Annotated in this window: 90 protein-coding genes, 7 tRNA genes and 7 pseudogenes (2 of these 104 running past the window's edge); 74 read left to right on the forward strand and 30 right to left on the reverse strand. The window is 74.1% G+C overall.

Features of this window, described 5'->3' with window-relative positions:
* Together BS72_RS27635 and BS72_RS27640 are read right to left on the reverse strand one after the other, a co-directional pair.
* Nucleotides 1–844, reverse strand: partial view of an acyl-CoA dehydrogenase family protein gene (locus BS72_RS27635; protein WP_037914451.1) — the 5' portion only. 338 nt of this gene lie to the left of the window's left edge; the window shows 844 of its 1,182 coding nt (coding positions 1–844); its start codon is at nt 842–844; its stop codon lies off the left edge, out of view.
* A 23-nt stretch (nt 845–867) separates the two neighbouring features.
* Entirely contained in the window at nt 868–2,046 is a 1,179-nt protein-coding gene (locus tag BS72_RS27640; protein ID WP_078901685.1) for an epoxide hydrolase family protein, read from the reverse strand.
* 340 nt (nt 2,047–2,386) lie between these two features.
* Here BS72_RS27640 and BS72_RS27645 point away from each other — a divergent pair, with 340 nt between their 5' ends.
* From BS72_RS27645 to BS72_RS27655, 3 genes are all read left to right on the forward strand, one after another.
* Nucleotides 2,387–3,709: an FAD-dependent oxidoreductase gene (locus BS72_RS27645; protein WP_037914453.1), complete on the forward strand. Its 1,323-nt coding sequence runs from the start codon at nt 2,387–2,389 to the stop codon at nt 3,707–3,709.
* 364 nt (nt 3,710–4,073) lie between these two features.
* Entirely contained in the window at nt 4,074–5,327 is a 1,254-nt protein-coding gene (locus tag BS72_RS27650; protein WP_037914454.1) for a glycosyltransferase, read from the forward strand.
* Nucleotides 5,328–5,335: 8 nt separating this feature from the next.
* Complete coding sequence (locus tag BS72_RS27655; RefSeq protein ID WP_037914455.1) at nt 5,336–6,703, forward strand: MFS transporter; 1,368 nt, start codon at nt 5,336–5,338, stop codon at nt 6,701–6,703.
* 52 nt (nt 6,704–6,755) lie between these two features.
* On the opposite strand, the gene BS72_RS27660 is transcribed toward BS72_RS27655, so the two are convergent.
* The 3 genes from BS72_RS27660 to BS72_RS27670 are packed head-to-tail and all read right to left on the reverse strand — an operon-like array spanning nt 6,756 to nt 9,527.
* A complete protein-coding gene (locus tag BS72_RS27660) occupies nt 6,756–7,937 on the reverse strand; it encodes an acyl-CoA dehydrogenase family protein (protein WP_037914457.1) in 1,182 nt (393 codons plus the stop codon).
* Between the two features lie 18 nt (nt 7,938–7,955).
* Nucleotides 7,956–8,699 (reverse strand): SDR family NAD(P)-dependent oxidoreductase, encoded by a 744-nt coding sequence (locus BS72_RS27665; RefSeq protein ID WP_037914459.1) that lies wholly within the window; start codon nt 8,697–8,699, stop codon nt 7,956–7,958.
* Between the two features lie 27 nt (nt 8,700–8,726).
* The gene (locus BS72_RS27670) at nt 8,727–9,527 is read right to left on the reverse strand and encodes a helix-turn-helix transcriptional regulator (RefSeq protein WP_198545966.1); all 801 of its coding nucleotides are present in this window, start codon (nt 9,525–9,527) and stop codon (nt 8,727–8,729) included.
* A 436-nt stretch (nt 9,528–9,963) separates the two neighbouring features.
* Between BS72_RS27670 and BS72_RS27675 the strand changes: the two genes are divergently transcribed.
* The 3 genes from BS72_RS27675 to BS72_RS27685 all read left to right on the forward strand — a co-directional run bounded on the left by BS72_RS27675 (nt 9,964) and on the right by BS72_RS27685 (nt 13,137).
* The gene (locus tag BS72_RS27675; RefSeq protein WP_037917985.1) at nt 9,964–10,959 is read left to right on the forward strand and encodes an aldo/keto reductase family protein; all 996 of its coding nucleotides are present in this window, start codon (nt 9,964–9,966) and stop codon (nt 10,957–10,959) included.
* 180 nt (nt 10,960–11,139) lie between these two features.
* A complete protein-coding gene (locus tag BS72_RS27680; protein WP_037914460.1) occupies nt 11,140–12,354 on the forward strand; it encodes a cytochrome P450 family protein in 1,215 nt (404 codons plus the stop codon).
* A 66-nt stretch (nt 12,355–12,420) separates the two neighbouring features.
* Nucleotides 12,421–13,137 carry a DUF899 domain-containing protein gene (locus tag BS72_RS27685; RefSeq protein WP_037914461.1) on the forward strand — a complete coding sequence of 239 codons (717 nt, stop codon included), beginning with the start codon at nt 12,421–12,423 and terminating at the stop codon, nt 13,135–13,137.
* A 98-nt stretch (nt 13,138–13,235) separates the two neighbouring features.
* On the opposite strand, the gene BS72_RS27690 is transcribed toward BS72_RS27685, so the two are convergent.
* Entirely contained in the window at nt 13,236–14,102 is an 867-nt protein-coding gene (locus BS72_RS27690; RefSeq protein WP_037914463.1) for an NAD-dependent epimerase/dehydratase family protein, read from the reverse strand.
* 833 nt (nt 14,103–14,935) lie between these two features.
* On the reverse strand, nt 14,936–15,604 hold the full coding sequence (locus tag BS72_RS27695; protein WP_037914464.1) for a lysophospholipid acyltransferase family protein: 669 nt from the start codon (nt 15,602–15,604) through the stop codon (nt 14,936–14,938).
* 641 nt (nt 15,605–16,245) lie between these two features.
* Here BS72_RS27695 and BS72_RS27700 point away from each other — a divergent pair.
* Nucleotides 16,246–16,758, forward strand: coding sequence for a GNAT family N-acetyltransferase (locus tag BS72_RS27700; RefSeq protein WP_037914466.1), 513 nt, complete (start codon nt 16,246–16,248; stop codon nt 16,756–16,758).
* A 190-nt stretch (nt 16,759–16,948) separates the two neighbouring features.
* Here the strand turns inward: BS72_RS27700 and BS72_RS27705 are convergent, their stop codons facing one another.
* From BS72_RS27705 to BS72_RS38855, 4 genes are all read right to left on the reverse strand, one after another.
* Entirely contained in the window at nt 16,949–18,028 is a 1,080-nt protein-coding gene (locus BS72_RS27705; RefSeq protein WP_232792548.1) for a hypothetical protein, read from the reverse strand.
* Between the two features lie 409 nt (nt 18,029–18,437).
* Nucleotides 18,438–18,974, reverse strand: coding sequence for a hypothetical protein (locus BS72_RS27710; RefSeq protein WP_407639022.1), 537 nt, complete (start codon nt 18,972–18,974; stop codon nt 18,438–18,440).
* 129 nt (nt 18,975–19,103) lie between these two features.
* On the reverse strand, nt 19,104–19,472 hold the full coding sequence (locus BS72_RS27715; RefSeq protein ID WP_037914468.1) for a membrane protein: 369 nt from the start codon (nt 19,470–19,472) through the stop codon (nt 19,104–19,106).
* 157 nt (nt 19,473–19,629) lie between these two features.
* Nucleotides 19,630–20,496 (reverse strand): class I SAM-dependent methyltransferase, encoded by an 867-nt coding sequence (locus BS72_RS38855; RefSeq protein WP_037914469.1) that lies wholly within the window; start codon nt 20,494–20,496, stop codon nt 19,630–19,632.
* A gap of 333 nt (nt 20,497–20,829) precedes the next feature.
* Between BS72_RS38855 and BS72_RS27725 the strand changes: the two genes are divergently transcribed.
* The 6 genes and pseudogenes from BS72_RS27725 to BS72_RS27750 all read left to right on the forward strand — a co-directional run bounded on the left by BS72_RS27725 (nt 20,830) and on the right by BS72_RS27750 (nt 29,750).
* Nucleotides 20,830–21,525, forward strand: a complete 696-nt coding sequence (locus tag BS72_RS27725) for a GNAT family N-acetyltransferase (RefSeq protein ID WP_051951770.1) — start codon at nt 20,830–20,832, stop codon at nt 21,523–21,525.
* A 222-nt stretch (nt 21,526–21,747) separates the two neighbouring features.
* Entirely contained in the window at nt 21,748–22,971 is a 1,224-nt protein-coding gene (gene cbiE / locus BS72_RS27730; RefSeq protein ID WP_037914470.1) for a precorrin-6y C5,15-methyltransferase (decarboxylating) subunit CbiE, read from the forward strand.
* Nucleotides 22,972–23,694: 723 nt separating this feature from the next.
* Entirely contained in the window at nt 23,695–24,357 is a 663-nt protein-coding gene (locus BS72_RS37525) for a hypothetical protein (protein ID WP_037914471.1), read from the forward strand.
* Nucleotides 24,354–27,061: pseudogene (cobT, locus tag BS72_RS37530) on the forward strand (nicotinate-nucleotide--dimethylbenzimidazole phosphoribosyltransferase). The gene BS72_RS37525 and the pseudogene cobT overlap by 4 nt, the downstream one beginning before the upstream one ends.
* 517 nt (nt 27,062–27,578) lie before the next feature.
* Nucleotides 27,579–28,783, forward strand: a pseudogene (gene cobA, locus BS72_RS27745) (uroporphyrinogen-III C-methyltransferase); the annotation flags it as partial.
* A gap of 151 nt (nt 28,784–28,934) precedes the next feature.
* Entirely contained in the window at nt 28,935–29,750 is an 816-nt protein-coding gene (locus BS72_RS27750) for a TrmH family RNA methyltransferase (RefSeq protein ID WP_037914472.1), read from the forward strand.
* Nucleotides 29,751–30,198: 448 nt separating this feature from the next.
* Here the strand turns inward: BS72_RS27750 and BS72_RS27755 are convergent, their stop codons facing one another.
* The 3 genes and pseudogenes from BS72_RS27755 to BS72_RS38860 all read right to left on the reverse strand — a co-directional run.
* Nucleotides 30,199–31,335, reverse strand: a complete 1,137-nt coding sequence (locus BS72_RS27755; RefSeq protein WP_037914473.1) for an acyl-CoA dehydrogenase family protein — start codon at nt 31,333–31,335, stop codon at nt 30,199–30,201.
* Nucleotides 31,332–32,627 (reverse strand): acyl-CoA dehydrogenase family protein, encoded by a 1,296-nt coding sequence (locus BS72_RS37535; RefSeq protein ID WP_051952049.1) that lies wholly within the window; start codon nt 32,625–32,627, stop codon nt 31,332–31,334. Before BS72_RS37535 ends, BS72_RS27755 begins: the two co-directional genes overlap by 4 nt.
* 1,155 nt (nt 32,628–33,782) lie before the next feature.
* Nucleotides 33,783–34,517, reverse strand: a pseudogene (locus tag BS72_RS38860) (serine/threonine-protein kinase); the annotation flags it as partial.
* Between the two features lie 250 nt (nt 34,518–34,767).
* Here BS72_RS38860 and BS72_RS27765 point away from each other — a divergent pair.
* Entirely contained in the window at nt 34,768–35,013 is a 246-nt protein-coding gene (locus tag BS72_RS27765; RefSeq protein WP_037914474.1) for a hypothetical protein, read from the forward strand.
* Nucleotides 35,014–35,570: 557 nt separating this feature from the next.
* Here the strand turns inward: BS72_RS27765 and BS72_RS27770 are convergent.
* The 5 genes from BS72_RS27770 to BS72_RS27790 all read right to left on the reverse strand — a co-directional run bounded on the left by BS72_RS27770 (nt 35,571) and on the right by BS72_RS27790 (nt 36,027).
* Nucleotides 35,571–35,642, reverse strand: a tRNA-Val gene (locus BS72_RS27770).
* Nucleotides 35,643–35,661: 19 nt separating this feature from the next.
* Nucleotides 35,662–35,733: transfer RNA gene (locus tag BS72_RS27775), tRNA-Val, on the reverse strand.
* A 40-nt stretch (nt 35,734–35,773) separates the two neighbouring features.
* Nucleotides 35,774–35,845, reverse strand: a tRNA-Val gene (locus tag BS72_RS27780).
* 1 nt (nt 35,846) lies between these two features.
* Nucleotides 35,847–35,920, reverse strand: a tRNA-Cys gene (locus tag BS72_RS27785).
* A gap of 34 nt (nt 35,921–35,954) precedes the next feature.
* Nucleotides 35,955–36,027, reverse strand: a tRNA-Gly gene (locus tag BS72_RS27790).
* 577 nt (nt 36,028–36,604) lie between these two features.
* Here BS72_RS27790 and BS72_RS27800 point away from each other — a divergent pair.
* The 3 genes and pseudogenes from BS72_RS27800 to BS72_RS27810 all read left to right on the forward strand — a co-directional run bounded on the left by BS72_RS27800 (nt 36,605) and on the right by BS72_RS27810 (nt 39,476).
* Complete coding sequence (locus BS72_RS27800) at nt 36,605–37,666, forward strand: chorismate-binding protein (protein ID WP_198545967.1); 1,062 nt, start codon at nt 36,605–36,607, stop codon at nt 37,664–37,666.
* A 79-nt stretch (nt 37,667–37,745) separates the two neighbouring features.
* Nucleotides 37,746–38,567, forward strand: a complete 822-nt coding sequence (locus tag BS72_RS27805) for an aminotransferase class IV (protein ID WP_037917996.1) — start codon at nt 37,746–37,748, stop codon at nt 38,565–38,567.
* 76 nt (nt 38,568–38,643) lie between these two features.
* Nucleotides 38,644–39,476, forward strand: a pseudogene (locus tag BS72_RS27810) (GNAT family N-acetyltransferase).
* A 147-nt stretch (nt 39,477–39,623) separates the two neighbouring features.
* Here BS72_RS27810 and BS72_RS27815 read toward each other — a convergent pair.
* Entirely contained in the window at nt 39,624–40,124 is a 501-nt protein-coding gene (locus tag BS72_RS27815; protein ID WP_037914477.1) for a DsbA family protein, read from the reverse strand.
* 239 nt (nt 40,125–40,363) lie between these two features.
* On the opposite strand from BS72_RS27815, the gene BS72_RS27820 reads away from it, so the two are divergent.
* Together BS72_RS27820 and BS72_RS36850 are read left to right on the forward strand one after the other, a co-directional pair.
* Nucleotides 40,364–40,852 (forward strand): hypothetical protein, encoded by a 489-nt coding sequence (locus tag BS72_RS27820; protein ID WP_037914478.1) that lies wholly within the window; start codon nt 40,364–40,366, stop codon nt 40,850–40,852.
* A gap of 876 nt (nt 40,853–41,728) precedes the next feature.
* A complete protein-coding gene (locus tag BS72_RS36850) occupies nt 41,729–41,905 on the forward strand; it encodes a hypothetical protein (RefSeq protein ID WP_157856346.1) in 177 nt (58 codons plus the stop codon).
* 320 nt (nt 41,906–42,225) lie between these two features.
* On the opposite strand, the gene BS72_RS27825 is transcribed toward BS72_RS36850, so the two are convergent.
* Entirely contained in the window at nt 42,226–42,639 is a 414-nt protein-coding gene (locus tag BS72_RS27825) for an SsgA family sporulation/cell division regulator (protein WP_003959770.1), read from the reverse strand.
* A 462-nt stretch (nt 42,640–43,101) separates the two neighbouring features.
* On the opposite strand from BS72_RS27825, the gene BS72_RS27830 reads away from it, so the two are divergent.
* From BS72_RS27830 to thrS, 5 genes are all read left to right on the forward strand, one after another.
* A tRNA-Val gene (locus tag BS72_RS27830) sits at nt 43,102–43,173 on the forward strand.
* A gap of 612 nt (nt 43,174–43,785) precedes the next feature.
* The gene (locus BS72_RS27840; RefSeq protein WP_157856347.1) at nt 43,786–44,577 is read left to right on the forward strand and encodes a sensor domain-containing protein; all 792 of its coding nucleotides are present in this window, start codon (nt 43,786–43,788) and stop codon (nt 44,575–44,577) included.
* A gap of 100 nt (nt 44,578–44,677) precedes the next feature.
* On the forward strand, nt 44,678–45,157 hold the full coding sequence (locus BS72_RS27845) for an SRPBCC family protein (protein WP_037914483.1): 480 nt from the start codon (nt 44,678–44,680) through the stop codon (nt 45,155–45,157).
* A 38-nt stretch (nt 45,158–45,195) separates the two neighbouring features.
* A tRNA-Val gene (locus tag BS72_RS27850) sits at nt 45,196–45,270 on the forward strand.
* A 265-nt stretch (nt 45,271–45,535) separates the two neighbouring features.
* Entirely contained in the window at nt 45,536–47,518 is a 1,983-nt protein-coding gene (gene thrS, locus BS72_RS27855) for a threonine--tRNA ligase (RefSeq protein WP_037914484.1), read from the forward strand.
* Nucleotides 47,519–47,631: 113 nt separating this feature from the next.
* On the opposite strand, the gene BS72_RS27860 is transcribed toward thrS, so the two are convergent.
* The gene (locus tag BS72_RS27860; RefSeq protein ID WP_037917998.1) at nt 47,632–48,291 is read right to left on the reverse strand and encodes a potassium channel family protein; all 660 of its coding nucleotides are present in this window, start codon (nt 48,289–48,291) and stop codon (nt 47,632–47,634) included.
* A gap of 66 nt (nt 48,292–48,357) precedes the next feature.
* Between BS72_RS27860 and BS72_RS27865 the strand changes: the two genes are divergently transcribed.
* Nucleotides 48,358–48,951 carry an HIT family protein gene (locus tag BS72_RS27865; protein ID WP_063836152.1) on the forward strand — a complete coding sequence of 198 codons (594 nt, stop codon included), beginning with the start codon at nt 48,358–48,360 and terminating at the stop codon, nt 48,949–48,951.
* Nucleotides 48,952–49,034: 83 nt separating this feature from the next.
* Here the strand turns inward: BS72_RS27865 and BS72_RS27870 are convergent, their stop codons facing one another.
* Nucleotides 49,035–50,735: a M48 family metalloprotease gene (locus BS72_RS27870; protein ID WP_051951772.1), complete on the reverse strand. Its 1,701-nt coding sequence runs from the start codon at nt 50,733–50,735 to the stop codon at nt 49,035–49,037.
* 304 nt (nt 50,736–51,039) lie between these two features.
* Nucleotides 51,040–53,280: an elongation factor G-like protein EF-G2 gene (locus tag BS72_RS27875; RefSeq protein WP_037914486.1), complete on the reverse strand. Its 2,241-nt coding sequence runs from the start codon at nt 53,278–53,280 to the stop codon at nt 51,040–51,042.
* Nucleotides 53,281–53,672: 392 nt separating this feature from the next.
* Between BS72_RS27875 and pgsA the strand changes: the two genes are divergently transcribed.
* The 15 genes from pgsA (at nt 53,673) to BS72_RS27950 (ending at nt 69,990) form a co-directional block, all read left to right on the forward strand.
* Nucleotides 53,673–54,353 carry a phosphatidylinositol phosphate synthase gene (gene pgsA, locus BS72_RS27880; protein ID WP_037914487.1) on the forward strand — a complete coding sequence of 227 codons (681 nt, stop codon included), beginning with the start codon at nt 53,673–53,675 and terminating at the stop codon, nt 54,351–54,353.
* Nucleotides 54,350–55,330 (forward strand): phosphatidylinositol mannoside acyltransferase, encoded by a 981-nt coding sequence (locus BS72_RS27885; RefSeq protein ID WP_078901690.1) that lies wholly within the window; start codon nt 54,350–54,352, stop codon nt 55,328–55,330. Before pgsA ends, BS72_RS27885 begins: the two co-directional genes overlap by 4 nt.
* Nucleotides 55,327–56,487, forward strand: a complete 1,161-nt coding sequence (locus BS72_RS27890) for a glycosyltransferase family 4 protein (RefSeq protein ID WP_037914488.1) — start codon at nt 55,327–55,329, stop codon at nt 56,485–56,487. Before BS72_RS27885 ends, BS72_RS27890 begins: the two co-directional genes overlap by 4 nt.
* A 99-nt stretch (nt 56,488–56,586) precedes the next feature.
* Nucleotides 56,587–57,138, forward strand: a complete 552-nt coding sequence (locus BS72_RS27895; RefSeq protein WP_037914489.1) for a LemA family protein — start codon at nt 56,587–56,589, stop codon at nt 57,136–57,138.
* A 409-nt stretch (nt 57,139–57,547) separates the two neighbouring features.
* Entirely contained in the window at nt 57,548–58,459 is a 912-nt protein-coding gene (gene pdxS / locus BS72_RS27900; RefSeq protein ID WP_037914490.1) for a pyridoxal 5'-phosphate synthase lyase subunit PdxS, read from the forward strand.
* Nucleotides 58,460–58,466: 7 nt separating this feature from the next.
* On the forward strand, nt 58,467–59,066 hold the full coding sequence (pdxT, locus tag BS72_RS27905; protein ID WP_037914492.1) for a pyridoxal 5'-phosphate synthase glutaminase subunit PdxT: 600 nt from the start codon (nt 58,467–58,469) through the stop codon (nt 59,064–59,066).
* A 66-nt stretch (nt 59,067–59,132) separates the two neighbouring features.
* Nucleotides 59,133–59,885, forward strand: coding sequence for a YebC/PmpR family DNA-binding transcriptional regulator (locus BS72_RS27910; RefSeq protein WP_037914493.1), 753 nt, complete (start codon nt 59,133–59,135; stop codon nt 59,883–59,885).
* 160 nt (nt 59,886–60,045) lie between these two features.
* Nucleotides 60,046–60,609, forward strand: a complete 564-nt coding sequence (gene ruvC, locus BS72_RS27915; RefSeq protein ID WP_037914495.1) for a crossover junction endodeoxyribonuclease RuvC — start codon at nt 60,046–60,048, stop codon at nt 60,607–60,609.
* A 142-nt stretch (nt 60,610–60,751) separates the two neighbouring features.
* Entirely contained in the window at nt 60,752–61,363 is a 612-nt protein-coding gene (gene ruvA / locus BS72_RS27920; protein WP_037914496.1) for a Holliday junction branch migration protein RuvA, read from the forward strand.
* Nucleotides 61,364–61,661: 298 nt separating this feature from the next.
* Nucleotides 61,662–62,741 (forward strand): Holliday junction branch migration DNA helicase RuvB, encoded by a 1,080-nt coding sequence (gene ruvB, locus BS72_RS27925; RefSeq protein ID WP_037914497.1) that lies wholly within the window; start codon nt 61,662–61,664, stop codon nt 62,739–62,741.
* A 176-nt stretch (nt 62,742–62,917) separates the two neighbouring features.
* Entirely contained in the window at nt 62,918–63,409 is a 492-nt protein-coding gene (yajC, locus tag BS72_RS27930; RefSeq protein WP_037914498.1) for a preprotein translocase subunit YajC, read from the forward strand.
* A gap of 77 nt (nt 63,410–63,486) precedes the next feature.
* Entirely contained in the window at nt 63,487–65,298 is a 1,812-nt protein-coding gene (gene secD / locus BS72_RS27935; RefSeq protein ID WP_037914500.1) for a protein translocase subunit SecD, read from the forward strand.
* The gene (gene secF / locus BS72_RS27940) at nt 65,298–66,494 is read left to right on the forward strand and encodes a protein translocase subunit SecF (protein WP_037914503.1); all 1,197 of its coding nucleotides are present in this window, start codon (nt 65,298–65,300) and stop codon (nt 66,492–66,494) included. Before secD ends, secF begins: the two co-directional genes overlap by 1 nt.
* A gap of 254 nt (nt 66,495–66,748) precedes the next feature.
* Nucleotides 66,749–67,309 (forward strand): adenine phosphoribosyltransferase, encoded by a 561-nt coding sequence (locus BS72_RS27945; protein WP_037914504.1) that lies wholly within the window; start codon nt 66,749–66,751, stop codon nt 67,307–67,309.
* Nucleotides 67,310–67,560: 251 nt separating this feature from the next.
* Entirely contained in the window at nt 67,561–69,990 is a 2,430-nt protein-coding gene (locus BS72_RS27950; RefSeq protein WP_037914506.1) for a RelA/SpoT family protein, read from the forward strand.
* Between the two features lie 136 nt (nt 69,991–70,126).
* On the opposite strand, the gene BS72_RS27955 is transcribed toward BS72_RS27950, so the two are convergent.
* On the reverse strand, nt 70,127–71,353 hold the full coding sequence (locus BS72_RS27955; protein ID WP_037914509.1) for a DUF349 domain-containing protein: 1,227 nt from the start codon (nt 71,351–71,353) through the stop codon (nt 70,127–70,129).
* A gap of 294 nt (nt 71,354–71,647) precedes the next feature.
* Nucleotides 71,648–72,490, reverse strand: a complete 843-nt coding sequence (locus tag BS72_RS27960; RefSeq protein WP_037914511.1) for a peptidylprolyl isomerase — start codon at nt 72,488–72,490, stop codon at nt 71,648–71,650.
* Nucleotides 72,491–72,962: 472 nt separating this feature from the next.
* On the opposite strand from BS72_RS27960, the gene BS72_RS27965 reads away from it, so the two are divergent.
* From BS72_RS27965 to BS72_RS27980, 4 genes are all read left to right on the forward strand, one after another.
* Nucleotides 72,963–73,676, forward strand: coding sequence for an MBL fold metallo-hydrolase (locus BS72_RS27965; protein WP_037914513.1), 714 nt, complete (start codon nt 72,963–72,965; stop codon nt 73,674–73,676).
* A 19-nt stretch (nt 73,677–73,695) separates the two neighbouring features.
* Nucleotides 73,696–74,979: a histidine--tRNA ligase gene (gene hisS / locus BS72_RS27970; RefSeq protein WP_037914514.1), complete on the forward strand. Its 1,284-nt coding sequence runs from the start codon at nt 73,696–73,698 to the stop codon at nt 74,977–74,979.
* Nucleotides 74,980–75,084: 105 nt separating this feature from the next.
* Nucleotides 75,085–75,747 (forward strand): vitamin K epoxide reductase family protein, encoded by a 663-nt coding sequence (locus BS72_RS27975; RefSeq protein ID WP_037914516.1) that lies wholly within the window; start codon nt 75,085–75,087, stop codon nt 75,745–75,747.
* A gap of 134 nt (nt 75,748–75,881) precedes the next feature.
* Nucleotides 75,882–77,237, forward strand: a complete 1,356-nt coding sequence (locus BS72_RS27980) for a replication-associated recombination protein A (protein ID WP_037914519.1) — start codon at nt 75,882–75,884, stop codon at nt 77,235–77,237.
* A gap of 119 nt (nt 77,238–77,356) precedes the next feature.
* Here BS72_RS27980 and BS72_RS27985 read toward each other — a convergent pair whose 3' ends face one another.
* The gene (locus BS72_RS27985; RefSeq protein ID WP_037914521.1) at nt 77,357–78,190 is read right to left on the reverse strand and encodes a DUF2470 domain-containing protein; all 834 of its coding nucleotides are present in this window, start codon (nt 78,188–78,190) and stop codon (nt 77,357–77,359) included.
* 55 nt (nt 78,191–78,245) lie between these two features.
* Between BS72_RS27985 and rpsD the strand changes: the two genes are divergently transcribed.
* Nucleotides 78,246–78,857 (forward strand): 30S ribosomal protein S4, encoded by a 612-nt coding sequence (rpsD, locus tag BS72_RS27990; protein WP_037914523.1) that lies wholly within the window; start codon nt 78,246–78,248, stop codon nt 78,855–78,857.
* Between the two features lie 180 nt (nt 78,858–79,037).
* Here rpsD and BS72_RS32865 read toward each other — a convergent pair whose 3' ends face one another.
* The gene (locus BS72_RS32865) at nt 79,038–79,583 is read right to left on the reverse strand and encodes a hypothetical protein (protein WP_051951773.1); all 546 of its coding nucleotides are present in this window, start codon (nt 79,581–79,583) and stop codon (nt 79,038–79,040) included.
* A 180-nt stretch (nt 79,584–79,763) separates the two neighbouring features.
* A complete protein-coding gene (locus BS72_RS38865; RefSeq protein WP_407639024.1) occupies nt 79,764–81,989 on the reverse strand; it encodes an ATP-binding protein in 2,226 nt (741 codons plus the stop codon).
* A gap of 520 nt (nt 81,990–82,509) precedes the next feature.
* Here BS72_RS38865 and BS72_RS28005 point away from each other — a divergent pair.
* The 15 genes from BS72_RS28005 (at nt 82,510) to BS72_RS28075 (ending at nt 97,900) form a co-directional block, all read left to right on the forward strand.
* Nucleotides 82,510–82,947, forward strand: coding sequence for a DUF948 domain-containing protein (locus BS72_RS28005; protein ID WP_078901691.1), 438 nt, complete (start codon nt 82,510–82,512; stop codon nt 82,945–82,947).
* A gap of 4 nt (nt 82,948–82,951) precedes the next feature.
* A complete protein-coding gene (locus BS72_RS37545; protein ID WP_063836154.1) occupies nt 82,952–83,332 on the forward strand; it encodes a DUF6167 family protein in 381 nt (126 codons plus the stop codon).
* Entirely contained in the window at nt 83,332–86,001 is a 2,670-nt protein-coding gene (gene alaS, locus BS72_RS28015) for an alanine--tRNA ligase (RefSeq protein ID WP_037914528.1), read from the forward strand. Before BS72_RS37545 ends, alaS begins: the two co-directional genes overlap by 1 nt.
* Before the next feature lie 43 nt (nt 86,002–86,044).
* On the forward strand, nt 86,045–86,509 hold the full coding sequence (gene ruvX, locus BS72_RS28020) for a Holliday junction resolvase RuvX (protein ID WP_037914530.1): 465 nt from the start codon (nt 86,045–86,047) through the stop codon (nt 86,507–86,509).
* Between the two features lie 101 nt (nt 86,510–86,610).
* On the forward strand, nt 86,611–88,614 hold the full coding sequence (gene mltG / locus BS72_RS28025) for an endolytic transglycosylase MltG (RefSeq protein WP_037914532.1): 2,004 nt from the start codon (nt 86,611–86,613) through the stop codon (nt 88,612–88,614).
* Nucleotides 88,611–89,441, forward strand: coding sequence for a shikimate dehydrogenase (locus BS72_RS28030; RefSeq protein ID WP_037914534.1), 831 nt, complete (start codon nt 88,611–88,613; stop codon nt 89,439–89,441). Before mltG ends, BS72_RS28030 begins: the two co-directional genes overlap by 4 nt.
* A gap of 166 nt (nt 89,442–89,607) precedes the next feature.
* Nucleotides 89,608–90,792: a chorismate synthase gene (aroC, locus tag BS72_RS38870; protein WP_037914536.1), complete on the forward strand. Its 1,185-nt coding sequence runs from the start codon at nt 89,608–89,610 to the stop codon at nt 90,790–90,792.
* Complete coding sequence (locus tag BS72_RS28040) at nt 90,789–91,322, forward strand: shikimate kinase (RefSeq protein ID WP_037914537.1); 534 nt, start codon at nt 90,789–90,791, stop codon at nt 91,320–91,322. The genes aroC and BS72_RS28040 overlap by 4 nt, the downstream gene beginning before the upstream one ends.
* Nucleotides 91,319–92,437 carry a 3-dehydroquinate synthase gene (gene aroB, locus BS72_RS28045; protein ID WP_051951774.1) on the forward strand — a complete coding sequence of 373 codons (1,119 nt, stop codon included), beginning with the start codon at nt 91,319–91,321 and terminating at the stop codon, nt 92,435–92,437. The genes BS72_RS28040 and aroB overlap by 4 nt, the downstream gene beginning before the upstream one ends.
* Nucleotides 92,434–92,874, forward strand: a complete 441-nt coding sequence (gene aroQ / locus BS72_RS28050) for a type II 3-dehydroquinate dehydratase (RefSeq protein WP_037914539.1) — start codon at nt 92,434–92,436, stop codon at nt 92,872–92,874. The genes aroB and aroQ overlap by 4 nt, the downstream gene beginning before the upstream one ends.
* A gap of 202 nt (nt 92,875–93,076) precedes the next feature.
* Nucleotides 93,077–93,847 (forward strand): AAA family ATPase, encoded by a 771-nt coding sequence (locus tag BS72_RS28055; protein WP_037914542.1) that lies wholly within the window; start codon nt 93,077–93,079, stop codon nt 93,845–93,847.
* Between the two features lie 124 nt (nt 93,848–93,971).
* The gene (locus tag BS72_RS28060) at nt 93,972–95,072 is read left to right on the forward strand and encodes an aminopeptidase P family protein (RefSeq protein WP_037914544.1); all 1,101 of its coding nucleotides are present in this window, start codon (nt 93,972–93,974) and stop codon (nt 95,070–95,072) included.
* A 65-nt stretch (nt 95,073–95,137) separates the two neighbouring features.
* Nucleotides 95,138–95,704: an elongation factor P gene (gene efp / locus BS72_RS28065; protein ID WP_037914545.1), complete on the forward strand. Its 567-nt coding sequence runs from the start codon at nt 95,138–95,140 to the stop codon at nt 95,702–95,704.
* Nucleotides 95,705–95,706: 2 nt separating this feature from the next.
* Entirely contained in the window at nt 95,707–96,132 is a 426-nt protein-coding gene (nusB, locus tag BS72_RS28070) for a transcription antitermination factor NusB (protein WP_037914547.1), read from the forward strand.
* Between the two features lie 148 nt (nt 96,133–96,280).
* Entirely contained in the window at nt 96,281–97,900 is a 1,620-nt protein-coding gene (locus BS72_RS28075) for a pyridoxal phosphate-dependent decarboxylase family protein (RefSeq protein ID WP_078901693.1), read from the forward strand.
* A 328-nt stretch (nt 97,901–98,228) separates the two neighbouring features.
* Here the strand turns inward: BS72_RS28075 and bldD are convergent, their stop codons facing one another.
* On the reverse strand, nt 98,229–98,729 hold the full coding sequence (gene bldD, locus BS72_RS28080) for a transcriptional regulator BldD (protein ID WP_037914549.1): 501 nt from the start codon (nt 98,727–98,729) through the stop codon (nt 98,229–98,231).
* Between the two features lie 197 nt (nt 98,730–98,926).
* On the opposite strand from bldD, the gene pyrR reads away from it, so the two are divergent.
* From pyrR to BS72_RS28150, 14 genes and pseudogenes are all read left to right on the forward strand, one after another.
* Nucleotides 98,927–99,562 carry a bifunctional pyr operon transcriptional regulator/uracil phosphoribosyltransferase PyrR gene (gene pyrR / locus BS72_RS28085; protein WP_051951775.1) on the forward strand — a complete coding sequence of 212 codons (636 nt, stop codon included), beginning with the start codon at nt 98,927–98,929 and terminating at the stop codon, nt 99,560–99,562.
* 163 nt (nt 99,563–99,725) lie between these two features.
* Nucleotides 99,726–100,715, forward strand: a complete 990-nt coding sequence (locus tag BS72_RS28090) for an aspartate carbamoyltransferase catalytic subunit (protein ID WP_037914550.1) — start codon at nt 99,726–99,728, stop codon at nt 100,713–100,715.
* Nucleotides 100,712–102,004 carry a dihydroorotase gene (locus BS72_RS28095; RefSeq protein ID WP_037914553.1) on the forward strand — a complete coding sequence of 431 codons (1,293 nt, stop codon included), beginning with the start codon at nt 100,712–100,714 and terminating at the stop codon, nt 102,002–102,004. Before BS72_RS28090 ends, BS72_RS28095 begins: the two co-directional genes overlap by 4 nt.
* On the forward strand, nt 102,001–102,708 hold the full coding sequence (locus BS72_RS28100; protein WP_063836155.1) for a PH-like domain-containing protein: 708 nt from the start codon (nt 102,001–102,003) through the stop codon (nt 102,706–102,708). The genes BS72_RS28095 and BS72_RS28100 overlap by 4 nt, the downstream gene beginning before the upstream one ends.
* Nucleotides 102,705–103,835 carry a glutamine-hydrolyzing carbamoyl-phosphate synthase small subunit gene (gene carA, locus BS72_RS28105; RefSeq protein ID WP_037914555.1) on the forward strand — a complete coding sequence of 377 codons (1,131 nt, stop codon included), beginning with the start codon at nt 102,705–102,707 and terminating at the stop codon, nt 103,833–103,835. The genes BS72_RS28100 and carA overlap by 4 nt, the downstream gene beginning before the upstream one ends.
* A complete protein-coding gene (gene carB, locus BS72_RS28110; protein WP_037914556.1) occupies nt 103,828–107,139 on the forward strand; it encodes a carbamoyl-phosphate synthase large subunit in 3,312 nt (1,103 codons plus the stop codon). Before carA ends, carB begins: the two co-directional genes overlap by 8 nt.
* Nucleotides 107,140–107,287: 148 nt before the next feature.
* Nucleotides 107,288–108,391 carry a quinone-dependent dihydroorotate dehydrogenase gene (locus BS72_RS28115; protein ID WP_037914558.1) on the forward strand — a complete coding sequence of 368 codons (1,104 nt, stop codon included), beginning with the start codon at nt 107,288–107,290 and terminating at the stop codon, nt 108,389–108,391.
* A gap of 88 nt (nt 108,392–108,479) precedes the next feature.
* Nucleotides 108,480–109,339 (forward strand): annotated as a pseudogene (gene pyrF, locus BS72_RS28120) (orotidine-5'-phosphate decarboxylase).
* Between the two features lie 267 nt (nt 109,340–109,606).
* Nucleotides 109,607–109,930: an integration host factor gene (locus tag BS72_RS28125; RefSeq protein ID WP_037914559.1), complete on the forward strand. Its 324-nt coding sequence runs from the start codon at nt 109,607–109,609 to the stop codon at nt 109,928–109,930.
* A gap of 81 nt (nt 109,931–110,011) precedes the next feature.
* Nucleotides 110,012–110,638 carry a guanylate kinase gene (gmk, locus tag BS72_RS28130; protein WP_078901694.1) on the forward strand — a complete coding sequence of 209 codons (627 nt, stop codon included), beginning with the start codon at nt 110,012–110,014 and terminating at the stop codon, nt 110,636–110,638.
* 65 nt (nt 110,639–110,703) lie between these two features.
* The gene (gene rpoZ, locus BS72_RS28135) at nt 110,704–110,979 is read left to right on the forward strand and encodes a DNA-directed RNA polymerase subunit omega (RefSeq protein ID WP_037914565.1); all 276 of its coding nucleotides are present in this window, start codon (nt 110,704–110,706) and stop codon (nt 110,977–110,979) included.
* 137 nt (nt 110,980–111,116) lie between these two features.
* Nucleotides 111,117–112,340: pseudogene (gene coaBC, locus BS72_RS28140) on the forward strand (bifunctional phosphopantothenoylcysteine decarboxylase/phosphopantothenate--cysteine ligase CoaBC); the annotation flags it as partial.
* A 591-nt stretch (nt 112,341–112,931) separates the two neighbouring features.
* On the forward strand, nt 112,932–114,143 hold the full coding sequence (gene metK, locus BS72_RS28145; RefSeq protein WP_037914567.1) for a methionine adenosyltransferase: 1,212 nt from the start codon (nt 112,932–112,934) through the stop codon (nt 114,141–114,143).
* Between the two features lie 499 nt (nt 114,144–114,642).
* Nucleotides 114,643–115,343 (forward strand): annotated as a pseudogene (locus BS72_RS28150) (primosomal protein N') (it continues 1,341 nt past the right edge of the window).

The following is a 115,343-nucleotide window of genomic DNA, read 5'->3' on the forward strand; positions in this document are numbered from 1 at the left end:
CCTCCAGGTGGGTGACCGGCGCGTCGAGCTGCCGCTCGTAGGTGGTGTTGGTGATGGGGCGCTTGGACGCGCGCTCCAGGAAGTCCTCCTGGGCCGCGCGGGCCAGGCCGATGAGCTTGCCGCAGGTCGCGGCGCCGACGGCGCCGACCACCGGTGCCCGGTACATCGGCGAGTCGGCGTTGAGCTTCGTCGCGTACTGCTGCTGGAGCATCGCCGGGATGGGGATGTGGAACCCGTCCGGCACGAACACGTCGCGGCCGTTGAGGGTGACGCTGCCGGTGCCGCGCAGGCCGGAGACCCGCCAGTCCTCGACGACGTCGAACCGGTCGATCGGCGCCAGGGCCATGATCGGCAGCGCGCCCCCGTCGGGGGTGGGCAGGATCGCCGACAGCAGCTTCCAGGAGCTGTGCGCGGCACCGCTGTTGAACGCCCAGGAACCGCTGACCAGCAGTCCGCCCTCGGTGGGCGTGGCCGTGGCGGTCGGGGCCAGGGTGCCGCAGATGCGCACGTCCGGGTCGGCGAAGACCTCCTCCTGCGCCTCGTCCGCGAACTGGCCGATGTTCCAGGACATGATCCACCAGGCGACGACGTCGAAGGCCACGGAGCCGTCGCCGCGGCCGAGTTCGATGCTCACGTCCACCAGCGTCGCGGTGTCGCACTCGTAGCCGCCGAAGCGCGCGGGGAGGCGCATGCGGAAGATCCCGGCCTCGGTCAGCGCGGCGACCACCTCGTCGGTGAGCCGCGCCTCCTGCTCGGCCCGGACCGCCTGCTCACGCAGCAGCGGCACCAGGGCCCTGGCCCGCTCCACCAGTTCGGCATGGGTGGGTATGGCAGTGCTCTGCACTTTCGCGTCTCCCTCTGTTCGTCTCACTCGGAAACCGGGTTCAGGGCGCGCACAGCCGCGGCGAAGGAGCGCAGATCGGCGGTGAGCAGTTCGGGCTGTTCCATAGCGGCGAAGTGGCCGCCGCGGTCGTGCTCGGACCACTGCACGATGTTCGGGAAGGTCCGTTCGGCGAAGCGGCGGATCGGCTGGGCGGGGTCGCGCGGGAAGACCGAGACGCCGAACGGCACCGGCAGCACGGGCGGCGGCGGGGGCATGTTCGGAGCCGTGGGCAGCAGCGGCGCGTTGTCGTAGTAGAAGTGCGCGGACGAGGCCCCGCTGCGGGTCAGCCAGTAGAGGGTGGCGTTGGTGAGCAGCTGGTCGCGGTCGACCGCGTCCTCGGGGGACTTCTCCGAGTCGGTCCACTCCATGAACTTCTCCACCATCCAGGCCAACTGCCCCACGGGGGAGTCGGTCAGGCCGTAGGCCAGGGTCTGCGGCCGGGTCGCCTGGATCTTCATGTAGCCGGAGCCGTCGTCGGCGAAGAGCGACAGCAGCCCGAGCCGGCGGAGTTCGACCTCGCTCAGCCCGACCAGGTCCGCCGGGTCCGGACTCGGCGGCGTGATGAGGAAGTTGAGATGCAGCCCAGCCACGTGCTCGATGTCCAGGCCGGCCTGGATCGAACCGACCCACGTGCCCAGGTCCGCCCCCTGGATCAGGTACCGGTCGTAGCCGAGACGGCCCATCAGCTCGGCCCAGGCGCCGGCCACCCGGAAGAAGCTCCAGCCGCGGTCGGCGACCGGGTTGGAGAAGCCGAAGCCCGGCAGGCTCGGAATGACCAGGTGGAAGGCCTGCGACGGATCGCCGCCGTGCGCGCGGGGATCGGTCAGCGGCCCGATCAGCTCGGTGAACTCGACGAAGGAGCCGGGCCAGCCGTGCGTCACGATCATCGGGGTCGCGTCCGGCTCGGGGGAGCGCACGTGCAGGAAGTGGATCGGGGTGCCGGCGATCTCGACGCGGAACTGCGGGAAGGAGTTGAGCCTGGCCTCCGCCGCCCGCCAGTCGAACCCGGTCTGCCAGTACGACACGAGGTCGCGCAGGTAGTCCAGCGGCACGCCGCGCTCCCAGCCCATGCCGGGGGACAGCTCGGGCCAGCGGGTGGCGGCCAGCCGCCGGCGCAGGTCCTCGAGTTCGGTCTCGGGGATGTCGATACGGAAGGGTTGCATCTACGCTCCTTGACGGTTCAGCGGGGTGAGGTCGAGGGCGATGACGGCGAGGGCGGAGTGCGCCGCACCCGGCGGAGGGGGCGGCCCGGGATCACGTTAGCGGCGCGCCGGGGGCGGCGGAAGCGCCTGTCTGACCAGCGCAACCCGGAAGAAGAACGCACGCACGGCGGAAGAAGAACGCACGCATCGAGGAAGAAGGACCCCGCGTCGCGGAAGAGGAACCACCGCGGTAGGGGAACTCCCGCACGGCGGAAGAAGAACGACGCCGTGCGGGGGCCCTAGCGTGGAATACGGGTGACGGCGGGTCCGCTCTGTTCACACGCATTGGAGATTCGAGCCCATGACAGCACACATCGGCCACCGCGCAGTCGTGCTGGGCGGAGGGATCGCGGGGCTGTTCGCCGCGCGCGTCCTCTCCGAGGCGTACCGCGAGGTGATCGTCGTCGACCGCGACACCCTCACCGGCGCCTACAGTCCGCGCTCCGCCGTCCCGCAGGGCCACCACATCCACGCGCTGCTCGCCCGCGGGCAGCAGGTCATGGACGAGCTGTTCCCCGGCATCACCGAGGAGCTGATCGCCTGCGGCGTGCCCGTCGGCGACTTCGGCACCAGCCTCAGCTGGTACTTCAACGGGCAGATGATGCGGAAGAAGGAGACCGGCCTGGTCTGCGTGGCCGCGGGCCGCGCCCGGCTGGAGGCACACCTGCGCGAGCGGGTCGCGGCGCTGCCCGGCGTCGCGCTGCTGGAGCGCACCGACATCCTCGGCCTGGCGACGGCCGGGCGGGAGCGGATCGTCGGCGTGCGGGTGCAGAGCCAGACGCCGGGGTCGGCCGAGCGCACGCTGGAGGCCGACCTGGTGGTCGACGGCACCGGCCGCGGCTCGCGCACCCCCCGGTGGCTGGAGGACCTCGGCTTCGGCACCGTGCCGCAGCAGCGCGTCACCATGGACCTGACCTACACCTCGTGCGACTTCGAGGGGCCGCTGGCCTTCGACCCGATCGGCGAGGACATCGCGCTGATACCCGTGGCCACCCCGGCCCTGCCGCGCGGGGCGATCTTCGCCCGGATGCCGGACCGCTACTCGCTCTCGCTCACCGGCATCCTCGGCGACAAGCCGCCGACGGACCTGGAGGGCTTCCTGCGCTACGCCAGGACCCTTCCGGTACCGGAGATCTACGCGGCGCTCAAGGACGCGGTGCCGATGGGCGAGCCGCATACCTTCCACTTCCCGGCCAGCATCCGCCGCCACTACGAGCTGCTGCCCGACCTGCCCGAGGGCCTGATCGTGCTCGGCGACGCCGCGTGCACCTTCAACCCGGTCTACGCCCAGGGCATGACCGTCGCCGCGCTCGGCGCCGCACTGCTCGCCGAGCACGTGCGGACCGGCACGCCGCCCAAGCCCACCGCGTTCCAGCAGGACCTGGCCCGGGTGATCGACGCGCCGTGGACGATGGCCGCGGGCGCCGACCTCGGCTTCCCCGGGGTCCAGGGGCTGCGCACCCCCGAGGTCCGGATGGGCAACGGCTACATCCCCAAGCTGCAGGCCGCCGCGGCGGCCGACGCGGAGCTGTCCGAGGCGTTCCTGCGCGCGGCCGGCATGATCGACCCGCCGCAGGCGCTGATGAGCCCGCAGATCATGGGCCGGGTCTTCGCCGCCCGCTGAACCCCCGCTGAACCCCGCCGGGCCCCCGCTGAACCCGCGCCGGCCCCCCGAGGGCTCCCCGCAGGGCTCCTGCGAACCCCGGCCCGCTCCCTGCCGGAGCCGCCCGCTCCTGGTGGTCCCTGCTGGTCGCCCGCCCGTCCCCTGGTGAACCCCCGGCGGTCCAGCGGCCCCGCTGACCGCCGGGCCGGCACGGACGGGCCCGCCGCCCCGGCCGCCGCACCGCGGTGACCGGGGCGGCGCACATCTTCCCGAAATCCGTGGTCCGCCGTGTCGATTCCGGCCCCGCCCGCTTCGTCGTAGGGATGAGAGGCCGGGCCCGCCGCGCGACAGGCGGCCCTACCGCACGTCGGAAGAGGACTCGACCATGTCAGTCAGCACCGCCCGCCCCAAGGTGTCGGTGATCATCCCCACCTACAACCGCTCCGGCATGATCCGCCTGATGCTGGACCAGTTGCTGCGCCAGACCCTGCCGGTCGACGAGTTCGAGGTCGTCATCGCCGACGACGGCTCCTCGGACGACACCGAGCAGGTGGTCCGCTCGTACGCGGACCGGCTGAACATCGGCTACTACTTCCAGGAGGACGAGGGCTTCCGGGTCGCCAAGGTGCGCAACGGCGCCGCCCGGCTCGCCTCCGCCCCGCTGCTGCTGATGATCGACGCCGGCGCCATCCCCGGTCCGGACCTGCTGCGCCGTCACCTGGCCTCGCACGAGGAGCAGCCGGGCCGGGCCGTGGTCGGCTACGCCTGGGGCTACGACCCGGTGGCGGACCCGATCCCCGGCCTGGCCGAGGCGCTCGCCGAGCTCCCGCCGGAGCAGGCGGTGGAGAAGTTCCGCGACGACCCCTCCTTCCGGGACACCCGGCACGAGCAGTTCGAGCAGGACGGCTTCGACCTCGCCCGCACCCCGCTGGCCTGGCGCCTGTTCTACACGCTCAACTGCTCGGTCTCGGCCGAGGACTTCTGGGCGGTCGGCGGACTCAACGAGGAGTACGTCCAGTGGGGGACCGAGGACCAGGAGTTCGGGCTGCGCCTGGAGCGGCACGGCCTGACGATGTACCTCGACCAGGAGGCGTGGGTCGTCGAGTGGCCGCATGAGCGCGACTTCACCTCGCAGTGGCCGCTCTACCTGGAGAACGTCGACATGTTCCACCGCCAGTTCCCCGAGCCGGCGGTCGAGATGGGCCGGACGCTCGCGCACCAGGACCGGTACTGGCACTGGCGCGACCTCTGGCTGGAGTACGAGGACTGGACCGAGCGGGCCCGTGGGCTCGACGTGTCCGGCCAGCTCGCCGAGGCGGCCGGGCGGTTCGGCAAGGACACCCGGATCGCGGTCTTCGGCTGCGGCGGGGAACTCCCGGCCGGCCTGAACGCGGCCGCGGTGGTGGACTTCGACCGCGAACTGCTCGACCGGGCGGCCGCGGGCGGTGCGGACGGCGGACCGGCCGCGTTCCACGCCATCGGCCTCCGGACCCTGCTGCCGGAGCAGAGCGTCGACGTCGTGCTGATCACCTCGCGCCTGGCCGGGTTGTGGCCCAGCTGGGGTGAGGTGATCCTCGACGAGGCACGGCGGATCGGCGCCTCGGCAGAGGTCCTCGACCCGGCAATGGGCGGGGAGTGACCTGACGCGTGGCAATCTCCGACGAGGCCGGTACCGCGGCCGGAAGCGGTACCGGAAGTGAGGCCGGTACCGCGACCGGAAGCGGTGCCGGGAGCAGTACCGGAAGCAGGACCGGGACCGGCGCCGAGGCCGGAAACGGTACCGGGACGGGCCGTTCGACGGCCGGTGCCGAGGACGCCCCGCGCGCCGCCGCGCGGGCCCGGTGGGCGGTCACCGCCGTCTTCTTCCTCAACGGCATGATCATCTCCGCCTGGATCGCCAGGGTCCCCTCGTTCCAGGCGAACCACCACTACGGCGACGGCGAACTCGGCGTGATCCTCACGTCGTTCGGCGTCGCCGCCATCATCGCGATGCAGTTCGTCGGGGCGCTGGTCGGACGGCTGGGCAGCGCCGTGGTCATCCGGCTGATGCTGCTGGGCGCGCCGGTGCTGCTGGCCTGCGTGGGCCTGTCCCGCAACGCGGGCGAGCTGGCCGCCTCGCTGCTGCTGCTCGGTGCCTCGCACGGCACGTGCGACGTGGCGATGAGCGCGCACGCGGTGGCGGTGGAGCGGACGCTCAAGCGGCCGGTGATGAACGGCTGCCACGCGGCCTGGGGCATCAGCGCGGTGCTCTCCTCGCTGATCGGCGCCGGGTCCACGCACGCCGGTGTCTCTCCCGGCGTGCAGTTCTCGGTGATGGGCGCGGTGCTGCTGCTCGCCGCGGTCCCGGTGACCGCCCGGCTGCTGCCGGCGTCCACCGACCGCGACACCGCCGCCCCGGACCGGCCGAAGTCCGAGCGTGTCAGGACGAGTTGGCGCGACGGTTGGCGCGGCCCGGTGCTGGTCTTCGGAGCGCTCGGCGCGATCCTGATGGTCTGCGAGGGCGCGGTGAACAGCTGGAGCGGGGTCTTCCTGCACCACGACCTGGGCGCCACCCTCGCGGCGGCGTCCCTGGGGTACACCGCCTACGTCGCCTGCCAGTCCGTGGGCCGGCTCGTGGGCGACCGGCTCAACCGCAGGTTCGCGGCCGTCGTGCTCTTCCGGACCAGCGCGGTCATCGGCCTGCTCGGCCTGGCCGTCGCGATCCTCGTGCCGTTCCGCGCGGCGGCGATCGCCGGCTTCGGCATCCTCGGGATCGGTGCCGCGCTGCCGCTGCCCATGCTCTTCAGCGCCGCCGGCCATGCCGGCGGCGAGGGCCCGGGAGCGGCCGTGTTCGTCTCCCGCTTCACCACGTTCACCTACGGCGGCGTGCTGCTCGGCCCCGCCGTGGTGGGCTGGTGCGCGGAGGCGTTCACGCTCCACTGGACGCTGGCGGCGCTCATCCCGCTGATGGCGCTGGTCGCCTTCAACGCGCGGATCGTGGCCCGTCCCGAGGAGGACCGCGGACTCGCCGCGTGAAGCCCGAGGGGGCGGTGACCGGTCCGCGTGTCCACTGCCCCCTCGGGGTCGCTCAGATGAAGAAGGTGTTCGGTTCGAGTCCGCACAGCACCCGTCCGTAGAGCTCCGCCGTGGCCGTCGGCAGGTGCAGTGAGTGGACCGTGACCGCCTGGAGGTTGCGGCGGACGCGCTGGATGAGCTGGTCGGTGTAGAGGGACGACGCCCCGGAGGCGCCGGCGAGCAGGTCCGCCGCGTCGGCACCCAGTCGCGGTACGCGGCCGGCGACCGCCCGGACGTAGGCGCGCTCCCGCAGCGTCCACTCCGCACCGGACCCGGCCTTGCCGTCGATGAGGGCGGCCAGCCGCCGTGCGTGGCCCTCCGCCTCGTCGATCTGGAGCATCGCCTCGCCCGCCTGCAGATGGGTGATCGGGGCGTCGGCCTGCCGCTCGTAGGTCGTGTTGGTGATCGGACGCCGCTGGACGCGCTCGAAGAAGTCCTCCGCGCCCGCCCGAGCCATGCCGATGATCTTGCCGGTGGTGGACGCGGCCACGGCGCCGACCAGCGGCGTGTGGAACATCGGCAGCCCCGCGTTGAGCTTCGAGGCGTACTCCCCGCGGGTGAAGGCGGGGATGCTCAGGCACCGCGCGGCGGGAACGAACACGTCCTCTGCCGCGACCGTGACGCTGCCGGTGCCGCGCAGTCCCGCGACCTCCCAGTCGTCGATCATGCGCAGTTCGCGCATCGGCACGACCGCCATCACCGGCTCGGGGTCGCCGTCCGCGGTGGGCGCCAGCACCGACAGCAGCTTCCAGGTGCTGTGCGCCGCACCGGAGTTGAAGCTCCAGCGGCCGTTGACGCGGATGCCGCCCGGCCGCTGCTCCGCGGTGCCGCCGATCACCAGGGTGCCGCTGATCCGCGCGTCGGGGTCGGCGAAGACCTCGTCCTGGGCCTCGTCGGAGAACAGCCCCACGTTCCACGAGGTGATCCACCAGACCGCCACGGTGAACGCCACGGCCCCGTCACCGCGCCCGAGTTCGATGCCCACGTCCAGCAGGTCGGACGCGCTGCTCTCGTAGCCGCCGAAGCGCGCGGGGACCCGCATCCGCAGGACGCCCGCGTCCTTCAGCGCCTCCACGGCCTCGTCGCTCAACCGCCGGTTGCGCTCGGACCAGTCGGCGTGCTCGCGCAGCACCGGCACCAGGCCCGCGGCGCGCGCGGCCAGCTCCGTGGAAGTGGGCTTCGCCGTCGTATGCATGTGCCTCCCCTTTCGCGGTCAGTCCAGCGGGCGCAGACCGGCGCCCGTGAGCAGGTGGGCGCCGGCCTGCTCCGGTCCGGCCACGGCCAGACTCAGGAACGCGGCTCCGGCGGCCTCGGGGGTGAGCGTCGGCCCCATGCCGTCGACGAACTCCTCGACGCTGACACCGGCGCGGCGCGCGTAGGCGTCCACCGCCGCGCGCCCGAGCCCCGTCGCCGGGGTCAGCTGCGGCAGCACGGACGAGACGGTGATCCCGAGGCCGTCGCGGTCCGCCTCCTGCGCGGCGTACTCGGCCAGGAACCGCACGGCCGACTTGGCGCCCGCGTACCCGCCGCTGAGCGGGGAGCCGCGCAGCGCCGCGCCGCTGCTGGTCACGATCACCCGGCTGCCCGGCTCCAGCGGCAGCAGCAGCGACTCGCGCACCCAGGTGAAGGCGATACGGACGTCGACGTCCCAGGAGGTCGAGAAGGTCTCCCAGGTCTGCCGGGTGATCGGGCGCAGCAGCGGTGAGGCGCCCGCGAGGATCGCGAGCACGTCCGGGCGGTACCGGTCGAGCAACGAGCCGGCCAGCACGGGGTCGGCCGCGTCACCCCGTTCGAGGCGCAGCCGCGGCTGCACGGAGGCGAGTTCGCCGAGCGGGCCGACGTCGCGGGAGAGGGCCACCACCTCCGCGCCAGCGGCGAGGAACGCCTCGGTGACGCCGCGGCCGAGACCGCGGCTCGCGCCGACGACCAGGGCGCGGCTTCCGGTGAGCTGATCCATGCTCTTCCTTCCCTCCAGGATGCGCGGTCAGCAGGCCCCGGCCATGAGGCGCTGGTCGCGGCAGTCGAGCTCCGGCAGCGCGAAGAGCACCGGGAGGTCGAAGACGCCGCTGGGCCGCAGGGTGATGTCGACTTCGATGGCCCCCCGGGTCTGCACGGTCACCGCGGGGCCCGTACCGACGAGCATGCGGCGCTCCGTGCCGTACTCCGGGGGTGAGCCGTCCAGGCCGGCCACCCGGATGTGCCAGGTGCCGTCCGGGACGCCGTGCAACTGGAACCGCCGCCGCCCGGGGCCGAGCACGTCCCAGGCGACCGGCCTCCCCTCGGGGACCGAACTGGTGAAGGCACCGACGTAGACGTTGCGCAGCGGGACGACGCCGGCCCGCAGCACCGTACCGACGACGGTGCCGCCGTGCGGGCCGGGCCGCGGCGGCCGCGGCAGCGAGCCGGAGTCGGCCAGCCGCGCGTGGTCGCGGTAGCGCGTCGGCGACAGCCCGACGCTGCGGGTGAACCGTGAGGTAAAGGTTCCCGGGCTGTTGTACCCCACCTGGTACGAGATGCCCGTGACGCTCAGCTCGCTCTCCCGCAGCAGTTCCTTGGCCTGGTGCAGCCGGACCGCGGACAGGAACCGGCCCGGGGACGTGCCGGTCACCTGGCGGAACACGCGGGAGAAGTAGAAGCGGCTGAGGATCGCCGCGTCGGCGAGGTCGGACAGCGAGACCGGCTCACCGTAGTGCTTCCACATCGTCTCGATCGCACGGCGCACGGCGTCTTGCACGAGGGCTCCAGGGCGGGTGTCGGCGTACGCGGACCAGGACGCGGAGGACACCCCTGAATTTCCTTCATCCGGGACGCCGTGACATCTCCGTGATTGCTCAGCCGATCAGTACGGGCGGGAAGCACGTATTGCGCGATATGCGCGCGCCGGTATTCGGCCGTTCTTCGGGACGCTTTCGCCGGCGGCGGGAGCGGGAGCCGGGCGGCTGGGACAGCGGACCGCGGCGGCGGTGCGGCGGACGGCCCGTACCGCCGCGACCGGACGTTTCCGCCAGGTCGGGGCGGCTCTGCGCGGAACGGGGAGCCGGTGGGAAGCACGCCGCCGGCACGGCTGCCGGAGGGCGGCGGCGACCCGGCCGGCGGTCCGCGCATTCAGCCGGAACCGTATGTCCGTCAGCTGGCGGGAAGGGTAGCGCAATTCAGGAGACGGGCGTCTTCGCAGGCTCATTAGAGTCGTACCGGATGGCCTGAACCGAGAGGACGGAATGATGGAGTATCGCTTCGTCGGCCGCAGCGGCCTGATGATCAGTGAGATAGCTTACGGAAACTGGATCACCCACGGTTCCCAGATCGAGGCCGACACCGCGCGTGCCTGCGTGCGCGCGGCGCTCGACGCCGGCATCACCACCTTCGACACCGCCGACATGTACGCCGACGGCCGTGCCGAGTCCGTGCTCGGCGAGGCGCTGCGCGGCGAGCGGCGCGAGGGCGTCGAGATCCTCACCAAGGTCTACTTCCCCACCGGCCCGGGCCGCAACGACCGCGGCCTGTCCCGCAAGCACGTGCTCGAGTCGATCGACAGCTCGCTCCGGCGGCTGGGGACCGACTACGTCGACATCTACCAGGCCCACCGCTTCGACCGGTTCACCCCCCTTGAGGAGACCATGGAGGCGTTCGCCGACGTGGTCCGCGCGGGCAAGGCGCTGTACGTCGGGGTGTCGGAGTGGACGGCCGGGCAGATCCACGCCGCCGCCGGCCTGGCCCGCGAGCTGCGCGTCCCGCTGATCTCCTCGCAGCCGCAGTACAACGCGATCTGGCGGGTGCCCGAGGCCGAGGTGGTGCCGGCCGCGACCGAGGAGGGGCTCGGCCAGATCGTCTGGTCGCCGATGGCCCAGGGCGTGCTCACCGGCAAGTACCGGCCGGGGGCGCAGCGCCCGGACGGCAGCCGCGGAGCGGACCCGGCGAACGACATGTTCATGGGGCACCTGCTCGGGAACGAGATCCTGGAGCGGGTGCGGCTGCTCGGGCCGCTGGCGGCGGAGGCGGGCCTCACCCCGGGCCAGCTGGCGATCGCCTGGGTGCTGCGGAACCCGGCCGTGTCCGCGGCGATCGTCGGCGCCTCCCGTCCCGAGCAGGTCGCCGAGAACGCCGCGGCCTCGGGCGTGAAGCTGGACGAGGAGCTGGCGCGCCGGATCGACGAGGCCCTGGAGCCCGTGATCGTGCGGGATCCGGCGCTGACGGACAGCCATGAGCAGCGCCCGTAGCCGGTCCTGGAGGCCCGGCCGGCAGGCATGCCGCGAATCGGGCACGCAGCAAGAAAGCGCGCGTCCTGGCCGTTCGTAAGGTGGCCGGGAGGGCTGGTCGAACGTCAGGAGCCGGCCCGAGAGCCCATGGCTGCGCGCCGGGCGCCGTCGGCAGCCGGATCAGTTCGCTGGAGGAGACCCATGGGTAAGTGCCCGATCGTCCTCGACCGTCTGGGCAAGGACATCCACGCCGAGGCGCGCACGCTGCGTGCGCAGGGGCCGGTGACCCGCGTCGAACTGCCGGGAGGCTATCTCGGCTGGTCGGTGACCGACTACGCCGTCGCCAAGCAGATGCTTGTCGACCCGCGTTTCCCCAAGAACGCCAAGAAGTACTGGACCCCGCTGGTCAACGGCGAGGTGTCGATGGACTGGGAGATGATCACCTGGGTGATGATGGAGAACATCAACACCCGGGACGGTGAGGAGCACGACCGGCTGCGCCGGCTGATCGGGCACGCCTTCACGCCCCGCCGGGTGGAGACGTCCCGTCCGCTCATCGAGAAGATCGTCGGGTACCTGCTCGACGACCTGGAGGCCGCTGAGCCCGGTGAGCCGGTCGACCTCAAGGGCCGGTTCACCTACGCGCTTCCCGCCTGGGTGATCTGCGACATGTTCGGCGTCCCGACCGAGGCGCGCAAGCGGATGCTGCAGGGCGCCGTGGCCAACAGCAAGACGACCATCACGCCGGAGCAGGCGGAGGCGAACCTGCTCCAGTGGCACGAGGCCATGACCGAACTCGTCGCCACCAAGCGCGCCAACCCCGCGGACGACCTCACCAGCCACCTCATCAGGGCGCGTGAGGACGACGACGCCCTGACCGACGACGAGCTTCTTGGTACACTGCACGTCATGCTGGGTGCAGGCTCCGAGACGCTCGGCAACGTCATGGCGCACGCCATCGTCGACCTGCTCGCCAACCCCGACCAGCTCGAACTGGTGCGCAGCGGGAAGGCCGAGTGGGAGGCGGCGTTCGCCGAGACGGCGCGCAAGGACTCCGCGGTCGCCCAACTGCCCTTCCGGTACGCGGCCGAGGACGTCGAGATCGGCGGTGTGCGGATAGAGAAGGGCGACCTCGTGATGATCGCCTTCGCGGGCATCGGGCGTGACCCGAAGGTCCACGGCGCGACCGCGGACGACTACGACATCCTGCGCGAGGACAAGACCAACCTGTCCTTCGGGTACGGACCGCACGCCTGCCTCGGCCGTTCGCTGGCCACGCTGCAGGCGATGGTCGCCCTCCCGGCGCTCTTCGAGCGGTTCCCCGACATGAGGCTCGCCACCGCGCCCGAGGACATCCCGCCGCAGGGCACCTTCATCATGAACGGCTACGACACTCTCCCGGTCTTCCTGCACTGACGTCCCGCACGGTCGGCTCACCGGCGGCGGGCGGCACCGGACCGGAAACGGAAAGGGTCAAAGGGTATGGCACCGAAGGTAGTTTCGTCCGAGGAGTGGCTCGCCGCCCGCCGCCGGCTGCACAGCCAGGAGCAGGCGGAGTTCGCCGCCCGGCAGGCCGTGAACTCCGCCCGCCAGCAGCTGCCGATGCGCGAGATCGACCAGGGCTACGTCTTCGAGGGGCCGGACGGCAAGGTCTCGCTGCTGGACCTGTTCGAGGGCAAGCGGCAGCTGATCACCTACCACTTCATGTACGACCCCCAGTGGGACGAGGGCTGCAAGCAGTGCTCGTTCATCGCCGACAACATCGGTGACCTGTCCCACCTGAAGGCCCTGGACACCTCGCTCGTGCTGGTCTCGCGCGCTCCGTACGACAGGATCGCGCCGTTCAAGGAGCGCATGGGCTGGACGGTGCCGTGGGTCTCGTCCCACGGCACCCGGTTCAACTACGACTTCCACGTCACGCTGGACGAGGCCGTGGCGCCCGTCGAGTACGACTACATGGACAAGGCGGCGCTGGAGCAGGACGGCCGCTGGTTCACCGAGGGCGAGGCCGGCGGCATGAGCGTCTTCTGGCGCGAGGACGACGACACCGTCTACCACACCTACTCGGCCTACGCGGAGGGGATCGACGTCCTGCACGGCACCCTGCTGTACGCCGACATGACGCCGCTCGGCCGCCGCGACGACCTCGGCCGCTCGTGGCTGCGCCACCACGACCGCTACGCCCCCGCCGAGGTCTGACCGCCAGACGCACCACACCAGCACGAAGAGCGTCCCGCCCGTCGAGCCGACGGGCGGGACGCTTCGCGCTTCGCGCCAGGGCGAGGAGCAGCGGCCGATCAGCGGCCGAGCAGCGGCAGCGCCGCGGCGCACTCCTCGCGCAGGTACCCGATGGCGTCCAGGTACCGGGGGCGCCACCCCATCTCGCGGCGCGTCTTCTCCGAGCTCACGTCGTGGTCCATCACGTACAGCTCGACGATGTCCGCGATCTCCGCGGGCGGGTTGTCGATCGACTGCCAGCACACCGACGTGCCGGCGCCGGTGACGGCGGCGAGCTCGTCGACGGCGATGGTCTCCGTGACGCCGTTCCACGCGGTACCCGGCGCGGCCTTCCGCGCCACCAGCGGGTAGAGCTCGGCGAGGTCGGCCACGTGCACCGCGGGCCAGCGCACGCCGCGCCGTTCGAAGTACAGTCCGGCGCCCAGCTTGGCGGCCACCGGCAGCAACTGGTCCGGCACGACGCCGCCGTTGTCACCGTAGATCAGGCCGGGCCGGATCAGTATCCCGCCGCCCGCGCGCACCACCTGCTCGACCGGCGCGCGCCAGGCCACGCAGCTCGGCGGCTTCGGAACGGTGTCCTCGAAGGTGTCGCCGGGGCCGAGCACGTCGGCGCCGGAGGTGTGGATGAGCCGGGTGCCGGAGGCGAGGATCGCCTCGACGCCCTCGCGCTCCACCTCGCCCTCGATCCGGCCGGCGTGCACGACCAGGTCGAAGCCCTCCGCGGCGGCGCGCAGCGAGGCCGGGTCCGCCAGATCGCCGGGTACCGCCTGGTAGCGGGGGTCGACCGGCCGCCCGCCGGGGCGTTGCAGGCCGGTGACGCGGTACCCGGCCTCGGCGAAGCTGCGGGCGACGTAGCGGCCGAGGTATCCGGCGGAGCCGATGACGAGGACGCTCTCGGCGCCGTTCGGTGCTGGGGTGTCAGACATCTGGGGCAACTCCGTTCTGGGTGGCGTTCTCTGCGATGGGGGAGGCGACCGGGGCCGGGGCCGGCCCGACCGGGCCGAGGTCTCCGCGGGGACGGCGTGCCGCGCGCCGGGGCGCGCCCGTGCCGGTCCCGGCGGGCCGGGCGCCGGCGCGCCGGTGACGGGATCCGGACGCGCCCCGCGGCGGACCAGTACCGTGACCGGGGCACACCGTGCCCGGAGAGGCACCAGCCGCCGTGTGGAGCACGGACGATCCGGGAGGACACCGTGGTCGGTCATGGCTCACCACCGAGGTCGTGAGGAACGGTCGCGTGGAGCCGGACCCAGTGATGATGACACCGAATGCCCCCCAAGTGACCTTCGAGGGTGCGCCGCGTCCCGCCTCGCCGCCACCGCCGCGCCGCACACGGCCGGCACCCGGGCCGTTCCGCATGCGACGGGCGCCTCTCACGGCAGGGTTGGGCACCGCTCGGGCCCACTGACAGTCAAGGCTGTTTGGCGTCGGCCGGTTGGCCGTGGGGTGAGCGGGAACGAGAGGCCGTGGCAGGGTGCCGAAGCGCCGCCCCGAACGCCGAGTGCCGGACGGCGAGCGGACGATGACCGGACGCCGCCCGAACGGCGGCTGCCCGAGGCGGTGTTGGAGCCCGTCGGGGAGTTCACGGCGCGAACGTGGGGCAGTCGGGGATGCGGGTACGCGGGCGGCGACTCGGCCGCTTACCGGCGCTCGCCCGCGGCCTCACGCGCCCGCGGCCTCACGCGCCCGCGGCCTCACGCGGGCGCGGCACCGCGCGTCGCGAACACGCGGGCGCGGTGCGGCGGCCAGGAGCAGCGGCGGGTCAGGCGGCCTTGGCCTTGGTGGCGTACACGTCGACGTACTCCTGGCCGCCCAGGTGCATCACGTGGGACATCACCTCGTCGGTGACCGCCCGCAGCACGTACCGGTCGCGGTCCATGCCCTCGTAGCGGGAGAAGTCCAGCGCCGGGCCGAACCGCAGGGAGACCGGAGCGATACGCGGCATGCCCCGCCCGCCCGGCTGCACCTTGTCGGTGCCGATCACCGCGAACGGCACCACCGGAGCGCCCGTCATCATCGCCAGCCGGGCGATGCCGGTCCGGCCGCGGTAGAGCCGGCCGTCGGGGGAGCGGGTGCCCTCCGGGTAGATCCCGAAGATCTTCCCCTCCTCAAGGACCCGGCTGCCCGTCATCAGCGCCGCCACGCCGCCGCGGCCGCCGTCCCGGTCCACCGGGATCATGCCGCAGGTGGTGAAGAACCACGCCATCAGCCGCCCCTTGAAGCCGCGGCCGGTGACGTACTCGTCCTTGCCGATGAAGTACACCTGGCGCTTCACCACGAGCGACAGGAACAGCGAGTCGACGAAGGTGACGTGGTTGCCGGCCACGATCACCGGACCGTCCGCCGGGATGTGCTCCAGCCCCTCCACCACGGGGCGGTACAGCACGCGCATCAGGACCAGGAGGACCGCCTTGAGCACACTGCGGGACATCCGGGACAACAGATCCTCCGGGCTTCGGCGTAGCACTACTACGGACGGACAACGGGCGGACTACGGGCGGTGCGGGCAGTACAGGCGGTCGTGACGGTTCCGACGGTTCAGCCGGCGGGGGCGGACAGCGGCGGCAGCGCCGGCGTACTCCACGCGGGGTACCCGCCGTACCCGACCCTACCGGCCCGTACCGCAGGACCATACTTCCGCCCCGGGCCCGCCCGCACGCCCTGCTCACCCGCCGGACGCGCTCCCCGCGCGCCGGGCGGCTCCGGGTGCGCCCGAGGCGGATTCGGCGCCCGTTTCAGCCGGTTATCGACCGTAACGCGGAGGCGAGTCGGCAATCTCACAGCCTCCGGCGGCAGGTGCTTTCCCGACGGGCCGCGGCGAACCCCAATTCGATGGTTCGACGCAGGCCCGGGCGGGGTAGGGCAGGGTCAACAGCCGGCGGTGACGGGCACTGCCGCCACGCCCGCCCGTGCTGCCGGGGGCACCGCAATCGCGGTGCCCGACCGGAGGGACTGTGCGATCATCGGCGCCTGCGGGGGCGGCGTACATCCGCACGAACTCCGCTCAGGCACACGTTCCGGGCCAGCCAACCCTCAACGGCCCGGACGGAATTCGAAGGGGAGCCTGCGCGCATGGGCATGAGCGTGACCATCACAGCGGCCGAGCACGGCGACGCCGAGAAGATCCTCAAACTCCAGTACCTGTGCTACCAGGGCGAGGCCGAGCTCTACGGCGACTACACGATCCAGCCGCTCACCCAGACCCTCGACGAACTGCGGGCCGAACTGGCCGGGGCCACCGTCCTGGTGGGGCGGCTCGGCGCCGAGGTCGTCGGCTCGGTGCGCGGCGCCGTGGACGACAGCGGAACCGCCCGGATCGACAAGCTGATCGTCCACCCCCGGCTCCAACGGCACGGCCTGGGCTGCCGGTTGCAGGCCGAGCTGGAGATGCGGCTGGCCGCGCAGGCCGAGGCCAAGCGGTACCGCGTCTTCACCGGCCACCGCAGCCAGGTGAACCTGCGGATGTACCGCAAGCTGGGCTACGAGCAGGTCGGCGCCGCCGAACCGGTCACCCGCCGGCTGAGCCTGGTGCACATGGAGAAGTCCGTGCAGGAGCCCCGGGTGAGCTTCGCGGCGACCGCCTGACCGCGCCGCGCCGCCCCTGGCGCGCCGGTCCGCCGATGTGCGGTGCGGACGGCGCGGCCGCGGGGCGGCGCGGGTCGGGGGTGCGGCGGCCCGGTCGCGGACGGCGGGTGCCCTGCCGGAGCGGAAGGCTCCGGCAGGGCACCCGGGCGTACGGGGCGGCGCCGGGCGGGGGCCCGCCCGACCGCGCGGGTCAGACCGCCGAGGTGTACGCGGCGAAGAACTGCTCCTTGGGCGCGGGGGCGCCGCCGGGCAGGTAGCACGTGACGTCCAGCAGCGCGGTGCTGCCGGAGCGCGTCCACGGCGCGGCGAAACCGCAGTAGCCGGTGTCGTTGCCGTAGGCGGTGGCCTGCGCGTGGTCCGAGGGGGTGGCGACGTTGGGCAGCGTCAGGACCCATCCGGTACCCGACGTGGCCAGGCCGTTGCCCGCGCCGCTGGAGTTGTAGGTGGTGCCCGCCGGCACGGCGCCGTCGTACCAGAGGTAGGCGAACGACTTCGGCGGGAACGCCGGGCCGTGCACCGCCCGCTGGACGGCGTAGCTCAGGGTCCACCGGGTGTCGTACGGCTTGCCGTTGGCGTCGGTGCACGCCACGGTCACGGTCTGGCCCGTCGCCGCCGGCGTCCAGGCGACCGGCTTGCAGTGCGCGTCCTGCTGCGGATCGACCGCGGTGACCTGGAGGTTCCCCACGGCTGAGGCCGCGCCCAGCCCCGGCAGCCAGACCTTCCACTGGCCGGTGCCGCCCTTGGAGACGGAGTTGCCGCCGCCGGCGGAGTTGTACGAGGCGAGCAGGCTGCCGGAGGTGTCGGAGTAGACGTAGCCGTAGCCCGTAGCGCCCGCAGGGAGGGTGCCGCTGCTGGTGGTGTAGAGGACGGTGAACTCGGAGTTGTCCGGGGTGCCGGTCGGTGAGAAGCAGCTGACGCCGACGTCCTCGTTCGCGCCGTTGGGCGACCAGCCGGAGATCTGGCACGAGTCGCCGGTCGCGGTGACCGCGGTGCTGTGGGCGATGCCGTTCTTCCCGGCGATCTGCGGGAAGTGGACGGTGTAGGTGCCCAGTCCGGTCTGGTCCACGGTGACCAGGTTGCTCCCCGGCGAGGGCCAGCTGCCCCACTGGCGGCTCGGGTCCGGCGCGTAGCCGGGCGGCGGCGTCGGGTTGTCGAGGTAGGCGAACCCCCACTGGTCCGGCACCGCGGCGGCGGCGCGGCCCGCGGCCGGCAGCAGCACGGCCCCGAGGACGGCCAGTACCGATAACGCCAGCAGAGCCGCCCGGGACACCGGTCCGGCGGATCTGGAGAGGAACGGGAGACACGCGCGCATGAGCTACCCCCAAGGGTCTCGGCCGAAGCGGGTGGTGCTTTGCGGGTGCTGCGAGTACCGCGGGTGCGGTGAGGAACCCGGCTCGGAACGCGTCGAGCGGACGGCTGCGGCGCGCCGCCGCCATCGGCCGCGCGCCGGCGTTCCGGCGGTAGGCACAGGATAGGAACGCGCCGATGCCCCGGCCAGAGCGCGGACACGGCCGCGGGGGCGGCTTTCCGGCCGTTCTTCCAGCGGCCTTTTCCGGCCGTTCAGCGGGAATTTCCCAGCCGTTCGGCGTGTGCGCGCGCGCGCCGGTGCGCGTGTACGCCGGCACGCGTGCGCGGCGGTGCGCCGGTACGGCCTGCGCGGCGGAGCGGACCGGGGCCGGTTACCGGCCGGCGGGACCCTTCTCGGCGGGGGCGGGCGACGCGGCGGTGTTCGCGGCCTGGTACTCGGCGGCGGCCCGGGCCGAGCGGCGCAGCCACAGCAGGCCCACCACCGGCAGGATGACCGGCAGGAAGACGTATCCGGCGCCGAAGTCCGACCAGACGGTCTGGTCCGGGAAGGCGGAGGAGTCGGCGATGGTGAGGATGCCGACGGTGATGACGCCCAGCAGCTCGGCCGAGCAGGACACCAGCGCCACCCGGCGGGCCGTGTCGCCGCCGCGCCACAGCGAGAAGGTGATCACGGCGTAGACCACGCCGGCCACCCCGGACAGCAGGTAGGCGAGCGGCGCCTCGTGGTACTTCGTGCTGAGCTGCACGATCGACCGGGAGAGCGCGGCGACGGTGAAGACGCCGTACAGCCACAGCAGCAGCCGGCCGGGGCCGGTGCCCAGCCGGGCCGGGGCCGCCGTGTCACCGGCGGGGGAGGGCGCGGCTCCGGTCGCGGCCTGGTCGTACGTGCTGCCGGTGGTCGGGCTCACCTGGGGGTCCGTGCCTTTCGCTGGGGTGGTGGTGGGGGCACCCGGGGCGTCGTCCGCCTCGGGGGCGCGGGGGTGCGGCGGCGCCGGGGAGACACCGGGCGCGGCCCGCCGTCCGGGCCGGCGGGACGGTCAGCCATGGCCGGCACCCCAGATCTCGTTCAGCCGCAGCTCCAGCACGGCCAGGATCACCCCGCCCGCGGCCACGATCGTCGAGCCCCAGCGGGTCCGCTCGGCCAGCGACATCATCGCCGCGGCCGGCACCGCGCACACCGCGCCCAGCAGGTAGGCGAGGAAGACCGCCATGCCCTGCGCGGGCCGGTCGCCGTGGCCCAACTGGGCCAGCGCCACGACGAGTTGGACCAGCACCGCCAGCTCCACCACGGCCATCCCGGCGAAGTGCCAGTCCTTGGTCGGCGAGTCCCGGTACGCCGCCCAGCCGCACCACGCCGCGAGCAGCAGCGCCAGCACGGTGACGGTCAGGATGAGCCAGTCCAGCATGCGACGACCTTATTACGCGCACACCGCTGCCCGTGCCCCGGCCCTGCCCCGCCGGGAGAGCCCCCGCCGGGCGGCACGCCGCGGCCGGGCCGAGCCGCGCACCGCCCCAGCCCGCGCGGGCCGACCCCGGAGCGGCCGCCCAGGGCCGCGCACCGCCTCAGCCGCGCCGCACCCAGTACACGTCGGTGGTGTAGGGCATCTCCACGGCGCCGCTCTCGCGGGTGGCGTCGTGGGAGCGCAGCACAGCCTCCACCTCGGCCCGCACCCGCGCCTGGTCGTCCGGGTCCAGGACGGCGATGTGGCTGGAGGACATCATCCGCTCCACCACGTCCCCGACCGTCGTCGAGTGCGGGTTGGCCACGTGCAGCTCCTGGATGGCACCCCAGCCGGGCCGCCCGGCGAACGCCCGGCGCCAGGTGTCCGGGCCGCCCGCCTCCTCCGGCCCGTCCGTACCGGCCGCCGTCCCGTCCGCGGCCCGCACCGGACCGGCCGCACCGGGCGGGCCCGCGGGGCCGCCGGCCAGCGGCGGGCTCGGCAGGTCGCGCGGGGCCAGCCGGAAGTAGATGTCCTGGAAGTCGCGCACCCACGGCACCGACGTGTCGTAGGTGTTCCAGACCAGCACCAGCGCCCCGCCCGGCCGCAGCAGCCGCTCCACCTCGGCGAGCGCCGCCTCCTGGTCGAACCAGTGCCAGGACTGCGCGGCCACCACCGCGTCCGCGCACTCCCCGGGCAGCCCGGTGTCCTCCGCCGTACCCGCCACCGCCGCCACCTGCGGCAGCAGCTCCGCCAACCGCTCGCGCATCGCCGTCACCGGCTCCACCGCCAGTACCTCGGCCCCGGTGAGCGCCAGCAGCCGGGTGAACATACCGGTACCCGCGCCGAGGTCGACGACCGTGCGGCCCGCCTCCAGAGGCAGCGCGTCCGCGAGCGCGGCGAGCGCCGCGAGCGGATAGGACGGCCGGGAGCGCTCATAGCCCCCCGCGTCACGCCGGTAGCCGACTCCTGCTGCGTGGTGCACTGTCACGCGGGCTGACGGTAGCAGGATCGGATGACGTCCACCCGGACCTGACCAGGACCCGGACACCTCCGCCGCGGCCCTGCTCCGCAGGCGGGTTCGGCCCGGACGGAGACCGGACGGAGACCGGACGGAGACCGGACGGAGACCGGGCGGCGAACCGTTCCGCCCGGCCGCGGGCCGCCCCGGCACCCCGACCCTGCCCGCCGCCTCCCGCGCGTGATGCTGCATGCTGTGCAGTCCGGCGCCGTCCACCCGGCGCACCTCCGGCCCGAGTCCAGCCCGCCCCCCGACCACCGCAGCCCACCTCAGTCCACCCAGGCCCCTGGCGACGGAGCACGAATGACCTCCACCTTCCCGGACATCTCGCTCAGTACGGAGCGGCTGGTGCTGCGGCCGTACGACGAGGACGACATCCCCGCGCTCGTGGAGATGATGAACGACGAGCCGGTCACGGCCTGGACCGGCGCCCCCCAGCCGTACACCGCCGCCGACGCCCGCGCGTTCGTCTCCGGGACCGCGCCGGGGGAGCGGACCAGCGGACAGGGCATCGTCCTCGCCGTCACCGAGCACCTCACCCAGCGGCTGGTGGGAACGGTCAGCCTGAACCGCACCGACTGGCGCCTGCGCTCCACCGAGGTGGGCTGCCTGACCGCCTCCTGGGCCCGGGGCGAGGGGTACGCCGGAGAGTCGGTGCTCACCGTGTGCCGCTGGCTCTTCCACGAGCAGGGCTTCGCCCGGGTGGAGCTGCGCACCGCCGCCGACAACGCGGCCGCCCAGCAGCTGGCCCAGAAGATCGGCTGCGTCAGCGAGGGCGTGCTGCGCTCGGCGGGCATCGTCCGCACCCGGCCCGACGGCGACAGCGCCGCCCCCTGGACCCGGGTCCGCACCGACCTGCTGGTGTGGAGCCTGCTGCCCGAGGACCTGGACGACATGGACGACTTCGACGGCCCCGACGGTTCGCACGGCTACGAGAGCCACCACAACGCCGGGGGCCCGGCCGGCCTGGGGTACACCGCCCTCGCCGACTGGCGCTGAGACCCGCCCGGCCCGTCACGCGGCCCCGCCCGGCCGCCGCCGCGCACGCCTCGCCGGGTCCGCCGGGTCCGCCGCGACGCCTTCGCGCCCCGCACCCGCGGCCGTTGGGGTCCCTTCGCCGGAAACCGCGCGGCCGGTCCCGCCGCGGCCACGACTGAGGGCCGCCAGGCGGGTTAGGGTTCTCCCGCCGGACCGCTCACACCCCAGGGGAGGCACCAGACCATGGCCGACCGGGTCACCGTGATCGGATGGGACGGATCGCCCCCCTCCGGTGCCGCGCGCGCCGCCCTGGGCGCGGCCACCCTCGTCGCCGGCGCCCGCCACCACCTCGCGCTGCCCGAGGTCCCGCGCGGCGCCGAGCACATCGTGCTGGGCAGCATCGACATCGCCGCCCGCCGCATCGCCGTCCACCGCGGCACCGCCGTCGTACTGGCCGACGGCGATCCCGGCTTCTTCGGCGTGGTCCGCGCCCTGCGCGCCCCCGAGCTGGGCCTGGAGGTGGAGGTGGTGCCCGGCGTCTCCGTCGTCGCCCGGGCCTTCGCGCACGCCGGGATGCCCTGGGACGACGCGCGGGTCGTCGTCGCCTCCAGCCGCACCCTGCGCCGCGCGGTCAACGTCTGCCGGGCCCACCCCAAGGTCGCGGTGCTCACCTCGCCCGGCGCCGGACCCGCCGAACTCGCCCTCATGCTGACCGGGGTGCACCGCACCTTCGTCATCTGCGAGGCGCTGGGCACCGAACGCGAGCAGGTCACCGTCCTCACCTCCGACAAGGTCGCCGACCACATCTGGCGCGACCCCAACGTCGTGCTGGTGGTGGGCGGTCCGGCCCAGGGCGGCGGCCACGGGGCGCCGGGCCTGGGGGTGTCGACCCGCAGCCCCGGCTGGATCGCCGGCCGCGACCCCGGCTTCCCGGGCGCCGCGCGCGGCTGGGCGCTGCCCGCGGCCGAGTACGGCGGGCACCTGCCGGCCCAGGTGCGGGCGTTCCAACTCGCCCGGCTGGGCCCGCGCACCGGCGACCTGGTGTGGGACGTGGGCGCCGCCGACGGCTCGCTCGCCGTCGAGGCGGCCGGGTTCGGCGCCGCGGTCATCGCCGTGGACGCCGACCAGGACGCCTGCGACTGGGTGCGCGCCACCGCCCGCCGGGTGGGCGTGCACGTCCAGGTGGTGCACGGCAGCGCGCCCGCCGTCCTGGAGGACCTGCCCGAGCCGGACGTGGTGCGGATCGGGACCGCCGACCCCGCCGTCGCCGCCGCCTGCGCGGCTCGCCGCCCCGAGCGCATCGTCACCGCCGCGACCACCCGGGACCAGGCCGAAGCGGTCACCAGGGCGCTGGAGGCGGGCGGTTACGAGGTGGAGCGCTCACTGCTCCAGACGGTCGACCTCGCCGGCGACTGGTCCGAGCACGCCCGCTGGTCCGCCTTCGCGCTGTGCGGGGTCAGGCGCTGAACGCGCGCGCCGCCCGCCGCCCCTGAGCGCCCCCGCCTGGCGCCCCGTTGGGACGGCCCGTGCCGCCCCTGCGCGGCACGGGCGGCACAGGCCCCTCGGGCCACCCCCGCACCATGGTCGACCGAACCGTCGCGAAACGGTGTTTCCGCTGGTAGCAGGGGGCCGCGGCGGCCGTCGGGAGCGGCTGTGTGAGATACGTCCCGCGGTGCGGACCACGGGGCGGAAGGGTGTGTGGCGCGGGGTAGGCTGACGGACCGTTGCGCCGTCGTCGCGCGCTGGCGGAGCGTCCGGCTCGGTCGGCGCCCGCCGCCCGACGTGCCGCAGACCGGGCGCGCTCGTTGTTGTTCCCGGGGGCGGACCCGGTTACGGCACAGCGGTTGGAAGGAGCGAAACCGATGGGCGAGGGGCACGCATGACGGACACCGGTCAGATCCCCGGTGAGGGGCTACCGGAGCACGCGGGCGCGGAGGCGGGCGGGGCCCCCTTCCCGCCGCACTCCGCCTACCCCGGCAACGGAACCGCCGGCCAGGGCGGTTGGGGGGCCGACCCCGCCGACGGGAACCCCGGCCCGGAGTACGCCTTCCTCGAACAGCCGGCGCCGCCCGGCAGCGGGCTCGACGACGAGGAGGACGTCCTTCTCATGCCGGGGCCGCAGGGCTCCTGGAGCGACCCGCAGCCGGTGCCGCCGCCCCCGCCCATGCCGGCCCCGGGCCGCTGCCGACGGTGCCGCCGACCGCGGCCCTCCAGCAGCCGCTCCAGCCGATCTCGGTCGAGGTGCCGGTGGAAGTGCCGCTGGAGGTGCCCCTGGAGGGCACGCTGCCGCCCGTCCTCGGCAACGGCGCCACGGTGTTCGTCGCCCAGCCCCAGCCCCAGCCCCAGGCGCCCGCCGCGCAGCACCACGAGCAGCACCAGCAGCACCAGGGCGGCCAGGAGCCGGTCCTCCCGCAGGCCCCGCAGCCCGGGGGTGCGGCCCCGGCCGAGCAGTGGCCGTCCGGCGCGCAGCCGGGCGGAGCGGACGCGGGAGCCGCGGGGGACGACCTCGCGGACCAGGAGGCGTCCGCCCAGGGCCCCTTGGCCGAGCAGCAGGTCCCCTCCGTGCCGCAGGCCCGGTCCGCACCGGGGTCGGCCCCGGCCGCCTCACGGCGGGCCCTGCACCTGGGTCCGCAGGTCCAGGACACCCCGAGCGGCGGTGTCTTCGTGCGCTCGCTGGCCGACCGGGCCCCGCCGCCACCGTCCCGGGCCCCGCCGCGTCCGGCCCCGAGCACCTGGACGTACCGCGCGACGACGCCGGCGCGTACTCCGTCCAGCCCCTCACCGAGGCCGGCGCCCCGGCCGCGGGCAGCGACTGGTCCGCGGCCCCCGGCGGTGCCTCGCAGGAGTCGCTGATCCCGCGTACCGACAGCGTCCCTCGCTCCGCGCCCGCCGAGCCCGCCACGGCTCCCGCCCCGCAGCCTGCTCCGGTCCCGGCTCCGGCCACGGTCCCGCAGGCGTCCGCGCAACCGGTCGAGCAGGCTGAACCGGTCGAGCAGGCTGAACCGGCTGGGCAGGTCGAGCAGGTCGGGCCCGCCGACGTCCCCGGGCAGCCCGCGGTGGCGCAGGACGAGGCGCACGCGGCGGCCCCGGAGGTCCCGGACACCCCGGTCGTGGCCGAGGCCCCCGCCGCCGAGGCGGTGCCCGCACCGGCTGAGGTTCCGGCCGCCGCCGAGCAGCCGGCGCCCGAGGCCGTCCCCGCCGGGAACGCGGCCGAGATCGTGGTCGAAGCCGTGGTCGAGGCCGCCGTCGCTCCGCAGCCGCTTCCCGCCGAGGCCGCCGCTCCCGCCGAGCCGGCGCCAGCCGCCCCGGCGGACGCTGCCCCGGCGGACGCCACAGGGACGGTCGTCCAGGAGTCCGCCGACCCCGCCGAGTCCGCCGACCCCGCCGAGCCGGCTGCCGTCACCGCTCCCGCCGACCCCGCCGCTCCTGCCGAGCCGGTCCAGGACGACGCGTCAGCGCCGTCCGACCCCGAGGCCGTCGCCTCCGCCGCGCAGGCGGCGGAGCCGGAGGCCGTCCAGCAGCCGCAGCCCGAGGCCGTCATCCCCGACGGGGACGCGTCCGTCTCCGGGGCAGACACCACCGGCGAGGTCGCTGAGGAGCCCGAGGCCGCCCCCGCGACCGCGACCGTGCCCGAGACCGGCGAGTCCCCCGCACCGGCGGCACCCGGCAAGGGCCGCCGCGGCCGCCGGCGGGCCGCCCCGCCGAGGACGGCGACGCCGTGGCCGGGCAGGCCGCGGCCGTTCCCGAGGCTGCTCCGGCGGTCGAGGAGGCCGCCGCACCGCGGCTGGACGCGCGTCCGGAGCCGTCGTCCGAGGACGCCGCCGGGACGGCGGCGGAGGGCTACGAGCCGGCCGTGCGCGACGCGGTGCACCGGGTGATCCGGGAGCGCCGGGACGTCCGCAACGGGTTCCGGCCCGACCCGATCCCGCACGACGTGCTGCTGCGGGTGCTGGAGGCCGCCCACACCGCGCCCAGCGTCGGGCACTCCCAGCCCTGGGACTTCGTGGTGATCCGCTCGGAGAAGACCCGCGAACGGATGCACGCGCTGGCCATGCACCAGCGCGACGCCTACGCCAAGTCGCTGCCCAAGGCGCGGGCCAAGCAGTTCCGCGAGCTGAAGATCGAGGCGATCCTCGACACGCCCGTCAACATCGTCGTCACCGCCGACCCGACCCGCGGCGGCCGGCACACCCTCGGCCGCCACACCCAGCCGCAGATGGCGCCCTACTCCTCCGCGCTCGCGGTGGAGAACCTGTGGCTGGCCGCCCGCGCGGAAGGGCTCGGCGTCGGCTGGGTCAGCTTCTTCGACGAGCGCCAGATGGTCACCGAACTCGGCCTGCCCGAGCACCTGGAGGTCGTCGCCTACCTGTGCGTCGGGTACGTCGACGAGTTCCCCGCCGAGCCCGAGCTGATGCAGGCGGGCTGGTCCCAGCGGCGCCCGCTGTCGTGGGTCGTCCACGAGGAGGAGTACGGCAACCGGGCGCTGCCCGGCGAGGCGCCGCACGACCTGCTGGAGGAGACGCTGCGGGGCATCCGCCCGCTGGACGCCAAGGCGCTCGGCGAGGCGTGGGAGCGGCAGAAGCGGATGACCAAGCCGGCCGGCGCGCTGGGCATGCTGGAGATCATCTCCGCGCAGCTCAGCGGCCTGTCCCGGCACTGCCCGCCGCCGATCCCGGAGCCCGCGGCCGTCGCGGTCTTCGCCGGCGACCACGGGGTGCACGCCCAGGGCGTCACCCCCTGGCCCCAGGAGGTCACCGCGCAGATGGTGGCCAACATCCTGGGCGGCGGGGCCGTCTGCAACGCCTTCGCCAACCAGGTCGGCGCCGAGGTGTGCGTGGTGGACGTCGGCGTGGCGTCCGACCTGCCCGCCACGCCCGGCCTGCTGCCGCGCAAGGTCCGGCCCGGCACCGCGGACTTCACCACCGGCCCGGCGATGACCCGCGAGGAGGCACTGCGGGCCATCGAGGTCGGTGTGGAGACCGCCCGCGACCTGGTGGCCGCGGGCAACAAGGCGCTGCTCACCGGCGAGATGGGCATCGCCAACACCACGGCGTCGGCCGCGCTGATCTCCGTCTTCACCGGCACCGACCCGGTCGAGGTCACCGGTCGCGGCACCGGCATCAACGACGAGACGCACGCCCGCAAGGTCGAGGTGGTGCGCCGGGCCCTGGAGCTCCACCAGCCGGACGTGAACGACCCGATCGGTGTGCTCGCGGCCGTCGGCGGGCTCGAACACGCGGCGATGGCGGGCCTCCTGCTAGGCGCGGCGGCGCTGCGCACCCCGGTCATCCTCGACGGTGTCAGCGCGGGCGCGGCCGCTCTCGTCGCGCGCGCGATCGCCCCGGAGGTGCTGGCCGCGTGCATCGCCGGGCACCGCAGCGCCGAGCCCGGCCACGTCGCCGCGCTCACCACGCTGGGCCTGCGGCCGCTGGTCGACCTCGACCTGCGGCTCGGCGAGGGGACGGGCGCGCTGCTCGCCCTGCCGCTGGTGCAGAGCGCCGCGCGCGCGATGCACGAGGTGGCCACGTTCGACGCCGCCGGGGTCACGGAGAAGTAAGGGCGGGGGAGCGGCTGCCCGGAGGCCGCCGGCGCGGGACCGCCGCTCCCGCGCCGGCTGTCCCCGGCGGGCGTTCCGGGCTCGGCTCGGAACGGTCCCGCACGGGCGGCGAGCCGGTCACGAAGGCCACCGCCGTTTCCTGCCCGGGCTGTTCGGCCTGGTCAGGGTGGTCGGGCGGGAGTTGTCCACAGGGGCCCGCCCGTTCGCGGCGGCGGGTGGCCCCGGGCCCGTAGAGTGGGGCACACCTCGCGCGACGCCGCAGACGTCGTCGTCGCGGCTGCCGTCGTGGTCGGCCGAAGGCCGGGGGCCGCGGGCCGCCGTGCCGGGGCGTGCCCGTACGCGGGCACCCCGTCCCCGACCGGACCGGTCCAGGCCCGCGACGGCGCCCCGGACCAGGCAGGCCCGGCCGCCGTCCACCGAGCCAGCCACCGCACGACGAACCCGCCGCCACCAGCCCGCACCCGAGACCGACGAGCACCACCCCAGACCGACGAGCACCACCGCGTAAGGAGTCGCCATGCAGCAGGACGTGCCCGCCTACCCCGTCGGGCTGCGGCTGGCCGGACGGCGGGTCGTCGTGCTCGGCGGCGGGCAGGTGGCGCAGCGGCGGCTGCCCGCCCTGGTGTCGGCCGGCGCCGACATCGTGCTCGTCTCCCCCTCGGCCACGCCCTCCGTCGAGGCCATGGCCACCGCCGGGGAGCTGCGCTGGGAGCGCCGCCGCTACCGCCCCGGCGACCTGGAGGGCGCCTGGTACGCGCTGGTGGCCACCACCGATCCGGCCGCCAACGCCGAGGCCGGCGCGGAGGCGGAGGAGCGCCGGGTGTGGTGCGTGCGCAGCGACGACGCCGAGGCGGCCACCGCCTGGACGCCCGCCACCGGCCGTACCGAGGGCGTCACCGTCGCCGTGCTCACCGGCAGCGACCCGCGCCGCTCCGCCGCCCTTCGCGACGCGGTCGTGGCCGGGCTGCGCGACGGCACCCTGACCGCCCCCCGGCGCCGGGCCGGCACCCCCGGCGTGGCCCTGGTCGGCGGCGGTCCCGGCGATCCGGACCTGATCACCGTGCGCGGCCGGCGGCTGCTCGCCGAGGCCGACGTGGTGGTCGCCGACCGGCTCGGCCCGCGCGACCTGCTGGACGAACTCCCCCCGCACGTCCAGGTGATCGACGCGGCCAAGATCCCCTACGGCCGCGCGATGGCCCAGGAGGCCATCAACGCCGCACTCGTGGAGCACGCCAAGGCCGGCCGCGCCGTGGTCCGCCTCAAGGGCGGCGACCCCTACGTCTTCGGCCGCGGCATGGAGGAGGCGGAGGCGCTGGCCCGCGAGGGCATCCCCGTCACGGTGGTGCCCGGCATCTCCAGTGCGATCAGCGTGCCGGCCGCCGCGGGCGTTCCGGTCACCCACCGCGGGGTCGCCCACGAGTTCACCGTGGTCAGCGGGCACGTGGCCCCGAGGACCCGCGCTCCCTGGTCGACTGGGCGGCCCTGGCCCGGCTGCGCGGCACCCTCGTGGTGCTGATGGGCGTCGAGCGGGTGGAGGCCATCGCCCGCGCCCTCGTCGAGCACGGAAAACCCGCCGACACGCCGGTCGCGGTGGTCCAGGAGGGCACCACGGCCGCGCAGCGCCGCGTGGACGCCACGCTCTGCACGGTCGCGCGGCGGGTGGCCGAGGAGGGCGTACGGCCTCCGGCGGTGATCGTCATCGGCGAGGTGGTCGCCGTCGGCGGCGCCGTCGCCGAACTGGCCCGGGCGGCCGTCGCCCATGTCCCCGAGGCGGGCCCGTCCGCCCCCGAGGCGGGTCCGTCCGTCCCCGAGGCGGCCGCGGCCGCCACGGGCGCGTCCGGCGCGTCCGGCACGGATGTCGAAGGGGGCCTCCGTGGCTGAGCCGGTGGCCGTCGAGGACCCCGCGGACCCGCGCCTGGCCGACTACACCTCCCTCACCGACGTCGAACTGCGGCGCCGCCGGGAGCCCGCCGAGGGCCTGTTCATCGCCGAGGGCGAGAAGGTGATCCGGCGCGCCCTGGGCGCGGGCTACCCGATGCGCTCGATGATGCTCACCCCGAAGTGGCTCGGCCCGATGGGGGACGTCATCGAGGCCGCCGACGCCCCCGTCTACCAGGTGGCGCCGGACCTCGCCGAGGCCGTCACCGGCTACCACGTGCACCGCGGCGCCCTCGCCTCCATGGCCCGCACCCCGCTGCCCACGGTGGACGGGCTGCTGGACCGGCTCGGCCCCGGACCCTGCCGGATCGCCGTCTTCGAGGACACCGTCGACCACGCGAACCTCGGCGCCGGCTTCCGCTCCGCCGCCGCGCTCGGCGTGGACGCGGTGCTGCTGAGCCCGCGCTGCGCCGACCCGTTCTACCGGCGCGCCGTGAAGGTCTCCATGGGCGCGGTCTTCTCCGTGCCCTGGACCCGGCTCACGGACTGGCCCGGCGACCTGGAGCGGCTGCGCGAACGCGGCTTCCGGCTCGCCGCCCTGTGCCTGGCCGACGACGCCGTCCCCCTGGACGAGCTGGTCGCCCGCCGCCATCCCCGGCTTGCCCTGATGCTCGGCACCGAGGGCGACGGCCTGACCCCCACCGCCCTCCGGGCCGCCGACACCCGCGTCACCATTCCCATGGCCGCGGGCGTCGACTCCCTCAACGTGGCCGCGGCCTCCGCGGTCGCCTTCTACGCCACCCGGCCGTAGCAACCCGTCACGGGAGCCGGCGCGCGCACCAGGCATCAGCGCGGCAGCCCGCCCGAGACGGTGTGTCGCCCCGCTGTCCGCCTGCCGCGCGGTGCCCTCCGCTCCCTCCGCCGACCCGCGCCGCCAGCAGGTCTCCGACGCAGTCGGTGAAGCCGTTGGCCGGCGAGTGTCCGTGTCCTTCAGCGGAGCCGCCCACGGTGGCCTGCTCCACCGCAGGCCGTCGTCGTCGTCGTCGCTGAGCGCCCGCCGCACGGGCGACGGACGGGTGAGGCCCCGTCACACGCCGGCCGGGGAAGCCGGTCGGGACCTGGTGCGCGGTTCCGGGCACCGGACCGTGCTGGTCGCCCCAGGCAGGTCGTCGCCGCCGGAGTTCAGCGGTGGCGGCACGGGTCGGCGGAGGGAGCGGACAGGAGGCGTCGGGAGGGGACAGGGGGCGTCGGGAGGCTCGTCAGGCGGGGGCGGGCAGGTCCACCAGCTCCGCCAGGCGGGCCCGGTGGCGGCCGGGGGTACCCAGCGCGATGGCGTCCGCCTTGGCGCGCTTGAGGTACAGGTGTGCCGGGTGCTCCCAGGTCATGCCGATCCCGCCGTGCAGTTGGACGGCCTCCTCCGCCGCGCGCACCGCCGCCTCGGAGGCGTACGACGCGGCCACCGCCACCGCGACCGCCGTGTCGGCCGAGGCAGCCGCAGGGTCCCGCGCCAGCGCGTCGGCAGCGGCCCGGGCCGCCGCCCGTGCCGAGAGCACGTCGAGCCACACGTCGGCCAGCCGGTGCTTGAGGGCCTGGAAGGAGCCCAGCACCCGGCCGAACTGGTGGCGCTGCCCGAGGTGGCGGACCGTCTCGTCAAGGCACCACTGGGCCACGCCCACCTGCTCGGAGGCCAGCAGCCCGGCGCCCGTGAGCAGGGCCCCGTCCAGTGCGGCCGCCGGGTCGGCCGCGGGCAGGCGCCGGGCGGGCGCGGCGGCCAAGGCCACGTCGGACAGCGGGCGGGTGAGGTCCAGCGAGGAGAACGCCGCCACGTCCGCGTCGGCCGCCGCCACCTCGAACAGCGCCGGCCCGTCCGGGCCCAGCGCCGCCACCACCAGGACGTCCGCGCCGAGCGCGTCCGCGACCGTCGTCACCCGGCCGGCCAGCCGCCAGCCCGCCGTGTCGTTCCCCTCGGCCCGGACCGAGCCGGGGAACGCCGAGCCCGGCACGGCGGCCAGCGGCACCGTCAGCGCGCCCGCCGCCCGCCCGGACGCCAGCCGGCCCAGCAGCCCGGCCACCGCCGGGTCAGCGGTGTCGCAGCACAGCAGCGCCGAGACGGCCAGCACCGCGCTGCCCAGGAACGGCGTCGGCGCCACCGCCCGGCCCAGCTCCTCCAGGACCACCGCCGCCTCCCGGGCCGACGCGCCCTGCCCGCCGAGCCGTTCGGGCACCAGCAGCCCGGCCACCCCCAACTCGGCCGCCAGCAGCCGCCACAGCGCCGGGTCGTACGGCTGCGCCCCCTCGATCCGGGCCAGCACCGCCGGGTGCGGGGAACGGTCGGCGAGCGCGGCGCGCACGGCGGCGCGCAGGCCGTCCTCGACGTCGGAGTAGAGCAGGTTCATCGCGGCAGGTCCTTCCACGGGACGTCCTTGTCGGTGCGCGGCTCGGCCGGCAGCCCCAGCACCCGCTCCGCGACGACGGTGCGCAGGACCTCCGAGGTTCCGCCCTCGATGGAGTTGCCCTTCGCCCGCAGGTAGCGGTAGCCGGCGTCGCGGCCGTAGAAGTCGACGCGGCTCGGGCGGGCCGTCTCCCAGTCGCCGTAGCGCAGCCCCTCCTCGCCCAGCAGCTCCACCTCCAGGCCGCTGACCTGCTGGTTGAGCCGGGCGAAGGCAAGTTTCAGCCCGGAACCCTCCGGCCCCGGAGCGCCCGCGGCGAGCTGCTGCCGCACCCGTTCGGCCGCCAGCCGCGCCACCTCGGCGTCCACCCACGCGGCCAGCAGCCGGTCGTGCAGCTCCGGAGTGCGCAGCTCCGGGCGCTCCCGCCACGCCCGGGCCGGTCCGGCGATCATGCCGCCCTCGCGGGGCAGCGCCATTCCGCCTATGGCCACCCGTTCGTTCATCAGGGTCGACTGCGCCACCCGCCAGCCCCCACCGACCCCGCCCAGCCGGTGCGCGTCGGGTATCCGCACCCCGGTCAGGAACACCTCGTTGAACTCCGCCTCGCCGGTGATCTGGCGCAGCGGCCGCACTTCGACGCCCGGGGCGGCCATGTCGCACACGAAGTAGGTGATGCCCTGGTGCTTGGGCAGGTCCGGGTCGGTGCGCGCGATGAGGATCGCCCAGCGGGCGGTGTGCGCGCTGGACGTCCAGACCTTCTGGCCGTCCACGATCCAGTCGCCGTCGCCGTCGCCGTCGCCGTCGCCGTCGCCGTCGCCGTCGCCGTCGCCGTCGCCGGCCGCGCCTTCCGGGTCCCCCGGCGCTGGGTTCTCCCGGACCGCCCGGGTGCTCAGCGCCGCCAGGTCCGAGCCGGCGCCGGGCTCGGAGAAGAGCTGGCACCAGACCTCCTCGCCCGTCCACAGCGGGCGCAGGAACCGCTCCTTCTGCTCCCGGGTGCCGTAACGGAGGATGGTGGGGGCGGCCATGCCCAGGCCGATGCCTATCCGGCGCGGGTCGTTGTCCGGGGCGCCGGCCGCGGCCAGTTCGGCGTCGACCACCGGCTGGAGCGTGCGGGGAGCGTCGAGGCCGCCGAGCCCGACCGGGAAGTGCACCCACGCCAGCCCCGCGTCGAACCGCGCCCGCAGGAACTCCGCGCGCGGCACCCGCGCCGGGTCGTGCGCGGCCAGCAGCTCCGCGACCCGTGCCCGCAGCTCCTGCTCCCGAGGCGTCACGTCTTCCGCTGTGCGCCGCTCAGCCATCGGCCATCGCCCTCTCCCGCGCGCTCCCGCCGCCCGACCGCCCGCCCTCCGGCAGGCGCACCGCCCGCACCACCCGGCGGCCGGTCCGGCGACGGAAGTGGTGCTAAGCAAGCGCTTGCTAAAGTAACGCGAGTGGGACGCCCTGCCTAGGGCTGGACGGACCCTTGCCGGACGGTGTCCGGCGAAGCCGACGGGAGCCAGGACACGGGCGGGCACGGCAGGGCAGGGCGCGCCGGTGAGCGGGGCGTACGGGCGGATGCCCCGCACCGCCCGGGCCACAGCCCGCACCGCCCACCAGCTCCGCCGCGTCCTCGGGGAACGCGTCGGACAACCGTCCCCGGACCGTCGGACAACCGTCCCCGGACGTCCCGAGGGCGGCCCCGTCGGGCGCTCAGCCGCTCCGCACCACGGCGGGCGCGCCCCGGGGCCGGCCGCCGGAGCGGGAGCGGCGCCGGAGCCCTGGGCGGGCGCAGCGGTCGCCGCGGCCGGAGGGGAGGCCGGCAGGGGGCCGAGGGAGCGGCTGAAGCGGTCACAGCCCTGGAGCAGGGCGATGCACACCGCCGCGAGCACGGTGACGACGACGAAGACGGCCAGCCGCTGCCGCAGCAGCCGCCGTCGCGGGTCAGCGGCGGGCCGCCGGCCGGCGGGGGTCCGCGCGGGCGTGCGCGCCGGTGTCCGGGCGCTCCGCTCGCCCGCCCTGGACGGGCGCGGAGTGCGGTCCTCGCCCTGGCGGGGGCGGCCGTCCCGGCCACCCGCCGTCCGTGCCGGCGGATGGCCGGAACGCCCGGCGGTGCCGGAGCCGCCCGCCCGGGAGGAACGCTCCCCGCCCGGCGCGGACCGCCCGGAGGCGCCGCCCCGGGAGGGCCGTTCGGCGGCACCCGGCCAGGAGCCGGCCGCACGCCCCGGCCGCTCCCCGGCCGGCGGGCGCGGCGCCGGGGTGGTCCGGGAGGACGGTCCCGGCGCCGGGCGCCGCTCCGTGCGCTGGAGGGCGTACTCCTCCGCGCGGCGCCCGGTCGGCCGCTCGGGGCGCGGGCCGCCGTCGGACAGGCCCCGCGGCGCCCCGATCCCGCGCGCCTCCCGCGCGGCGATCTCCGACAGCCGCTCGGCGATCCGCGCGGTGTCCGGCCGCTCCGCCGGGTCCTTGGCCAGGCAGGCGTAGACCAGCGGCGCCAGCGCGTCCGGCACCCCCGTGAGATCCGGCTCCTCGTGCACCACCCGGTAGAGCATCACCTCGGAACTGCCCTGGCCGAACGGAGAGTCGGCGGTCGCCGCGTACGCGAGGGTGGCGCCGAAGGCGAACACGTCGGTGGCGGGGGTGACGGCCGCGCCCCGTACCTGCTCGGGCGCGAGGAAGCCCGGCGAGCCGACCGCCGTCCCCACGTGCGTCAGCGTGCTCGCGCCGGTGGCCCAGGCGATGCCGAAGTCGATGATCCGCGGGCCCTTCGGGGACAGCAGGATGTTCGACGGCTTCAGGTCCCGGTGCACGACCCCCGCCTCGTGCACCGCCACCAGCCCCTCCGCCAGGGCCGCCCCGATCGAGGCCAGTTCGGCGGCGGGCACCACGCCGTCCTCGGCCACCTTGTCGTGCAGGGACGGGCCCGGGACGTACTGGGTGGCGAACCAGGGGCGTTCGGCCTCCAGATCCGCCGCCACCAGCCGGGCCGTGCAGCCACCCCGGATGCGCCGCGCCGCGGAGACCTCCCGGGCGAACCGCGAACGGAACTCCTGGTCCTCCGACAACTCGGGCCTGATCACCTTGAGCGCCACCCGCTGGCCGCGCTTGTCCGCGCCCAGGTACACCACGCCCATGCCGCCCGCGCCGAGCCGCCGGTGCAGCCTGAAGGCGCCGACGACCCGCGGGTCCTCGCGCCGGAGCCGCGTCATCGCCATGTCTCTTCCGTCCCCTGCCTCCGGTGGTGGGGGACCGGTCCCCACTCCGCCGACTGGCCGTTCGGCCGCCCCACAGCTTATGTACTGACGTCCCCGCCCGTGCTGATGCCTCGCAGGCGGCTCCCGGTGAAATGTCGGTGCCCGGTGGCACCCTGAGAGGTGGGCAGCGGCCCACCGGTCCGGTCGAATGGCCGTCAGGGCCGTGAAGCCGCGTGCCCTGGCGGGCAGTTGACCGAGGGGGAGTGACGCCGTGAAGGGTGACCGGGTAGAGATCGTCGTCGACGCGGGGGACACCACCCGCACATACGAGGTGGCCGCCACCCGCGCCGGCCGGCGCGTGGAGACGGCGGTGCGCAGGGGAGTGGTGGAGGTGAGCGAGGTGACCCGCGGCGGCACTCCGGTGCGCACCGCGCGGTTCATGGCCAGCCGGGTGCTGGCGCTGGTCGAGCACCCGGTGCCGAGGGGCGACCCCTCGGGGACACCCCTGGATTCCTGAGGGCGGCCCTCCACCCAGGGGAGTAGGCGCCGGGCCCGCCCTCATCCTCCGGGAGGCCCGGCAATGGGTACGAGGGCATGACGCCGGGGGCGGACGGCGGCCCGTAGATTGGGTGCCAGGCGGTGGTCAGGAGTACTCGTTCCCCGAACGGGCCTGCCGCCTCCAGCAGTCCCTGCACGGCTCCAGCCGCTCCGGCGGCCGGAGCCCGCCACAGACGCGACCGCCGAGTGCGGCGGTCGGACACACGTCGTCCGTGGCCGGCCCAGTGGGTGCCCTCGCGGTGCCCCAGGCCCGGAAGAGCGGTCCGGGCCAGGACCACCGGTCTCGACCCCGTGGGGACGGGGGTAGGCGGGCGGCAGCGTCGCCCGGGTATCCATCGATACCCGGGCACAGCGCTGCCCGGAACCAGACGGCGGCGGAGCCGGGCGTGGACGGACGAGGCCGTGGGGGACCCGGGATCTGTGGGGGACTCAGGATCACGGCACGACGAAAAGCCCGGAGGGCCAGAGCCTTCCGGGCTTTCGAGCGTGTGACCGACGACGGCCCACGATGTGATGTGGACGATACTGGGATTGAACCAGTGACCTCTTCCGTGTCAGGGAAGCGCTCTCCCGCTGAGCTAATCGTCCAGGGTGGTGCGGTACTGCGTGCGCGATACTGGGATTGAACCAGTGACCTCTTCCGTGTCAGGGAAGCGCTCTCCCGCTGAGCTAATCGCGCGGGGGTGGAACGGTACTGCTGAGACTCCTCGCGGAGTCCGTGGACGATACTGGGATTGAACCAGTGACCTCTTCCGTGTCAGGGAAGCGCTCTCCCGCTGAGCTAATCGTCCTTGGAGGTGGAGACGGGATTTGAACCCGTGTAGACGGCTTTGCAGGCCGTTGCCTCGCCTCTCGGCCACTCCACCAACACAGCGGGGGCCCGGGAGGTCCCCCACATCGAGCGGACGACGAGATTCGAACTCGCGACCCTCACCTTGGCAAGGTGATGCTCTACCAACTGAGCCACGTCCGCATGTACTGTCACCGGTCACGCCCTGGCGACGAGTTGAACTCTAGCGGATTCCCGGGCCAGCTCAAAAACCGGTTTCCGCAGCGTGCCGGGCCAATGACCGCGGGTCGGCCTGCGGAAGGCCGGCGGACCCCGCCCACCAGCGCTCCGGCCGCCCCCGTGCCGCCCCGCTCCGGGCTCCGGCCCGGGCCCGCTCCCGGCCGCCGCGCCTGCCCGTTCTCCCCCGCTCCACCGACGTCCGGGTGCCGTCCGCCCTTCGCGAGCCCGCTCCCCCCGCCGCCCGTACGGCGTCCCGCCCCTGCCCCCGCCCCGCAGTCACCCGTCGCCGATCCGCGCCCCGCCCGCCAGCAGGTGCTCACGGCGCCCCGGCGCCGGGCCCGCGGTACGGTCGGCACCCGCGTCGTCGCAGCCGCCCGCGAGGCGGACGACGGCAAGCCGTGCCCGACCCGTGCCCGTGCCCGACGAGTGCCCGACCCGTGCCCCGGCCACAGCCCCGATCAGGGCGCGAGCCGCCTCGGGCCGCCGGTGGACGTCGCCCGCGCGACCCGACGCGGTCGTGACCCGACACAGTGAGGAGCCCGTGCCGCCCCCCGCCACCCTGCCGCCCCTGGCCCGCTTCGGGCGGATTCTGGCCACCGGCCTGCGCGACGTCACCAGCGACGTCTCCGCCCTGGACTCCGCCGGCTTCTGGGCGGTGGCCGCCGACTTCGAGGGGCGTGCGGTGTGCGCGCGGTTCGGCGAGGTCCGGCGGCTGCCCGCCCCCTACGCCGCCGGCAGCGCCCCGGCCGTCCCCTGGCGCGGTCCCGACCCCGCCGCCTGGACGTCGTCGCTGGACCGCGCCGCCTACGTCGCGGGCGTGGCCGCCGTCCGCGAGCGCGTCGCCGCCGGCGAGGTCTACCAGGTCAACCTCTGCCGCGTGCTGTCCGCGCCGCTGCCGGCCGGACGCGGCGGCGGCCGCCCCGGTCCCGACGTCGACGCGCTGGGCGCCGCCCTGGCCCGCGGCAACCCCGCCCCCTACGCCGGGACCGTCCGGCTGCCCGCCCACGGGGTGGAGATCGCCACCGCCTCACCCGAGCTCTTCCTGCGCCGCCGCGGCGCGGTCGTCGAGTCCGGCCCGATCAAGGGCACCGCCCGCACCCCGGACGGCCTGCTGCCCAAGGACCACGCGGAGAACGTGATGATCACCGACCTGGTCCGCAACGACCTGGGCCGGGTCTGCGCCACCGGCTCCGTCACCGTGCCGGCGCTCTGCGCGCTGGAACGGCACCCCGGGCTGGTCCACCTGGTCTCCACCGTCCGCGGCGAACTGCGGCCCGGCACCGGCTGGCCCGAGCTGCTGGCCGCCACCTTCCCGCCCGGCTCGGTCACCGGCGCGCCGAAGTCGAGCGCGCTGCGCGTCATCGCCGAGCTGGAGACCGCGCCGCGCGGGCCGTACTGCGGCGCCGTCGGCTGGGTGGACGCCGACCGGGGCACCGCCGAACTCGCCGTCGCCATCCGCACCTTCTGGCTGGACCGGGAGGCGTCCGGCGGGCCCGTCCTGCGCTTCGGCACCGGCGCCGGCATCACCTGGGGGTCGGACCCGGCGGGCGAGTGGGCGGAGACCGAGTTGAAGGCCGCGCGGCTGCTTTCGGTAGCGTCGTAGCCGTAAGGGGTGTTCCGGCCGGGCTTTTCACCTGGTGGGGCGGGGCGTGCACCGGCGGCAGCGGCGGAAGGACGAAATGGTGAGTATCTGGGTGGACGGCGCCCTGCGGGAGCCCGCGGACGCCACGGTGTCGGTGTTCGACCACGGGCTGACGGTCGGCGACGGCGTCTTCGAGACGCTCAAGGCGACCGACGGGCGGGCCTTCGCGATGACGCGCCACCTGGAGCGGCTGGCCCGATCGGCGCGCGGTCTCGGCCTGCCGGAGCCCGACCTGGACGAGGTCGCCCGCGCCTGCGAGGAGGTGCTGGCCGCCAACCCGATGCCGTTCGGCCGGCTGCGCGTCACCTACACCGGCGGCCTGTCCCCGCTCAGCTCCGACCGGGGCGAGGCCGGCGCCACCCTCGTCGTCGCCCTCGGCGCGGCCCAGCCCCGGCCCGACACCACCGCCGCGATCACCGTCCCGTGGACCCGCAACGAGAAGGGCGCCCTGGCCGGCCTGAAGACGACCTCCTACGGCGAGAACGTGGTCGCCCTGGCCCGGGCGCACGAGGCCGGCGCCTCCGAGGCGCTGTTCCCCAACACCCAGGGGCGGCTGTGCGAGGGCACCGGCTCCAACGTCTTCGTGGTGATCGACGGGCAGCTGCTGACCCCGCCGCTGGAGTCCGGCTGCCTGGCCGGCATCACCCGCGCCCTCGTCGCCGACTGGGCCGGCGCGCGGGAGGCGGACCTGCCGATGGAGGCGCTGGCGGAGGCCGAGGAGATCTTCCTCACCTCCTCGCTGCGGGACGTCCAGGCCGTGCGCCTGCTCGACGGCCGCGCGCTGCCGGAGGCCCCCGGCCCCGTCACCGCCAAGGCCATGCGGATCTTCGCCGAGCGCTCGGAGGCCGAGCCGAACCCGTAGGACGCGGGCCTGCGGGTCCCGGCCCGGGGTCCGTTCCGTCTGCCAGACTGGGCCGACACCCCGGGGAGGCTTCCACGTGACCACCACCCTGCGACCGGCCGGGCCCGAGCGGACCGGCCGGGGCGGCTCCCGCGTCCGCGACTACACCGTCTGCGTCAACAGCCGGCCCGTCGGCGGTGTCCGGCTGGCCACCCACCACCGCTACGGCCCGATCGTGGGCCGCGTCGAAGCGCTCGCGGTCGACGAACCCGACCGGGGGCGCGGCCGCGGCACGGTCGCGGCGCTCGCCGCCGAGGAGGTGCTGCGGCAGTGGGGCTGCGTGCGGGTGGAGGCGGTGGTCCCGGCCGGGGCCGGGCGGCGCTGCGCATGGCGACCGCCCTCGGCTACACCGAGCACGACCGCACCATGGTCCTGGACCTCTCCGCCCGCGCCCCCGGCAGCCGCCACCCGCTGCCCGCCGGCAGCGCGGTACGGCCGCTGCGCGAGGACGAGCTCGGTCCGTGGCTGGACGCCCGGCGGGCGGGTTTCGTCGCGAGCCTGACCAGCCGGGGCGCCACCGAGGAGCAGGCCGCCGCCCACCAGGCCGCCTCGATGCGGGAACTCCTCCCGGACGGCGCCGCCACCGCCGGTGCCGCGCTGCTGGTCCTGGAGCACGACGGCGTCCGCGTCGGCACGGTGTGGGTGGGCACGGCCCAGCCCGCCTGGGTGTTCGCGGTGGAGGTGGACGAGGGCCGGCGCGGGCAGGGCCACGGTCGCGCCCTGATGCTCGCGGCGGAGAACGCGGCGGTGGCCGCGGGCGCGCGGGAGCTGGTGCTCGACGTCTTCGCGGGCAACGCCCCCGCGATCCGCCTCTACGAGTCCCTCGGCTACACCGTGTCCGAGTACACCTTCGCCAAGACGCTGCTGTAGCAGGGCCGTCGGGGCTGCCGCCGCCGGTCCGGGCCACCCGGGCCCCGCATCCGCTGTCGCCGGGGCCGGGAGTGGCGGGCCGCCCTTGCGGCGCGCCCGTCCGTACGGCGGGGTGGCCCGTGGCCGGGCGACCGCGGCGCGGGCAGTTCAGCCCAGCAGCGCGTCGACGGACTCCTCGATCCGCTCGCGCAGGCCGTCCTGGCTCTTGGAACCGTCCAGCAGCTTCCCGCCCACCACGTACGTCGGCGTGCCCTTGACGCCGATCGCCTTGCCCTCGGCGAGGTCGGCGTCCACCACCAGCAGGTGCCGGCCGTCGACCAGCGCGGTGTCCACCTCCTCCGCGTCCAGGCCCAGCTCGGCGGCCACCTCCACCAGGAGCGGCTCACCCCGTTCGGCCAGCTCCTCCACCCGGGCCAGCACCGCGCCCGCGTAGGCGAGGCCGCGCCCCTGGGCCACGGCCTCCTCGTACGCCTGGGCGGCCGCCAGCGCGTGCCGGTGCCTTTCCAGCGGGAGGTGCCGAAACTGGACGTCGAGCCGGTCGCCGTACCGCTCGCGCAGCGCGGCGACGTCGTCCAGGGCGGTGCGGCAGTCAGGGCACTGGAGTTCGCACCAGAACTCCAGGACGACGGGGGAGGGGGTGTCGGTCATGGGCCCAGTCTCCCACCCGCCGAGCCGCCGCCCGCCCGCCGATCCCTCGTCCCGGCGGCGTACCGCGCGGGGACGAGGCACCTCCGGGGCGACCCGGACATCACCCCGAGATCCCGGGGAACGGCCCCCTGGACATGGCCGTCCCGGCCGGCGGCGAGGCACGATGGAGTGCAGCCCCGCCGTGCGGGCGCCCACCCGCGCCCGTACGGTCCGAACCGCCGTCCCTGGAGTCGCCGGACATGTTCACCGACCTGCTGTGCGCCGCCCTGACCGCGGCCGGGCTGGCCATCGCCTTCGCCACCGCCTACCGGCGACGCTTCCGCGCGGCCGTCCGCACCGCCGCGGTGGCGCTGCTGCCGCTGGGGCTCGCCCTGTCCGGGCTGGTCACGCTGGGCCGCCGGGTGGGCACCGCCGCCGCCGACTGGGGCGCCGACCTGATCCTCAAGCCCACCGTCTGGACGGGCTTCGCGATCCTGGCCTGCTCGGCGCTCCTCTTCGGGGCCGGCCGGCTCTTCGCGGGCCGGGGCGGCCGGGCCGCCCGCCAGGAGGCCGAGGCCGCGGCGCCGCGGGCCGCCGCCGTACCGGGCGGGTCCGCTCCCGCCCTCGGCAGCGGCCGCGAGCCGGCCGTCTCCCGGCGCCGTGGATCGGGGTCCGGGTCCGGGGCCAGGTCCGGCGGGACGTCGGAGTTCGCCGAGATCGAGGAGATCCTCAAGCGGCGCGGCATCTGACCTCGCCCGCCCGCGGCGTCCGTCTCCGGAGAACCGGCCGCAACCCGCCGCGACGGGCCGCAACCGCCGCGACGGCCGCCGCTGTCCGTCCGCCGCCTCTCGTGGAGCCGGACGGCCCGTCCTGGGCGCCGTCCGCAGGCGTCCGTTCCGCCGCCGCACCGACCGGGTACTCTGCCGGAGCTACGCTCACACGCCTGTGCGAACCCTCCCGCGTACTTGCTGGTCCGAGGGCCGAGGCGACCGCAAATCCCTTACCAGGTCCGCGTGTTGGCCGCTCGGACCGCCGCCGCTGAGCGATCATCGCCGTGTGCAGCCCAACCCGGGGGATTCCCACGCCCCTGCCCGCCCGGACAGCGAGGTACCGCGTGTCCCCGCCCGCGCCTTCCTGACCCGCGTCATCCCGTCCGCCGCTCCGGTCCGGGTGGTGACGGTCCCGGAGGTCGACGTGCTCGATGTACGCGACGCACGCGAGGTGCGCGACCGCGAACCGGTGTGCGCCCTCGCCCTGGGTCCCGGCGCGGTCCCGGACGGGGGGCTGGACGCGGGTCTGGACGGGGGCGTCGATCCCGCGCTCGATCCCGTCCTGGACGCGGAGCTCGACGCCGAGTTCGAGGCGAGTCTGGACGCCGAGCTTGAGGCAGACCTCGAAGCAGAACTCGAAGCAGAGTTCGAGGCCCGCCAGGAGGAGGCGGCCGGCGGCTGTTCCGCCCTGGCCGTGCCGCCCCCTGCCCGCACCCCCGCCGGCCTCCCCGTCGCGCCCCCGCCGGCCCCGCCGTACGCCCCCTGGACGCGCCGGGCGGGTACGGGCTGCCGAGGCAGGGCCGCGGCTTCCCGGCGGAGGAGCGCGCGTCGACCCGAGGGCTCCGGGTCGGGCGCGTGCCCGAGCCGGTGCGGGCCGCCGGCGGGACGCGCGGGAAGGGGGCGCGTACGACGGAGTTCGTCGAGCCGCGGGGATGCCTCTACGCGCTGTCGCAGCCGCCGCTGATGCTGTTCCTGTGCGTCATCGGCGGTCTGATCGGCGGCGGCGCGGCCTGGGACCTGCTCTTCCTCTGAGCCCTGGGGGCGTGAGTCCCGATGCCCGAGCCCCGAACGGCCTCGGCCCTGAGTGCCGGGTCCCGGCGTGAGCGGGGCGCCCGTGGGGCCGGGGCGCAGCCGTCTCGGGACCTGCCGGGCGCGGCGGTCGACCTGCCGGCCTGGGGCCGGCCGTGTGCCGGGAGAGGGCGGCGACGCGCTGGAGCCGCTGCGACGGGGCGCGAGGTCCCATGGCAGCGGCTCCAGAGCCTGCGGCGGCGGACTGACGGAATCCGGCGCGGCAAGGTGAGTCCGGGCGTCCCCCCGAGTAGGACGGCCACGGACGGTCGGGGAGACGGTGCTCAGCTCTCCGCGAGGATGTGCGAGAGCTCCGTGTCCAGATCGAAATGGCGGTGTTCGGTACCCGGCGGCACCGCGGCGTCCGTCCGCTTCAGGAAGGACTCCAGGGCACGCGCCGGGGCTTCCAGCAAGGCTTCACCCTCCGGGGAGCTGAGGGCGATGCACACGACGCCCTGACCGTGGCTGCGGGACGGCCAGACGCGGACGTCGCCGGTGCCCGTGGGGCGGTGCAGCCCCTCGGCGAGCAGGTCGCGGGCGAAGACCCACTCGACCGTCTCTTCGGCACCGGTGTGGAAGGTGGCGTGCACGGCATACGGATCGGCCGTGTCGTACCGCAGGCCCGCGGGCACGGGCAGTGAGGATTCGCTCGACACGACGAGGCGCAGGTGCAGCTCGCAGCTGACCGTGGTGTTCATAAGCGCCAGGGCCTTTCGCTCAGTGTGCGCTCGGGGATTCGCACGTCGGCGAAATCGACATGCCACCTGCGGAGACGTTGTAAACACCTCTGAGGTGTTTGTGAGGCTTCAGGTACCTCGTCCGGCTCATCCGAATACCTCGGACGGCGGCTGGTCGCCGTGCCCCTGGCCTGCACGGCCTCCCGGTGCGCGGGCAGAGCGTGACGGAGAGTGATTTTCCACCCTCTTGGGTCGTACGTCAGTTCGGTGAATGCGGAAGGTTGTTCCCCCGTTGCGGAAGGTGCCCACGGGGGCCGGGTCGCGAGCGAGGGCTCGGCGGGGCACTCTGGGGACAGCCGGTGCGCGCCTCCGGGCGGGCCGACGAGTGGCCGGCTCCCCGGGACGGTGTCGCGAGCGGTGCGCTGAGGCGGTCGAGGTGGTCGGGAGGGCCTCTGGTGTGGGGTAAAGTTGTTCTCGCACCTCGGGCGATTAGCTCAGCGGGAGAGCACTTCGTTCACACCGAAGGGGTCACTGGTTCGATCCCAGTATCGCCCACCGTGGTCACACCGCAGTTCGCTGCGGAAACACCGAATGGCCGTCCTTGTCGGGGCGGCCATTCGGCGTTCCCGGGCGGGTCCCCCTCGCGGGGACGGGTGCTCGGCGGCGGACGGCCGGTCGCCTCCCGCGCGGCGCGTACGCCTCCCGCGCCCCCTCGAAGCCCGCCGTGCCGTGCGCATCGGTGCCCCGGGCGATGCCGTCCGTGATGTCCCGCGTCGTGGTCCTCCTCGTCGGCCTGTCCAGGACCCTCGCGGCGAGCCGACTCGGCGTCACATTCCCGCAGCGGAAGCGCGGTTGGGCTGTTCTGTACCGGGGGTGCGCGGCAGTCCGAGGCGGCGGGAGGCCGGACGCTCCGGGGTCTTGGGCGGACTCCGGCGGAAGCGGGGGCGGGTGGAGGTGAACAGCGCTGACGGAGACGGGACTTATCCCTTCACGTCGAGGACGGGAACTCCCCTGATCGTTCGTGTCGCCGCGAGGAGCTGTTCACCCTGACTTCACGGGAGACGGGAAGGGCGGGCGGATGCTGTCGCGGCAAGTGTCGTTGCCTACGGTGTGATGAAGGGCTGCAGAGTGATCTCCCGTCTCCTGCGTGGTGTTGGGTTCACCTCCGTGATCGTGCTGACCGTCGGTTCGGCGGCGGCCTGCGGAGGCGGCCACGGGCACTCCACCGCGAAGGCCTCCGCGCCCCCGGCCTCCACCGCGCCGGCCTCCCCGTCGACCGCCACCTCGGGTTCGCCATCGGATTCGCCGTCGGGTTCGCCCTCCACCGCTTCCGCCCCGCCCTCGGCCACCGGTTCCGCGCCGATCTCGGAGAAGCAGCTGGACAGGGCGATCGACGCGTTCGGCCAGGTGGAGTCGACCGGCCTCAAGGAGGACACGTCCCAGGCGTCCGACGGGGTCTACACCGAGAGGGCGAAGGTCATCTCGGGCGGCGCGAGCTGCGAGACCTTCCTCAACGCGACCGAGCCGTACGCGGCCGCCTACGGCGCCTCCGCTGAGGTGGACCGCGACTATCGCGCGACCACCACGGACGGCCAGGAAGAGGTGAAGGTCTCCCTCGTCAGCCACACCTCGCCGGCCGCGGCGCGGCGGACCGTCGAGGACACCCGGAAGTCCGCCAAGGACTGCCCGCACCTCACGGACGGCACCGACGGCGCGAACACGCGGATGAACCTGGCCCCGCTCGCCCAGCCCGCCATGGGCGACGACTCCACCGTCGTCAGGGTGGGAGTGCAGGCGGGTGGCGATGCCGAGCTGACCGCGCTGGCGGTGACCCAGGTGGGATCGGTGACCGTTCAGGTCATGACCGTCAGCGGGAAGCACTACGACTACGGAGTCGCCGACGAGGTGACCAAGGAACTCGTGGGTGTGGCGGGAACGCTCTCTCCCCTCCTCAACTGAGCGGCGGGGGTTCCCTTCGTCCGTCCGGCGGGACCGCCGGACGGGACGGGTTCCCCGGGGTGCGCGGTGCCAGGGCCCCTCTCGTGGGCACACTGGACCCATGGACTGGAACCACTACCGGTTCCACTGCTCATGGCGGGTGGACGCCGACCCCGGCGCCGTCCACGAGGTGCTGGCCCGCGCCGACCGGTACCCCGAGTGGTGGCCGCAGGTCCGCGGGATCCGGCGGACCGGCGAGACGACCGCCGTGCTGCGGCTGCGGTCGCTGCTGCCCTACGACCTCGTCGTGACGGCCTCCTCGCTCCGCGACGACCCGCGCACCGGTGTCCTCGAAGTGGCCCTGAGCGGCGACCTGGAGGGCTGGGCCCGCTGGACGGTACGGCCGGGCCCGCGGGCCGCCGGGCGGACGAGCCCCTCCACGGTCCTGGACTACGAGCAGGAAGTCGCCGTCACCAAGCCGCTGATGAGGGTGCTGGCCCCGCCCTGCCGGCCCCTCTTCCGCGCCAACCACGCGCTCATGATGCGCTCCTGCCGCGCCGGCCTGCGCGCCCGGCTCGCCGCCGCGCGGCATCCCGTTTGAACCCGGGGCCCGTCGCCCTGTAATGTTCCAGTCGTCCCGGGCGATTAGCTCAGCGGGAGAGCACTTCGTTCACACCGAAGGGGTCACTGGTTCGATCCCAGTATCGCCCACCAGACCGAGGCCGGTCCGGGCTCCGCGAACAGCGAAGCCCGGACCGGCCTCGTCGTTTCCCCGGCCGCCGCCCACGACGCGGGCGCTTCGCCCTCCGGGCGCCCGGGCCGAGCCCGTCGGCGGGGCGGTTCTCCACAGGCGGTGGTATCGGCTTCGCGGTCGGGGAGCGCGGCTCGGTACGATTCAGCGCAGGCGGTGGCCGACGGCTCCGCCGTACCCCGCACAGTGTGCGCGCGAGCGCTCAAGCCTGAAGTCAGGAGTAGTCCGGTGTCAGACCTCCGTGTGATCATCAAACGCGATTCCGCCGAACCGGAAGAGCGGGTGGTCACGACGGGCACGACCGCGGCCGCCCTGTTCGAGGGCGAGCGGTCGGTGGTCGCCGCGCGCGTCGGGGGTGAGCTGCGCGACCTCACCCACCCGCTCGCCGAGGGCGACGAGGTCGAGCCGGTCGAGATCACCAGCCCCGACGGCCTGAACATCCTGCGCCACTCCACCGCCCACGTGATGGCCCAGGCCGTGCAGCAGGTCTTCCCGGAGGCCAAGCTCGGCATCGGCCCGCCCATCAAGGACGGCTTCTACTACGACTTCGACGTCGAGCGGCCCTTCACCCCCGAGGACCTCAAGGCCGTCGAGAAGCGGATGCAGGAGATCCAGAAGCGCGGGCAGCGCTTCTCCCGCCGCGTGGTCACCGAGGAGGAGGCGCGGGCCGAGCTCGCCGCCGAGCCCTACAAGCTGGAGCTGATCGGCCTCAAGGGCGGCACCGCGGGCTCCGAGGACGGCGCGGACGTCGAGGTGGGCGGCGGCGAGCTGACCATCTACGACAACCTGGACGCCAAGACCGGCGAGCTGTGCTGGAAGGACCTGTGCCGCGGCCCGCACCTGCCGTCGACCCGGCTCATCCCCGCCTTCAAGCTGATGCGCAACGCCGCCGCGTACTGGCGCGGCAGCGAGAAGAACCCGCAGCTCCAGCGGATCTACGGCACCGCCTGGCCGAGCAAGGACGAGCTCAAGGCGTACCTCGACTTCCTGGAGGAGGCCGAGAAGCGCGACCACCGCAAGCTCGGCTCCGAGCTCGACCTCTTCTCCATCCCCGAGCAGATCGGCTCCGGCCTGGCCGTCTTCCACCCCAAGGGCGGCATCATCCGCCGGGTGATGGAGGACTACTCGCGCCGCCGCCACGAGGAGGAGGGGTACGAGTTCGTCTACACCCCGCACGCCACCAAGGGCACCCTCTTCGAGACGTCCGGCCACCTGGACTGGTACGCCGACGGCATGTACCCGCCCATGCAGCTCGACGAGGGCACGGACTACTACCTCAAGCCCATGAACTGCCCGATGCACAACCTGATCTTCGACGCGCGCGGCCGCTCCTACCGCGAACTGCCGCTGCGCCTGTTCGAGTTCGGCACGGTGTACCGGTACGAGAAGTCCGGCGTGGTGCACGGCCTGACCCGCGCCCGCGGCTTCACCCAGGACGACGCGCACATCTACTGCACCCGCGAGCAGATGGCCGACGAGCTGGACACCACGCTCACCTTCGTGCTGAACCTGCTGCGCGACTACGGCCTCACCGACTTCTACCTGGAGCTGTCCACCAAGGACGAGGAGAAGTTCGTCGGCAGCGACGAGGTGTGGGAGGAGGCCACCGAGACGCTGCGCAAGGTCGCCGAGAAGCAGGGCCTGCCGCTGGTCCCGGACCCGGGCGGCGCCGCCTTCTACGGCCCGAAGATCTCGGTGCAGACCCGCGACGCCATCGGCCGCAGCTGGCAGATGTCGACGATCCAGCTCGACTTCAACCTGCCCGAGCGGTTCGGCCTGGAGTACACCGCCCCCGACGGCACCCGGCAGCGTCCCGTCATGATCCACCGGGCGCTCTTCGGCTCCATCGAGCGGTTCTTCGCCGTGCTGCTGGAGCACTACGCCGGCGCCTTCCCGGCCTGGCTGGCGCCGGTGCAGGCGGTCGGCATCCCGGTCGGCGACAACCACGTGCCGTACCTCCAGGAGTTCGCCGCCGAGGCGAAGCGCAAGGGCCTGCGCGTGGAGGTCGACGCCTCCTCGGACCGCATGCAGAAGAAGATCCGCACCTGGCAGAAGCAGAAGGTGCCGTTCATGATCATCGTCGGTGACGACGACATGTCGCACGGCACGGTCTCCTTCCGCTACCGCGACGGCTCGCAGGAGAACAACATCCCGCGCGACCAGGCGCTGGCCAAGCTCGTCGACGTGGTGGAGCGCCGGGTCCAGGTCTGAGGCTCGGAAGCGGGCCGCCGGGCCCCAGCGGCCGCTCCCGCGGCGGCTGCGGGCCCGCGCGCCCGCCGCGGCACCGAGCGCCGGGGAACCCCCGGCCCGCGAGCCCCCCGGGGTCAGCGGGCCGGGGGTTTCTCGTCCTCACGGGTGAAGACCTGGAGCAGCCAGGAGGAGAAGGAGCCCGTCACCGCGCCCAGCAGGGCCAGGCCCACCACCATCAGGACCGCGGCGATGGCCCGCCCGCCCGGTGTTACCGGTGTGACGTCCCCGTACCCCACCGTGGTCAGGGTCGAGCAGGCCCACCACACCGAGTCGCCGAAGGTCCGGATCGTCGAGCCGGGGGCGCCGCGCTCCTGCTGGTAGACGGCGAGCGCGCCGGAGAAGCCGAGCAGCAGCGCGGTGCTGCCGGCGTAGGCGATCACCCTCGCGTACAGGCTCAGCCGGGGCTGCTCCCGGTTGCGCTGCACCACCTGGTAGACCTCGACCATCCGCAGCGGCCGCAGCAGCGGCAGCAGCACCACCAGCGTGTCCAGCACGTGGTGGCGCACGTACCGGGGGCCGAAGCGGGCGCCGCTCAGCCGCAGCCGCACCACGTAGTCCGCGAGGAACAACGCCCAGGTGAGGCCGATCAGGGACTTCAGGGCCAGGTGCCAGCCGGCCGGCAGCGACGGGTCCAGCACGTGGACGGCGTACGCGGCCAGGTACACCAGTGAGGCGGCGAACAGGGGCAGCTCGCTGCGGTTCTGCCAGCGCGCCAGGGGGCTGTCGGCGTCCATCCGGTCAGGATCGCGGGCACCGGCGGGCTTGGGGCCCGGCGACACGCGGGCGGGGGTGGTGGCCATATGCTGATCGGCATGACGAGTGAGCCGGAAGAGCAGACGGGGGCGGGGGTGCCGGACGCTTTCCAGCGGCTGTGGACCCCGCATCGCATGGCGTACATCCAGGGCGAGAACAAGCCGACCGGCCCCGGCGCCGGTGACGGCTGTCCCTTCTGCTCGATCCCGCTGCGCCCGGACGAGGAGGGCCTCGTGCTGGCCCGCGGCGAGAAGGTGTACGCCGTGCTCAACCTCTACCCGTACAACAGCGGTCACCTGATGGTGGTGCCCTTCCGGCACGTCGCCGACTACACGGAGCTCGACGCGGGGGAGACGGCCGAGCTGGCCGCGCTCACCAAGCAGGCCATGACGGCGCTGCGGTCGGCCTCCGGGGCACAGGGGTTCAACATCGGCATGAACCAGGGCGCGGTGGCCGGCGCGGGCATCGCCGCCCACCTGCACCAGCACGTGGTGCCGCGGTGGGGCGGGGACGTCAACTTCATGCCGGTCGTCGGCCAGACGAAGGTGCTGCCCCAGCTGCTGGCGGACACCCGCAAGATCCTCGCGGACGCCTGGCCGACCGCCCGGGACACCGAGGGCACCACGCGCACGGAGGGCTGACGGAAGGGGACGGCCCGGGCCCCGGGCCCTCCCCCGTCGCCGCCCGGCCTGCCCGGCGGAGGCCCGTCACCGGGCCGCCGCCGCTACGCGTCGTAGACGTCCGCCTTGCGCGGCGAGGGGTCCTGCACCTGGCCGCTGAGCGTGGAGGAGCGGCCGGCGAACTGCGTGACGTCCACGCCGTTCTCCTCCATCACCTGGATCGCGGCGGCGTGCACCGCCCGCAGCACCGGCGTGGCCGCCCGCAGCGCGTCGTCGGCCATGAACCGGTGCTGCCAGGGCTTGTCCACCCAGATGTGCCGCAGCCCGAACGGCTCGGGCAGCGTCAACTTGCCGCCGAGGTGGTCCAGGACCGGGGGGAACCAGGTCAGCGGGGCCCGCGCGGCCAGCCGCACCACCTCGTCCGGCGTGATCAGCGGCAGTTTGACCGTCCTGGTCTCCCAGAACTTCACCTGCTTGCTCACCGTCTTCGTCGGCGCCGAAGGGCCGCCGGTGAAGAGCGAGTTGATCGGCCCGAGGGCGTGCCCGGTGATCTCCACCCGCAGCGTGTGGGCCAGCACCGTCACGGTGATCATCAGGGTGATCACCAGGTTGCCCTCCCACAGCACGAACTGGATGCCGAGGTAGTGCCGGTTGCCCCGGCCGAACTGCTGGGTGTTGCAGATCCGCTGGATCTCGAAGTCCTTGACGGTGAAGCCCTCGACCTCGGTACCGGTGGGCCGGGAGATGCTGTCCGCGCCCTCGCCCGTCGGCACCACCACCCAGTGCCGTATCGACGGCGTGGGGAAGCCGCCGGTGTGCAGCGGGCTGCGCTCGATCAGCCGCAGCCGGTCGTGGATGGCGCGGATGACGTCCCAGCTGCGGAAGGGGTTGATCTCCTTGAGGCCCTCGCGCGGCACGAGCTCCTCGGCCATCTGCCAGCTGCCCCACCGCGAGCCCATGCCCAGTATTCCCCGGGGGCCCGCGTAGAAGACGACGTTGCTGCTCTGCTCGGTCGACAGCTTCGCGAGGCTCTGCCGCAGCCGCTCCGCGCGCACCTGGTTGGGGCTGCGCGGCACCGCCCCGGGGATCTTCGCGCCCACCACGGAGCCGCCGGCCAGGTCGGCCCACCGCGCCCGCAGGTCCAGCGCGGTGCGCTCGCAGATCCGCCGGGCCCAGAACCAGCCGGCCACCGGGACGATCATCATGACCCGGACGTACTCCTGCCAGAAGCCGGAGAACGGCGGGAAGAGCGCGAAGAGCACCGCGAGACCGGCCGCGACCACGAGCACCGCGCCGGCCAGCGCCCCGCCCCGACGGCCCTTCGCGCTCCGCCCGTTCAGGGAGGAGCGCAGCTGGAACGCGGCCAGCCAGAGGAGCGTGCCCGGCAGGAACAGCAGCCCGCACACGCCCATCACGATGGTGAGCCGGGTGTCGCGCTCCCGGCGGATGCGGGTGGCGGCCAGGCAGTGCTCCACCACCGTCTGCGGCTCCACGCCGAAGGACTGCACCACCTGCTTGCGGGCCGCTCCCAGCATGCGCACGTCGACGGCGCGGGCGAAGGCCTCACCGAGGTTGGGCTTGAACAGCGACAGGCGAGGCGCGGAGAACGCCGTCGGCTTGGCGGTCTCCGTCGCCATCTCGACCAGCTTCTCGACGTCGGAGTCGCGGTACGCCGCGGAGGCGAGCGCCTGAGTGGCCGCCGTCTCACCGTCGGAACCCGTGAGCGGGACCTGTGCCCCAGGACTGAAGTCGAACCCGTCCGTCACCGCAGCTCCCCGCTCCCCAGTCGCCGCCCACCCGCCCATGGCGCTCCATCCGGCCTTTTCCCCGCGGGGTGGGCCGTCACACGTCCGGAGCAGCACCCACCCTAGCGGCGAAACCGCACGCTGGTGCGGTCTCCTCCCGCTATCAGCCCCCGGCGCGGGGGAGTTGACGGCACAGGAGGTCGCGCACGGCGCACGCCGGGGAGCACGGCGAGGACAGGCCGTACGCCCCGGGCACCGATGCCCCCGCCGGCGCCCCTGCCGATGCCGGTGCCCCGGCCGATGCCGGGGACGCCCGCCGGCGCCGGGGACGCCCGCCGTGACCTGGCGGGTCCGCGCCCGGTCGCTACTTGCTGTGCGCCGCCTCCCGTTGCTCCTCGTCCTGCCGCCGCAGCCGCGCCGCCACCTGCGCCGGCATCGGCTCGTGCCGCGCGTAGTGGCGGTCGAAGCGCCCGGTGCCGTGGGAGATCGAGCGCAGCTCCACCGCGTACCGGCCGATCTCGACCTCCGGCACCTCGGCCCGTACCAGGGACCGCCCCTGGCCGGCCGGCTCGGTGCCCAGCACCCGCCCGCGCCGCCCCGACAGGTCGCTCATCACCGGGCCCACGTACGCGTCGGGCACCAGCACGCCCACCTCGTCGACCGGTTCGAGCAGGTGGATCGGGCAGTTCGCGGCGGCCTCGCGCAGCGCCAGCGCGCCCGCGGTCTGGAAGGCCGCGTCAGAGGAGTCCACCGAGTGCGCCTTGCCGTCGGAGAGGGTGACCCGGACGTCGACCAGCGGGAAGCCCAGCGCCACGCCCCGGGCGGCCTGGGAGCGGACACCCTTCTCCACCGACGGGACGAACTGCCGCGGCACCGCCCCGCCGACCACCTTGTCCACGAACTCGACGCCCGAGCCCACCGGCAGCGGCTCCACCTCGATCTCGCAGATCGCGAACTGCCCGTGCCCGCCGGACTGCTTGACGTGCCGGCCGCGAGCCGCCGCGGCCTGCCCGAACGTCTCCCGCAGCGGCACCCGGTGGGGCACGGCGTCCACCCGCACCCCGTACCGGGACCGCAGCCGCTCCAGCGCCACGTCGGCGTGCGCCTCCCCCAGGCACCACAGCACCACCTGCCCGGTGTCCTGGTTCTGCTCCAGCCGCATCGTCGGGTCCTCCGCCACCAGCCGGGCCAGGCCCAGCGACAGCCGGTCCTCGTCGGCCTTGCCGTGCGCCTCGATCGCCACCGGCAGCAGCGGGTCGGGCATCCGCCAGGGCGCCATCAGCAGCGGCCGGTCCCTGCCCGAGAGGGTGTCCCCGGTCTCGGCGTCGGCCAGCTTCGCCACGCACACCAGGTCGCCGGCCACCGCGGCCCCGGCCGGCCGCTGCTGCCCGCCGAACGGCGAGGACAGCGCCCCCACCCGCTCGTCCACGTCGTGGTCCTCGTGGCCGCGGTCGGCCATCCCGTGGCCGCAGACGTGGACGGTCTCGTCCGGACGCAGCGTCCCGGAGAAGACCCGCACCAGGCTCAGCCGGCCCACGTACGGGTCGGAGGAGGTCTTGACCACCTCGGCGGCCAGCGGCCCCTCCGGGTCGCAGGCCAGTTCCGGCCCGGGTCCGCCGTCCGGCGCGGTGACCGGCGGCGGGGTGCGCTCCAGCGGCGTGGGGAAGCCGCGGACCAGCAGGTCCAGCAGCTCCACGGTGCCCAGGCCCTGGCGCGCGCCGTCCGCCGCGGGCGCGGCGGCCAGCACCGGGTGGAAGGTGCCGCGGGCCACCGCCCGCTCCAGGTCCGCGACCAGGGTGGCGGTCTCGACGTCCTCGCCGCCCAGGTAGCGGTCCATCAGTGTCTCGTCCTCGCTCTCGGCGATGATCCCCTCGATCAGCCGGGCCCGGGCCTCGGACAGCCGCGGCGCCAGCTCCGCGTCCGGCCCGGACTCCTCCCGCCTGCCGGAGGAGTAGTCGTACACCCGCCCGGTGAGCAGCCCGGCGAGCCCGGTCACCGGGGCGTGGCCGTCGGGGCCGGCCGGGCCGTGCACGGGCAGGTAGAGCGGCAGCAGCGCGTCCGGGTCGTCGCCGCCCAGCTCCAGGGCGCAGGCGCGGGCCGTCTCCTCGAAGCCCGCCCGGGCCGACTCCAGGTGCGTCACCACCACCGCCCGCGGCATGCCGACGGCCGCGCACTCCTCCCACACCATCCGCGTCGCGCCGCCGACGCCCTCGCCGTCCTGCGCCGCCGAGACGACGAAGAGGGCCGCGTCCGCCGCCCGCAGCCCCGCCCTCAGCTCACCGACGAAGTCGGCGTAGCCGGGGGTGTCCAGCAGGTTCACCTTCACCCCGTCCCACCCGACGGGCACCAGCGACAACTGCACCGACCGCTGCTGGCGCCGCTCGATCTCGTCGTGGTCGGAGACGGTTCCGCCGTCCTCGACCCGGCCGGCCCGGTTGACCGCGCCGGCGGTGAGCGCGAGCGCCTCCACCAGGGTCGTCTTCCCGGCGCCGCTGTGGCCGACCAGCACCACGTTCCGGATGTCCTGCGGGCGGCCCCCGGCGGAGGCCGCCTCGGCTGCCCCTCCCGCGGCCCCTGGTCCCGCGTCCTTCCTGACTCCGCCCATGCGTCTCGCCTCCCGGTCCGTCCACCTCATGGGGGACCGCGCCCGCGCCGCGGGCGCGTGCTAGGGGCCGGTGCGGGGGCGGCCCGGACGGAAGCTCCGGGGGGACCTCGGCGGCGCCCCGTTCGTCTTCGACCTTCCCACGGGCCGCAGGCCGCGTCCATCCGTCGGCCCAGCCGCCGCGACCGCGTCGCCGCCGCACCGCCGCGTCGCCGTCCCCCGGGCTCCTGAGTGCTCCTGCCCGGCCCCACCCTCCCCACGGGGAGCACGCCGGAGGCCGCCGGGCGGTGCCGGGGGCGTCCCGGGGTCCGGGTCTGGCTACGATGGGCCGACCGATGGCCGCCTGGCGCCGCCATTTCGGACGCACCGAATTCCACCGACCTGTCGGGAAGGCCATGCTGAACAAGTACGCGCGTGCGTTTTTCACGCGTGTTCTCACGCCGTTCGCCGGATTCCTCCTGCGCAAGGGGGTGTCGCCGGACACGGTGACCCTCATCGGCACCGCCGGTGTCGTCGCGGGCGCGCTGGCCTTCTACCCCAGGGGCGAGTTCTTCTGGGGCACGGTCGTCATCACCCTGTTCGTCTTCTCGGACCTGGTCGACGGCAACATGGCCCGGCAGGCCGGCCGCTCCAGCCGCTGGGGGGCCTTCCTGGACTCCACCCTCGACCGGGTGGCCGACGGGGCCGTCTTCTCCGGGCTCGCGCTCTGGTACGCGGGCGGCGGCGACAACCTGGTGCTCTGCGCGGTCACGCTGTTCTGCCTGGTCAGCGGACAGGTCGTGTCGTACACCAAGGCACGCGGCGAGGCGATCGGCCTCAAGGTCGCCGTCAACGGCCTGGTGGAGCGCTCCGAGCGGCTGGTGATCACCCTCGTGCTCTGCGGCCTGTCCGGCTTCCACCGCACCTTCGGCGTGCCCGGCATCCAGTGGCTGCTGCCGGTCGCCCTGTGGGTGGTCGCCGTCGGCAGCCTCATCACCCTGATCCAGCGGGTGGTCACCGTCCACCGGGAGTCCGCCGAGGCGGACGCGGCCGCGGCCGAGGCGCGCGGCGGCGCCGGCCAGGGGAGCGGCGCGTGAAGGAGCGCCTCACCGACAGCCTGTACGGGCTGGGCTGGGGCGCCGTCCGCACCCTGCCGGAGCCGGCCGCGCGGGCCCTGGGCCGCACCATCGCGGACGCGGCCTGGCGGCAGAGCGGCAAGGGCGTGCGGCAGCTGGAGGCCAACCTCGCCCGGGTGGTGCCCGGCGCGTCCCCGCAGCGGCTGCGGGAGCTGTCCCGGGCCGGCATGCGCTCCTACCTGCGCTACTGGATGGAGTCCTTCCGGCTGCCGTCGTGGAGCAGGGACCGCGTCCGCGGCGGCTTCGACCCCCAGGACGTGCACCTGCTCACCGACGGTCTGGCAGCCGGCCGCGGCGTGATCCTGGCGCTGCCGCACATGGCCAACTGGGACCTGGCCGGCGCCTGGGTCACCACCCGGCTGGAGACGCCGTTCGCCACCGTCGCGGAGCGGCTGAAGCCGGAGACCCTGTACGACCGGTTCGTCGCCTACCGGGAGAGCCTGGGCATGGAGGTGTTGCCGCACACCGGCGCCGCCGCCTTCGGCACCCTGGCCCGGCGGCTGCGCGCGGGCGGGCTGGTCTGCCTGGTCGCCGACCGGGACCTGTCCCGCAACGGCGTCCAGGTCGACTTCTTCGGCGAGCGCACCCGGATGCCCCCCGGCCCGGCGATGCTGGCCCAGCAGACCGGGGCGCTGCTGCTGCCGGTGACCCTCTGGTACGACGACTCGCCGGTCATGCGCGGGCGCGTCCACCCGCCCGTCGAGGTGCCGGCCGAGGGCGACCGGCGGCAGCGCACCGCGGCGATGACGCAGGCCCTGGCCGACGTGTTCGCCGCCGGTATCGCCGAGCACCCCGAGGACTGGCACATGCTCCAGCGGCTGTGGCTGGCCGACCTGCCGCCCCGCCCGCTGCGCGAGGAGCCCACGGTGCCCGTCCCGGAGCCCGAAGCGGGCGACGACCGGGGCAGCGGCGACGGCGGCGGGACGGAGCGGCCTTGAGGATCGGGATCGTCTGCCCGTACTCCTGGGACGTCCCCGGCGGCGTCCAGTTCCACATCAGGGACCTGGCCGAGCACCTGATCGGCCTCGGCCACGAGGTGTCCGTCCTCGCCCCGGCCGACGACGAGACACCGCTGCCCCCCTACGCGGTCTCCGCCGGCCGCGCCGTGCCCGTGCCGTACAACGGCTCCGTGGCCCGGCTGAACTTCGGCTTCCTGTCGGCCGCCCGGGTCCGGCGCTGGCTGCACGACGGCGCTTTCGACGTCATCCACGTCCACGAGCCCGCCTCGCCCTCCCTGGGCCTGCTCACCTGCTGGGCCGCCCGCGGGCCGATCGTGGCGACCTTCCACACCTCCAACCCGCGCTCCCGGGCCATGATCGCCGCCTACCCGATCCTCCAGCCCGCCCTGGAGAAGATCAGCGCCCGCGTCGCGGTCAGCGAGTACGCCCGGCGCACCCTCGTCGAACACCTGGGCGGCGACGCGGTGGTCATCCCCAACGGCGTCGACGTCGGCTTCTTCGCCCGCGCCGAGCCCCGTCCGCGGTGGCAGGGCGGCACGATCGGCTTCATCGGGCGCATCGACGAGCCGCGCAAGGGCCTCCAGGTGCTCATGCGGGCCCTGCCGGGCATCCTGGCCGCCCGCCCCGGCACCCGGCTGCTGGTGGCCGGCCGCGGGGACGAGCAGGAGGCGGTGGAACCGCTCCCGGCCGAGCTGCGCGACCGGGTGGAGTTCCTCGGCATGATCAGCGACGAGGACAAGGCGCGCCTGCTGCGCAGCGTCGACCTGTACGTCGCCCCCAACCTCGGCGGCGAGAGCTTCGGCATCATCCTCGTCGAGGCGATGTCGGCCGGCGCACCCGTCCTCGCCTCCGACCTCGACGCCTTCGCGCAGGTCCTCGGGCAGGGGACGGCCGGCGAGCTCTTCCCCGGCGGAGACTCCGACGCCCTGGCCGAGGCGGCGATCCGCCTGCTCGGCGACGACGCCCGGCGCGCCGCGCTGCGCGAGCGGGCGGCAGCCCATGTGCGGCGGTTCGACTGGTCGGTGGTCGCCGCGGACATCCTCGGCGTCTACGAGACGGTGGCGGCCGGCGCAGCGGCCGTCTCCACCGACGACCGGGCCCGGTTCCTCTCCCGGCTGCGGGCGCCGCGCGACTGACACGGCCGCTCCCGGCGCCGCCCCGCCCGGCCGTCCGCGCATGGCGGCCCGGCGCGGACCGGGGAGCCGCGGCACCGCCGGTGGGTAGGGTGAGCGGCCGTGACTACCTGGATCTGGATCGCCGTCGCCGTGGTGGCGGTGGCGCTCTACCTCAGCTGGACGGCAGGCCGCCTCGACCGCCTGCACGCCCGCATCGACGCGGCCCGCGCCGGGCTGGACGCGCAGCTGCTGCGGCGTGCCTCCGTCGCCCAGGAGCTGGCCACCGCGGGCGTCCTCGACCCCGCGGCGTCGATCGTGCTCTACGAGGCCGCGCACGGCGCCCGCCAGGCCGAGCCGGACGGGCGCGAGGTGGCCGAGAGCGAGCTGAGCCAGGCGCTGCGCGCGGTCTTCGCCGACCCCGACACCGTGGCCGAGGTCCGCGAGGCCCCCGGCGGCACCGCCGCGGTCGGCGAGCTGACCCGGGCGGTGCGGCGGGTGCCGATGGCCCGGCGGTTCCACAACGACGCCGTCCGCGCCGCCCGCGCGGTGCGCACCCACCGGGTGGTCCGCTGGTTCCGGCTGGCCGGCCACGCGCCCTTCCCGCTCGCCTTCGAGATGGACGACGAGCCCCCCGCCGAGCTCACCGCCGACGGCGGAGCCAGCGCCCTCTAGCGCCTCTCCCGGCAAGGCGTGCCCCGCTCGCCGCCCTGGCGCGGGCACGCGCCGCGTTGCTCGCCGCCCTGGCACCGGAACGCGCCGCGTCGGCCGAAGACCCGAGTGACCCACGACGAGGCTTTCCGGCCACCGTGCGATCGCCCGCACCAGGACACCTCGCTACCGGGCAGACCCTGCCGGTCACGGCACCAGGCATCCCCGAACACCCCATCCCCGAACACCCCCGGAACCTGCCCGCGCACCCTCGGTGACCAGCGCGGACACCCCCGCCGACGGCCGCGGCCACGGCAGGTGCCACTCTGGTGGTGCGGGGTGCCACCTGCGTCGGATTGGCCCTTTCGGCCGCCACCCACCCCGCCGGACGATAATGAGACAAGACCCTTTTTCTGGCAGGAGTGAGATCACCGTGTCGACAACCCCGTCCCCCGCCTCGTCCCCCGAGACCGGCACCGCCCGCGTCAAGCGCGGCATGGCCGAGCAGCTCAAGGGCGGCGTGATCATGGACGTCGTCACCCCGGAGCAGGCTCGGATCGCCGAGGACGCCGGGGCCGTGGCCGTCATGGCGCTGGAGCGGGTGCCGGCCGACATCCGGGCCCAGGGCGGCGTGGCGCGGATGTCCGACCCGGACATGATCGAGGGCATCATCGGCGCGGTCTCCATCCCCGTGATGGCCAAGTCCCGCATCGGCCACATCGTCGAGGCCCAGGTCCTGCAGTCGCTCGGCGTGGACTACATCGACGAGTCCGAGGTGCTCACCCCGGCCGACGAGGTCAACCACTCCGACAAGTTCGCCTTCACCACCCCCTTCGTGTGCGGCGCGACCAACCTCGGCGAGGCGCTGCGCCGGATCGCCGAGGGCGCGGCCATGATCCGCTCCAAGGGCGAGGCCGGCACCGGCAACGTCGTCGAGGCGGTCCGCCACCTGCGCCAGATCAAGGGCGACATCGGCCGCCTGCGCAACCTGGACAACAACGAGCTGTACGCCGCCGCCAAGGAGCTGCGCGCCCCCTACGAGCTGGTCAAGGAGGTCGCCGCGCTGGGCAAGCTCCCCGTGGTGCTCTTCTCCGCCGGCGGCGTGGCCACCCCCGCCGACGCCGCGCTGATGCGCCAGCTCGGCGCCGAGGGCGTCTTCGTGGGCTCCGGCATCTTCAAGTCCGGCGACCCGGCCAAGCGTGCCGCCGCCATCGTCCGCGCCACCACCTTCTTCGACGACCCGAAGGTCATCGCGGACGCCTCCCGCAACCTCGGCGAGGCCATGGTCGGCATCAACGTCGACGTGCTGCCCGAGTCCGAGCGCTACGCCAAGCGCGGCTGGTAACACAGCGATGACGGCAACCCCCGGCGCTCCCGCCATCGGCGTCCTGGCTCTCCAGGGCGATGTGCGGGAGCATCTGGCGGCGCTGGCCGCGGCGGGCGCCGCGGCCGCGCCGGTCCGCCGGCCCGAGGAGCTGGACGGCCTGGACGGCCTGGTGATCCCCGGCGGCGAGTCCACCACCATCTCCAAGCTCGCCGTGCTCTTCGGCCTGATGGAGCCGCTGCGGGCGGCGGTCCGCGACGGCCTGCCGGTCTACGGCACCTGCGCCGGCCTGATCATGCTCGCCGACAAGATCCTCGACCCCCGCTCGGGCCAGGAGACCTTCGGCGGCATCGACATGATCGTGCGGCGCAACGCCTTCGGCCGGCAGAACGAGTCGTTCGAGGCGCGGGTCGACGTGCGCGGGATCGACAGCCCCGTCGAGGGCGTGTTCATCCGCGCGCCCTGGGTGGAGTCGGTCGGCGCGAACGTCGAGGTGCTCGCCGAGCACGGCGGCCACATCGTCGCCGTGCGGCAGGGAAACGTCCTCGCCACGTCCTTCCACCCCGAGCTGACCGGCGACCACCGGGTACACGCGCTCTTCGTGGACGCCGTGCGCGCGGGCGGCTGACCGGCTGCCGGTAGGATCGGCCGCGCGACGGAGAACAAGAATTGGTGACGCGAAGGAGACAGTCGGATGTCCGGCCACTCTAAATGGGCGACGACGAAGCACAAGAAGGCCGTGATCGATGCCAAGCGCGGCAAGCTCTTCGCGAAGCTGATCAAGAACATCGAGGTTGCCGCGCGGACGGGCGGCGCCGACCTTGACGGCAACCCGACCCTCTTCGACGCCGTTCAGAAGGCCAAGAAGCAGTCGGTGCCGAACAAGAACATCGACAGCGCGCTCAAGCGCGGTGCGGGCCTGGAAGCCGGCGGCGCCGACTACCAGACGATCATGTACGAGGGCTACGGGCCGAACGGCGTCGCCGTCCTCATCGAGTGCCTGACCGACAACCGCAACCGTGCCGCGTCGGACGTCCGGGTCGCCATGACCCGCAACGGCGGCTCGATGGCCGACCCGGGCTCGGTGTCCTACCTGTTCAACCGCAAGGGCGTGGTGATCGTCCCCAAGGCCGAGCTGACGGAGGACGACGTCCTCGGCGCGGTGCTCGACGCGGGCGCCGAGGAGGTCAACGACCTCGGCGAGTCCTTCGAGGTGATCAGCGAGGCGACGGACCTGGTGCCGGTGCGCAAGGCCCTCCAGGAAGCCGGGATCGACTACGACTCGGCCGACGCCAACTTCCTGCCCACCATGCAGGTGGAGCTGGACGAGGACGGCGCGCGCAAGATCTTCAAGCTGATCGACGCGCTGGAGGACAGCGACGACGTGCAGAACGTCTTCGCCAACTTCGACGTCTCGGACGAGGTCATGGAGAAGGTCGACGCCTGACCCGGGCCCACCGGGAGCAGGCAGCCGGGAGCCGGCGGGGAGACACCCCGCCGGCTCCCGCGCTTTGTTCCGGCGCCTGACGGTGTTTGTCGGAGCGACCCGATAGCCTGCACGAACAGGCGATCGGTTGGCGGCCGCGGCGAGCGGTGAAGGGGGCGGCATGCGGGTACTGGGCGTGGACCCCGGGCTGACCCGGTGCGGCGTCGGCGTGGTCGACGGCGCCCCCGGACGCCCGCTCACCATGGTCGGCGTCGGCGTGGTGCGCACGCCCGCGGAGGCCCCGATCGGCGAACGGCTGGTGCTGATCGAGCAGGGCCTGGAGGCGTGGCTCGACGAGCACCGCCCGCAGGCCGTCGCCGTCGAGCGGGTCTTCAGCCAGCACAACGTCCGCACCGTCATGGGCACCGCCCAGGCCAGCGCCGTCGCGATCCTGTGTGCCGCCCGCCGCGGCCTGCCCGTCCACCTGCACACGCCCAGCGAGGTCAAGGCCGCCGTCACCGGCAGCGGCCGGGCCGGCAAGGACCAGGTGGGCGCCATGGTCACCCGGCTGCTGCGGCTGGACGCGCCGCCCAAGCCGGCCGACGCCGCCGACGCCCTCGCGCTCGCCATCTGCCATATCTGGCGCGCCCCGGCCTTCGACCGCCTCCAGCAGGCCGTCGCCGCCCGGCGCGCCTCCCCGGCGGCGGCAGCACCGGCAGCCGCGCCCCCGCCCGGCGCTCGATGACGCCGCCCTCCGCCCGCCGGGCGCCGCGCGCCGCACGCCCGTCACCGGCGGCCCGACCGGTGGCACCGCCGGAGCCGGAGCCGGAGCCCCAGTCACTGCGACAGCCACAGCCACAGCCCGCCAGCCCCCAGGAGCCCGCACCGTGATCGCCTTCGTCAGCGGCCAGGTCGCCGCACTCGCCCCGGACACCGCGGTGATCGAGGTGGGCGGCGTCGGCATGGCCGTGCTGTGCGCCCCCGGCACCCTGGCCGGCCTGCGGATCGGCGAGAAGGCCCGGCTGGCCACCTCCCTGGTCGTCCGGGAGGACTCCCTCACCCTCTACGGCTTCGCCGACGACGAGGAGCGGCAGGTCTTCGAGCTGCTCCAGACCGTGAGCGGGGTCGGCCCCCGGCTGGCCCAGACGGTGCTGGCCGTGCACGCCCCGGACGCGCTGCGGGCCGCCGTCGCCGCGGGGGACGAGAAGGCGCTCACCGCCGTCCCCGGGATCGGCAAGAAGGGCGCCCAGCGGCTGCTGCTGGAGCTGCGGGACCGGCTCGGCCCGCCCACCGGCACCGCCGCCGCCCGGCCGGCCCCGGCCGGCGCCGGCGCCTCCTGGAGCGATCAGCTGCTGTCCGCCCTCACCGGCCTCGGCTACCAGCCGAAGGAAGCCGAGGAGGCCGTCGCCGCCGTCACCCCGCAGGCCGAGGCACAGGCCAGGCCGAACGTGGGGGCGCTGCTGCGGGCCGCCCTCCAGACCCTGAACCGGACCGGCTGAGCCGGGCCGCCGGGCCGCCCGGGGCCCTGCCGACGAGGGGCCCGACGGGGTCCGCACAGCCCGCACAGCCCGCACAGCCCGCACAGCCCGCACAGCCCGCACAGCCCGCCCGGCGGAACGCTCGCCGGCCCGTCCGCGGTCCGTCGCCCGTCGGCGGACGGCTCGTGAACAGCTCGTGAACACCTCGCGGACGGCTCACGGACCGCCCACCGGAAGCCCGCCGACAGCCCGACCCACCGGAAGCCCGACCCACCGGAAGCTCCCCGACAGCCCCGCCGACCGACCCGAGAGACCTGCCATGAACTGGGACGACGCCGAGACCGAGATGCCCGAGAGGCTGGTCGGCGCCGCCGCCGACCACGAGGACCAGGCGGTCGAGGCGGCCCTGCGGCCGAAGGACCTGGGCGAGTTCATCGGCCAGGAGCGGGTCCGCCAGCAGCTCGACCTCGTCCTGCGCGCCGCCCGCCAGCGCGGCGGCACCGCCGACCACGTGCTGCTGTCGGGCGCGCCGGGCCTCGGCAAGACGACGCTGTCGATGATCATCGCCGCCGAGATGGGCGTCCCCATCCGCATCACCTCGGGCCCGGCGATCCAGCACGCCGGCGACCTCGCGGCGATCCTCTCCTCGCTCACCGAGGGCGAGGTGCTCTTCCTCGACGAACTGCACCGGATGTCCCGGCCGGCCGAGGAGATGCTGTACATGGCCATGGAGGACTTCCGGGTCGACGTCATCGTCGGCAAGGGCCCCGGGGCCACCGCGATCCCGCTGGAACTGCCGCCGTTCACCCTGGTCGGGGCCACCACCCGGGCCGGGCTGCTGCCGCCGCCGCTGCGCGACCGCTTCGGGTTCACCGGGCACATGGAGTTCTACAGCCCCGCCGAGCTGGAGCGGGTCGTCCACCGCTCGGCGGGCCTGCTGGACGTGGCCGTCGACCCGGCCGGTGCCGCCGAGATCGCCGGCCGCTCCCGCGGCACCCCGCGCATCGCCAACCGGCTGCTGCGCCGGGTCCGCGACTACGCCCAGGTCCGCGCCGACGGCGTGGTCACCCGGGAGGTCGCCGCACAGGCGCTGGAGGTCTACGAGGTGGACCCGCGGGGCCTGGACCGGCTGGACCGGGCGGTGCTGCACGCCCTGCTGAAGCTCTTCGGCGGCGGGCCGGTCGGCCTGTCCACCCTCGCGGTGGCGGTGGGGGAGGAGCGGGAGACCGTCGAGGAGGTCGCCGAGCCCTTCCTCGTCCGCGAGGGCCTGCTCGCCCGCACCCCCAGGGGACGGGTCGCCACCCGGGCGGCCTGGGACCACCTGGGGCTGGTGCCGCCGCAGGGGGCTGGTGGGACGAGTGGGGCCGGATCGGGGCAGACCGGGCTGTTCGGGTCGTGACCTCGGCTAGACTCGGCCGATACTGATCCCGTTCCGGAACCCGAGTAACACGCTGGGCGTTGTTACGACGGCGAGCCAGCGCTTAGACTCCGCCGACGCCCCTCTCTGGATCGGCACCCACATCTCCGAAATCCAGGCCATCCCCCACGGTGGCCGTGCGAAGGAATGTCCAGACCGTGAACACCACCATTCTCCTCCCCCTGATTCTGATCGTCGGCGTCATGTTCATGATGAATCGATCAGCGAAGAACAAGCAGCGCCAGGCCGAGGAGATGCGCACCAAGATGGAGCCCGGCACCGGCATCCGCACCATCGGCGGCATGTACGCCGTGGTGAAGGAGGTCACCGACGAGACCGTGCTCGTGGAGATCACGGACGGCGTCCACGCCCACTTCGCCAAGAGCGCCATCAGCACCGTGCTCAGCGAGGACGACTTCAACCGCATCGTCCACGGCATCGAGCCCGAGGAGCCCGAGGGCCTCGACGAGAACGGCTCCGCCGACGGTGACGCGGCCGACGGGACCGCCGAGGCTGAGGGCGCCGAGGACGCGCCCGCCAAGGCGAACCTGTCCAAGGACGCGACGGACGGGCACGTCAACCTGGGGAAGGCCGCGCAGGACGACGTGGCCGAGGAGCCCGCGGAGCAGAACGGCACCGCCGCCAAGTAGGGGTCCGGCTCAATACACTCGTGGCCGTTCCCGGGGCAGGCACGCCCCGGAAGCGGTAGGACAGGGAGAACAAGAAGGTGGCAGCAGCCAAGAAGGGCCGCAGGTCCTCAAGGAGTCAGGGGTACCCCGGGCGCGCCCTGGCCGTGATCCTGATCGCCCTGGTGGCGCTGACCGGGGGTATGTTCCTCTCCGGCAACACCACTCCCCGACTGGGGATCGACCTCGCCGGCGGTGTCAGCATCACCCTCACCGCCAAGCCCGACCAGGGCCACGCGGTCAACAAGCAGAACATGGACACCGCGGTCAGCATCATCAACAACCGCGTGAACGGGCTCGGCGTCTCCGAGGCGGAGGTGCAGACCCAGGGGAACGACAACATCATCGTCGACATCCCCAAGGGCACCAACGCCGACCAGGCCGAGAAGCAGGTCGGCACCACCGCCCAGCTGTACTTCCGGCAGGTGCTCACCGACGCCGCCGGAGCGCCCGCGACGTCCACCAGCTCGCCGACTCCGTCCGCCTCCGGCACGGCCACCCCGTCGGGCAGCGCCACCCCCAGCAGCACCCCCTCCACCAAGGCCACCTCGAAGTCGACCACGAGCTCGACCGCCTCGCCCAGCGCCACCAGCAAGCAGGGCCGCGCGGTCACCGGCGCGCTGACCGACGCCTCCTCGTCGCCCAGCACCGCGAGTACCGCCGGCTCCGCGAGCACCGCGACCCCGGCGGCCACCACCCCCGCGACGTCCCCGCCCCCCACCTCCGGGACGTCCACCTCGGACACCACGATCCCGGCCGACCTCCAGGCCAAGTTCGAGGCGCTGGACTGCACCAAGTCCGCCCAGCGGGCCAAGGTCAGCGAGAACGCCAAGGCCACCGACAAAGTCATCGCCTGCGGCCAGTCCGGCTCGACGTGGGTCAAGTACGTCCTCGGCCCGGCCCTGATCGACGGCAAGCGCGTCACCAGCGCCAGCGCCGACTTCGACAGCCAGGGCGGCAGCGGCTGGGTGGTCAACCTGGCCTTCGACTCCAAGGGCGCGTCGCAGTTCACGTCGGTCACCAAGAACCTCTCCAGCCAGACCGCGCCGAACAACCAGTTCGCCATCGACCTCGACGGCAACGTGATCTCGGCCCCCTCGGTGAGCGAGACGCTCTCCGGCGGCTCGGCGATGATCTCCGGCAACTTCTCCCAGCAGAGCGCCGAGGACCTGGCGAACGTGCTGAAGTACGGCTCGCTGCCGCTGGCCTTCAACATCTCCGACAAGACCACGGTCTCCGCCGCCCTCGGCGGTGAGCAGCTGCGCGGCGGCCTGATCGCCGGCGGTGTCGGCCTGATCCTCGTCGTGGCCTACCTGCTGGCCTACTACCGCGGCCTGAGCTTCGTCGCGGTGCTGAGCCTGCTGGTCTCCGCGGCTCTCACCTACACGATCATGTGCCTGCTCGGCAGGGCGATCGGCTTCGCGCTGAACCTGCCGGCCGTCTGCGGTGTCATCGTGGCCATCGGTATCACCGCTGACTCGTTCATCGTCTTCTTCGAGAGGATCCGCGACGAGTTGCGGGAGGGACGCTCGCTCCAGCCGGCCGTCGCCCGCGGCTGGCCCCGCGCCCGGCGCACCATCCTGGTGTCGGACTTCGTGTCCTTCCTGGCCGCGGCGGTGCTCTACGTCGTCTCCGTCGGCAAGGTCCGCGGCTTCGCCTTCACGCTGGGTCTGACCACCCTGCTCGACGTCGCCGTGGTGTTCCTCTTCACCAAGCCGCTGATGACGATGCTGGCCACCAGGGCCTTCTACGCCAAGGGCCACAAGTGGTCCGGCCTCAACCTGGAGAGCCTGGGGGTCAAGGCCCCGCTGCGCCGCGTCCGCCGCTCCTCCTCCGAGACCAAGGAAGCCTGATGTCCAAGCTCGGCACACTCGGCCACCGGCTCCACCGGGGTGAGGTCAGCTACGACTTCGTCGGCCGTCGGAAGATCTGGTACTCCGTCTCCATCCTGGTCACGATCATCGCGATCGTCGGCCTGGCGGTTAACGGCCTGAAGGAGAGCATCGACTTCTCCGGCGGCGCCGTCTTCAACACCCCGAAGACCTCGATCTCGGTCTCCGAGGCGCAGAGCAAGATCTCCGGCGACACCGCCGGCAGCGACGCCACCGTGCAGAAGCTCGGCACCGGCAGCCTGCGCATCCAGGTCAGCGGGCTGTCCACCGACGAGTCCAAGAAGGTCCAGCAGTCGATCGCCAAGGACCTCGGCTTCCCGTCGTCCAAGATCGACGCCGAGATCGTCGGCCCGAGCTGGGGCAAGCAGATCACCAAGAAGGCCATCGAGGGCCTGGTCATCTTCCTGGTGCTGGTCGTCATCTACCTCGCGATCACCTTCGAGTGGCGGATGGCCCTGGCCGCCCTGATCGCGCTGCTGCACGACCTCACGATCACCACCGGCGTGTACGCCATCGTCGGCTTCGAGGTCTCGCCGGGAACGGTCATCGGCCTGCTGACCATCCTCGGCTACTCGCTGTACGACACGGTGGTGGTCTTCGACGGCCTCAAGGAAGCCAGCAAGGACATCACCAAGAAGAACGCCTTCACCTACAGCGAGATCGCCAACCGCAGCCTCAACAGCACGCTGGTGCGGTCGATCAACACCACGGTGGTCGCCCTGCTGCCGGTGGCGGCGCTGCTCTTCATCGGCGGCGGCCTCCTGGGCGCCGGCATGCTCAACGACATCGCGCTGGCCCTCTTCGTCGGCCTCACCGCCGGTGCCTACTCCTCGATCTTCATCGCCACCCCGATCGTGGCGGAGTTCAAGGAGCGTCAGCCGGAGATGAAGGCGCTGCGCAAGCGGGTGCTCGCCAAGCGGAAGGCCGACGCCGCCAAGGCCAAGGCCCGCGCCGAGGCCGGCCTCCCCGAGGAGGACCCGGACACCGAGGGCGCGGACGCCGAGGGCGCCGACACCGAGGACGAGGACGCCCCCGCGGTCGTCGGCCAGCGGCCGTCCGCCGCGGGCGCGACCCGCGCCGACAGCACCCGGTCGGGCCGCGTCTCGTCCGGCAGCCGGGCCTCCCGGCGCGGCCGCCCGCCCGGCAAGGGCCGCTGACCGTCCGGCAGCCCGGCAGCTCCACCCGGCGCCCGCCGCCGCCCTCCCCCCGCACGGGGGTTCGGGCAGCGGCGGGCGCCGCGGCGTTCCGGCCCTCGGGCTCCGGCCCGCGTCGCCGGTGTCGCGTTCCGCCGTCCGGGGCCCGGGGTCCGGACGTGCGGGCCCGAGCGGGCGGCCACGGCGGACGTCCCGTAGGATTTCGGGGCTAACGCCAGCCCGGCCAGCGTGCCGCCGTCCCCCCGAGGAAGCCCCCCATGACCAGCACGGAAGCCGCCGGCGCCGAACTGCGGGAGCTGCTGCTCTCGCGCATCCGCGACGTGCAGGACTACCCGCAGCCGGGGGTGGTCTTCAAGGACATCACCCCGCTGCTCGCCGACCCGGTCGCCTTCAACGCGCTCGTCGACGCCCTCGCCGAGCTGTGCCGCCGGCACGCCGCCACCAAGGTCGTCGGCCTGGAGGCGCGCGGCTTCATCATCGCCGCGCCCGCCGCCGCCCGCGCCCATGTCGGCTTCGTCCCGGTCCGCAAGGCCGGCAAGCTGCCCGGCCCGACGCTCGCCCAGGGCTACGACCTGGAGTACGGCAGCGCGGAGATCGAGGTACAGCAGGACGCCTTCGGCCCCGGCGACCGGGTGCTGGTGATCGACGACGTGCTCGCCACCGGCGGTACCGCCGAGGCCGCCGTGGAGCTGGTGCGCCGGGCCGACGCCACCGTGGCCGGCGTCGCGGTGATGCTGGAGCTCGGCTTCCTCGGCGGCCGGGAGCGGCTGGCGGCCTCCCTCAAGGACGCCCCGCTGGACGCCCTCGTCGTGCTCTGACGCTCGAACCCGCCCGGGTGGGGCCTGGGCTCCACCCGGGCCCGCGGGAGGGCTCCAGAGCCCTCCCGCGGGCTCCGGCCGTACGCCCCCGAGGCCGCTTGCGGGCGTACGGCGCCGTCGCGGTTCGCCTCGGCCCTTACCGGGTCGTACCGGGCTGATTCCGGCGTCTGGGGGCGCATCGGGGGAGCACGGGCGCCCGCAAGGGCGCGCGGGTCGATACCATGGGGTATCCACCACGTGGAGGAGTGCCCTTGCCAGACCAGGCCCAGCCGCTCGACACGGGCGGGACGCAGCCGGACGCGCCCACGACCGAGGCCGCGCCCAAGTCAGCGCCGCCCGCCGTGCGGCCCGTGCGCACCCCCGGGAGCGTCGCCCCCACCCGGCCCGGCGCCTCCTCCAGCCGGGTGCGGGCCAGGCTGGCCCGGCTGGGCGTGCAGCGCTCCAGCGCCTACAACCCCGTCCTCGAACCGCTGCTGCGGATCGTCCGGGGCAACGACCCCAAGGGCGACACCGCCCAGCTGCGGCAGATCGAGAGCGCCTACCAGGTCGCCGAGCGCTGGCACCGCGGCCAGAAGCGCAAGAGCGGCGACCCGTACATCACCCACCCGCTCGCGGTGACCACCATCCTCGCCGAGCTGGGCATGGACCCGGCGACCCTGATGGCCGGGCTGCTCCACGACACCGTCGAGGACACCGAGTACGGCCTCGACCAGCTCCGCCGCGACTTCGGCGACCAGGTCGCGCTGCTCGTCGACGGCGTCACCAAGCTGGACCGGGTGAAGTTCGGCGAGGCCGCCCAGGCCGAGACCGTCCGCAAGATGGTCGTCGCGATGGCGAAGGACCCCCGGGTCCTGGTGATCAAGCTCGCCGACCGGCTGCACAACATGCGCACCATGCGGTACCTCAAGCGGGAGAAGCAGGAGAAGAAGGCCCGCGAGACCCTGGAGATCTACGCCCCGCTGGCCCACCGGCTGGGCATGAACACCATCAAGTGGGAGCTGGAGGACCTCGCCTTCGCGATCCTCTACCCCAAGATGTACGACGAGATCGTCCGCCTGGTCGCCGAGCGCGCCCCCAAGCGGGACGAGTACCTCGCCGTCGTCACCGACCAGGTGCAGCAGGACCTGCGGGCGGCCCGCATCAAGGCGACCGTCACCGGCCGGCCGAAGCACTACTACAGCGTCTACCAGAAGATGATCGTCCGCGGCCGCGACTTCGCGGAGATCTACGACCTGGTCGGCATCCGCGTCCTGGTCGACACGGTCCGCGACTGCTACGCGGCGCTCGGCACCATCCACGCGCGGTGGAACCCGGTCCCCGGCCGGTTCAAGGACTACATCGCGATGCCGAAGTTCAACATGTACCAGTCGCTGCACACCACGGTGATCGGGCCCAGCGGCAAGCCCGTCGAACTCCAGATCCGCACCTTCGACATGCACCGCCGGGCCGAGTACGGCATCGCCGCGCACTGGAAGTACAAGCAGGACGCCGTCGCCGGCGCCTCCAAGGTGCGCACCGACAGCCCGCGTTCGGACAAGAAGGACGACGCGGTCAACGACATGGCGTGGCTGCGGCAGCTGCTGGACTGGCAGAAGGAGACCGAGGACCCGGGGGAGTTCCTGGAGTCCCTGCGGTTCGACCTGTCCAAGAGCGAGGTCTTCGTCTTCACCCCCAAGGGCGACGTCATAGCGCTGCCCGCCGGGGCCACCCCCGTCGACTTCGCCTACGCGGTGCACACCGAGGTCGGCCACCGCACCATAGGCGCCCGGGTCAACGGGCGGCTGGTGCCCCTGGAGTCCACCCTGGACAACGGCGACACCGTCGAGGTCTTCACCTCCAAGGCATCCGGTGCCGGGCCCTCCCAGGACTGGCTGGGCTTCGTCAAGTCGCCCAGGGCGCGCAACAAGATCCGCGCCTGGTTCTCCAAGGAGCGCCGGGAGGAGGCGGTCGAGCAGGGCAAGGAGGCCATCGCGCGGGCGATGCGCAAGCAGAACCTGCCGATCCAGCGGGTGCTGACCGGCGACTCCCTCGTCACCCTCGCCCACGAGATGCGCTACCCCGACATCTCCGCGCTCTACGCGGCGATCGGCGAGGGGCACATCACCGCGCAGTCCGTGGTGCAGAAGCTCGTCGACGCGCTCGGCGGGGAGGACGGCGCCACCGAGGACATCGCCGAGATCACCACGCCCACCCAGGGCCGCGCCAAACGCCGTTCCACCGCCGACCCCGGCGTCATCGTCAAGGGGACCAGCGACGTGTGGGTCAAGCTGTCGCGGTGCTGCACGCCGGTGCCGGGCGACCCGATCATCGGCTTCGTCACCCGCGGCAACGGCGTCTCGGTGCACCGGGCCGACTGCGTCAACGTCGACTCGCTGTCGCAGCAGCCCGAGCGGATCATCGACGTCGAGTGGGCGCCCACCCAGTCCTCGGTCTTCCTGGTGGCCATACAGGTCGAGGCGCTCGACCGCTCCCGGCTGCTGTCCGACGTCACCAGGGTGCTGTCCGACCAGCACGTCAACATCCTGTCGGCGGCCGTGCAGACCTCCCGGGACCGGGTGGCCACCTCGCGGTTCACCTTCGAGATGGGCGACCCCAAGCACCTCGGGCACGTCCTGAAGGCCGTGCGGGGCGTCGAGGGCGTCTACGACGTCTACCGGGTGACCTCCGGCCGCCAGCGCTGAGTCCGGGCGGGCGGCGGCGACGCGAAAGCGGTCCGGACCCTCACGGGTCCGGACCGCTCTCGTCCTCCTCGGGCGGATGGCCGCCCAACTCCCGGGCGGGCGGCCGCCGATCCGGCCGCCACCCGCCCCGCGGGCGTCAGCCCAGCTCGCCCATGCCCTTCAACGCCGCGTCCAGCAGCGCCTGCCGGCCGTCCAGCTCACTCTGGAGCTTGTCCGCCTTCGAGGTGTTGCCGGCCGCCCGCGCCGCGTCGATCTGCCCGCGCAGCTTCTCGACGGCCGCCTGGAGCTGCCCGGTCAACCCCGCGGCCCGCGCCCGCACCTCGGGGTTGGTCCGCCGCCACTCGTTCTCCTCGGACTCCTGGAGCGCCCGCTCGACCGTGTGCATCCGGGCCTCGATCCGCGGCCGGGCGTCGCGCGGCACGTGGCCGACCGCCTCCCAGCGCTCGTTGATCGACCGGAACGCCGCCCGCGCCGCCTTGAGATCCGTCACCGGGACCAGCTTCTCCGCCTCGGCGACCAGCTCCTCCTTGACGGTCAGGTTCTCCTGCTGCTCGCTGTCCCGCTCGGCGAACGCCTCGGAGCGGGCGCCGAAGAACACGTCCTGAGCACCGCGGAAACGATTCCACAGGTCGTCCTCCGACTCACGCTGCGCGCGCCCGGCGGCCTTCCACTGCTCCATCAACTCGCGGTAGCGGGCCGCGGTCGGCCCCCAGTCGGTGGACTGGGAGAGCGACTGCGCCTCGGCGACGAGCTTCTCCTTCGTCCGCCGCGCCTCCTCGCGCTGGGCGTCCAGCGACGAGAAGTGCGCCTTGCGGCGCTTGGAGAACACCGAACGCGCGTGGCTGAAACGGTGCCACAGCTCGTCGTCGGCCTTGCGGTCCAGCCGCGGCAGGCCCTTCCAGGTGTCCACCAGGGCCCGCAGCCGCTCACCGGCGCTGCGCCACTGCTCGCTCTCGGCCAGCTGCTCCGCCTCCGCGACCAGCTGCTCCTTGGCGGTCCTGGCCTCCTCGGCCTGCTTGGCCCGCTGCACCCGGCGCTCCTCGCGCCGCGAGTCCACCAGGGCCACCAGCTCGTCCAGCCGCTTGCCCAGGGCCTCCAGGTCGCCCACCGCGTGCGCCTCGGTCACCGAGGTGCGCAGGTGCTCGATCGCGGCCAACGCCTCCTTGGGCGCCAGGTCGGTGGTCCGCACCCGCCGTTCCAGGAGGCCGATCTCCACGACGAGACCCTCGTACTTGCGCTCGTAGTAGGCCAGCGCCTCGGCCGGCGAGCCCGCCTGCCACGAACCGACCTCCTTCTCGCCGTCGGCCGTACGCACGTACACGGTCCCCGTCTCATCGACGCGGCCCCACGGGTCGCTGCTCACAGCGCCTCCCTCATGTGATGCCCCGCCGGGTCACCGCCGGCGGGCATCGTCCACAGTGTCTCTCCGGCCGGGCCGCACGCCCTGACCGGTCCCACCGCCAACATAGGCGACCAGCGGCCCGGCTGTCCGCATCCGATGCCTGCCCAATCGCGAATTCGGATACCGATCAGGACTCGGTCCGATCATGAGCCGGTAGCGGCCGCGACCGCACCGGGGAGCCGGACGGCGCCGCACCGCCGCCCGCGGCGCCCTCGCGGGCGGCGCCGACGGCGGTGGCGCGGCGTCCGGCGGTGCTCAGGACTTGGCCACCGTCGCCTTGTTGATGACCACGGTGGCGTTCGGGGCGCCGTCGCCCTGGCCGGTGTTCTCGCCGGCCGCCGCGATCTTCTGGAGCACCTTCATGCCCGCGGCGTTGATGGTGCCGAAGGGCGTGTAGGTCGGGGGCAGCGGGCTGTCCTTGTAGACCAGGAAGAACTGGCTGCCGCCGGTGTGCGCCTGGCCGGTGTTGGCCATCGCGACCGTGCCGGTCGGGTACGTCACCACGCCCGTGGAGTCCGCCTTGCCCAAGGCGGTCAGGTTCTCGTCCGGGATGGTGTAGCCCGGGCCGCCCGAGCCGGTGCCCTGCGGGTCGCCGCACTGGAGCACGTAGATGCCGGTGGTGGTCAGCCGGTGGCACTTGGTGTGGTCGAAGAAGCCCTGGTCGGCGAGGAACTTGAAGGAGTTCGCCGTGTGCGGTGCCTTCGCCGCGTCCAGCTTGATCGGGATGGACCCGCACGTCGTCTGGAGGTCGAAGGTGTACGTGGCCGACTTGACGATCGACATCGCCGGCTCCTTCTTCCACTGCTTGGTGCCGGGCTTGCCCGCCGCCGCCTTCGCGCACGGGTCCGGCGCCTTGCTGGGCGTGGCGGAGGCCGACGCGGAGGGGTTGGCGTTCGCCGCGGCGTCCGTCTTCTTGCCGCTGCTGTCGAACGCGCCCGCCGCCCAGGCACCGCCGAGGGAGGCCGCCACGACGACCACCACCGCCGTGATCACCGAGTTGCGCACCCGGGACTTCCTGCGCGTGGACGCCCGGCGCTGCTGCTGCCGTGCGAACTTGTCCCGGGCGAGCTGCCGCCGCCGCTGATCCTTGGTGACCACTTCGCCGTCTCCGTCTGCCGTGTCTGCCGTGTCTGCCTGTGTGCCGTGTCGTGCGAGGGTGCTGCGTCCGTGCCGTGCCCGCTGTGCGCCCGCCCGCGCGCGGTGGACGCCGGGTGCTGTCCCGCCGTGTATCTTGCGGTGCGTTCCTGTGAGCCAGGCGGCGACCGCCGGACCCGGGGACGCTCCCGGACCGCCGCCCGCGGGCGCGGGCAGGCCGTGCCGCAGATCTTCGCGTCCCCGCGCACCCTCCGTCCAGTCCACGGGCACGCCGCGTCCGCCGCGGAGGCACCGGCGAACCGCTCCCGGCGACCCGCGGAGCCCCGGACGAGGCCTACTGAGGCCGTCAGAGGCCGTCAGGGGCACCGACACACGACCCTAGGCCACCCAATCCGGTTCGCGGGCGCGGCATCGCGGCCGGTAGGCTCGGTGCCGACCGAACAGCGGACGACAGCGTGACGATCTGAGGACGAACGTGCTCATTGCCGGGTTCCCCGCCGGGGCCTGGGGGACCAACTGCTACGTGGTCGCCCCCGCCGCCGGTGAGGAGTGCGTGGTGGTCGACCCCGGCCACCAGGCCGCCGAGGGCGTCGCCGAGACGCTGGCCAAGCACCGGCTCAAGCCTGTCGCCGTCGTGGTCACCCACGGCCACATCGACCACACCGCGTCCGTGGTCCCGGTCTGCGGCGCGCACGGCGTGCCCGCCTGGATGCACCCGGACGACCGGTGGATGCTCAAGGACCCGGAGAAGGCGATCGGACGGTCCGTCGGCGAGCGGCTGCTGGGCGACCTGACCATCGGCGAGCCCGACGACCTCAGGGAGCTGTCCGACGGTGCCGTACTGGAGCTGGCCGGCATGGAGCTCTCGGTCGCGCACGCGCCCGGCCATACCAAGGGGTCGGTGACCTTCAGGCTCCCCGAGTCGCCCGACGTGCCGTCGGTGCTCTTCTCCGGGGACCTGCTGTTCGCCGGCTCCGTCGGACGCACCGACCTGCCCGGTGGTTCCACCGAGGAGCTGTACGCGTCGCTGGCCCGTGTGTGCCTGCCGCTCGACGACTCCACGGTGGTGCTCTCCGGGCACGGCCCCCAGACGACCATCGGCCGTGAGCGCGCCGCCAACCCCTTCCTGGGCGAGGCGGCCCGCGGCCAAGGAGCCGCCCGCCCGGCTGCTCCGCGACGAGGAATGTGACCTTCCCGCTGTGAGCGCTGTGACCCCCTTCCAGGCCCCCAAGGGCACCTTCGACCTGCTGCCGCCCGACTCCGCGGTCTACCTCGCGGTGCGCGACGCCCTGAGCGACCCGGCGCGGCGGGCCGGCTACGGCTACGTCGAGACCCCCGGCTTCGAGGCCGTCGGGCTCTTCTCCCGCGGCGTCGGCGAGTCCACCGACATCGTGACCAAGGAGATGTACACCCTCACCACCAAGGGCGGCGACGAACTCGCCCTGCGCCCCGAGGGCACCGCCTCCGTGCTGCGCGCCGCCCTCCAGGGCAACCTGCACACGGCCGGCAACCTCCCGGTCAAGCTCTGGTACTCGGGCTCCTACTACCGCTACGAGCGCCCGCAGGCCGGCCGCTACCGCCACTTCTCACAGGTCGGCGCCGAGGCGATCGGCGCCGAGGACCCGATGCTCGACACCGAGCTGATCCTCCTGGCCGTCGAGGGCTACCGGAAGCTGGGGCTGACCGGCTTCCGGCTGCTGCTCAACACCCTCGGCGACCGCAACTGCCGCCCCGCGTACCGCGCCGCCCTCCAGGAGTTCCTGCGCGGCCTCGACCTCGACGAGGAGACGCGGGCCCGGATCGACATCAACCCGCTGCGGGTGCTGGACGACAAGCGCGAGTCGGTGCGCGCCCAACTCGGCGGCGCCCCGCGGATCGTGGACCACCTGTGCGAGGAGTGCAAGGAGTACCACGAGCAGGTGCGCGAGCTGCTCACCGCCTCGGGCGTCGCGTTCGAGGACGACCCGTGGCTGGTGCGCGGCCTGGACTACTACACCCGCACCACCTTCGAGTTCGTCCACGACGGGCTCGGCGCGCAGTCCGCGATCGGCGGCGGCGGCCGCTACGACGGCCTGTCCGAGATGATCGGCGGCCCCGCGCTGCCCTCCGTCGGCTGGGCGCTCGGCGTGGACCGCACGGTGCTGGCGCTGCGCTCCGAGGGCGTCGTCCTCGACCTGCCCGCCGCCACCGACGTGTTCGCGGTGCCGCTCGGCGAGGAGGCCCGGAAGGCGCTGTTCGCCACGGTCGCGCAGCTCCGCCGGGCCGGCGTCGCCACCGACATCGCGTTCGGCGGCCGGGGCGTCAAGGGCGCGATGAAGTCGGCCAACCGTTCGGGTGCCCGGTTCGCGCTCATCGCGGGTGAACGCGACCTCGCCGAGGGTGTGATCCAGGTCAAGGACCTGGAGAGCGGCGAGCAGGAGTCCGTCGCCGTCGCGGACGTGGTCGAGGCAGTCCGCGGGCGGGTCGCGGCTGTCAAGGGACAACTGGCCTGAACCCCTCGTCCGTGTGCACCGGGGTGGCGGACCCTACACCGTCCCTACCACCCTGGTGCACAATGTTGGAGCACCGCCCTCACGGACCCCAAGAGAACGGCGATCATGACCACTTCCGCGCTGGACGAGACGCTCACGGACGAGGGCCGCGGGCCCGTCTCCGGCGGTGACGGCACCCTCGCTCCGGGCAAGGCGTTCACCTGGCTGCTCCTGGTCTGCGGAGTGCTGGGCCTGTGGGCGTCCTTCGTCATCACCAACGACAAGTTCGAGCTGCTCCAGGCGAAGATCGACCACAAGACGATCCACTTCTCGTGCAGCCTGAACCCGGTGATCTCCTGCGGCGACGTCATGGAGTCCCGGCAGGCGCACATCTTCGGCTTCCAGAACCCGATCATCGGCCTGGTCACCTACGGAGTGGTGATCTGCCTGGCGATGGGGGCCCTCGCGGGCGCCAGCTACAAGCGGTGGTTCTGGTACGGCCTGCAGGCCGGCGGCCTGTTCGGTGTGTGCTTCATCTCCTGGCTCCAGTACCAGACGATCTACAACATCGGCGCCATCTGCCTCTGGTGCAGCCTGGCCTGGGTCGTCACCATCCTGATCTTCTGGTACACGGCCGTCCACAACATGAAGCACGGCCTGATCAAGGTCCCCGCCAAGGCCCGTGCCCTGGTGCTGGAGTTCCACTGGGTGGTGCCCATCCTCTGGTACGGCGTGATCGCCACCCTGATCCTCACGCACTTCTGGTACTACTGGAAGACCGTCATCTGATCCTGGTTCCGGTCGCCGAGCCGCCCACGCGGCCCGTGCCGGAACTCCCGCGACATCGCGACGCCGACGCCCTCCGGAGCACCTCCGGGGGGCGTCCGCGTTCCGGTGTCACAGGGGTGCAATACGCTGCAAGGATGGAGCCGGATCTGTTCAGCGCCGCAGCGGAGGAGCGCCGCGAGCGGGACCCCGCCAGCACCCCGCTGGCCGTGCGCATGCGCCCCCGCACCCTCGACGAGGTGGTGGGGCAGCAGCACCTGCTGCGCAAGGGGTCGCCGCTGCGGCGCCTGGTGGGTGATGCCGGCGGCGGCCGGACGGGCGCCTCCTCGGTGATCCTGTGGGGTCCTCCCGGCACCGGCAAGACCACCCTGGCGTACGTGGTGAGCAAGGCCACCAACAAGCGGTTCGTGGAGCTGTCGGCGATCACCGCGGGCGTCAAGGAGGTCCGCGCGGTCATCGAGAGCGCCAAGCGCCAGTCCGGCGGGTACGAGCGCGAGACCGTCCTCTTCCTCGACGAGATCCACCGCTTCAGCAAGGCCCAGCAGGACTCCCTGCTGCCCGCCGTGGAGAACCGCTGGGTCACGCTGATCGCCGCCACCACCGAGAACCCGTACTTCTCGATCATCTCGCCGCTGCTCTCCCGCTCGCTGCTGCTCACCCTCGAACCGCTGGGCGACGACGACGTCCGCGGGGTGCTGCGCCGGGCCCTGGCCGAGGAGCGCGGGCTGGGGGGCGCGCTCGCCCTGCCCGAGGACTCCGAGGACCACCTGCTGCGGATCGCCGGCGGTGACGCGCGCCGGGCGCTGACCGCGCTGGAGGCGGGCGCCGGCGCGGCCGCGGCCAAGGGCGAGGACGCGATCACGCTGGAGACCCTGGAGGAGTCCGTCGACCGCGCGGCCGTCGCCTACGACCGGGACGGCGACCAGCACTACGACGTGGCCAGCGCGCTGATCAAGTCCATCCGCGGCTCGGACGTGGACGCGGCGCTGCACTACCTGGCCCGCATGATCACCGCGGGCGAGGACCCGCGGTTCATCGCCCGGCGGCTGATGATCTCCGCCAGCGAGGACATCGGCCTGGCCGACCCCACGGCGCTGCCCACGGCCGTGGCCGCCGCGCAGGCGGTGGCGATGATCGGCTTCCCGGAGGCGTCGCTGATCCTCAGCCACGCCACGATCGCGCTCGCACTGGCCCCGAAGTCCAACGCCGCCACCACCGCGATCGGCGCGGCGCTGGAGGACGTGCGCGCCGGCCGGGCCGGGACGGTGCCGCCGCACCTGCGGGACGGGCACTACAAGGGCGCGGCCAAGCTCGGCCACGCCCAGGGGTACGTCTACCCGCACGACGTGCCCGGTGCCATCGCCGCCCAGCAGTACCTGCCCGAGGAGCTGGTCGGCCGCCAGTACTACGAGCCCACCCGCTACGGCGCCGAGGCCCGCTACGCCGACGTGCTGGAGCGGGTGCGGTCGCGGCTGGCCGGCACCTCGGAGTAGCGGGCGGCCAGGGGAGCCAGGGGGCCAGAGCGGCCGGGGCGGTCGCGGGCCTTCGTCCGAGGGCGCGCGGCCTCCGGGCTCGGCACCCCTCCGGCCCAGGGAGTCAGCGGCTCGGCGGCTCAGCCGTCGAGGGAGGCGGCGGCGAAGAGCGTGCGCAGCGCCCGGCGGGCGGCGGCCGGGCCGGCCACCGGGGAGGGGAAGTCGAAGCGCGCGTCGAACGGCCCCTCGGGGCCGGTGAACCGCACCCGCAGCCCGAACCGGTCCAGGGCCAGCGGCACCGCGGCCACCGCCTGCCGGCCCGCCGGCCGCGCGCCCGGCCCGTCAGCGCACCGGGCCCCGCCGGCGCAGCCGGCGTCCGGCCGGAGCAGGGCGCACAGCAGCTCCATCTCGTGCGGGTGCGAGGCGGCCAGGTGCTGGAGCATGTCGGCCTCCACCGCGGCCAGCGGGTCGGGGACCGCGTCGGCGAACTCGTCCGGCTCGACGGGCCCGGCGCCCCACAGGTCGTCCACCGTGATGTCGCCGGGCTCCAGGCGCAGCAGCTCCGTCCCGCTCTCGAAGGCGCCGCCCGGAACCGGGGTGAGCCAGCCGGCGACCCAGGCCCGGCCGCGCACGCGGTGGGGGACCGAGACCGGGGCGACGTCAGTGGCCTCCAGCACAGCCGGCACCTCGTCGTCGGCGGCGTGCCGGACCGCGGCGGCGGCCCAGGAGGAGGCCGGGACCAGCAGAAAGACGTCTCCGTCGGGCCCGACGGAGCGGCGCAGCGGCAGCTCGGGCCCGGTGGGCCGCGGGCGCAGCGCGGGAATGGTCAGCGCGAGGGACGAGTTACTCTCGACGAGAGTGCGCGCGCGCTCCGCGGCCGAGGGCTGCGGGCGCGCCTCTTTCCCGTCGGGATGCGGCTGACCGTCGCCTGCGAGTCCGGCAAGGCCAGGTGATGGGTTCCCGGGTCGAGTCATGCGTTCTCCTCAGCTAAGGTAAGCCTTACCTAATTTACACGGAGGTCCCAGGCACGTGAACCAGTCGCGTCCCAAGGTCAAGAAGTCCCGAGCGCTCGGCATCGCGCTCACCCCCAAGGCGGTCAAGTACTTCGAGGCGCGCCCCTACCCGCCGGGCGAGCACGGTCGCGGTCGCAAGCAGAACAGCGACTACAAGACCCGCCTGCTGGAGAAGCAGCGGCTGCGCGCGCAGTACGACATCAGCGAGCGGCAGATGCTGCGTGCCTACGACCGCGCGAAGAAGGTCCAGGGCAAGACGGGCGAGGCGCTCATCGTCGAGCTGGAGCGCCGGCTCGACGCACTGGTGCTGCGCGCCGGTCTGGCCCGCACGATCTACCAGGCCCGCCAGATGGTCGTGCACGGGCACATCGAGGTCAACGGCCGCAAGGTCGACAAGCCGTCGTTCCGGGTCCGCCCCGAGGACGTCGTGCAGGTGCGTGAGCGCTCCCGCGAGAAGACGCCGTTCGTCGTCGCCCGCGAAGGCGGCTGGAGCGGCGAGGGCGAGGCCCCGCGCTACCTCCAGATCAACCTGCAGGCGCTCGCCTTCCGGCTGGACCGGGAGCCGAACCGGAGCGAGATTCCGGTGATCTGTGACGAGCAGCTCGTGGTCGAGTTCTACGCCCGCTGAGGCGCTCGCGCCGACGTCAGGGGGCACTCCTCGGGGGTGCCCCCTTTCGTGTTCCCCCGGCGGTTCGCTCACCGGCGGGCGGGATGGCACGCGCCGTGGGCGGACCGGTCGGCCGTCGGGCCCGCACGGCGAGTGCCCGTACCAGGGCGGCGAGCGGGGCGGACCCCGCCGGAAGAGGCGCTAGGTGAGCATCCGGCCCGCGGTCGCGGTGACGGCGTCGGCGAGGCTGCTGTGGTGGATCTCGGTGCGCAGGTCCCCCGCGAGGCACTCCAGCATCTCGTCGTGGAAGGTGACCACGAAGTGCCGCAGCGTGTCGTGCCAGCCCGGCCGGTGGCCGGGGTGGACGGAGTTGATCCGCTCCGCTTCGCTGATCCAGCGGGAGTTGCGGACCTCGTGCACCTCGTAGGCCTCCAGGCCCCGTCCGTGCAGGGGATGTCCGTGGAGGGCCTCGTCATTGGGTCTGCCGAACTTCACCGAGTGCGCCCCGGTGAACTCGATCAGGCCGATCGGCTCGTGGGCGGCCTGCGGGGTCACCACGGTGACGGCGGTGCTGTGGGGGAGGTGGCTGTCGGCGCGCAGGTAGAACAGGACGAAGACGCTGCGCCCGTCAGCCAGCACGTGCGGCAGCGGGGCGCCGGGGTCGAGCTCGATCCCCACGTCCAGCAGATCGGCGTACTCCTCCCCGGCCTCGCGGGCGCGACGGCGTTCCTCACGGAGCGAGGCCATGCACTCCAGGCGACGGCGCGCCCACTCTTCCCCATCCACGATGGACCCCCTGTCCGGTTGTCGTCGGCGCGGAGCGGAGGCGCCTGACGGCTTCGTCCACGCGTTGGCCGAGCGGCCAGGAGCGTACACAGGTCCCCGCGCCGAGCGGAGCCGTTCGACGGTACCGGCGGTCAGCGGCGGTCAGCGGGGGAGGGGAGTGGTCGCAGAGCGGGGGCGGGGGAGGCAGGCGCGGGGGGTGAGGGCGCGGCGGGCCGTGGCGTCGAAGGAGAGCCGGCCGCCCTCGCGGAGCGCCTCCGCGTACGCGCGGTCGCCCAGACGGTGGCGTACCCGCTGCTCGCAGGCCGTGTGCGGTGCGGTGAAGGAGCGGGAGCCGAACAGGCGCGGGCCGATGTCGTCCCACAGTCGGGTGGTCGCGCCCTGGAGCACCGCGGCCTCCCGGTGCGCCCCCTCCTGCTCGGTGACCAGGACCAGCAGGTCGAGGGCGAGCAGTGAACCCAGCAGGTCGTGCAGGGCGTACCCGGTGGACAGGGCCTGCTCGGCCAGCCGGCGGGCCCGGCGGGACGCGCCGTCGAGCCAGGCGGTGTAGGCGAGGACGTACAGGGCGTAGGTCCGCGCCCACTGCTCGCCCCGGTCGAGGCAGAGCTCCCGGGTCTCCTCGGCCAGCCGTGCCGCCCGCGCGACGTCGCCCTGGAGCGCGGCCGCCATCGCCAGCCCGACCTGCCCCATGAGCACCGTGCCGTCCAGCAGCCCGAGCCGCTGGTATCCGTACAGGGCCTCGGCGAGGAACCGCTCGGCCGCCGGAGCGTCGTCCGAGAGCAGCGCCAGATACCCCAGTTGGTGCGTCGCGGACACCTCGGCCGTGGCGTTCCCGCCGGCAGCGGCCTCCTCCCGGCACTGCCGCAGTACGGCGAAGGCGGCCGTGAAGTCGCCCTGGAGGAGCGCGACCCCGCCGTACGCGCCCATCGCCTTGGCCCGCGCGCCGCCGTGCGAGCCGCCGGCGTCCAGCGCCCGCCGCAGCCAGTGCCGTCCCTCGGCGAGCCGCCCGCAACCCACCCAGCAGAACCACAGCGTGCCGGCGAGGTACTGGCCGACGGCAGGGTCCTCGCCCGGGCCGTCCAGGCTCAGCTCCAGCGCGGCCCGAAGGTTCGGCAGCTCGGTCGTGACCCGCGCGGCCACCTCCGGCTGCCGGGGACCGAGCCACTCCAGCTCGCACCAGGTGGCCAGGCCCAGGTACCAGTCGCGGTGGCGGCGGCGCATCCGCGGGACGTCGCCGAGCTCGGCCAGCCACCAGGCACCGTACTCCCGGACGCTCTCCAGCAGCCGGTAGCGGGTGCCCCGCACCGGGGCCGGCCGCCCGACGCCCCAGGGCGTCCCCGACCCGGTCAGGCCGGTGAGCGCGCCCGGGTCGTCATCGTCGCCGCCGTCCGGCCCGCGGCCTCGGCCCGGGGCCGGGCGGACCCGCTCGTCGCGCACCTCGCGCACCACCACGGACTGCGCCACCAGGCCCTCCAGGGCCTCGGCGACGTCGGGCGGCGCCAGGTCCGGGCCGGCGCAGACGTACTCGGCCGCCTCCAGCTCGAAGGAGCCGGCGAAGGCCGACAGCCGTGCCCACAGCAGCCGCTCCTCGGGCGTGCACAGCTCATGGCTCCAGCCGACCGTGGTGCGCAGCGCCCGGTGCCGCTCCGGGCCGGCCGGGTCGCCGCCGGCCAGCAGCCGGAACCGGTCGTCGAGCCGGTCCAGCAGCTCCCCCACCGACAGCGCCCGCAGCCGGGCCGCCGCCAGCTCCAGGGCCAGCGGCAGCCCGTCGAGGCGCGCGCACAGCTCGGCCACCTCCGCGGCGTTGGAGGAGTCGACGCGGAAGCCCGGCACCACCTCCGCCGCCCGCTCCGCGAACAGCGCCACGGCCTCGCCGGGCGCCGTCAGCGGGGCCAGCGGAAGCAGCCGTTCCCCGGTCAGGCCCAGCGGCCGGCGGCCGGCCGCCAGCACCCGCAGGCCCGGCGCCCGTCGCAGCACCGTGCCGATCAGGGCCGCGGCCTCCTCCCGTACCCGGTCGAACCCGTCGACGACGAGCAGCAGTTCGCGGCCGGCCAGGTGCTCCGCGAGGGCGGCGCGGGCCGAGCGCGGCGAGCGCGGGGCACCGCCGGGCAGCCCGACGGCCTCGGCCACCGTGCGGGCCAGTTGGGCCGGGTCGCGCAGCTCCGAGAGATCGGCGAACCGGACGCCGTCGCGGAAGCCGTCCTGCGTGCGGCGGGCCGTCTGAAGGGCGAGCCGGGACTTCCCGACGCCGCCCGGCCCGGTCACGGTGACCAGGCGCGAACGGGCCATGTGTGCTTCGGCCGCGACGAGTTCGGCGCGGCGGCCGAGGAAGGCGGTGAGTTCGGCAGGCAGGTTTCCCACGGACTCCATGGTGCACGGAGCGTACGGGGGGATGTGCGCAGCGTACAATCACGCTCGACGTGGAGCACCCTTGTCTGATAGGAGCGCTTCGACGGCGGAGCGGGGCCCTCGCCGCGGCCCGGGCTGCCGCCGGTCCGGCCCCGGCGGATGGCGGCCCCCGCGCCAGGTCGGACCCGAAAGCAGTGCGTGCCGAGGTGTGGGACGTCATCCCCTCGTGCGAAACCTGGGACCCCGCTTGCCCGTGCGGGGCCGACCGTCCGGTACGCGAGCGCTGGGGGAGCCGAGAACGCCCGGAAGCACTCAGGAACACCAGGGGCAGCAGCGGTGTCGCGAGTGCCGGGGGCGCTGAGGCCGCGAGGCGTACCCGGAGCGCGAGGGTCCGGGGGCGCCGCCGGGCGGGGCGGAACCGCGTTCCGCGTCCGCGAACCTCCGAACGGCGCCGAGGTCGGGGCGGAAGCCACTGGCGCGATAGGGTCGGTGGCGCACCGACCTGGTGCACGGCGTGGTGAGCCAAGAAGGAGAGCGCAGCGTGTCGGGTGGAGAGGTGGCCGGCCTCGTTCTGGCGGTCTTCTGGGCGATCCTGGTGTCGTTCCTCGCCGTCGCCCTGGTCCGGCTCGCCCAGACCCTCCGGCAGACCACCGAGCTGGTGGCCGGGCTGACCGAGCAGGCCGTGCCCCTGCTCGGCGAGGCCTCCGACGCCCTGCGCGCCGCCCACAGCCAGCTCGACCGGGTGGACGGCATCACCTCCGACGTCGCCGAGGTGGCCGCCAACGCCTCCGCGCTGTCCTCCACGGTGGCCGCCACCCTCGGCGGGCCGCTGGTGAAGGTCGCGGCCTTCGGCTACGGCGTGCGCCGCGCGGTCGGACTCCAGACCGGCGACAGCGGCAGGAGCCGCGCCCGCACGCTGTCCGGCCAGGTGCTGCCCACCGCCCGCCGCGGACGCCGCAACCGCCGCTCCAAGGACTGACACCATGATCCGCCGCCTGTTCTGGTTCCTGACCGGCGCCGCCGCCGGCGTGTGGACCACCGTGAAGGTCGGGCGCACCGTGCGCCGCCTCGGCCCCGACAGCCTCGCCGCCACCGCCGCCGACCGCGCCCTCGAAGCCGGCGCCCGCGCGCGGCTGTTCGCCAGGGACGTGCGCGCCGGCATGGCACAGCGCCAGGACGAGCTGAACGACGCGCTCGGCCTCGGCGCCCCCCAGACCCAGTACCACGAACAGGACCCCCGGGTCCTGCCGGCCGGCCGGGACCTCCCCGAGCTGCCCGCGCGGGCCCCCGAGCCCCCGGCATCCCGCTGGGGCGTCGCGTACCGCGGCCGTCAGGCCCGCGTGAACCGGAAGGACGAACACTGATGGAGTCGGCAGAAATCCGCCGCCGCTGGCTGCGCTTCTTCGAGGAGCGCGGGCACACCGTCGTGCCGTCGGCGTCCCTCATCGCCGACGACCCGACCCTGCTGCTGGTCCCCGCCGGCATGGTGCCGTTCAAGCCCTACTTCCTCGGCGAGGCCAAGCCGCCGCACCCGCGCGCCACCAGCGTGCAGAAGTGCGTGCGCACCCCCGACATCGAAGAGGTCGGCAAGACCACCCGGCACGGCACGTTCTTCCAGATGTGCGGCAACTTCTCCTTCGGCGACTACTTCAAGGAGGAGGCGATCCGGTACGCCTGGGAGCTGCTGACCTCCTCCCAGGAGGAGGGCGGCTACGGGCTCGACCCCGAGCGCCTGTGGATCACCGTCTACGAGAAGGACGACGAGGCCGAGCGCATCTGGCGGGACGTCGTCGGCGTGCCCGCCGAGCGCATCCAGCGGCTCGGCATGGACTCCAACTACTGGTCCATGGGCGTGCCCGGCCCGTGCGGCCCCTGCTCGGAGATCAACTACGACCGCGGTCCGGAGTTCGGCGTCGAGGGCGGCCCCGCCGTCAACGACGAGCGCTACGTGGAGATCTGGAACCTGGTCTTCATGCAGTACGAGCGCGGCCCCGGCATCGGCAAGGGCAACTTCGAGATCCTCGGCGACCTGCCCGCGCGGAACATCGACACCGGCCTCGGGCTGGAGCGGCTGGCGATGATCCTCCAGGGCGTCCGGAACATGTACGAGACGGACACCCTGCGGGCCGTCATCGACACCGCCACCGCCCTCACCGGCGTCCACTACGGTGCCGCCCACGACTCCGACGTGTCGCTGCGGGTCGTCGCCGACCACATGCGCACCGCCGTGATGCTCATCGGCGACGGCGTCACCCCCGGCAACGAGGGCCGCGGCTACGTGCTGCGCCGGATCATGCGCCGCGCCATCCGCAACATGCGGATGCTGGGCGCCGAGCGCCCGGTGGTGGCCGAACTCGTCGACGTCGTCATCGGCACGATGGGCCAGCAGTACCCGGAGCTGATCAACGACCGCAAGCGGATCGAGTCGGTGGCGCTGGCCGAGGAGTCGCGCTTCCTCAAGACGCTCTCGGCCGGCACCAACATCCTCGACACCGCGGTCTCCGAGACCAAGTCCGCCGGCGGCTCGGTGCTCGCCGGCGAGCAGGCGTTCCTGCTCCACGACACGTGGGGCTTCCCCATCGACCTCACCCTGGAGATGGCGGCCGAGCAGGGGCTGAGCGTCGACGAGGACGGCTTCCGGCGGCTGATGAAGGAGCAGCGCGACCGGGCCAAGGCCGACGCGCAGGCCAAGAAGACCGGCCACGCCGACCTGTCCGCGTACCGCGAGGTCGCCGACCGCGCCGGGGTCACCGACTTCACCGGCTACACCATGGACGGCAACGAGGCCACCGTCGTCGGCCTGCTGGTGGACGGGCGGCCGTCGCCCGCCGCCACCGAGGGCGACGAGGTCGAGGTCGTGCTGGACCGCACCCCCTTCTACGCCGAGGGCGGCGGCCAGCTCGCCGACACCGGCCGGATCCGGCTGGACAACGGCGCCGTGGTCGAGGTGCGCGACGTGCAGCGCCCGGTGCCGGGGGTCAGCGTCCACAAGGGTGTCGTGCAGGTCGGCGAGGTGACCGTGGGCGCAGCCGTCCACGCGCAGATCGACCTCACCCGCCGGCGGGCCATCGCCCGCGCGCACAGCGCCACCCACCTCACCCACCAGGCGCTGCGCGACGCGCTCGGCCCCACCGCCGCGCAGGCCGGCTCGGAGAACTCGCCCGGCCGCTTCCGCTTCGACTTCGGCTCGCCCACCGCGGTGCCCGGCACCGTCCTGGGCGACGTCGAGCAGCAGATCAACGAGGTGCTGGCCCGTGAACTCGACGTCACCGCCGAGGTGATGCCGATCGCGCGGGCCAAGGCGGAGGGCGCCATCGCCGAGTTCGGCGAGAAGTACGGCGAGCACGTCCGGGTGGTGACCATCGGCGACTTCTCCAAGGAGCTGTGCGGTGGCACCCACGTCCAGAACACCGCCCAGCTTGGCCTGGTGAAGCTGCTCGGCGAGTCCTCCATCGGCTCCGGCGTGCGCCGGGTCGAGGCCCTGGTCGGCGTGGACGCCTACAACTTCCTGGCCCGCGAGCACACCGTCGTCGCCCAGCTCACCGAGCTGGTCAAGGGGCGCCCCGAGGAGCTGCCGGAGCGGATCGCCGGGATGCTGGGCAAGCTCAAGGACGCGGAGAAGGAGATCGAGCGGTTCCGCGCCGAGAAGGTGCTCCAGGCCGCGGCCGGTCTGGCCGAGGCCGCCGAGGACGTCAAGGGCGTCGCCCTGGTCACCGGCACCGTGCCGGAGGGCACCGGCACCGACGACCTGCGCCGGCTGGTGCTGGACGTGCGGCAGCGGGTCGGCGGCGGCCGGCCGGCCGTGGTGGCGCTCTTCGCCGTGGCCGGCGGGCGGCCGCAGACCGTCATCGCCGTCAACGACGCGGCCCGCGAACGCGGCCTGAAGGCCGGCGAGCTGGTCCGCACCGCGGCCAAGACCCTCGGCGGCGGTGGCGGCGGCAAGGACGACGTCGCCCAGGGCGGCGGCCAGAACGCCGCCGCGGTGCCCGAGGCCGTGGAGGCGGTCCGCCGCCTCGTGGCGGAGAAGGCGTGAGATGACGGGGGAGCAGCGTCCGGAGCCCGGCGAAGCGAGGAGCATGCGGCGCGGGCGCCGGATCGCCCTGGACGTCGGGGACGCCAGGATCGGGGTCGCCTCGTGCGACCCCGACGGAATCCTGGCCACCCCGGTGGAGACCGTGCCCGGCCGCGACGTGCCGGCCGCCCTGCGGCGGCTGGCGGCCATCGTCGGCGAGTACGAGCCCATCGAGGTGGTGGTCGGCCTGCCCCGCTCGCTCAACGGCGGGGAGGGGCCGGCCGCGGCCAAGGTGCGGGAGTTCGCGCGGAATGTGGCGAAACTCATCGCGCCGGTCCCCGTGCGGCTGGTGGACGAGCGGCTGAGCACCGTCACCGCCACCCACGGGTTGCGTGCCTCGGGGGTGCGTGCCAAAAAGGGGCGTTCGGTGGTGGATCAGGCCGCCGCGGTCGTTATCCTGCAAACCGCACTGGAGACCGAACGGGCCTCGGGGCGGGCTCCCGGCGAGAGCGTCGAGGGAGTCATCTGATCGCGATACGGTAACGTTCCGCGCGACACGGCGGCGCCTCTGGGCGCCGCCCGTTTCGCAAGGTCGGCAGGCGTGTTGCCGACCATGTACCAAGGGGATCGATGACTGACTATGGCCGGAGCCCCGGCTCCGAACCGTGGGACCCCGAGGACCCGCTCTTCGGCGAGGCCCAGGACCGGGGATACGGGGGCCACCCGCAGCAGTACCCCCAGCAGGGCGGCTGGCAGGACCCCTACGCGACCGGCCAGCAGTACCCCGAGCAGCAGGGCTACGGCTACCCCCAACAGGGTTACCCGCAGCAGGACTACGGCCAGCAGCAGGGCTATGACGCCCCCCAGGACTACGGCCACCAGGGTTACGGGAACCCCGCCGGGCAGCAGGGCCACCCGCAGCACCAGGCGCCCCAGCAGCCCTACCCGGGCCAGGGCTACCAGCAGGGCTACGACGGATACGACGGCTACGACGGCTACGACGCCGGCTCGCACGGCACCGCCAACGGCTCCTACCCCGCCGGATACCAGGGCCAGCCGGGCGGCCCTTCCGGCCCCGCGGTCCAGCCGAACGCGTACCACGACCCCTACGGCGGCCACGCTCCCCAGGACCCCTACGCCGCCCAGGCCGACTTCTACGGGCAGGGCGGCTACCCCCAGCAGCAGAACCCGCAGAACCCGCAGGACCTGCGCGGCCCGCAGAACACGCAGCAGTACCAGCAGCAGTACCAGCAGCCCCTGAACCAGCCTCAGCAGTTCTCCGGCGCCGCGGCGCCCCAGGGCGGCATCCCGGGCACCGGACGGCAGGACGCCGACGCCCTCGGCACGGGTCCCGGCGCCGAGGACGGCCAGGCCGGCGCGGGTACCCGGGAACGCCGGACCCGGGAGCCCGGCACCCGCTCCACCCGCCCCTCGGAGACCGACTGGGACGCCGAGTGGGACCCGGAGAAGGAGGACCCCACCGACCACGCGTTCTTCTCCGACCGGAAGGACGAGGACGACGAGGCCGACGACCGGGACGAGCACGACGGCCGCGGCCGCAGGTCCGGCTCCGCCGGCCCCAAGGAGGGCAAGAAGCGGCGCAGCGGCTGTGCCTGCGTGGTGGTGCTCGCCGTGCTGGTGGGCGGTGTCGGCGGCGTCGGCTACGCCGGCTACCACTTCTACGAGAGCCGTTTCGGCCCGGCCCCCGACTACTCCGGCCAGGGCAGCGGCGACGTCCAGGTGACCGTGGCCAAGGGCTCCACCCTCGTGGCGATCGGCAACGCCCTCAAGGAAGCCGGAGTCGTCAAGAGCGTCGGCGCCTTCACCTCGGCCGCGGGCAAGAACCCCAAGGGCCAGTACATCCAGGCCGGCGTCTACATCCTGCACAAGCAGATGGCCGCCGCCTCGGCCGTGACGATGATGCTCGACCCGAAGTCGCAGAACGCCCTGATCGTCCCCGAGGGATGGCGGGCGAGCCGGGTGTACCAGGCCATCGACGCCAAGCTGCACCTCAAGGCCGGCACCACCGCCGCCCAGGTCAAGGGCGACAAGGACCTCGGCCTGCCCTCGTGGGCGGACAACAACGCCGAGGGCTTCCTCTTCCCGGCGAAGTACAGCATCTCCTCGACCATGAAGCCCGTCGACGTGGTCAAGCAGATGGTCAGCCAGGCCAACGCCGAGTTCAGCCAGGACGACCTGGAGAACGCCGCGGCGAAGGTGGGCAAGTCGCCGCAGGACATCCTCGCGATCGCCAGCCTGGTGCAGGCCGAGGCGCAGCAGGCGGGGGACTTCGGCAAGGTCTCGCGGGTGATATACAACCGCCTCGACGACGGCACCCCCCTCGGCTTCGACTCCACGATCAACTACGCCATGGGCCGCTCCACCCTCACCACCTCCCTCAAGGACACGCAGTACCCGTCGCCGTACAACACCTACCTGCACAAGGGGCTGCCGCCCGGGCCGATCGACAGCCCCGGCCACGCGGCGATCGAGGCCGCCCTCAACCCGACGCCGGGCCAGTGGCTCTACTTCGTCACCGTCAAGCCCGGCGACACCCGGTTCGCCGTCACCAGCGCCGAACACGAGAAGAACGTCGCGGCGTTCAACGAGTACCAGAAGGAGCACGGCGGATGACCGCCTCCCGCCGGGCAGCCGTCCTCGGATCGCCCATCGCGCACTCCCTCTCCCCGGCGCTGCACCGCGCCGCCTACGCCGAACTCGGCCTGGACGGCTGGCGGTACGACCGGTTCGAGGTCGACGAGGCCGCGCTGCCCGCGTTCGTCGAGGCGATGGACCCCGCCGAGTGGGCCGGGCTGTCGCTCACGATGCCGCTCAAGAGGGCGATCATCCCGCTGCTGGACGAGGTCTCCGCCACGGCGGGCTCGGTCGAGGCCGTCAACACCCTGGTGCTCACCCCCGAAGGCCGGCGCCTCGGCGACAACACCGACATCCCCGGCATGGTCGCGGCCCTGGCCGAGCGGGGCGTCGGCTCCGTGCCCGCCGCGGCCGTCCTGGGCGCCGGCGCCACCGCCTCCTCGGCGCTGGCCGCGCTGGCCCGGATCTGCACCGGCGAGGTCACCGCGTACGTGCGCGGCGCCGAACGGGCCCGGCAGATGCAGCAGTGGGGCGAGCGGCTCGGAGTCGACGTGCGTGCCGCCGCCTGGGACGACGCCGCCGAGGCGCTCACCGCGCCGCTGGTCGTCAACACCACCCCGGCCGGCGCCGCCGACCACCTCGCCGCCGCCGTCCCGGCCGCCCCCGGCACCCTCTTCGACGTCCTGTACGACCCCTGGCCGACCGCCCTCGCCGCCGCCTGGACCGCCCGCGGCGGCGCCGTGACCGGCGGCCTGGACCTGCTCGTCCACCAGGCCGTCCTCCAGGTCGAGCAGCACACCGGCCGCACCCCCGCCCCGCTGGCCGCCATGCGCGCCGCCGGCGAGGCGGCCCTCGCCGCGGCCTGAGCCGCCCTCCGCCTCCGTCCGGCGTCCGAGCGGTGGGACACGGATCTGCAGGTCGGCGGAACGTGGGAGGATCGTGCGTGGGGGCGCCGTACGGACGACGGCGGCCGCCGGGAGCCGTACGGCCCCGCGAGAGGAACGCACCACCACTTTGTCCTGGGAGCAACCGTTGAGCAGATTGCGCTGGCTGACCGCTGGGGAGTCCCACGGGCCCGCACTTGTCGCGACACTGGAGGGCCTGCCGTCGGGCGTGCCCGTCACCACCGCCCTCGTGGCGGACGCCCTCGCGCGGCGGCGGCTCGGCTACGGTCGCGGCGCCCGGATGAAGTTCGAGCAGGACGAGGTCACCTTCCTCGGCGGGGTCCGCCACGGACTGACCATGGGCAGCCCCGTCGCGGTGATGGTCGGCAACACCGAGTGGCCCAAGTGGGAGCAGGTGATGGCCGCCGACCCCGTCGACCCGCAGGTGCTGGCCGACCTCGCCCGCAACGCCCCGCTGACCCGCCCCCGGCCCGGCCACGCCGACCTCGTCGGCATGCAGAAGTACGACCTCGAAGAGGCCCGCCCGGTGCTGGAGCGGGCCAGCGCCCGCGAGACCGCCGCCCGCGTCGCACTCGGCGCCGTCGCCCGCTCCTACCTCAAGGAGACCGCCGGCATCGAGATCGTCTCCCACGTCGTGGAGCTCGGCGCGGCCAAGGCTCCCTACGGCGTCGTGCCGGTGCCCGGCGACGAGGAGCGGCTGGACGCGGACCCGGTGCGCTGCCTGGACGAGGCCGCCGCCAAGGCGATGGTCGCCGAGATCGACCAGGCCCACAAGGACGGCGACACCCTCGGCGGCGTCGTCGAGGTGCTCGCCTACGGCGTCCCCGTCGGCCTCGGCTCCCACGTGCACTGGGACCGCCGGCTCGACGCGCGGCTGGCCGCCGCCCTCATGGGCATCCAGGCCATCAAGGGCGTGGAGCTCGGCGACGGCTTCGACCTGGCCCGGGTGCCCGGCTCGCAGGCGCACGACGAGATCGTGCCGGGCCCGGACGGGGTGCGCCGCTCCACCGGCCGCTCCGGCGGCACCGAGGGCGGTATGAGCACCGGCGAACTCCTGCGGGTGCGGGCCGCCATGAAGCCCATCGCCACCGTGCCGCGCGCCCTGGCCACCATCGACGTCACCACCGGCGAGCCCGCCAAGGCCCACCACCAGCGCTCCGACGTGTGCGCGGTGCCGGCCGCCGGCATCGTGGCCGAGGCCATGGTGGCGCTGGTGCTCGCCGACGCCGTCGCCGAGAAGTTCGGCGGCGACTCCGTCGCGCAGACCCGGCGCAACGTCCGCGACTTCATCGACCACCTGGCGATCCGGTGACCGCCCCGGCCGGGGCCGGCGGCCCCGCCGTCGTCCTGGTCGGGCCGCCCGGCGCGGGCAAGTCCACCGTGGGGCGGCTGCTGGCCGACCGCCTCGGCGTCGCCTACCGCGACACCGACGCCGACATCGAGGCCGCGGCCGGCAAGGCCATCCCCGACATCTTCGTCGACGACGGCGAGCCGCACTTCCGCTCCCTGGAGCGGGCCGCGGTGGCCGCCGCCCTGCACGGCCACGAGGGGGTGCTGTCGCTGGGCGGCGGCGCCGTCATGGACGACGGCACCCGCGCCCTGCTGCGCGGCCGGGCCGTCGTCTTCCTCGACGTCAGCCTGCACGACGCCGTGCACCGGGTCGGCCTGGACGCGCCCCGGCCGCTGCTGGCGGTCAACCCGCGGCAGCGCTGGCGCGAGCTGATGGAGCAGCGCCGCCCGCTGTACACCGAGGTCGCCCGGGCGGTGGTCGCCACCGAGGGCCGCGACCCGCAGGCCGTGGCCGACGCCGTACTCGAAGCACTGGAACTGAAGGACGCATGAGCGAGAACACCCGGGCACAGGACCCGACGGCGCCGCCCACCCGCATCGCGGTCGGCGGCTCCGCCGGCACCGACCCGTACGAGGTCCTGGTCGGCCGCCAACTCCTCGGCGAACTCCCCGGCCTGGTCGGGGAGCGGGCCGAGCGGGTCGCCGTCATCCACCCCGAGGCGCTGGCCGACACCGGTGAGACCGTCCGCGAGGACCTCGCCGAGCAGGGCTTCGAGGCCATCGCCATCCAGGTGCCCAACGCCGAGGAGGCGAAGACCGCCGAGGTCGCCGCCTACTGCTGGAAGGCGCTCGGCCAGAGCGGCTTCACCCGGAGCGACGCGGTCGTCGGCGTGGGCGGCGGCGCCACCACCGACCTGGCCGGGTTCGTCGCCGCCACCTGGCTGCGCGGCGTGCGCTGGATCTCGGTGCCCACCACCGTGCTCGGCATGGTCGACGCGGCCGTCGGCGGCAAGACCGGCATCAACACCGCCGAGGGCAAGAACCTCGTGGGCGCCTTCCACCCGCCGGCCGGGGTGCTGTGCGACCTGGCCGCGCTGGAGTCGCTGAGCACCAACGACTACGTCAGCGGCCTCGCCGAGGTGGTCAAGACCGGCTTCATCGCCGACCCGGTCATCCTCGACCTGGTGGAGTCCGACCCGGCGGCCGCCCGCAGCCCCCGCGGCCCGCACACCGCCGAACTCATCGAGCGCTCCATCCGGGTCAAGGCCGAGGTGGTCTCCGCCGACCTCAAGGAGTCCGGCCCGCGCGAGTTCCTCAACTACGGCCACACCCTCGGCCACGCCATCGAGAAGAACGAGCGCTACAGCTGGCGGCACGGCGCCGCGGTCTCCGTCGGCATGGTCTTCGCCGCCGAACTCGGCCGCCTGGCCGGCCGGCTGGACGACGCCACCGCCGACCGCCACCGCGCCGTGCTCGCCTCCCTCGGCCTGCCGCTGACCTACCGCGGCGACCAGTGGCCGCGGCTGCTGGAGAACATGCGGCTGGACAAGAAGTCCCGCGGCAACCTGCTGCGCTTCATCGTGCTCAACGGCCTCGCCCGCCCGGTGGTCCTGGAGGGCCCCGACCCGGCGATGCTGCTGGCCGCGTACGGGGAGGTGGCCGCGTGACCGCCCGCCGCGTCCTGGTCCTCAACGGCCCCAACCTCGGCCGCCTCGGCTCCCGCGAGCCCGACGTGTACGGCGCCACCTCCTACGCGGGGCTGGTGGAGTCCTGCGGCGAACTCGGTGCCGAACTCGGCCTCGACGTCGAGGTGCGCGAGACCAACGACGAGGGCGAACTGATCCGCTGGCTGCACGAGGCCGCCGACGGCCGGCTGCCCGTCGTCCTCAACCCCGGCGCGTTCACCCACTACTCGTACGCCATGCGGGACGCGGCGGCGCAGCGCACCGCGCCGCTGGTCGAGGTGCACATCTCCAACCCGCACGCGCGCGAGGAGTTCCGGCACAACTCGGTGGTGGCCGCGGTGGCCTCCGGCACCGTCGCCGGCTTCGGCATCGGCTCCTACCACCTCGCCCTGCGCGCCATCGCGGAGGAGCTCGTCTAGGCCCGGTCCGGCACCCGGCGGCGGGCCGCCCCGGCCCGCCGCCGTGGCTCCGGGGCCGGTCATGGGCCGGTCCGGGGCCAGGGTGTTCACACAACCCGCCCTGCTCGCGGTAGCGTTCGGTGCGATCGGGGGCCGTCGCGCGCGGTCCTCCCCGAGCACCGCCAGGGTTCGCGCAACCTCCGCACGGATGGAGTCGGCCGATATGCAGCACGCCGTGGGGGCGCCGCAGCCCGGCGGCCCGTCGCCGCAGCACGCGCCCGCCCCGGGGCCGCCGCCCTCCGCGCCGCCCCACGGCTCCGCCGGCCACTTCCCGCCGCCGACGCTGCCGCCGACTCCGCCGACTCCGCCGACTCCGCCGCCGGCGGTGCCCGCGCACGCCCCCGCCCACGGCGGCGGGCCGCCGCACGGCCCGGCGCACGGGCCGATAGCCGTGCTGCTGATCGGCGCGGCCGGCGCCGGCAAGACCACCCTCGCCCGCCACTGGGCCGACCACCGCGCCGCGCCCACCGCGCACATCAGCCTCGACGACGTCCGCGAATGGGTCCGGGCCGGCTTCGCCGACCCCCAGGCCGGCTGGAACGAGCACTCCGAGGCCCAGTACCGGCTGGCCCGCCGCACCTGCGGCTTCGCCGCCCGCAACTTCCTGGCCAACGGCGTGTCCTGCATCATCGACGACGCCGTCTTCCCCGACCGCCCCGCCGTCGGCCTCGGCGGCTGGAAGCGCCACGTCGGCTCCGGCCTGCTGCCGGTGGTGCTGCTGCCCGGCCTGGACGTGGTGCTGGCCCGCAACGCCGAGCGCACCGGCAACCGCCGCCTCGCCGACGAGGAGGTGGCCCGCATCCACGGCCGCATGGCCGGCTGGTACGGCTCCGGGCTGCCCATCATCGACAACTCCCACCTCGGCGTGGAAGCCGCCTCCGCGGCCCTCGACCGCGTCGTCACCCGCAGCCTCCAGGGGCCCCCGATCTGGTGAGTCCCGGCGGCTGTCCGGCCCGCGAGGCGCCGGACAGGGCGCGCGGCCCCGCCCACGGGGCCGGGTTCGCCCGGGCGGACGGTGTGGAGAGGCCGGGGCGGAGGCGAGGCCGTACGCTCGCGGCATGGCGGAAGTGCACTCCGTACGCAGAGCGCGGCTGCGGGAACGGTGCGCGGCGTCCGGTGCGGCCGCCGCACTGGTCACGCGGCCGGCCAACCTGCGCTACCTGACGGGCGGCGCCCCGGTGGGCGGCGCGCTGCTGGTGGGCCCCGGGGAGCAGGACACCCTCGTCCACCTGCGGCCGCCGCCGGACGGCGACCAGGCGCCGGACGACCTGCGCGACGTCGTGCTGCCCTCCTCGGACGGTGACGCCGCCGTGGCCGCCGCCGACCTCGCGATGACGCTCCGGGCCGACGGGCTGGCGGTGGAGGAGAACCACCTCACCGTGGCCCGCCACCGCGCGCTGCGCTCGGTCGCCGACGGCCTGCGCCTGACCGACCTGGGCGGCGCCGTCGAGCAGCTGCGGCTGATCAAGGACGAGCACGAGATCGCCAGCCTGCGGATCGCCGCCGAGATCTCCGACCAGGCCCTGGGCGAGCTCCTGGAGTCGATCCTCGTCGGCCGCACCGAGCGGCACCTGGCGCTGGAGCTGGAACGCCGGCTCGTCGACCACGGCGCGGACGGCCCCGCCTTCGCCACCTGCGTGGGCACCGGGCCGCACTCCGGCGCCCCCCGCCACGCACCCACCGACCGGCGGGTCGAGGAGGGCGACTTCCTCACCGTGCGGCTCGGTGCCTGCTACCACGGCTACCGCTGCGAGGTCGGCCGCACCTTCGTCATCGGCACCGCTCCGGCGGCCTGGCAGATCGAGCTGTACGATCTGGTCTTCGCCGCCCAGCGGGCCGGCCGGGAGGCCCTCGCCCCCGGTGTGGCCTGCCGTGACGTGGACCGGGCCACCCGCCAGCCGCTCACCGTCGCGGGCCACACGGAGGCGCTCGCGCCGTGGACCGGCCACGGCGTGGGCCTGGAAATCGACGAGGACCCGCAGTTGTCACCCGGTGCCATGGGTAAACTGGACGCTTGTGTGCCGGTCACCGTCGAGCCGGGGGTCCACCTTCCGGGCCGAGGCGGGGTCCGGATCGACGACACACTCGTCGTGCGTCCCGCGGCGGACGGCGGGCCCGAGCTACTTACCATCACGACCAAGGAGCTCCTCGCCCTGTGATCACCAGGTGACCAGGCCGGAGGCTCCGCGGTCCCGAAGCAGCACTTTCAGGAGACTCCGCAACCGTGGCCACCACGAACGACCTCAAGAACGGCCTCGTGCTCAAGCTCGACGCCGACCAGCTCTGGACCGTGGTCGAGTTCCAGCACGTCAAGCCCGGCAAGGGCCCCGCCTTCGTGCGCACCAAGCTGAAGCACGTGCTCTCCGGGAAGGTCGTCGACAAGACCTTCAACGCGGGTGTGAAGGTGGAGACCGCCAACGTCGACAAGCGCGGGATGCAGTTCTCCTACAAGGACGGCACCGACTTCGTCTTCATGGACACCGAGACGTACGACCAGATCAACATCACCCCCGAGGTCGTCGGCGACGCCGCCAACTACCTCCTGGAGGGCAACGAGGCCGTCGTCGCGATGTACGAGGGCGCGCCGCTCTACATCGAACTGCCCGCCTCCGTCGAGCTGGTGATCGAGTACACCGAGCCCGGCGTCCAGGGCGACCGCTCCACCGGCGGCTCCAAGCCCGCCCGCCTGGAGACCGGCCACGAGATCGGCGTGCCGCTCTTCATCACCACCGGCGAAAAGGTGAAGGTCGACACCCGTACCGGCGACTACCTCGGCCGGGTGAACAGCTAACCGTGGCCGCCCGCAACAAGGCCCGCAAGCGCGCCTTCCAGATCCTCTTCGAGGCCGAACAGCGAGGCACCTCCTCGATGGCGGTGCTGGCGGACTGGATTCGGCTCGCCCGGACCGACGACCGGCAGCCGCCGGTCACCGAGTACACGATGCAGCTGATCGAGGGCTACTCGGCGCACGCCGAGCGGATCGACGTGCTGCTGTCCGAGTACTCGGTCGGCTGGTCCCTCGACCGGATGCCCGCCGTGGACCGCAACGTGCTGCGGCTGGGCGCCTACGAGCTGATCTGGGAGGACGACGTCCCCGACGCCGTCGTCCTGGACGAGGCGGTGCAGCTCGCCAAGGAGTTCTCCACCGACGAGTCGCCCTCGTTCGTGAACGGGCTGCTCGGCCGGCTGCGCGAGCTCAAGCCCACCCTCGGCCGCTGACACCCGGCCCCTGACCCACCCGCCGGACGGCCAGGCGCCGGCCGGCCCCGGCGCCCGTCGGGCGCCCCACCAGGCCCGGAGCAGAACATCGGTCGTGTTCTGCTCCGGGCCTGGCGCGTGCCCGCCCGGCCGGTCCAGAATCCGCCGCATGGACCGCGCCGACCGTGCCGACAGCTCCGACAGCTCCGCCCGTGCCGCCGCCGGACCGCTTCCCGACGGTCCCGCCGCGCCCGACGCCTCCACCGCCCCGGCGCCCTCGGGCGGCGGGCGCGGCCGCCCGGCACCCCCGCCCGACGGGGCCGGGGAGGACGCCCTCATCCGGCACCTCACCGCGCTGCGCGCCGGCGACCTGCCCGTCCGCGGCGGCCGCACCATGGCGTACGTCTACGACGCCGGCCTGCCGGGGCTCGACCGGATCGCGGCCCGGGCGCACGACGCCTTCGCCGGCGTCAACGGCCTCGACATGACCGCCTTCCCCAGCGTGGTGGCGCTGGAGAACGACGTGGTCGGCCGCGCCGCGGCGCTGCTGGGCGGCGGCCCGGCCACGGCAGGCACCTTCACCAGCGGCGGCACCGAGAGCTGCCTGCTGGCCGTCCTGACCGCCCGCGAGCACGCCCGGCGCACCCGCGGCGTCACCCGGCCCGAGATCGTGCTTCCCGCCACCGCGCACGCCGCCTTCCACAAGGCCGCACGCCTCTTCGGGCTCGACCCGGTCGTCGTGGACGTCGACCCGCGCACCTTCCGGGTGCGCCCCCGCGACGTGGCCGCGGCGCTCGGCGACCGCACCGCGCTGGTGGTGGCCTCAGCGCCCTCCTACGCCCACGGCGTGGTGGACCCGGTGGCCGAGGTGGCCGCGCACGCCGCCGGGTGCGGCGTGCTGTGCCATGTCGACGCCTGCGTCGGCGGCTGGTACCTCGGCCACCTGAGGATGGCCCGGGAGCTGCCCGCGCCGCCGCCCTTCGACCTGTCGGTGCCCGGGGTGACCTCGCTCTCGGTCGACCTGCACAAGTACGCGTACACGCCCAAGGGCGCGTCGGTGCTGCTCTTCCGGGACGCCGAGCTGCGCCGCCACGGCTGGTTCGCGCACGCCGGCTGGCCGGGCTACCCGGTGGTCAACGCCACCCTCCAGGGCACCAAGGCGGCCGGGCCGCTGGCCGCCGCGTGGGCGGTGCTGCGGCACGTCGGGACCGCCGGGTACGCCGAGCTGTCCCGCCAGGTGCACCTGGCCACCCGGCGGATCGTGGCGGGCGCCGACCGGATCGGCGGCCTGCGGGTGCTGGGGGAGCCGGACGCCTCGCTGGTCGCGCTGGCCGCCGACGATCCGGCGGTCGACCCGTTCACGGTCGCCGACGAGATGCGGCGGCGCGGCTGGTACCTCCAGCCGCAGCCCGCGTTCGGCGGCTCCCCGGCCAACGTCCACCTGACGGTCACCGGCGCCGTCGCCGCCCCCGGGCGGACGGACGAGCTGCTGGCCGAGCTGGCCGCCGCCACCGCCCGGGCCCGGGAGCTGGGGCCGCCGCCGGCGCCCGATCCTGCGCTGCTGGAGCTCGCCGCCGCGCTGGACCCGCGGGCGCCGGCTCCGGACGAGGCGGCGGCGGTCCTGGCGGCGGCGGGCCTGACCCCGGGCGGTCCGCTGCCGGAGCGGATGGCGCCCGTCCTGGCGGTGCTCCAGGCGCTGCCCGAGCCGCTGGCCGAGCGGCTGCTGCCCGAGGTCGTCTCGCGCCTCTACACGGCCGCTCAGGACCCGGGGGAGGACGGAGCGGCCTGATGGGGCGCGAGTGACTCCAGCGCGGCCCACAGGCGGCCCCAGGCGCGCCTCAGGCACGTCCCGGGCACGTCGCGGGCACGTCTCGGGCCGCAGGCGGAGTCCCGGGCCGCGGTGGCGCGGGCAGGGGGCGGCGCCGCGTCCGCCAGGGAGCCCGGTGCCGTCCGCACCCGGCGCCGAGCCGGCCGTCGGGACACTGCGGCCGGCACGTCGGGGCGCCCTCGGGACGCCGTCCGGACGTCCCGGAAAACGCCGCCGCCCGGCCGGACCCGCGAGGCGGGCCGGACCGGGCGACGGGACGTTTCTGCCGCTCAGGCAGACGGTGGCGGGCTCAGCCCTCCTCGTGCTGGACGGCGCGACGCGCGTCGGCGTCGAGCACACCCCAGGAGATCAGCTGCTCGGTGAGGACCGAAGGCGACTGGTCGTAGATGACCGCGAGGGTGCGCAGGTCGTCCTGGCGGATCGACAGCACCTTGCCGTTGTAGTCGCCGCGCTGGCTCTGGATGGTGGCCGCGTAGCGCTGCAGCGGGCCGGCCTTCTCCGGCGGCACCTGGGCGAGGCGCTCCAGGTCCAGCACCAGCTTCGGCGGCGGCTCGGCGGCCCCGCCGGGGGTGCTGCCCGGCAGCAGCTCCTGCACCGGCACGCCGTAGAAGTCGGCGAGCTCGGCAAGGCGCTGGACGGTCACGGCACGGTCGCCGCGCTCGTAGGAGCCCACGACCACTGCCTTCCAGCGGCCCTGGGACTTCTCCTCGACACCGTGCAGAGAAAGGCCCTGTTGCGTGCGGATGGCCCGGAGTTTGGCTCCGAGCTGCTTGGCGTAATCGCTGGACATATGGCTCCCCGGACAGAAACTCGGTGACTCACTGTGAGGTTACGCAGCGTAATTCGACCTCGTCAAGCCGAATGGGGCCGACCGGTCTCTGACCTGCACCGGTCCCGTTCGGCCGAGGGGCGCCTGGTACGGTGTCGGGGAACCGAAGACGTCCTTTAACGCCCGTCCCGTGAGGCGGGGAAGGAGGTCCCCGACCCATGGTCGAGAACCACAGCTCAGCCCTGCCCGGCTCCGCCGAGGCACCCGCCGGCGCCCAGCCGCCGGCCGCCCGACCCGTCCTGGAGGGGCCGGACATCGCCCGGGTGCTCACCCGGATCGCCCACGAGATCGTGGAGCGCGCCAAGGGCGCCGAGGACGTGATGCTCCTGGGCATCCCCACCCGCGGTGTCTTCATCGCCCGCCGGCTGGCCGCCAAGCTGGCCGAGATCACCGGGCGGACCGTGCCGGTCGGGTCGCTGGACACCACCATGTACCGCGACGACCTGCGGATGCGTCCGCCGCGCGCGCTCGCCCGCACCGAGATCCCGGGCGACCGGGTCGACGGCCGGCTGGTCGTCCTCGTCGACGACGTGCTCTTCTCCGGCCGCACCATCCGCGCCGCGCTCGACGCCCTCGGGGACATCGGCCGCCCGCGCGCGGTGCAGCTGGCCGTGCTGGTCGACCGCGGCCACCGCGAGCTGCCCATCCGCGCCGACTACGTCGGGAAGAACCTCCCCACCTCGCTGCGCGAGACGGTCAAGGTACTGCTCGCCGAGGAGGACGGCCGCGACAGCGTGCTGCTCGGCCAGAAGGACCCCGGCGCCACCCCGCGAGAGGACGCCCCGCGCGTCTAGTTCCCCACGCCGCCGCCCGGGTCCCCGCCCGGCGCCCCGGCGCGCCCGCGCGACGTGCGGGTCCCCGCCCGCCCGCCCCAGGGGCGCCCGCGCGCCCACCCGCGCGCCGTCCGCCCGCATGCCGTACGACCTGGCCCGATCCAGCCACACGGAGCCGCCACCCATGAACCGCCACCTGATCTCGGCCGCCGACCTCAGCCGCGACGACGCCCTCCTCGTCCTCGACACCGCCGAGGAGATGGCCCGCGTCGCCGACCGGCCGATCAAGAAGCTCCCCACCCTGCGCGGCCGCACGGTGGTGAACCTGTTCTTCGAGGACTCCACCCGCACCCGCATCTCGTTCGAGGCCGCCGCCAAGCGGCTGTCCGCGGACGTCATCAACTTCTCCGCCAAGGGCTCCTCGGTCTCCAAGGGCGAGTCGCTCAAGGACACCGCCCTCACCCTGGAGGCCATGGGCGCCGACGCGGTGGTCGTCCGGCACCACTCCTCCGGCGCCCCGCACCGGCTGGCCACCTCCGGCTGGATCAACTCCTCCGTGGTCAACGCCGGCGACGGCACCCACGAGCACCCCACGCAGGCGCTCCTGGACGCCTTCACCCTGCGCCGCCACCTGTCCGGGACGGGCCGCGACCTGGCCGGCCGCCGGGTCACCGTCGTCGGCGACGTGCTGCACAGCCGGGTGGCCCGCTCCAACGTGCTGCTGCTGACCACCCTGGGCGCCGAGGTCACCCTGGTCGCCCCGCCCACCCTGCTGCCCATCGGCGTCGAGCAGTGGCCCTGCGAGGTCTCCTACGACCTCGACGCGGTCCTCGCCAAGTCCGACGCCGTGATGATGCTCCGGGTCCAGCGCGAGCGGATGAACGCCGCGTTCTTCCCGACCGAGCGGGAGTACGCCCGCCGCTACGGCCTGGACGGACGGCGGATGGCGGCGCTGCCCGAGCACGCCGTCGTCATGCACCCCGGGCCGATGAACCGCGGCATGGAGATCACCGCCGAGGTCGCCGACTCCCCGCGCTGCACCGCCGTCGAGCAGGTCGCCAACGGCGTGAGCACCCGGATGGCCGTGCTGTACCTGCTGCTCGGCGGCTCCGAGCCGGCCCTGTCCACACCCCGGCCCGAAAGCGCCGCGAACCGCACCGAGGAGAACCAGTGACCACCAGCAAGACCCTGATCCGCGGTGCCCGGCTGCTGGGCGGCGAGCCCCGCGACGTCCTCGTCGACGGCGAGCGGATCGCCGAGGTCGGCACCGGCCTGACCGCCGCCGGCGCCCGCGAGGTCGACGCCGACGGGCTGGTGCTGCTGCCCGGCCTGGTCGACCTCCACACCCACCTGCGCGAGCCCGGCCGGGAGGACTCCGAGACGGTCCTCACCGGCACCCGGGCCGCCGCCCTTGGCGGCTACACCGCCGTGCACGCCATGGCCAACACCTTCCCGGTCGCCGACACCGCCGGCGTCGTGGAGCAGGTGTGGCGGCTGGGCCGCGAGTCCGGCTACTGCGACGTCCAGCCGGTCGGCGCGGTCACCGTCGGCCTGGAGGGCAGGAAGCTCGCCGAACTGGGCGCCATGGCCGACTCCGCCGCCCAGGTCCGGGTCTTCTCCGACGACGGCAAGTGCGTGGACGACGCGGTGATCATGCGCCGCGCCCTGGAGTACGTGAAGGCGTTCGACGGCGTCGTCGCCCAGCACGCCCAGGAGCCGCGGCTCACCGAGGGCGCCCAGATGAACGAGGGCACCGTCTCCGGGGAGCTGGGCCTGACCGGCTGGCCGGCCGTCGCCGAGGAGTCGGTCATCGCCCGCGACGTGCTGCTGGCCGCGCACGTCGGCTCGCGGGTGCACATCTGCCACCTGTCCACGGCCGGCTCGGTGGAGATCGTCCGCTGGGCCAAGTCCAAGGGCTGGGCGGTGACCGCCGAGGTCACCCCGCACCACCTGCTGCTCACCGACGAACTGGTGCGCACCTACAACCCGGTCTACAAGGTCAACCCGCCGCTGCGCACCGAGGCGGACGTCCTCGCGCTGCGCGCCGCGCTCGCCGACGGCACCATCGACTGCGTGGCCACCGACCACGCCCCGCACCCCCACGAGGACAAGGACTGCGAGTGGTCCGCGGCCGCCATGGGGATGATCGGGCTGGAGACCGCGCTGTCCGTCGTCCAGCACACCATGGTCGACACCGGCCTGCTGGACTGGGCCGGCGTCGCCGACCGGATGGCCGCCCGCCCCGCCGCCATCGGCCGGCTGGCCGGCCACGGCCGTCCGGTCGCCGAGGGCGAGCCCGCCAACCTGGTGCTGGTCGACCCGGCCTACCGTGGGACGGTCGATCCCGCGGGCTTCGCCTCCCGCAGCCGCAACACCCCCTACCAGGGGCGCGAGCTGCCCGGGAAGGTCGTCGCGACGTTCCTGCGGGGCAAGGCCACGGTCATGGACGGGAAGCTCGTATGACGATCTCCGCAGGGCACCCCGGGGTGCTCAGCGCGCACCCCGCGGTCCTCGCCGCCGAGGGCGGCAAGCACTCCGCACACGTCACCCACTGGGGGGACCGGATCGGCTGGATCATCGGCCTGCTCCTGTTCGTCGCCCTGGTGTACTGGCTGATGCGGCAGGGCTGGCAGTGGCGGCGCACCCTCCAGAGCGACGTGCCCGCGCTTCCGCAGGCGCCCCAGGACCCCGGTCCCGAGCTGCTGGCCGCCGAGGGCCGCTACTTCGGCACCACCACCGCCGGGCAGTGGCTGGACCGGATCGTCGCCCACGGCCTGGGCACCCGCAGCCGGGTCGACGCGGTCCTCACCGAGCAGGGCCTGGACCTGCGGCGCACCGCGGCACCCGGGTTCTTCGTGCCCGCCGCCGCGCTGCGCGGAGCCCGCCCGGACAAGGCCATCGCCGGGAAGGTGCTGCCCGAGGGCGGCCTCCTGGTGGTCACCTGGCAGCACGGCGGCAGGCTCCTCGACACCGGCCTGCGCTTCGACGACCCCGCCGAGCACCGCCGCTGGACCGACGAGCTCAACCGGCTGTCACCCGGCCGCGCCGACCGGCCCGGTACCCCCTCCGACCTTTCCGGCACACCCGCCGGAACCCCCGCGGGCGGCCCCGCCGCCGCACCGGCCTCCCCGGCCGGCCAGCACCACGACAAGGAAGGCGCACGATGACCACCTCCGCCCGAACGGCCGAACCAGCCGTACTCGTCCTGGAGGACGGCCGCACCTTCCGCGGCCGTGCGTACGGGGCGGTGGGGCAGACCCTCGGCGAGGCCGTCTTCTCCACCGGCATGACCGGCTACCAGGAGACCCTGACCGACCCGTCCTACCACCGCCAGGTGGTGGTGATGACCGCCCCGCACGTCGGCAACACCGGCGTCAACGACGAGGACCCCGAGTCCCGCCGCATCTGGGTGGCCGGGTACGTCGTCCGCGACCCCGCCCGGGTCCCCTCCAACTGGCGGTCCCGCCGCGGCCTGGGCGAGGAGCTCGCCGACCAGGGCGTCGTCGGCATCAGCGGCATCGACACCCGCGCGCTGACCCGGCACCTGCGCGAGCGCGGCGCCATGCGGGTCGGCATCTTCTCCGGCGCCGCCCTCGCCGAGGACGCGGTGCTGCTGGACCGGGTCCGCCAGGCCCCGGAGATGTCCGGCGCCGACCTCTCCGCCGAGGTCGCCACCGCCGAGGCGTACACCGTCCCGGCGATCGGCACCAAGCGCTTCACCGTCGCCGCCCTGGACCTGGGCATCAAGGGCATGACCCCGCACCGGATGGCCGAGCGCGGCATCGAGGTGCACGTGCTGCCCGCCACCGCCACCGCCGAGGACGTCTACGCCGTCCAGCCCGACGGGGTGTTCCTGTCCAACGGCCCCGGCGACCCCGCCACCGCCGACCTCACCGTCATCAAGGCGGTGCTGGAGCGCGGCACCCCGCTGTTCGGCATCTGCTTCGGCAACCAGCTGCTCGGCCGGGCCCTCGGCTTCGGCACCTACAAGCTGAAGTACGGCCACCGCGGCATCAACCAGCCGGTCCAGGACCGCTCCACCGGCAAGGTGGAGGTCACCGCCCACAACCACGGCTTCGCCGTCGACGCGCCGATCGACCAGGTCAGCGACACCCCGTACGGGCGCGCCGAGGTCAGCCACGTCTGTCTCAACGACAACGTGGTGGAGGGCCTGCGCCTGTTGGACCGCCCCGCGTTCAGCGTCCAATACCACCCCGAGGCAGCGGCCGGCCCGCACGACGCCGCCTACCTGTTCGACCGCTTCGTTTCCCTGATGGAGGGCGAGCGTGCCTAAGCGCACCGATATCCAGTCCGTCCTGGTCATCGGCTCCGGCCCGATCGTCATCGGCCAGGCCGCTGAGTTCGACTACTCCGGCACCCAGGCGTGCCGGGTCCTCAAGGCCGAGGGCCTCCGGGTCATCCTGGTCAACTCCAACCCGGCGACGATCATGACCGACCCGGAGATCGCCGACGCCACCTACGTCGAGCCGATCACCCCCGAGTACGTCGAGAAGATCATCGCCAAGGAGCGCCCCGACGCCCTGCTGCCCACCCTGGGCGGCCAGACCGCGCTCAACACCGCCATCGCCCTGCACGAGAGCGGCGCCCTGGCCCGCCACGGCGTGGAGCTGATCGGCGCCAACGTCGCCGCCATCCACAAGGGCGAGGACCGCGACCTGTTCAAGAAGGTCGTGGAGGAGGTCCGGCGCAAGATCGGCCACGGCGAGTCCGCCCGCTCGGTGATCTGCCACACCATGGACGACGTGCTGGCCGGCGTCGACACCCTGGGCGGCTACCCGGTCGTGGTCCGCCCCTCCTTCACCATGGGCGGCGCCGGCTCCGGCTTCGCCCACGACGAGGAGGAGCTGCGCCGCATCGCCGGGCAGGGCCTGGCCCTGTCGCCGACCACCGAGGTGCTCCTGGAGGAGTCCATCCTCGGCTGGAAGGAGTACGAGCTGGAGCTGATGCGCGACCGGCACGACAACGTCGTGGTCGTCTGCTCCATCGAGAACTTCGACCCCATGGGCGTGCACACCGGCGACTCCATCACCGTCGCGCCCGCCATGACCCTCACCGACCGCGAGTACCAGGTGCTGCGCGACGTCGGCATCGCCATCATCCGCGAGGTCGGCGTCGACACCGGCGGCTGCAACATCCAGTTCGCGGTCAACCCCGTGGACGGCCGGGTCATCGTCATCGAGATGAACCCCCGCGTGTCCCGCTCCTCCGCGCTGGCCTCCAAGGCGACCGGCTTCCCCATCGCCAAGATCGCCGCCCGCCTCGCCGTCGGCTACACCCTCGACGAGATCCCCAACGACATCACCGAGCAGACCCCGGCCTCCTTCGAGCCCACCCTCGACTACGTGGTCGTGAAGGTGCCGAGGTTCGCGTTCGAGAAGTTCCCGGCCGCCGACTCGACCCTCACCACCACCATGAAGTCGGTCGGCGAGGCCATGGCGATCGGCCGCAACTTCACCGAGGCGCTGAACAAGGCGCTGCGCTCGCTGGAGAAGAAGGGCTCGCAGTTCGACTTCGCCACCCCGGTCGACCCGGCCGCCAAGGACGAGCTGCTGGCGACCGCCGCCCGGCCCACCGACGGCCGGATCAACACCGTCATGGCCGCCATCCGGGCCGGGGCCACCGCCGAGGAGGTCTTCGAGTCCACCCGGATCGACCCGTGGTTCGTCGACCAGCTCTTCCTCATCAAGGAGACCGCCGACGCCCTGGCCGAGGCCGAGCTGCTGGTGCCCGAACTGCTCGCCGAGGCCAAGCGGCACGGCTTCTCCGACGCCCAGATCGCCGGCCTGCGCGGCCTGCGCGAGGACGTCGTCCGCGAGGTCCGGCACGCCCTGGGCATCCGCCCGGTGTACAAGACCGTCGACACCTGCGCCGCCGAGTTCGCCGCCCGCACCCCGTACTTCTACTCGTCCTACGACGAGGAGACGGAGGTCGCCCAGCGCGACCGGCCCGCGGTGATCATCCTGGGCTCCGGGCCCAACCGCATCGGCCAGGGCATCGAGTTCGACTACTCCTGCGTGCACGCCTCCTTCGCGCTGTCGGCCGCCGGGTACGAGACCGTCATGGTCAACTGCAACCCGGAGACCGTCTCCACCGACTACGACACCTCCGACCGGCTCTACTTCGAGCCGCTCACCCTGGAGGACGTCCTGGAGGTCGTGCACGCCGAGGAGCAGGCCGGACCGGTCGCCGGCGTCATCGTCCAGCTCGGCGGGCAGACCCCGCTCGGCCTGGCACAGGCGCTCAAGGACAACGGCGTGCCGGTCGTCGGCACCTCGCCCGAGGCGATCCACCTCGCCGAGGACCGCGGCGCCTTCGGCCGGGTGCTGGCCGAGGCCGGCCTGCCCGCGCCCAAGCACGGCACCGCCACGTCCTTCCCCGAGGCCAAGGCGATCGCCGACGAGATCGGCTACCCGGTGCTGGTGCGCCCCTCCTACGTGCTCGGCGGGCGCGGCATGGAGATCGTCTACGACGAGGCGCGGCTGGCCACCTACATCGCGGAGTCCACCGAGATCAGCCCGACCCGCCCGGTGCTGGTCGACCGGTTCCTCGACGACGCCATCGAGATCGACGTCGACGCCCTCTACGACGGCCACGAGCTGTACCTGGGCGGCGTGATGGAGCACATCGAGGAGGCCGGCATCCACTCCGGCGACTCCGCGTGCGCGCTGCCGCCGATCACCCTGGGCGGCCACGACATCAAGCGGCTGCGCGCCTCCACCGAGGCCATCGCCAAGGGCGTCGGGGTGCGCGGTCTGATCAACATCCAGTTCGCCCTGGCCGGTGACATCCTGTACGTCCTGGAGGCCAACCCGCGCGCCTCCCGGACCGTGCCGTTCACCTCCAAGGCGACCGCCGTCCCGCTGGCCAAGGCCGCCGCCCGCATCTCGCTCGGCGCCACCGTGGCCGAGCTGCGCGCCGAGGGCCTGCTGCCGGCCGAGGGCGACGGCGGCACCCTGCCGCTGGACGCGCCGATCTCCGTCAAGGAGGCCGTGCTGCCCTGGAGCCGGTTCCGCGACACCCAGGGCCGCGGCGTGGACACCGTGCTCGGCCCGGAGATGCGCTCCACCGGCGAGGTCATGGGCATCGACGAGGTCTTCGGCGCCGCCTACGCCAAGTCCCAGGCCGGCGCCTACGGCGCGCTGCCCACCAAGGGCCGCGCGTTCGTCTCGGTCGCCAACCGGGACAAGCGGGCGCTGATCTTCCCCGCCCGGGCGCTGATCGAGCACGGCTTCGAACTGCTGGCCACCTCCGGCACCGCCGAGGTGCTGCGCCGGCACGGCATCGAGGCGCAGGTGGTCCGCAAGCAGAGCGAGGGCACCGGCCCGGACGGCGAGCCCACCGTGGTCACCCTCATCCACGAGGGTGAGATCGACCTCATCGTCAACACGCCCTTCGGCACCGGCGGCCGGCTGGACGGCTGGGAGATCCGCACCGCGGCCGTCTCCCGGGGCGTGCCCTGCCTGACCACCGTCCAGGCGCTGTCCGCGGCGGTGCAGGGCGTCGACGCCCTGACCCACGGCGAGATCGGTGTGCGCTCCCTCCAGGAGCACGCCGCCCGCCTGGCCAGCTCCCGCTGATCGGGTCCCCCGCGCCGGCCCCGCCCCCGGGCCGGCGCGGGGACAGCCCGGGCCCCGGCCCGCTCCCGCCGCCGCCACTTTCCCCCGCGCTCCGCCCGGCCCGCGCCCCGCGCCGGGCCCGCCGCGCGGCACCCACGAAAGCGACCGCATGTACCCGCTCTTCTTCCGCCTCGTCTTCCGCCGCATGGACCCCGAGCGCGCCCACCACCTGGCCTTCCGGTGGATCCGGCTGGCCGCCCGGGTGCCGGTGGCGCGCACGTTCGCCGCGGCCGTGCTGGCACCGCGGTACCGGGAGCTGCGCACCGAGGCGTTCGGCCTGCGGATGCACGGCCCGGTCGGCCTGGCCGCCGGGTTCGACAAGAACGCGGCCGCCATCGACGGCCTGGCCATGCTCGGCTTCGACCACGTGGAGATCGGCACGGTCACCGCGCAGGGCCAGCCCGGCAACCCGCGCAAGCGGATGTTCCGGCTGGTGTCCGACCGGGCGCTGATCAACCGGATGGGCTTCAACAACGACGGCTCCGCCGCGGTCGCCGCCCGCCTGGCACGCCGCAACCCGGTGTTCCGCACCACCGTGGGCGTCAACATCGGCAAGACCAAGGTCGTCCCCGAGCACGAGGCCGCCGCCGACTACGTCACCTCCACCGAGCGGCTGGCGGGGTACGCCGACTACCTGGTCGTCAACGTCTCCTCGCCCAACACCCCCGGCCTGCGCAACCTCCAGGCGACCGAGGCGCTGCGCCCGCTGCTGGCCGCCGTCCGGGAGGCCGCCGACCGCGCCGTCACCGGCCGCCGGGTGCCCCTGCTGGTGAAGATCGCCCCCGACCTCGCCGACGAGGACGTCGACGCGGTCGCCGACCTGGCCGTCGAGCTGGGCCTGGACGGCATCATCGCCACCAACACCACCATCGCCCGCGAGGGCCTGCGCGCCGCCCCCGAGCTGGCCGCCGAGGCGGGCGGCCTGTCCGGCGCGCCGCTCAAGGAGCGCTCCCTGGAGGTGCTGCGCCGCCTGTACGCCCGGGTGGGCGACAAGGTGACACTGGTCGGCGTGGGCGGTGTCGAGGACGCCGAGGACGCCTGGCAGCGCATCCTGGCCGGCGCGACCCTCGTCCAGGGCTACACCGCCTTCATCTACCGCGGCCCGCTGTGGATGCGCCAGGTGCACAAGGGCCTGGCCGCCCGGCTGGCCGCGAGCCCCTACGCCACCCTCGCCGACGCCGTCGGCGCCGAGACCAGGAAGGCCAGCTCATGACCGCCACCCCGGCTTCCCCCGCGGGCTCCCCCAGGACGCCTCCGCCGCGACCCGGCCCGAGCCCTTCGGCGCCCGCCTCCAGCGCGTCATGGACGCCCGCGGCCGGCTGTGCGTCGGCATCGACCCGCACGCCTCCCTGCTCGCCGCCTGGGGGCTGGACGACGACGTCGCCGGCCTGGACCGGTTCGCCATGACGGTGGTGGACGCGCTGGGCGAGCACGCCGCCGTCCTCAAGCCGCAGTCGGCGTTCTTCGAGCGCTTCGGCTCGCGCGGCACCGCCGTGCTGGAGCGGGCCACCGCCCGCGCCCGGGAGGCCGGCGCGCTGGTGCTCACCGACGCCAAGCGCGGCGACATCGGCTCCACCATGGCCGCCTACGCCGCCACCTACCTCGACCCGGCCTCGCCGCTGTTCACCGACGCGGTGACGGTCAGCCCCTACCTGGGCTTCGAGTCGCTGCGCCCGGCGCTCGACATGGCCCGGGCGGCCGGCGCCGGCGTCTTCGTACTGGCGCTGACCTCGAACCCGGAGGGCGCCCAGGTGCAGCGGGCCAGCGGCGCCGACGGCCGCTCGGTGGCGCAGACGGTGCTCGACGCGATCGCCGCCGAGAACGCCCGGGACGCGGCCGCGCTCGCCGGGGGCGCCGCCGACGCGGCCCCGGTGCCCGGGACGGCGGACCGTCCATGGGCTCCGTGGGCGCCGTGGTGGGCGCGACGCTGGCCGCGGCCGACGCGGGGCTGTCCGTCGGCGGCCCGCTGCTCGCCCCGGGCATCGGCGCGCAGGGAGCCACCCCGGCGGACCTGCCGGCGCTCTTCGGCCCGGCGCTGCCGTACGTGCTGCCGAGCGTCAGCCGGGACGTGCTGCGGCACGGTCCGGACGTGGCGGGGCTGCGGAATGCGGCCCGCCGGTATGCGGAAGAGGTCGCCGAGGCGGTCAATGACCGCCGGTAATGCCGGGGAAAGCAGCGGAAAAAAAGGGGCCGGATTCAACAACTTGGCGCCTCGGCAGGGAAACCCGTTCCGGTATGTCCTGAATATCCCCTCGGATTGTCCTCGCGTCGATGCTGACCAGGACTTTTCCTCTGTTCTCGCTGACTTGGGCCGTCGGGACCGCTAGTCTCCCGAGGGAACGCGCCACCAGGCGCGCCGCAGGTCGACCGGGCCATCCGGGTGATCTGCACTCCCTATCCGATTGCTCTACTCCGAGGTGACGTAGGCGTGGCTCTTCCGCCCCTTACCCCTGAACAGCGCGCTGCCGCGCTCCAAAAGGCCGCCGCGGCTCGCCGGGAGCGCGCCGAGGTCAAGAACCGGCTCAAGCACTCCGGCGCTTCGCTGCACGAGGTCATCAAGCAGGGCCAGGAGAACGATGTCATCGGCAAGATGAAGGTCTCCGCCCTGCTGGAGTCCCTGCCCGGTGTCGGCAAGGTCCGTGCCAAGCAGATCATGGAGCGGCTCGGCATCTCCGAGAGCCGCCGGGTCCGCGGTCTGGGCTCGAACCAGATCGCCTCCCTGGAGCGCGAGTTCGGCGGCACCGCCGCCTGACTGGCCGGTTCTTCGACGCTGCTTTCCCTGGGCGAGTGATGTCGGGTCCCGCCGCTCTCGGGAACCGGGGATAATCAGTCCATGAGCAGCTCTGCAGTCTCCCCGGGGGAGGCCAGCCACCTCGTCGCACAGGAGGCTTCCCCGGCCCCCCCGGACAGACGTCCGCGGCTGACCGTGCTCTCCGGCCCCTCAGGGGTCGGCAAGAGCACGGTCGTCGCCCACCTGCGCGGCCAGTACCCCGACGTATGGCTGTCGGTGTCCTGCACCACGCGCAGACCCCGCCCAGGGGAGCGGGACGGCGTCCAGTACCACTTCGTCGACGACGACGCCTTCGACAAGCTGGTCGCCAACGGCGAACTGCTGGAGTGGGCCGAGTTCGCCGGCAACCGCTACGGCACGCCCCGCGGCGCGGTGCTCGACCGCCTCGCGGCCGGGGACCCCGTCCTGCTGGAGATCGACCTCCAGGGCGCCCGGCAGGTCCGCGAGTCCATGCCCGACGCCCGCCTGGTCTTCCTCGCCCCGCCCAGCTGGGACGAACTCGTGCGCCGGCTCACCGGCCGCGGCACCGAACCGCCCGAGGTGATCGAGCGCCGGCTGGCCGCCGCCCGGGTGGAACTCGCCGCCGAGGAGGAGTTCGACCAGACCCTTGTCAACACCTCCGTCGAGGGCGTAGCGCACGAGCTGCTAGCCTTGATGAACATCGGGTGATGTCGGCTGTGTCGGCCCCCCGCCCGCACCGATCACCGTCATCCACGAACAAGGGTAGGTAGAGCGTGTCCTCTTCCATCACCACGCCCGAGGGCATCATCAACCCGCCGATCGACGAACTGCTTGAGGCGACCGACTCCAAGTACAGCCTGGTGATCTACGCCGCCAAGCGCGCCCGGCAGATCAACGCGTACTACTCCCAGCTCGGCGAGGGCCTGCTGGAGTACGTCGGCCCGCTGGTGGACACCCACGTCCACGAGAAGCCGCTGTCCATCGCGCTGCGGGAGATCAACGCCGGTCTGCTGACCTCCGAAGCGGTCGAGCCGCCGGCCGACCGGTAACGCACTCCGGCGGAGCACCAGCGCTCCGCCCCACACCACCGGCCCGGCGGGACGACCGCCGGGCCGGTGGTGTGTCATGGGGAGGGCGGCACCGGAGGGCCGGTCCGCCCGGCGCCGTCGGAAAGGTGGGACAGGCAGTGGACAGGTCAGAGGGGTCGGCCGGGCCGGGCAGGCCGCGGGTCGTGCTGGGGGTGAGCGGCGGCATCGCCGCCTACAAGGTGTGCGAGCTGCTGCGCCGGTTCACCGAGTCCGGACACGACGTGCGGGTGGTGCCGACCGAGTCGGCGCTGCGCTTCGTCGGCGAGGCGACCTGGGCCGCCCTCTCCGGCCACCCGGTGGAGACCGGCGTGTTCGACCGCGCCGACCAGGTGCCGCACGTCCGGATCGGCCGCCAGGCCGACCTCGTCGTGGTGGCCCCCGCCACCGCCGACATGCTTGCCAAGGCCGCCCACGGCATCGCCGACGACCTGCTCACCAACACCCTCCTCACCGCCCGCTGCCCGGTCGTCTTCGCACCCGCGATGCACACCGAGATGTGGGAGCACCCCGCCACCCGGGAGAACACCGCCACGCTGCGCCGCCGCGGCGCCGTCGTCATCGAGCCCGCCACCGGCCGGCTCACCGGAGCCGACACCGGCAAGGGGCGGCTGCCCGACCCCGCGGAGATCTTCTGGACCTGCCGCCGGGTGCTCGCCCGCGGCCCGGTCCGCCCCGACCTGGCCGGCCGCCACGTGGTGGTCAGCGCCGGCGGCACCCGCGAGCCCCTGGACCCGGTCCGCTACCTGGGCAACCACTCCTCCGGCAAGCAGGGCCACGCCCTGGCCCGCACCGCCGCCGCCCGCGGCGCCCGCGTCACCCTGGTGGCCGCCAACACCGAGCTGCCGGACCCGGCCGGGGTCGACGTGGTCCGCGTCGGCAGCGCCGAGGAGCTGCGTACCGCCGTGCTGGCCGCCGCCGAGGAGGCCGACGCCGTGGTGATGGCCGCGGCCGTCGCGGACTTCCGGCCCGCCGCCTACGCCGCTGGCAAGATCAAGAAGCGGGACGGCGAGGACCCCGCCCCCCTGGAACTCGTCCGCAACCCCGACATCCTGGCCGAGCTGAGCGCCGACCGCGCCCGCCCCGACCAGGTCGTGGCCGGGTTCGCCGCCGAGACCGACGACGTCCTGGCCAACGGCCGCGCCAAGCTCGCCCGCAAGGGCTGCGACCTCCTCGTGGTCAACGAGGTCGGCGGCGGCAAGGCGTTCGGCACGGAGGACAACGAGGCCGTCGTCCTCGGCGCCGACGGCAGCGCCACCCCGGTGCCGTTCGGTCCCAAGGAGGACCTGGCCGACCTGCTGTGGGACCTCGTCGCCGCCCGGCTGCCCGCCCGGCCCCGGCCTGACGGCGGCCGTCAGGCTGCCCGGGTCCCTTCCCGCCCGACCTGGGCACGGCCCACGTCGTCCTGGTCCTGCCGCCCGGGACGCGCCGCGCGGTCGTGCCGTCGGACGCCCGACCCGCGCGGTCGTGCCGTCGGACGTCCGACCCGCGCGGTCGCGCCGTTAGGCGTCCGTACGGCGCTCCCCGGTGTCCCGGCACCGCTCCGGAGGGCTCCTCCGGTAGTCCTTCCGCACGGAACGGGCCGCACGGAACGGCTCGCCGCCCGGCTCGCGGGGTTTCCCGGGCGGGGGAGCGCGCCCCAGATCCCGCGCGAGGCCGCCGCGGGGTTCCGCCGCGGCCCTCGCGCACGGCCGCGGCGGACCCGAGAATCCGTTCTGACCAGGGCTTTCGCCGTGGGCGTGGCGCGCCGCCCGGGGGCCGGTGGTGGACACGGCGGCCGCACTGTGGCATATCCAATGCACGAGATGCCTGGTCCACGGGTACGGCTCGGGAGATAAGCTTGCCTCGGAACGCGGGGCACTCCCCGGCGTTCCGTCCGGATTCAGCCAGCAGCCGCTGCAACCCCAGGGAGCGATGTGTCCCGCCGCCTGTTCACCTCGGAGTCGGTGACCGAGGGTCACCCCGACAAGATCGCTGACCAGATCAGCGACACCATTCTCGACGCCCTGCTCACCGCCGACCCCGCCTCGCGCGTCGCGGTGGAGACGCTGATCACCACCGGGCAGGTGCACATCGCGGGTGAGGTGACCACGAGCGCGTACGTGGACATCGCCTCGCTGGTGCGGGCCCGGATCCTGGAGATCGGCTACGACTCGTCGAAGAAGGGCTTCGACGGCGCGTCGTGCGGCGTCTCGGTGTCGATCGGCGCGCAGTCGCCGGACATCGCGCAGGGTGTGGACAGCGCCTACGAGCAGCGGGTCGAGGGCGACGAGGACGCGCTGGACAAGCAGGGCGCGGGTGACCAGGGCCTGATGTTCGGCTACGCCTCGGACGAGACGCCCGAGCTGATGCCGCTGCCGATCATGCTGGCGCACCGGCTGTCGAAGCGGCTGTCGGAGGTGCGCAAGAACGGCACCATCCCCTACCTGCGCCCCGACGGCAAGACGCAGGTCACCATCGAGTACGACGGTGACAAGGCGGTTCGCCTGGACACGGTCGTGGTCTCCTCGCAGCACGCCTCGGACATCGACCTGGAGTCGCTGCTGACCCCGGACATCCGGGAGTTCGTCGTCGAGGTGGAGCTGAAGGCGCTGCTCGACGAGGGCATCAAGCTGGACACCGAGGGCTACCGCCTGCTGGTCAACCCGACCGGCCGCTTCGAGATCGGCGGCCCGATGGGTGACGCGGGTCTGACCGGCCGGAAGATCATCATCGACACCTACGGCGGCATGGCCCGCCACGGTGGCGGCGCCTTCTCGGGCAAGGACCCGTCCAAGGTGGACCGCTCGGCGGCCTACGCGATGCGCTGGGTGGCCAAGAACGTGGTCGCCGCCCGTCTGGCCTCCCGCTGCGAGGTGCAGGTCGCGTACGCCATCGGCAAGGCCGAGCCGGTCGGCCTGTTCGTGGAGACCTTCGGCACCGCCAACGTCGAGGTCGAGAAGATCGAGCAGGCCATCTCGGACGTCTTCGACCTGCGCCCGGCCGCGATCATCCGCGACCTGGACCTGCTGCGCCCGATCTACGCCCAGACCGCCGCGTACGGGCACTTCGGCCGCGAGCTGGAGGACTTCACCTGGGAGCGCACCGACCGGGTGGACGCGCTGCGCGCCGCCGCCGGCCTGGAGTAACCCGCTCGACGCCGCCGGAAGGCCCGGCCCCTGGGAGGTCATCCCGGCGGGCCGGGCCTTCCCGCGTCCCACGGCCCGGTCCACCGCTGTGTCCGGTGCCCGGTCCACCGCTGTGTCCGGTGCCCGGTCCACCGCTGTGTCCACCGCCCGGTCCACCGCTGTGTCCGGTGCCCGTTCCGCCGCCCTGCCCACCGCCGTGTCCCACGCCACGCCCCTGGCCCGGGCAGAGAGACTTCCGGACGCCGCCGCACCGCCCCCACCTGGGCCGTGGTGGTGCGGCGGTGTCCGACCGGTCTGGTAGACATCCCTACGTGAGCGGAGGCGGCGGACCGGGAGGCGCGACGCCGGACCGGCGGCAGGCGCCGCGGCCCGGCGGCAGCGCGGTGCGCCCCGGCGACCCGGCGTCCGATGCCGGTCCGGGCGGCCCGGAGCGCGACGGCCGGCCGGCCCAGGCCCGCGGAGCGGCGGCCCCGAGGGCGCCGGCGAGCAGCTCGCCCTCATCCGCGAGACCGTCCGCAAGGCCAAGGAGCCCCGGGCCAAGCCCCGCACCTGGCGTGGGGCGGCCCTCGCCGAGGGCCTGCCGGTGGCGCGGGTGCTGGTCGACAAGGGCTTGGTCCACCTCGACCAGTTCTTCGACTACGCGGTGCCCGCCGCCATGGACGAGGAGGCCCGTCCCGGCGCCCGGGTCCGGGTCCGGTTCGGCGCCCGGGTGGTGAAGGGCCGCCGCGAGGGCGGCAGCCTGCACGACGGCTTCATCGTCGAGCGCCGCACCGACAGCGACTACGCCGGCCCGCTCGCCCCCCTCGCGCAGGTCCTGTCGCCCGAGCCGGTGCTCAGCCCGCCGCTGCTGCGGCTGTGCCGCCAGGTCGCCGACCGGTACGCCGGAGCCCTCGCCGACGTGGTGCAGCTCGCCGTCCCGCCCCGGATGGCCCGCGCCGAGCGCGACCCCTCACCCGCCCCGCTGCCCGCCCCGGAGCCCCCGTGTCCGGCTCCTGGGCGCGCTACCCGACCGGGCCCGCCTACCTCCAGGCGCTGGCCCGCGGCGACACCCCCCGTGCGGTCTGGCTCGCGCTGCCCGGGCCGCACTGGCCGCACGAACTGGCCGCCGCCATGGCCGCCACCCTCGCCTCGGGCCGCGGGGCCCTGGCGGTGCTGCCCGACGGCCGCAGCGCCGCCCGCGTCGACGCCGCCCTGACCGCG

Origin of the sequence: Actinacidiphila yeochonensis CN732 (assembly GCF_000745345.1) — a bacterium.
Classification (GTDB): domain Bacteria; phylum Actinomycetota; class Actinomycetes; order Streptomycetales; family Streptomycetaceae; genus Actinacidiphila; species Actinacidiphila yeochonensis.

Bases quoted from the DNA above. Each gene is read 5' to 3' on its own strand.
- carA (WP_037914555.1), top strand. From the start codon at position 102,705: ATGACCACCTCCGCCCGAACGGCCGAACCAGCCGTACTCGTCCTGGAG.
- BS72_RS27660 (WP_037914457.1), bottom strand. From the start codon at position 7,937: ATGCATACGACGGCGAAGCCCACTTCCACGGAGCTGGCCGCGCGCGCC.
- BS72_RS27845 (WP_037914483.1), top strand. From the start codon at position 44,678: ATGGACTGGAACCACTACCGGTTCCACTGCTCATGGCGGGTGGACGCC.
- BS72_RS27945 (WP_037914504.1), top strand. From the start codon at position 66,749: ATGACCAGCACGGAAGCCGCCGGCGCCGAACTGCGGGAGCTGCTGCTC.
- bldD (WP_037914549.1), bottom strand. From the start codon at position 98,729: ATGTCCAGCGATTACGCCAAGCAGCTCGGAGCCAAACTCCGGGCCATC.
- ruvC (WP_037914495.1), top strand. From the start codon at position 60,046: ATGCGGGTACTGGGCGTGGACCCCGGGCTGACCCGGTGCGGCGTCGGC.
- BS72_RS38865 (WP_407639024.1), bottom strand. From the start codon at position 81,989: ATGGAGTCCGTGGGAAACCTGCCTGCCGAACTCACCGCCTTCCTCGGC.
- BS72_RS27755 (WP_037914473.1), bottom strand. From the start codon at position 31,335: ATGAACCTGCTCTACTCCGACGTCGAGGACGGCCTGCGCGCCGCCGTG.
- aroB (WP_051951774.1), top strand. From the start codon at position 91,319: ATGAGCGAGAACACCCGGGCACAGGACCCGACGGCGCCGCCCACCCGC.
- BS72_RS27665 (WP_037914459.1), bottom strand. From the start codon at position 8,699: ATGGATCAGCTCACCGGAAGCCGCGCCCTGGTCGTCGGCGCGAGCCGC.
- BS72_RS27875 (WP_037914486.1), bottom strand. From the start codon at position 53,280: ATGGGCGGAGTCAGGAAGGACGCGGGACCAGGGGCCGCGGGAGGGGCA.
- BS72_RS28075 (WP_078901693.1), top strand. From the start codon at position 96,281: ATGGACCGCGCCGACCGTGCCGACAGCTCCGACAGCTCCGCCCGTGCC.
- BS72_RS37535 (WP_051952049.1), bottom strand. From the start codon at position 32,627: ATGGCTGAGCGGCGCACAGCGGAAGACGTGACGCCTCGGGAGCAGGAG.
- BS72_RS27680 (WP_037914460.1), top strand. From the start codon at position 11,140: ATGGGTAAGTGCCCGATCGTCCTCGACCGTCTGGGCAAGGACATCCAC.
- pgsA (WP_037914487.1), top strand. From the start codon at position 53,673: ATGCTGAACAAGTACGCGCGTGCGTTTTTCACGCGTGTTCTCACGCCG.
- BS72_RS27975 (WP_037914516.1), top strand. From the start codon at position 75,085: ATGACCACTTCCGCGCTGGACGAGACGCTCACGGACGAGGGCCGCGGG.
- BS72_RS27825 (WP_003959770.1), bottom strand. From the start codon at position 42,639: ATGAACACCACGGTCAGCTGCGAGCTGCACCTGCGCCTCGTCGTGTCG.
- ruvX (WP_037914530.1), top strand. From the start codon at position 86,045: ATGCGGCGCGGGCGCCGGATCGCCCTGGACGTCGGGGACGCCAGGATC.
- BS72_RS28100 (WP_063836155.1), top strand. From the start codon at position 102,001: ATGACGATCTCCGCAGGGCACCCCGGGGTGCTCAGCGCGCACCCCGCG.
- BS72_RS27815 (WP_037914477.1), bottom strand. From the start codon at position 40,124: ATGACCGACACCCCCTCCCCCGTCGTCCTGGAGTTCTGGTGCGAACTC.
- BS72_RS27985 (WP_037914521.1), bottom strand. From the start codon at position 78,190: ATGACTCGACCCGGGAACCCATCACCTGGCCTTGCCGGACTCGCAGGC.
- BS72_RS28115 (WP_037914558.1), top strand. From the start codon at position 107,288: ATGTACCCGCTCTTCTTCCGCCTCGTCTTCCGCCGCATGGACCCCGAG.
- secF (WP_037914503.1), top strand. From the start codon at position 65,298: ATGTCCAAGCTCGGCACACTCGGCCACCGGCTCCACCGGGGTGAGGTC.
- BS72_RS28030 (WP_037914534.1), top strand. From the start codon at position 88,611: ATGACCGCCTCCCGCCGGGCAGCCGTCCTCGGATCGCCCATCGCGCAC.
- BS72_RS27675 (WP_037917985.1), top strand. From the start codon at position 9,964: ATGGAGTATCGCTTCGTCGGCCGCAGCGGCCTGATGATCAGTGAGATA.
- BS72_RS27690 (WP_037914463.1), bottom strand. From the start codon at position 14,102: ATGTCTGACACCCCAGCACCGAACGGCGCCGAGAGCGTCCTCGTCATC.
- BS72_RS28090 (WP_037914550.1), top strand. From the start codon at position 99,726: ATGAACCGCCACCTGATCTCGGCCGCCGACCTCAGCCGCGACGACGCC.
- BS72_RS27860 (WP_037917998.1), bottom strand. From the start codon at position 48,291: ATGGACGCCGACAGCCCCCTGGCGCGCTGGCAGAACCGCAGCGAGCTG.
- ruvB (WP_037914497.1), top strand. From the start codon at position 61,662: ATGAACTGGGACGACGCCGAGACCGAGATGCCCGAGAGGCTGGTCGGC.
- BS72_RS27700 (WP_037914466.1), top strand. From the start codon at position 16,246: ATGGGCATGAGCGTGACCATCACAGCGGCCGAGCACGGCGACGCCGAG.
- BS72_RS27865 (WP_063836152.1), top strand. From the start codon at position 48,358: ATGCTGATCGGCATGACGAGTGAGCCGGAAGAGCAGACGGGGGCGGGG.
- alaS (WP_037914528.1), top strand. From the start codon at position 83,332: ATGGAGTCGGCAGAAATCCGCCGCCGCTGGCTGCGCTTCTTCGAGGAG.
- BS72_RS28055 (WP_037914542.1), top strand. From the start codon at position 93,077: ATGCAGCACGCCGTGGGGGCGCCGCAGCCCGGCGGCCCGTCGCCGCAG.
- BS72_RS27715 (WP_037914468.1), bottom strand. From the start codon at position 19,472: ATGCTGGACTGGCTCATCCTGACCGTCACCGTGCTGGCGCTGCTGCTC.
- BS72_RS27695 (WP_037914464.1), bottom strand. From the start codon at position 15,604: ATGTCCCGCAGTGTGCTCAAGGCGGTCCTCCTGGTCCTGATGCGCGTG.
- BS72_RS27640 (WP_078901685.1), bottom strand. From the start codon at position 2,046: ATGCAACCCTTCCGTATCGACATCCCCGAGACCGAACTCGAGGACCTG.
- BS72_RS27980 (WP_037914519.1), top strand. From the start codon at position 75,882: ATGGAGCCGGATCTGTTCAGCGCCGCAGCGGAGGAGCGCCGCGAGCGG.
- BS72_RS27650 (WP_037914454.1), top strand. From the start codon at position 4,074: ATGTCAGTCAGCACCGCCCGCCCCAAGGTGTCGGTGATCATCCCCACC.
- BS72_RS27645 (WP_037914453.1), top strand. From the start codon at position 2,387: ATGACAGCACACATCGGCCACCGCGCAGTCGTGCTGGGCGGAGGGATC.
- BS72_RS37545 (WP_063836154.1), top strand. From the start codon at position 82,952: ATGATCCGCCGCCTGTTCTGGTTCCTGACCGGCGCCGCCGCCGGCGTG.
- BS72_RS27910 (WP_037914493.1), top strand. From the start codon at position 59,133: ATGTCCGGCCACTCTAAATGGGCGACGACGAAGCACAAGAAGGCCGTG.
- gmk (WP_078901694.1), top strand. From the start codon at position 110,012: ATGAGCAGCTCTGCAGTCTCCCCGGGGGAGGCCAGCCACCTCGTCGCA.
- mltG (WP_037914532.1), top strand. From the start codon at position 86,611: ATGACTGACTATGGCCGGAGCCCCGGCTCCGAACCGTGGGACCCCGAG.
- BS72_RS27685 (WP_037914461.1), top strand. From the start codon at position 12,421: ATGGCACCGAAGGTAGTTTCGTCCGAGGAGTGGCTCGCCGCCCGCCGC.
- BS72_RS28060 (WP_037914544.1), top strand. From the start codon at position 93,972: ATGGCGGAAGTGCACTCCGTACGCAGAGCGCGGCTGCGGGAACGGTGC.
- BS72_RS27725 (WP_051951770.1), top strand. From the start codon at position 20,830: ATGACCTCCACCTTCCCGGACATCTCGCTCAGTACGGAGCGGCTGGTG.
- pdxT (WP_037914492.1), top strand. From the start codon at position 58,467: ATGACGGCAACCCCCGGCGCTCCCGCCATCGGCGTCCTGGCTCTCCAG.
- pyrR (WP_051951775.1), top strand. From the start codon at position 98,927: ATGGTCGAGAACCACAGCTCAGCCCTGCCCGGCTCCGCCGAGGCACCC.
- BS72_RS32865 (WP_051951773.1), bottom strand. From the start codon at position 79,583: ATGGCCTCGCTCCGTGAGGAACGCCGTCGCGCCCGCGAGGCCGGGGAG.
- cbiE (WP_037914470.1), top strand. From the start codon at position 21,748: ATGGCCGACCGGGTCACCGTGATCGGATGGGACGGATCGCCCCCCTCC.
- BS72_RS27870 (WP_051951772.1), bottom strand. From the start codon at position 50,735: ATGGGCGGGTGGGCGGCGACTGGGGAGCGGGGAGCTGCGGTGACGGAC.
- BS72_RS27820 (WP_037914478.1), top strand. From the start codon at position 40,364: ATGTTCACCGACCTGCTGTGCGCCGCCCTGACCGCGGCCGGGCTGGCC.